Origin of the sequence: Hymenobacter humi (assembly GCF_042665855.1) — a bacterium.
In the GTDB taxonomy this organism is placed as follows: Bacteria; Bacteroidota; Bacteroidia; order Cytophagales; family Hymenobacteraceae; genus Hymenobacter; species Hymenobacter humi.
Genome location: NZ_JBHTEK010000001.1, coordinates 1,179,637 through 1,290,579, shown reverse-complemented (window position 1 = coordinate 1,290,579; position 110,943 = coordinate 1,179,637). Strand labels below are relative to the sequence as shown.

The window sequence follows — 110,943 nt, the reverse complement described above, 5'->3', positions numbered from 1 at the left end:
GCCCGCCAGCCCCGAGGCCAGCTTGGTTTCGGCGTAGGCGAACAGGAAGGCCGGAATCAGCGTGCCCACGACGCCGCTCAACGCCAGCCACTTAAAGCGGCTGCGCTCCACGGTGCCCACGTGGCGCAGGGCAAACGGCAGCAGCAGCAGCGCCGCCACGCTCACGCGGGTGGCGCCCAGCTCCATGGCAGAAAACACCACCAGCCCTTTCTTCATCAAAATAAAAGACGTGCCCCAGATAGTTGCCAGCACAATGAGCAGCACCCACGCCAGCGGGGTGGTCACGCCCGGGGTAGCCGGCGCGTTTTTTGGTGCCTGAGGGGCTGCAGGCGCGGTCGCGGGCGTTTTGCCAACCGTGCTCACGGCGCCTGAGGTGAGGGGGAAGTAGCAACGGGTGGGTTAGTGGGCAGCATGGGGCAAAGGTACGGGCACCGCGGGCGGGGGCTCTTTGTTAAATACATTTTGCCCCGAACCCTAGTCTTGGGCTGGCTGTTTCATTCTTGCCGATTCCTGCCGTAATTTTGTAGTCCGGTTTCGTGCCGATTCAGTCTATGTCGCATCCGTTCAAGGCCGTTAGCCTCTCCTTCAAGAAAGCCCCGCTCGCCATCCGCGAACTGCTTTCGCTGGACGAGGTTGCTTGTCGCCGTTTCCTGCACACGTTGCACCACGAGTTGGGCCTTTCCGACCTGCTCGTGCTCAGTACCTGCAACCGCACCGAAGTCTACTACGCGGCCGAAGACGACCGCAGCCGCGAAATCATCCTCGCCCTCGGCCACCTGAAAGACCGCGCCGACATCGGCGCCTTCCTCCCGTATTTCGACCTGTTGCTCGACGCCGGCGCCGCCACGCAGCACTTGTTCGAGGTAGCCATGGGCCTTGATGCTCAGGTAGTGGGCGACCTGCAAATCAGCAACCAGGTGAAGATGGCCTACCAGTGGTCGGCCGATGCCGACGCGGCCGGCCCCTTCCTGCACCGCCTGCTGCACACCGTGTTCTTCACCAACAAGCGCGTGCAGACCGAAACCAGCTTCCGCGACGGCGCCGCCTCGGTGAGCTACGCCGCCCTGGAGCTGGTAGAAGAGCTGACCGCCGACGTAGCCAACCCCCGCGTGCTGGTGGTTGGGCTGGGTGAAATCGGGGCCGATGTGTGCCGCCACCTGGCCGCCAGCAAGGCCTTCGGCGACATCACCATCTGTAACCGCACCCGCTCCAAAGCCGAAGAGCTGGCCGAGGAGTGCGGCATGCGCCTCGTGGACTTTGAAGAGCTGGTGCCCGCGCTGAAGGAGGCCGACGTCATCATCTCCTCTATCAACCGCGCCGAGCCGTTCTTCACCCGCGAGCTGGTGGAGCACCTCGACGTGCTCAGCTTCAAGTTCTTCGTGGACCTGAGCGTGCCCCGCAGCATTGCGTCCGACGTGGAGCAGGTGCCCGGCGTGCTGGTCTACAACATCGACGCCATCCAGAGCAAGGCTTCGGCCGCGCTGCAAACCCGCCTGGCGGCCGTGCCCCAGGTACGGGCCATCATCGCCGAAAGCATTGCCGGCCTGCAGGATTGGGCCAAGGAAATGATGGTTTCGCCCCTCATCCAAAAAATGAAGGCCAGCCTGGAAACCATGCGCCAGGAAGAGCTGGACCGCTACCAGAAAAAGCCACCCCCGCCGAAAGCAAGCTCCTCGACGAAGCCACCCGCTCGCTGATGCAGAAGATTCTGAAGCAGCACGTGCTGCACCTGAAATCGGCCTGCAAGCGCGACGAAGCTGAAAAGCTGGTGGCCATGCTGGGCGAGATGTTCGACCTGGAGAAGCAGAACGAGGTAGCGTAAAGCGGAACCTCACCCCCGGCCCCTCTCCATAAGAGAGGGAGCCGCGGCACAAACTTTAGCTCAATTTTTGAAAACAAAAGCCCCAGCTCAATCGAGCCGGGGCTTTCTGTTTAATTGCATGACATCAGGCTCCCCTCTCTTTTGGAGAGGGGCCGGGGGTGAGGTTCTACTCCGCCATCATTTTCTCGCGGGCCTTGATGCGCACGTCGTTGTTCACGGCCGTGGGCACCACCGTCACCACCACGTACTTCGACGTGGGCGTGTTGCTGATTTTGGCCACGCTGGAAATGGGCACCAGCGGGTTAGCTTCCGGGAAATAGGCCGACACGTTGCCTTTCGGGATGTCGTAAGGCACGGCCACGAACTTCTCGACCCGGCGCTCTTCGCCCTGGAAGTGGCTGGTGATGTCGATGAGGTCTTTGGCTTTGATGCCGCGCTCGTCCATGTCGGCCTGGTTCATGAACAGCACGCGGCGCTCGTTGTGGATGCCGCGGTACCGGTCGTTGTACTCGTAGATGGTGGTGTTGAACTGGTCGTGGCTGCGCACGGTCATCAGCACCAGGCGGCCGGGCTCCAGGGTATGCTTCTCCAGCGTGGTGGTGCTGAAGTTGGCCTTGCCGTTCTCGGTGGTGAATTTCCGCTCGCGGGGGCCGTTGGGCAGGTAGAACCCGCCGGGCTCACGCAGCTTCTTGTTGAATTCCTCAAAGCCCGGAATGACGCGCGCAATATGGTCGCGGATGACGTCGTAATTCTCCGTCATGGCCACCCAGTCGGTTTTGGTTTTATCGCCGAGGGTAGTAATGGCCATGCCGCAGATGATGGCCACTTCGCTGAGCTGGTCGCCGGCCAAGGGCACCAAAATGCCCTTGTTCTGGCTCACCACGCCCATGGAGTTCTCGCAGCTGGTCATCTGATGGCCAGACTTCTGCATGTCGATATCGACGTGCGTGAAGCAGGGCAGCAGCAGGCTGGTTTCACCGGTTACGAGGTGGCCACGGTTAAGCTTGGTGCCCACATAGACGGTGAGCTTTTGCCGGCGCATGGCCTCGGCAATCATCTCGGTATCGGGGCCGGCGGCCAGCAGGTTGCCGCCCAGGCTGAAGTATACCTTGGTGTGGCCCAGGCGCATGGCCTTGATGGCTTCCACCACGTCGAAGCCGTCTTTGCTCGGGGCGTGAAGCCGAATTCCTTTTGCAACGAATCGCGGAATGTCTTGGGCACCCGTTCCCAGATGCCCATGGTGCGGTCGCCCTGCACGTTGGAGTGGCCGCGCACCGGGCAGGTGCCCGCCCCGGCTTGCCGATGGCGCCCTTCATGAGCTGCAGGTTCACAATTTCCTGGATGGTCTGCACGCCCTGGCGCTGCTGCGTGACGCCCATGGCCCAGCAGGTGATGATTTTCTGCTTGTGGGCGATGAGGTTGGCCGCTTCCAGAAGCTGGGCGCGCGAAATGCCGCTTTCGGACTCGATGTCCTCCCAGGCCGGTGTTGCGAATGTTCTGCTCGAACGACTCGAAGCCGGTGGTAAACTCCTTGATGAAAGCGTGGTCCACCACCTGGCCGGGGTTCAGGTCCTCGGCTTCGAACAAGTGCTTCATGATGCCGCGCAGCAGGGCCATGTCGCCGTCTACGCGCACTTGCAGGAACACATCGGTGAGCTGCGTGCCGTCGCCCATCAGCGCGCCCAGGGCCCGCAGCGGGTTCATGAAGTCCTGGGGGTTTTTGAACGCGACGAGGCCGGCCTCAATCAGCGGGTTTATGCTGATAATCTTGGCCCCGTTGCGCTTGGCCTTTTGCAGGGCCGAGAGCATGCGCGGGTGGTTGGTGCCCGGGTTCTGGCCGATGATGAGGATGACCTCGGCCTCGTAGATGTCGTTGAGCGTGACCGAGCCCTTGCCCAGGCCCAACGTGGGGCTCAGGGCCGAGCCGCTGCTCTCGTGGCACATGTTGGAGCAGTCGGGCAGGTTGTTGGTGCCAAACTCGCGGGCAAACAGCTGGAACAGGAAAGCCGGCTCATTGGGCACCTTGCCCGAGGTGTAGAACACGGCCTCGTCGGGCGAGTCCAGCGCGTTCAGGTTATCGGCGATGATTTGAAAGGCATCGGGCCAGGCAATGCGCGAGTAGTGGTTGTCGCCGGGGCGCTTCACCATGGGGTGCGTGAGGCGGCCAGCATTGTTCTGGTCGCGGTCGGTCAGGCGCGAGAGCTCGGCCAGGCTGTGCTTGGCAAAAAACTCGGGGCCGGCGGCTTTGTCGTCGGCATCCGAAGCCGTGGCTTTGGCGCCGTTCTCGCAAAACTCGGCCACCGAGCGGTGCTCGTCCGGGTCGGGCCAGGCGCAGCTGGAGCAGTCAAAACCGTTCTTTTGGTTGAGGCCCAGCAGGGCTTTGGTACCACGGCCCACACCACCCTCAGCCCAACTAAACTGCATGGACTTGAGCACGGCCGTAACGCCGGCGGCTACCTTCTCGCGGCCTTCCAGCTTGAGGCCGGTGAGGGCTTCGGGCGGCTGCGCCAGCACGGGGTTCAGGTACTTGGCGCCCGCCACTTCGGGGGCTGGAATGTGCGCGTGCACGTGCGTCCGGTTGGGGTCGGAGCTGTAGTTGTTGGGCGCGGGGGCCTCGCCCTGGTCGGGCCGCTCGCCGCTTTTGGGGGCGTTGTCTTCAGCTCCTTGCTGTTCGGTTTTGCCAGCTTGGCGGGGTCTTCGACGGGGGATTTTTCCATGACAAGCAGAACGAATGGTTAATGAGGAGATGCAGAACCTGACACCTTAATGCCAGCCGCACGATTTTGTTTCGGCTACAAATGCAAACTTGTGGTTTTCAGAGGTCATAGCCACAACTGAAAACGATTGTGGGACAGGAATCACCTTGAGCCGGGGTAATTTTTCCAGCATTTTTTCAACGAAGCTGGCCATCCAGCTTGCCAGCAGCCTGGCTCATTTCGCCGCCACGCAGCGTCTTCGCTTCGAAAATTAAGAAAAAAGCGCCGTATTTCTACAGAACGGTATTTCGGGCTAAATCCTATTCCGAATGTCAGACGCGGAAGTACTTGCGCAGGTTGCGGCGCAGGTTCCAAACTGTTGCCTGTCTGCGCTGCGCTTTTGCTTTAGAAGCAGCAGAGCTTTGGCTTTGCACTCTGGAAAATCCTTAGCCCAGAACGGCGTCGCAAACGGGGGCTGGCTCGGAGCGGAGGCTAGTGCTTGCAGTCCAAGTCCTTCTCCACTATCACCTTGAGCGGCTGGCTGCCTGCCATCATGAGGGTGGCGGAGAGCCCATTCTGGTCGGTACTGGTCCAGTTGGTGGCCAGCACGGCCGGCACTTTCACGGTAATGGCTCCCGCACCGTGCGTAATGCGGAATTCCTCCGATTCGGACCGTTCCAGGGCGTAGGTCAGGTTATCATGCTCCGTGGGCCCGAGCGGCACCACCACCGATACGCGCCCGGACTGGGCAAACTGCGCTACTTCGCTTTCGGAGAGGCGGAGGCGAATGGAATTTTCTTCGAAGCGGAGTTTCATTGCGAGAGAGGCGAAGCAAAATGGGCTGGCCGAAGCTTAAAGTACGCAGGAAAGCGCCAAAAGATAGAATATGGCGCATATAATTTCCTATTGTTCAGCCTGCTCGCCAGCGCCCGCCACCAGCCGCCAGGCGCCGCTGTAGATGTTGTAGCGCCCATTGCGCACAAAGCCTAATACCGTCATTCCGAAGCTCTCGGCTGCCTGCACGGCCAGGCTGCTGGGGGCACCCACGGCGGCCAATATCCCGATGCCGGCGGCCGCGGCTTTCTGCACCAGGCTCGAAGCTGGCGCGGCCGCTCACCAGCAGCACGTGCTGGTGCAGCGGCAGCCAGTCGGCCAGCAGCGCGGCCCCGATGAGCTTGTCCAGGGCGTTGTGCCGGCCCACGTCTTCGCGCAGCAGCAGCAGCTCACCGGTTGGGCTAAACAGCGCGGCGGCGTGCTGCCCGCCGGTCTGCTCGAAGCCGGCCTGGGCGGCACGCAGGCGCTCGGGCAGGCTGGTGCACCGTTTTGTAGCTCAGGTATGGGCCAGCGGTGGGCAGCACGGGGCAGGAGGCGGTGCGCACGGCGTCGATGCTGGTTTTGCCGCACACGCCGCAGCTGGAACTGGTGTAGAAATGCCGCTCCATCGCCGAGAAATCGACCTTGACGTGGGCGGCCAGCTCGGCCCGGGTGACATTGCCGGCTTCTTCGGCCTTCTGCACGTCGGGGCAGGGAATGATGCCCAGCACGTCGGCTTTGTGCTGAATGAGGCCTTCGGTGAGCAGGAAACCGGCCGCCAGCTCTTCGTCGTGCCCGGGCGTGCGCATGGTCACGGACAGGGTGCGGTGCTGGCGCTGGCCATCCACCTCATAGCCCACACGGATTTCCAGCGGCTCTTCGGCCGCGAGCTGGTCGGAGGCGGGCACGGGTGGGCCCGCGCCGGTTACCTTTTGGATAGAAGCGAATTCGTAGCTGGCGGCGGGCAATAGGATGGCAGGCTCCATAGAGGTGAATACGTGGCGATGGTTAGTGAAGTATAAGCACGGAATGGACCTGTCAGTTTTAATCCAACCGTCATGCCGAGCGCAGCCGAGGCATCTCGCGTGTGGTAGTAATCCAATCGTCTGTCACGCTGACGAAGGAAGCATCTTATCACGTTTGAACGACTCGTCCATTCGTGATAAGGTCCTTCGCAAGCTCAGGATGACAGACGAAGCGGGCGAGATGCCTCGGCTGCGCTCGGCATGACGTTCTTGTGGGTAAATTCCTGTACCTATCCTACTCAATGAAATTAAAGAAACTTACCCGCAACCTCACGCTTTGGGTGCTGCTGGCCATTGTGGCGGGGGCCGTGCTGGGACACCTGCAGCCGGCCACCGCCGTGAAGATGGAGTTTCTGGGCAAGCGCTTTATCGACGTCGTCAAGCTGTTCATCAACCCCATCATTTTTCTCACCATTACCTTGGGCATCAGTACCATGGGCGACCTCAAGAAGGTGGGCCGCATTGGGGGTAAGGCCTTGCTATATTTTGAAATTGTGACGACGCTGGCGCTGCTCATCGGGGTGGTGGTAGCGGCCGTGGTGAGGCCCGGGGCTGGCGTGCCGGTGGGAAATCTCAGCACCGACAAAGTGAGCGAATTCACCCAGCGGGCAGGTGAGTTTTCGTGGGGCCACTTTCTGGCCGACAACCTTACCCTGCAGGTGCTCATCGTGGCGATAATCCTGGGCGTGGCGCTCAGCAAGTTTGCCGGCCGTAAGCCCATCATTCACTTTCTGAAGGGCGCTTCGAAGTACGTGTTTCGGGGACTGCACTTTGTGATGTTGCTGGCGCCCATTGGGGCGTTTGGCGGCATGGCCTTCACCATTGGCAAGTACGGCATTGCCACGCTGCTGCCGTTGGGCAAGCTCATGGTAACCGTGTACCTGACCATGGCGGTGTTCATTTTCCTGATTTTGGGGGCCATACTGCGCTACGCGGGCATCGGCATGTGGTCGTTTCTCAAGTACATCAAGGCCGAGCTGCTGATTGTGCTGGGCACTTCCTCCTCCGAAGCTGGCCTGCCGGGCCTCATGGAAAAGCTGGAGGGCATGGGCTGTGCCCAGCCGGTGGTGGGGCTGGTGGTGCCCACGGGCTATTCTTTCAACCTGGATGGCACCACCATTTACCTTTCGCTGGCCACGCTGTTTCTGGCCCAGGTCTTCCACGTTGATTTATCGACGGGCCAAATCGTCACAATGATGGGCATTCTGATGGTGACCAGCAAGGGCGCGGCCGGGGTGGCGGGCAGCGGCTTTGTGGTGCTGGCCAGCACGCTCACGGCCATGAAGGTGATTCCGGTGGAGGGCCTGGCCCTGTTGCTGGGCGTGGACCGGTTTATGTCGGAGGCACGCTCCATCACCAATTTCATCGGCAACGGCGTGGCCACCATCTTCCTGGCGCACAACGAAGGAGCCCTCGACCACGACATGGCCGAGGCCGTGTTGGGCAAACGCATAAAGCCCCTGCGCCTTCGTTTCCACCGCCGGCGCAACCTAACCAGCGGCGAATACCTGGGCGAAGTAGCTGAGGAAGCCGCCGAAACGGCCCGCCCGCTAAAGAACAAACGTTGATTATGTCCGAACAAGAAGAGGTTATCATCAAACTCACCAAAGACCAGGCACTGGTTCTGTTCGAGTTTTTAGCCCGGACGAATGAAGCGGACCACACCGAATTATTTGTGGACCAAGTTGAGCTAAAGATGCTTTGGCTACTCGAAGGCCAGGCTCGAAAGACAATTAGCGGAGCCTTTCTTAAAGAATTACTCTTCCATCGTTGCCGAGGCCAGAAATAGATTGCGCGACGAAGAGTAACAAGTTCTCCGACCTTTGCCCCGTGGAACCCTCGACCCTGACCCAAGCCGAACCCTGCCCCGCCCCTACGCGCCCGCCGCTTCGCTTCGACCGCAACGAGCCTGGCCGGCGCCTTTGGCGACCTGGGCACCGATTTGCCGCTGCTCATCGGCGTGATTGCCGCTTCGGGCGTGGATAGTGCGGGCGTACTCATTCTGTTTGGGCTGATGCAGGTGTTCTCCGGCCTGTGGTACCGCATGCCGATGCCGGTGCAGCCGCTCAAGGCGTTTGCGGCCTTGGTCATTTCCCAGAAGCTGCCCGGGCGGGTCATTTTCGGCGGGGGCCTGGCCATTGGCGTCAGCATGTTTTTCCTGTCGGTAACGGGGCTGATTGATGCGCTGGCGCGGCTGGTGCCCAAGCCCGTGGTGCGTGGCATCCAGTTTGGCTTGGCTCTGCAGCTGGCCACGCTGGCCCTGAAGCAGTACGTGGCCGCCGATGGCTTGCCGGGCTACGCGCTGGCTGCCGCGGCGTTTCTCATCATTGTGGCCTTGCTGGGCAACCGCCGCTGGCCGGCGGCACTGCTCGTCATCGCCCTGGGCATAGCGTATGCGTTGGTATTCAAGCTGGACCTGGGCACGGCCCAACGGGCCTTTGGCGTGCACTGGCCCAGGCTGGCACATTCCGGGGCAGGCCGATATTCTTACGGGAGCCCTGCTGCTGGCGCTGCCCCAGATACCGCTGTCGCTGGGCAACTCGGTGCTGGCCACCCGCCAGATTGCGGCCGACTACTTTCCCGAGCGCGGCCTCACGGTGCGCCAAATCAGCTTCACTTATTCGCTCATGAACCTGGTGAATCCGTTTTTGGGCGGCTTTCCGGTGTGCCACGGCTCGGGCGGCATGGTGGGGCACTATGCTTTTGGGGCGCGCACCGGCGGCTCGGTGGTGCTGTACGGGGGCCTGTTTCTGGTGCTGGGCGTGTTCTTCAGCCAGGGGTTTCAGCAGGTGGTGCAGATTTTTCCGCTGCCCGTGTTGGGAGTGCTGCTGCTGTTTGAAGCCCTGACTTTAGCCGCGCTGCTGCGGGACGTGAGCGGCAGCCGCACCGATTTGCTGGTGGCCCTGCTAGTGGGGCTGCTGTGCGCCGGACTGCCGTACGGCTACCTCGTAGGGCTGGTGGTGGGCACGGCGGTGTACTATGCCGTGCAGCGCGGCTGGGTTGAGCTGGGGAAGTAGGCAGAGCCTAACAGAGCGCTGTTGTACAGTGAACTTCTTCTTTTGACGGCTTTTTCTTGAAACGAATATTCGATTCTTGACAGAAGCAATGCTCATCGCTGTGCTACAACCTAATTGCTGTCTTCAAGGGACTTATCAATAACCCAAGGAATAATGGTTTCAAATTCAATTTGTACCAATCCTGCTTTGTCTTTGAACCAAGTCAAATCACTGCTTTCTGCAAAACCAATTGAGAAGTTACCAGTGATACTTTTTAGTTTCAATGAATAGCCCCCGCTCGGCAATGGAAGACGACAGTCATCACCTGCCAAAATGCGTCCTTTGAAATGAAACCACCCGCCAATATGATGGTTGCCATTAGGCAGAACTTCATAGGAAACGATTTCAACATCTCGTCGATAGTCTACTCCTAGTTCACTAAAAAGCTCTAGCACTTCGTCTGGAAAAACCTGCTCCCGGTAAGCGACATAATTTTTACAGTTGCTGCAAGTGCAATCATCCGCCCCGCCAGCAGCCACTTTTTTATAGGTTGCCTCAGTCAATTCCTTGTCGACTATCAACTCCCAGTCTTTGTATTTTACTGTGGCCATTTGCTGTTCGTCCATCAGATAGAAAAAGCGGCACCTAAAAAAGCTGACTCCGAAATGGCCGACGTTGCGAACTATTCGCTAGCTGGCATCGAGGCATTGCTCTTGCGTAAGGGCAGCTCCGGCACAAACAGCGTCATCAGCAGCCCGCCAACTACCAGGAAAATATTGACGAAGTACACCCGCGAAATGGCCTTGGAAAATGCAGCCCGCAAAGCCGGTGAGGCCACCCCCGAACCCGCCCGCGCGGGCAGTGCCGGGCCTTCACTCGTTACTATTTGCCGCACCGGCACCATGGGCGGAGCACCAGCGGCGGGCAGGTTTTGGGCCAGCGTGAGCGTGAGCACCGTGCCCAGCACCGATGCCGTGATGGCCCCGCCAATCTGGCGAAAGAACTGGCTGGCCGAAGTGGCCTGGCCCATCAAGTGGGGCTCGATGGCATTTTGAATGGCCAGCGTGTACAGCGGCATGGTGGGCCCCAGCCCAATGCCGCACAGCAGCAAATAGCCCAATATTTGGGAGTAGCCAATGTCGGCGGGCATGGTGGCCAGCAGCGTGAGCCCGCCGAGCAGCACCACGAGCCCAGCCAGCATCCAGCGCTTGTAGTGGCCGAAGCGCGACACCATCTGGCCCGCCAGCAACGACCCCATCACCACGCCCATGGAGAGCGGAATGAGGCTCACGCCGGCTTTGGTGGCTGACACGCCCAGCACGTTCACCATAAATAGGGGCTGGAAAATGATGATGCCCAGAAACGCCCCGCCCAGCAGAAACAGCGCCCCATTGGCGGTGCGAAAAACGGGGTTACGAAACAGGCCGAAGTCCAGAATGGGGTTTTCGTGGCGCAGACTGCGGAATACAAAAGCCGCCAGCGAGCACATGGCCACCGCCAGCAACCCCAGCGTGAGGAGGTCGGTCCAGCCGTACACGGCCTTATTGAGCTGCAAGGCCATTACAAGCGGCATCAATCCAGCCATCAGCAAGGCCGCCGATAGGTAGTCGAAGGGCTTGGGCTGGCTGCGCGGGCGCAGGGCCGGCATCTGGGTCAGGATAAACCAGAGGGCCAGCAAGCCCAGCGGCAGGTTCACGTAGAACACCAGCCGCCAGCCCGCCACGCCCGGAATCAGGTTGTCGCCGTGGTCGGTAAGGAAGCCGCCCAAAAACGGCCCCAGCACCGAGGAGGTGCCGAATACCGCGCCCGTAAACCCCTGGTAGCGCCCACGCTCGGCGGGCGGAAACAAATCGGCGATGATGATGAAAGCCATGGCAAACAGCCCTGCCCCGCCAAAGCCCTGAATGGCCCGGAAGAACACCAGGCTGGTTCATGCCATCGCCGAGCAGCGGCAGCGGCCCAAACTCGCCGGCCAGCCCGCACAGCATGGAGCCGGTCAGGAAAACCAGAACCGCCGTCACCTCAATCTTGCGCCGCGAATACATATCCGCCAGCTTGCCATAGATAGGCACCAGCGCCGTACTGGCCACCAGATAGGCCGTGGCGACCCAGGTGAACCGCTCCAGCCCGTGCAAATCGGCCACGATACGCGGCAGCGCGGTCGACACGATGGTCTGGTCGAGCGAGCCCAGGAACATGGCCAGCAGAACGCCAGCGAACGTGAGCATCTTCTGCCGGTGGGTGCGGTTGTCGTTCAAAGCGGTGGGTGGGATGGGTAACCCGGGAGAGTGTATTACCAGAGAGTTTAAAGCAACCGGGGCGGCTATGGTTTGAAAGGCGACTGATATGCGCTAAAAACAGAACGTCATGCTGAGCGCAGCGAAGCATCTTTACCGCAGGAGCCTCACCCCGGCCCCTCTCCAAAAGAGAGGGGAGCCTAACGTAAGCTTTTAAGCTTGCAGCGTATTCGGTTCCCCCTCTCTTTTGGAGAGGGGTCAGGGTGTGGTTCCGCCCGCTGCGCTCTGCATGATGGTCGGTTTCTGAGTGGCTTTCGCTACTGCCAGCTACTACAGCAACGACCGAATCCAGCCGCCGTCTACGGCAATTGAGCTGCCAGTGATGTAGCTGGCCCGCTCCGAACACAGAAAAGCCGCCAGCGCAGCGAATTCGCGGGGCTCGCCCAGCCGCCGCATGGGGATTTCTGCTTCCCAGCGGGCCGTGGCATCGGCGGCCGAAATGCCGTCGCGTGCGGCTACCGCATCGGCCAGATTCACCACCCGCTCGGTGCGGGTGTAGCCGGGCAGGATGTTGTTGACTGTGACGCCGAACGGGGCGACTTCGTTGGCTAGGGTGCGGGCCATGCCGGTTACAGCCGCCCGCAGGCTGTTCGAAAGCAACAGGTTATCCACCGGCTGCTTGGCGGCGATGGACGTCACGTTCAGAATGCGGCCCCAGCCGCGCTCCTTCATGCCCGGCAGCACGGCGCGCGTGAGTTCCACCACGCTGGTGAGCAGCAGGTGCGTGGCCGATTCCCACATTTCGCGGGTCAGCGTATCGAAAGTGCCGGCGGGCGGGCCGCCGGCGTTCGTTACCAGAATGTCGACGCGCCCAAACCGCTCCATAGCCGCCTGCACCACGCGGGCCACATCGGCAGGGTTGGACACGTCGGCGGTCACGCCCAGCACGGGCACGCCCGTGGCGGCCGTGATGGCGGCGCATGTTGCCTGGAGGGCTTCTTCGCCTCGGGCACAAAGCACCAGCGAGGCTCCTTCGGTGGCCAATTCTTCGGCCACGGCGCGGCCCAAGCCCTTGCTGGCTGCCGCCACCAGGGCTACTTTTCCTTTTAGTCCGAGGTCCATAAGGCTACTTCTGGCGCAGGTAATCGTCGGATTTGTCCAACCAGTCCTGGCGCGGGGGCTGAAGATGTCTACGTCCAGGGTGTCTTCCAGCGCCTCGGCCGTGTGCGGCACGTTAGACGGAATGTGCAGCACCTCGCCCGCCCGCACAATGACTTCCTCCCCGTCTTCGGACCCGATATGGAAACGCAAAGCGCCTTCCAAAATGTAGGTTATCTGCTCGTTGATGTGGTGGTGTAGGGGCACGACGCAGCCTTTTTGAGGTACACGTGAGCCAGCATCATGTCATTGCCCGTGATAAGGCGGCGCGAAAGCTGGTCCGACAGCTGCTCTTTGGGCATGTCCTCCCAAGTGTATTTGGTAACGGATGAGGTTTCTTCCATGTGGTGGGTTGGATGGGTTTTGGATTTGGGTTAGAACTTTGAGTAGCCGGGTCATGCAGAGCGCAGCGAAGCATCTTTACCTCAATACTAGCTCAATTGTTAGGATTACTTGCGCGGTAGAGATGCTTCGCTGCGCTCTGCATGACCGTTCAGTCTATTTCCTGACGTTCATCGGACTCTCGCAACGACTGCCCTACACCCGCACCCGCGTTGCCACGGCCGACACGCACAGCCCCATAAAGGCAATCAGCGCAAACGACACGCGCAGGCTCGTGGCCCCGGCTACCAGGCCGATAACCGGCGGGCCCAGCAAGAAGCCCAGAAAGCCAATGGTCGATACCGAGGCCAGCGCCATGCCTGCCGACATGTGCTTCGACCGGCCCGCCGCGCTATACACCAGCGGCACTACCGACGACGTGCCAAAGCCCACCAGCAGAAACCCCAGCATGGCCGTGACCAGCGTGGGCAGCAGCACCGCAATCAGCAGGCCCGTGGCCGTGAGCAGCCCGCTGAGCTGAATCACGCGCTTGGCCCCCAGGCGTGCCGCCAGCCAGTCGGCTCCAAAGCGGCCCAGGGCCATGGTGCTCATGAAGGCCGTGTAGCCCGCTCCCACCCAGTCTTTATCGGCTTGGATTACCTTTTTGAAATACACCCCGCTCCAGTCGAACATGGCCCCTTCGCAGATAAGCGCGCAAAAGGCAATGGCGCCCAAACCCAGCAGGCTCCTTGTCGGGCTTCACGAAAATGGGCTGGTCGGGGTCGACGCCGGTATCCTCGCGCACGGTGTAGCCGGCGCTCACCGCCAGGCCGGCCATGATGAACAGGGCAATGAGCACGAAATGCCAGCCCGGCGTGATGGCGTGGCCAATCATAAACGAGCCCACCGCCGCAGCCGCAAACCCCGCCAAGCTCCAGAGCCCGTGAAACGAGGCCATGATGGGCTTGTGCTTGTAGAGCCGCTCCACGCCCACGGCCTGGGTATTCACGGAGATATTGGTCAGGTTGCCCCCTACGCCAAAAAGCACCAAGCACGGCAGCAGCTGGTAGAGGCTGCTTGCCCAGCCCAGGCCCACCAGGGCCGTAGCATACAGCCCCACGCCCCACAATACCACCTTGCGGCTGCCCTCCTTGGCCACCAGCCACCCGGTAACGGGCAAGGACAGCAGTTGCCCAATGGGCAGCGCCAGCAGCACCAGGCCCACTGCGATTCCGAAATCCCCATGCGCTGCTGAATGCTGGGAATGCGCGAGGCCCAACTGGCAAAGCACAAACCCAGGAGAAAAAACAAAGCGCCCACCGCCAACCGGTGGGCTTTTCGGGAAATGGGCGGGGCCGTAGCAGTCAATGAAATCATAATTCCTTCTCGTCCCGAGCGCTGGGCAGGGGCCGTCTCACACTAATTTTTAGCAAATTACAAGCTCCCCCAACGCCGGCCAGCGCGCAGTAGTTGCCTTTTCGGCAAAAGCCGCGGCCCGCTCCCAACAAACGTTCCCGCCCCGAAACCATGACCCAACCGGACCGCAACAAGCAGAACGCAATTGTCTTCTACGAGCTAATGTTCAACGACTGCCAGCCGGCTGAGGCGCTGGAGCGCTACGTGGGCGACGAGTACATCCAGCACAACCCCCACGTGAAGGATGGCAAGCTGGGGTTCGTCACGTATTTTCTGCGAATGCAGGCCGAGTATCCTGGCAAGCACGTGCGCGTGGTCCGGGCCATTGCCGAAAACGACCTGGTGGTGCTGCACTGCCACCAAACCTGGCCCGGCGGCCACGATTACGCCGGCATCGATATTTTTCGGTTCGATGCCAATGGCAAAATTGTGGAGCATTGGGACGTGCTGCAGGAAGTGCCGGAGAAGGCCCAGAACGGAAACGGCATGTTTTAAATGCTTATCCGGCTTAGCGTCATGCCCTGCCGAACGTTCTGTAGTGTGCTAACCGCTCGCCCGCCCGGGGCCTCACCCCCGGCCCCTCTCCAAAAGAGAGGGGAGCCTAACGTTAACCAAATAAAAAGCCCCAGCTCAGTTTTGAGCCGGGGCTTTTTATTGAAATTGAGCTAAAACCTTGCGCCGTGGCTCCCCTCTCTTTTGGAGAGGGGCCGGGGTGAGGTTCCCGACACGCGATATGCTCCGCTGCGCTCTGCATGACGTTCCTTTCCCACGCTAGCAGCACAGGCCACCCATGATACCTGGCGGTTTAGCCCAACGCAAGCCAGGTATGCCCCCGAAGCGCAAAGCCACTTCGCTATCCGCCAATCGTGGCCATGCTCTCGAAACTGAGCTGGTGCAGCGGCCGCTTCTGCTCCGCCTCGAAGCCGTTGGCGGCCCGGAAACGGAAGGCGGCAGCCAGGGCCGCTACAATCTCCTCGTCGGCTTTGCCGCCGCGTAGCAGAGCGCGCACGTCGAGCACGCCCTGGTCGTAGAGGCAGGTTTTGATGCCGCCTTCGGCCGTGAGGCGCAGGCGGTTGCAGGTGCCGCAGAAGGTGCGCGAATACGCCGCAATGATGCCCACGCGGCCCTGGTGGCCGGCAATGGAATAGTCGGAAGCAGTGGCACCGGCGGGCATGGGCACCGGCGTGAGCTCCCAAAATGCGCTTCCAGGTGCTGGCGGATGCGCACGTGGTTCCATGGCAGCGACGCCGGCCCGGCCTCGTGACTGCCGCCGTTGAAGGGCATCTCCTCAATGAAGCGCACATCTATGGGCAGCGTGCGGCTGAGGTCGGCCAGGGGAATCAGGTCGTCGATGTTCTGGCCGTCCATCACCACGGCGTTGATTTTCACCTGGATGCCGGCGTCGAGCAAGGCGTAGAACGTTTCCATCACGCGCGGCAGGCTCGTCGCGCCGCGTGATGCTGGCGAAGCGGGTGCGGTTCAGGGTATCGAGGCTGAGGTTCACGGCTTTCACGCCCAGGTGGGCCAGGGCGGGCACGTGGGGCGCAGTGAGCACGCCATTGGTGGTCAGACTGATGTCATCGATGCCGGGCAGCTGGGCCAGGCGCTCCATGAAGGGCACCAGGTCGCGCCGCACGAAGGGCTCGCCGCCGGTCAGGCGCACTTTGCGCACGCCCAGCGTGGCCAGCAGGCCAGTGAGGCGCAGCATTTCCTCGTAGCTCAGCAAGTCGTGCTTGGGCATGTACTTGATGCCTTCTTCGGGCATGCAGTAGAAGCAGCGCAGGTTGCAGCGGTCCGTAACGGCCAGGCGCAGGTATTCCAGCGGCCGGCCGTGCTGGTCGTAGAGGGGCGAAACCACGGGGGTGGCCGGAAGGGAAAGAGTAGGCTGCACGTTTATCACCAAATTTGTGCGGCTGTACGTAAGACAGCCGACTTGCGCTAAACCCCCATTGCCCGGAAGGTGTTCAAGACTGGGGCCAGCAGTCCCAGCATCATTTTTCATTTCGAAAATTTACGTCGAAGATATGTCTTTAAAAGTCTGTTTATTCGGCATCACCCGCGACATCGTGGGCACGTCGGTAATTGAGCTGCCGGCTCCCGCGCCCGCCACGGTGGGCGAGCTGCTGGCCGAAATGCGCAAGCAGTACCCCGCCCTAGGCGAGCTGCGCAGCTGCGCCGTGGCCGTGAACAACGAGTATGCGTCCGACGACCAGCCGCTGCACACCGTCGATGAAATTGCCCTCATTCCGCCCGTCGCTGGCGGGTGATGTAGCGCGGACTTTGCAGTCTGCGCCCCCACGCCACCTTCCCCAGACAAACGCGGACTACAAAGTCCGCGCTACAATACCCGCGACTGCATGAAGCCCTACCTCGCCATTACTGACCGCCCCATCGATGTGGCCGCCGCCCTGGCCGAAGTGCAAACCGAGGCCGCCGGGGCTGTCAACGCCTTCATCGGCACGGTGCGCAACCAATCGGGCGGGCGCCCCGTGCACCGGCTGCACTACGAGTCCTACGACAGCATGGCGCTGACCCAGGCTCGGCCACGTGGTGGACCAGGCCGTCGAGCGATGGCCCATGCTGCAGAAAGTGGCCGTGGTGCACCGCAAAGGCACACTGGCCCTCGGCGATGTGGCCGTGGTAGTGGCGGTGGCCACCCCGCACCGCGCCGAAAGCTTCGCCGCCTGCCAGTACATCATCGATACGCTCAAGCAGGTAGTGACCATCTGGAAGCGCGAGGAGTACGAAGACGGCACCGAGTGGGTGGCAGCGCACCCGTAGCTCAATTTTTCGAACACAAAAAAGCCCGGCCTCTAAGCAGAAGCCGGGCTTTTTTATGGAAATTTTAACCGTCTGTCATGCTGAGCGGAGCGAAGCATCTTATCACCGTCGGATGACTTGTTCAGCGGGGATAAGATGCTTCCTTCGTCAGCATGACAAATGCTGATTAATGACAAATGGGGCTTACTTGCTCGGAATCAGGTAGCCCAACGAGAGCTGGAACGCCGAGTGGCGGGCATTTTTGAGGTCGCCGTTGAAGTAAGTGGTGTTGTCGGATTTCACCAAGTCGCTGAGGGCGCCGTTGTAGCGCAGGTTCAGGCTCAGGCCGTTTTCGGCCTGGTAGCCCACGCCGGCCACGTAGCCCAACTCGTTTCGGTTGAGGCCACTCACGTCGTTTTTGTTTTGTGCGCTGCTGGTTTCCGACTTGCCGTTGGTGGTGATGGTGGTTTTGGTTTCGTCGTTAGAGCTCAGCAGGTACGAATACTGCGGGCCCGCTTCGGCCACGAAGCCGCCGGCGTTGATTTTCAGCAGCACCGGTACGTCGAGGTAGTTGTAGTTGACATTGCCTTCGCGCTTCTCGGTGCGCGTGCCGAGCAACGGCAGCGTACGGGAATATTCGGTGGGCTTGTTTTCAAAACCCTTCTGCGAATACAGCACCTCGGGCTGCACCGAGAAGAAGCCGTCGCTCGTCACGGGGAGGTTGAGTATTACGCCGCCCAAAAAGCCGACTTTGTTATTGTAGGTGCTTTCGTTTTCGATGTTGCCGGCCAGGTTGGAATAGTTGGCACCAGCGCGGAAACCAAAACGAGCGCCGTCCTGGGCCTGAGCCGACGAAACGGCCGCCGTGGCGAGCAGGGAGGCTACGAGAAATGCAGATTTTTTCATGTCAGTTATAGAGAGTGAAAAATATACTCGAACTGGCTTCCTTCGAAAAGTGTGCCAAACTGAGCCGTAAACGCCCTTTTTAGCTCAACAGGTATACAAGGCCCACAAAAAAGCCCGACCGTAGAACGGTCGGGCAGGTTTTCAAGGAGTTAGGGGTTCGCTATTTCTTGCGCAAGGCTGACACCTCGGCTATAGCCAGCCGAAGGGGAGCCACTGGCTCTTGGCAGGTTACCCAATCAGTTCTCTTTCGGCTGCTTCCCGCTCTTCGGGCGTATTCACATTGCGCAGCTCGGCGGGCACGGGCGGCTCCAGCAACTCAGTATCGGAGTTAATCAGGGCCTTGCGTGGGCAGGAGTAGCCCAGGCTCAGGAAGCGCAGCAGCTGCCCGTAGCTGCGCGGCTCCCAGATGGTCACGAGCGGCTCAGGGAAGTCGTTCCAGGGGCTTTTGAGGGCCGTGGCCGCGCGGGCGGGCTGCCGGTTGGTTACCAGAAACTCTAGGGTCTGGCGGGTAAGAAAGGGCAGGTCACAGGCCAGCACCAGCCACGCCGCGTTGGGGTCGGCCTGGAACGCGGACAGCAAGCCGCCCAGCGGGCCGAGGTTCAGGAAGGTATCGGGCAGCGGCTTGAGGCCGGCGGGCAGGTCGGCCGCTTGGTCGGGGCGGACGGACACGCGCACGTCGGGGCAAAACTCGCTGAGCAGCGCGGCCGTGTGCTGGCGCTGGTCGAGGGCGTGGTAGTGGAGCGCGCCTTTATCGGTTTGCATGCGCTCGCTGCGGCCACCGGCCAGCACGAGGCCCCGCAGCACGGGTGCGGCCACGAGGTACCACTGCCGGATGAAGGCGGCGATGCCGGCCGTATCGACCAGGCGCAGCACGGGCGGCAGCGGGGCGCTGGACAAATGCTCGGCCAGCACCGCGGGCAGGTCGGTTTGGCCTTCGGCTAGCAGAATCAGCCGCACGTCGGTGAGACGGTCGAGCTTTTTGTCCAGGGGCTTGCGCGGGTCTACAATCACGACTTGCTGGCGCGCCCGGAAGTGGTTGCCGTTCACCAGCACCACGCTTTCGTGCGCCAGCAGGCTCGGGCTGCGAAAACCTGTCGAGCGCGCGGGTCAGGTTGAGCTGGCGATACGTGATTTTATCGACCAACTCAGCCGAAAGACCGTTTTCGGCTACAAATGGCACAGGGCGAGTGGCCGTGCCTGAAGCTGCTTTAGCGGCGGCAGTATCACCGGCGGCGTGGTCGGCATCCACATAAGCGACGCGCAGGGCGGGCGCCAAGTGCGGCAGCAGTTGAGCTACCAGAGCTTGAATATCGCCGCAGGGCGCCCCCAAAATGGCCAGGCTCGTGGCGGCCAAATTCGCCCACATCGGGACGGGCCAGGGCGGCGTGTTTGGTACGTTTTGCGGTTGTGCTTAAATGACTGTCCATGGTGAAATTTACAAATTTTCGGCGCGATGGAAGTCGAGCTTGCCGCCGGTTTTCTCCACAAGCTGCACACTATCGATGGTGATGTCGTGCGAAAACGCCTTGCACATGTCGTAGATGGTGAGGGCCGCTACGGTGGCGCCGGTCAGGGCTTCCATCTCCACGCCGGTGCGGCCCGTGACTACCGCCGTGCACTCCACGCGCAGGGCATCGGGCCCGTCGGGCTCGATAGTGACCTTGCAGTCGTCGAGGCCCAGCGGGTGGCACAGCGGGATGAGCTCGGAGGTGCGTTTGGCGCCCATAATGCCCGCCAGGATGGCCGTGTGCAGCACGGGGCCCTTGTGCGAGGGCATTTCGCCGGCCTGCACGCGGCTCAACAATTCGGCCCCCAGCACCACGCGGCAGCGGGCGCGGGCCACGCGGCGGGTGGGTGCCTTGGCCCCCACATCGACCATGGTGGGCTGGTTAGCGGCGTTTACGTGGGTGAAATTCTTGGTTAGCATAGAGCGTAGAGACGCATATTTGCGTCTAATCGTTGAACGGATGGCTGGTACCACAGCAACTGTTGCCGCCGACGTGTCAATAGCCAACTCCCGCCGCCGATTGTTTGGCAAAATAGAGCAGCGGCCGGGCGTTTGCCCGTTACATCGTTCAGCGAAGACGCAAATATGCGTCTCTACATTTTCCTTGCGCCTTATGCTCACCGTTGCCGAAGCCTTTGCCCGCGTGCTGGCCACCGCCCGCCCGCTCCCCACCGAAACCGTGCCCCTGCCCCGCGCCGCCGGCCGAATCCTGGCCGAAAACCTGGTGGCTGACCGCGACTTTCCGCCCTTCAACCGGGTGGCGATGGACGGCATAGCGGTGGTGCACGCTGCCTGGGCCGCGGGCCAGACCGAGTTCGAAATTGAGCACACGCAGTACGCCGGTGCCCCGCCCCAGCCGCTGCAGAACCCGCACGCCGCGGTAGAAGTGATGACCGGCGCTGTCTTGCCGCCCGGCACCGACGTGGTGGTGCGCTACGAGGACATTTTGCTGGCCGACAACCGCGCCACCATCCAGATTCCGCCGCCCTCGGCGCCCGGCGTCAACATCCACGGCCAGGCGGCTGACCGACGCCGAGGCGACGTGCTGCTCAAGCCCGGCACCCGCTTAGGCCCCGCCGAGCTGGCCGTAGCCGCCACCGTAGGCGCCGCCGATATAGCCGTAACGCGCGCCCCGCGCCTCGCCGTCATCAGCACCGGCGACGAGCCTGGTGGGCATCACTGAAACGCCTTTGCCGCACCAAATCCGGCGTTCCAATGCGTATGCGCTGCAAGCCCTGTTCACCCAGACGGGAGCCGATGTCTCGCTGTTTCACCTGCCCGACGACCGGGAAGAGCTAAGCCTGGGCCTGACAAACATCCTCGGCGCGGGCTTCGATGCCGTGGTGCTGAGCGGAGCCGTAAGCAAGGGCCGCGCCGACCACCTGCCCGGCCTGCTGCGCGAGCTGGGGTGGAGGAAATTTTTCACGAGGTAAACCAGCGGCCCGGCAAGCCCATGTGGTTTGGCGCGAGGCCGGAAGGGCCCGTGGTATTCGGCCTGCCCGGCAACCCGGTTTCTACCTTTCTCACGGCCTGCCGCTACGTGCGGCCCTGGCTGCGGGCCTGCATGCAGCCAGCAGATGCTTTAGAAACTACCGCAGCCCAAGAAGCGCCCGCGCCGGCCGTGCTCACCGTCGACATCAACTTCAAGCCCCGCCTGGCTCACTTTGTACCAGTGCGCCTGACTGTGGATACGGAAGGGCGCCGCCTGGCCACGCCGCTGCGCGTGGGCGGGTCCGGTGATTTGGCCGGGCTGCTGGGCGCCACGGCGTTTCTGGAGCTGCCGCCGGAGCCGGCGGTGTTTGAGGCGGGCAGCGTGTGGCCAGCGTGGCCGCTGTGAGGCCTACCGCGTCAGTTAACCAAACTCTTAAATACTTTCTGAAGGGTGTCTTTGACAACAGGAAAATAAAAGACCCCATCGCGCACCCAGGCCCGGTATTGAGCCGCACTCGAAACGTGACCCGTGCGGACCAGGCTTTCGAAGACTTCCAGGCTGCAACTGGTGTTCATTTCCACGCGTGGCAGCCTTTTCAAGTCGTGGTAGGGAGTGACCTGGCCGCTGTGCACGGAAAATCCCGCCCGGTAATTGGCGTGGTGCAGGGCCTGCAGTGTGTGCCGGTCGTAGCTGCCGTACGGAAAGGCATAGAATGCAACATCGGCGCCCAGATTGCTTTGGATGAGGCGCTTGCTCTCGTCAAGCTCCGTCCGCAGCTGTTGGGCCGGCAGGCCGGCATGGGGTACGTGCGTGCAGCTGTGCGCTTGTATGTTCCAGCCCAAAGCGTGCATTTCCCGAACTTCGGCCCACGTCAGCGGCCGGTCGCCGGGTGGCACCGCGGCGGCGAATGAGGCCGGAAATTCTGGCAACCCGACAAAGCCGGTGGTCAGAAAGAGGGTGGCGGCAAAGCCGTACTTACTTAAGACCGGAGTCGCCTGTGTCAGCAACGACAGGTAGCCATCGTCAAAGGTGATGACCACGGTATTGGGCGTTAACTCACTGTCCGTCAACCGCCGGTGCAGCTCCGCTACGGTTATGGCTTCGTAACGGTGCGCGTGAAGCCACGCCATTTGCTGCTCAAACAGTTGGGCTGCTATATGCACCGCGTGGGGGCTGGGCCCGGGGTGGGCCAGCAGCGCGTGGTACATGAGCACCGTTGTTCCGGAATAGGCCATTATACCTTCTGCTGTTCCTGTCGGGTGGCGCTCCAGTCTTCCACGCCTTGGCCCAATATAATGGCGCCCGCCGACCTGGCCACCGTAGCGATGAGCTTAAAGCTGGAAAACAGCAGCAGATAAGACCGTGGGCGGGCCCCAATCAGCCACAGACCAATGGAGCCGTAGAGGGCGAAAGCTATAATGAATCCCAGCCAGCCCCATCCGTTCACCAGCGCCACTTCTTCGAACGCAAAGCTCAGGCCCCCAACGACCACCGCTGCCAGCAGCAGGATGGACCGGGGCGGCTGCAGCAGGTCGGCGGCGACGTCTAATTGGGACAGGTTGCCATTTTTTATCCCGCGCAGCAGCATGCCCGGGCCGTGCATTTTGAGCGACTGGAAGTAGCCCGAAAGCCACCGTTTGCGCTGCTTATGAAACGCCTTTGCATCGCATACGACCTCGTAGCTCAGGCGAGCCGTGGGGCAGTAGGCCACGTGCATGTTTTTTGGTCAGATGTATTTTCCACTCCTTGTCCTCGGCCAGGGAAGTTACCGGCAGGGCCGCCAACTCGTCAAAAACCGACTGACGCATGGAGCAGCCCAAGCCAAGTAGAAATGCACCCTGGCCCAGCAACTTGCGCGTGCCCAGCAGCACCCACTGCCGCAAGGCCTCGGCGGCGGCGTCGAGGATGGTCACGTCCGACTCGAACGCGTTGCTCACGCTTCGGAACGACTGCACCACCGATGCCGCACCGGGCTGGGAGTACATTTTGTCTAGCTCAAGCAAATAGTCGTCGGCCAGCGCGCAATCTGCGTCGATGATGCAAACCACAGCTTCCGGAGAATCTCCCTGAAACGGGAGCTTGCCGCTGGCGTATTGCAGCGCCTGCGCCTTGTCGGAGCGGTCCGGCGTTGTACGCTCCAGGCAAAGCACTCCCCGGGCCCGCTTGGCGATGGCCGCCGTGTTGTCCGTGCAGTTATCGGCAATTACCACGGTCTTGTATAGCTCTGCCGGATACTTTAGCCGCTGTATGCTGGCCAGTAACCCCGGCAACAGTCGCGCTTCATTATGAGCCGGGATTAGCAGCACAAACCTGGTACTTATCCCGGTAGTACTGGCATCGCTACGCGTAAACAGGCGCTTGATTTTGTTGTAGAACAACAGAAAGATACCAGCCGAAGAAATAGCGTAAAGACAAGACCCCAGAACATAGGCTTGAACAAAATACCAAACAAGCGTCAACGTACTGGTTAGGGCCTGATGCATAATGAATACTTTACAGATTAGTTGAGCTAAAAAGAACTGTCACAAGATTAAACATGACATTATTAAGACATAAATATGCATTTTTAATACGAACAAGCAAAAGCTCATCCTCACTTTCTTCGGTAGCGCCCTCGTTGTCAATAGTAACCGAGACAATGTTTTACCTGAGCTAATTGGTTCTGTTCTATAAGCAACTATTAAATAAATCGGTGCAGGTCAGACCGCTCCCCGTCCTATGGAGGTGCCTTAAAACCAAGAGCGGGGCAACAGCGCGAGCAGCAGCCCTGAAGTGGCAGTTGTCCCATATTTTTTCATTGCGTTGTATCTTCGCCCTACGCTGCTATCCAGAAAGACCGAGGGACCGGGCCCGATGACGTCTTGGCAACCTACCGCGAGTAGGTGCCAACTCCCGTTTCACCGCGTTTTTAGGTGAAAGAAGATGACAGCCGGAACCGTACTCAACTGTACGGGTTTCTTTCTGGATACGCGCTGCTTGCCCGTTACTCAACCCGAAAGAAATGTCCACTGCCACCCTCGCCGCGCCCTCTCCCCTTCCCGAACTGCTCCGCCAGCGCCTGCTGATTCTCGACGGCGCCATGGGCACCATGATTCAGCGCCACCCGCTGACCGAGGAGGACTTTCGCGGCGCCCGCTTTGCCGACCACCCCAAGCCCCTGCGCGGCAACAACGACCTGCTCAGCCTCACCCGGCCGGATATAATCAAGGGCATCCACGCCGAGTACTTCGCCGCGGGGGCCGACATGGTGGAAACCAACACCTTCTCCGGCACCACCATTGCCCAGGCCGACTACGGCCTGGAGCACGTGGTATATGAGCTCAACTACGAGTCGGCCCGCCTGGCCCGCGAAGCCGCCGACGAGTACTCCACGCCCGACAAGCCGCGCTTCGTGGCCGGCGCCGTGGGCCCCACCAACCGCACCGCCTCGCTCTCGCCCGACGTAAACCGCCCCGGCTTCCGCGCCGTAACCTTTGATGAGTTGGCCACCGCCTACCTCGAGCAGGTGCGCGGCCTCGTAGACGGTGGCGTCGACACCCTGCTCATCGAAACCATCTTCGACACACTGAACGCCAAGGCGGCACTCTACGCCGTGCAGAAGTTCTTTGATGAGGGCGGCCGCCAGGTGCCGCTCATGATTTCGGGTACCATCACCGATGCTTCGGGCCGCACGCTCTCGGGGCAGACGGTGGAGGCATTCTGGAACTCCATCAGCCACCTGCCGCTGCTGAGCGTGGGTTTGAACTGCGCCCTCGGCGCGCACCAGGCTCAAGCAGTACGTGGAGGAGTTGAGCCGGATTTCCAACGTGCACATCTCGGCTTACCCGAATGCCGGTTTGCCGAATGCGTTTGGTGGCTACGACGAATCAGCCCAGGAATTCGCGGCGCTGGTTGAAGACTATTTGAAGGACGGCATCGTGACGGTGGTGGGCGGCTGCTGCGGCACCACGCCGCAGCACATTGCCGAGCTAAGCAAGCTGGCCGAGCAATACAAGCCGCGCCCGCTGCCCACCGAAATCCCCCCGCTACCCACCTGAGCGGCCTGGAACCGTTTGCCATCAAGCCCGAAAGCCTGTTTGTTAACGTGGGCGAGCGCTGCAACGTGACCGGCTCGCGCGCTTTTGCCCGCCTCATCCGCACCGGTGCTTATGAAGAAGCCCTGGCCGTGGCTCGGGTACAGGTAGAAGAAGGCGCCCAGGTGCTCGACATCAACATGGACGAGGGCATGCTCGACTCGGAGCAGGCTATGACCACCTTCCTGCACCTGATTGCCTCGGAGCCCGACATTTCGCGGGTGCCGCTGATGATAGACTCCTCGAAATGGAGCGTGCTGGAAGCCGGCCTGAAGTGCGTGCAGGGCAAGAGCATCGTCAACTCGATTTCGCTGAAAGAAGGGCCGGAGGTGTTTTTGCAGCGGGCCCGCACCGTGCGCCAGTACGGCGCGGCTATGGTCGTGATGGCCTTCGATGAGGAAGGCCAGGCCGACACGCTGGAGCGCCGCAAGGAAATCTGCCAGCGCAGCTACGACCTGCTGATGAGCATCGATTTCCCGGCCTCGGACATTATTTTCGACCCCAACATCCTCATCGTCGGCACCGGCATGGAGGAGCACCGCAACTACGCCATCGACTTCATCGAGGCCGTGCGCTGGATAAAGCAGAACCTGCCGGGCGCCCTTACCAGCGGCGGCGTGTCGAACATTTCGTTTTCCTTCCGCGGCAACGAGGTGGTGCGCGAGGCCATGCATGCGGCCTTCCTCTACCACGCCATCCGGGCGGGGCTGGACATGGGCATCGTGAACCCCAACCAGGCTCGCGGTGTACGACGAAGTGCCCAAGGACCTGCTGGAACTGGTGGAAGACGTGCTGCTCAACCGACGCCCCGACGCCACCGAGCGCCTGCTGGAATTTGCCGAAACCGTGAAGCAAAAAGGCAAAGTCGAAGTAGTAGCCGATGCCTGGCGTAGCCTGCCGGTGCAGGAGCGCCTCTCACACGCATTGGTAAAGGGCATCACCGAATTCATTGACGAAGACACCGAAGCCGCCCGCCAGGAGCTGGCCCGCCCGCTCGACGTGATTGAAGGCCCGCTGATGGCCGGCATGAACGTGGTAGGCGACCTGTTTGGGGCTGGCAAAATGTTCCTGCCGCAGGTCGTGAAGTCGGCTCGCGTGATGAAGAAAGCGGTGGCCTACCTCGAACCGTATTTGCTGGCCGACAAGCAAGGCTCGGACCGCCAGACGGCTGGCAAAATTCTGATGGCGACGGTGAAGGGCGACGTGCACGACATCGGCAAGAACATTGTGGGTGTGGTCCTGGCCTGCAACAACTTCGATATCGTGGACCTGGGCGTAATGGTGCCGCTGGAGAAGATTCTCGACGAAGCTCAGGCCCAGAACGTGGACGTGATTGGCCTGTCCGGCCTCATCACGCCTTCGCTTGATGAGATGGTGTACGTGGCCCAGGCCATGCAGAAGCGCGGCATGAAAGTGCCCCTGCTCATTGGTGGCGCTACCACCTCGCGCCTGCACACCGCCGTGAAAATCGCGCCCGCCTACAGTGGCCCCGTGGTGCACGTGAACGACGCTTCGCGCAGCGTGGGCGTAGCGGCGGGCCTGCTAGGCTCCGGCGAAGCGGCCTATGCCGAAACGGTAGCCGCCGACTACGCCGCCCTGCGCGCCGACTACGCCAGCCGCCAGCGCGACAAGAATTACCTGACCATCGAGGCCGCCCGCGAAAACGGGTTCAAGTCGGATTGGGCTAACACCAGCATCACCAAACCCACCTTCCTGGGCACGAAAGTGCTGGAAGACTACGACCTCGCTGAGCTGGCCGAGTACATCGACTGGACGCCCTTCTTCCACACCTGGGAGCTGAAAGGCCGCTACCCGCGCATCCTCACCGACGAGAACCTGGGCGAAGCGGCAACCAAGCTTTTCGAAGACGCCCAGGCCATGCTCAAGCGCATCATCGACGGCAAGCTGCTCACGGCTCGTGCCGTGCTCGGTTTCTGGCCCGCCAACACCGTTGATTACGATACCATCGAAATCTACGCCGACGACAACCGCGACACGGTAGCCACCGAGTTTTTCACCTTGCGCCAGCAGGGCGAAAAGGGCCCAGGCATCCGCAACATCGCCTTCTCCGACTTTCTGGCGCCGAAAGACTCGGGCCGCCAGGACTACATGGGCGGCTTTGCTGTCACGGCCGGCATCGGCATCGAGAAGCTGCTTGACCAGTTTGCCGCCGACCACGATGACTACTCCAGCATCATGGTGAAGGCCCTGGCCGACCGCCTGGCCGAGGCCTTCGCCGAGCGCCTGCACGAGCGGGTGCGCCGCGAGTTCTGGGGCTACGCGCCCGACGAGCACCTCAGCAACGAGGACCTCGTGCAGGAAAAATACCGCGGCGTGCGCCCGGCCCCGGGCTACCCCGGCTGCCCCGACCACACCGAGAAAATCACCTTGTTCCAACTGCTCGACGCGGGCGAGAAAACCGGCATCACGCTCACCGAAAACCTGGCCATGTACCCGGCCTCCTCGGTGAGTGGCATGTACTACGCGCACCCCGATTCGCGCTACTTCGGCCTGGGCAAAATCGGCAAGGACCAGGTGGCCGACATAGCCCAACGCAAAGGCATGGAACTGGCGGATTTGGAGCGGTGGTTAATGCCCAACCTGAACTACGAACCGAAGTAACGTAGCGTGGACTCTGCGAGTCCGCGCCTGAACGATACCTGAACTACCCTTCCTTACGCTTCCATGCGCGGACTCGCAGAGTCCACGCTACTTATATGAAAGTTACCGAACATTTGGAGCGTGCCAACGGCAAAACGCTCTTTTCCTTCGAGGTGCTGCCGCCGAAAAAGGGCGAGAACATCCACACGCTCTTTTCCAATATTGAGCCGCTGATGGAGTTCAAGCCGCCGTTTATCGACGTGACCTATCACCGCGAGGAATACGTGTACCGCCAGCACCCCAACGGCCTGCTGGAGAAGAAAACCGTGCGCCGCCGGCCCGGCACGGTAGGCATTTGCGCGGCCATCAAAAACCGCTTCGACGTGGACACCGTGCCCCACCTCATCTGCGGCGGCTTCACGAAGGAAGAGACCGAGAACGCGCTGATTGACCTGCACTTTCTGGGCATCGACTCCATCCTGGCCCTGCGCGGCGACCCCATCAAATCAGAAGGCGTGTTCAAGCCCGAGCCTGACGGCCACGCCTACGCCTGCGACCTCATCGGCCAGGTGGCCAACCTGAACAAGGGCGAGTACCTCGACCAGGAGCAGGACGACGTGTGGGCCACCAACTTCTGCATTGGCACGGCCGGCTACCCCGAAAAGCACTTCGAGGCGCCCAACTACAACGCCGACATCCGCTACCTGCGCCACAAAGTGGACCGCGGCGCCGACTACATCGTGACCCAGATGTTCTTCGACAACGAAGAGTTTTTCCGCTTCGAAAAGCTCTGCCGCGCGGCGGGCATCGACGTACCCATCATCCCCGGTCTGAAGCCCCTCACCACCAAATCGCAGCTCACGATGCTGCCGCGGGCCTTCTACCTTAACCTGCCCGAGCCGCTGGTGGAGGCCGTGAGCCAGTGCCGCGACAACGACGCCGTGCGCGCCGTGGGCATCGAATGGTGCCTCAACCAAAGCCGCGAGCTCATGGCTCACGGCGTGCCCTGCCTGCATTACTACTCCATGGGCAAGGCCGAAAGCATCCGGCGCGTGGCCAAGGAGTTGTTTTAGCTCAATCTAACCTCCATCATTTAGCCGCCGTATGGGCTTAGGTGCGCAGCACATTGTGCTCTGCCACCGGCCTGGGCCGATGGGGAGCCGCCTGCTTGTTGAATGATAACTGAAGGCTGTTAGATGTTAGACGACTTGTTTGCCTGCTTGCGGCTGGCCACGGCTCCGGCCGAGATTGAGGTTCTGCAAAATGGGATTTGGCAGCAGTGGCTGGCCTCCGGCGACGTAGCGCTCGACAAGGAGCTCGAGGCCGGCATGCGCGCCATGCAGGCGGGCGACCACACGCTGGCCATTCAGCATTTCACCCGTCTCATTCAGCTCAACCCCGACTTCAGCGAAGCGTGGAACAAGCGGGCCACGGCCTACTACCTGCGCGGCGAATACCGGGCTTCGCTGGCCGACATTGCCGAAACGCTGCAGCGCGAGCCCCGCCACTTCGGGGCGCTGTGGGGCAAGGCCAGCATCTTGCAGCAGCTAAACGAGTTCCGACTAGCCCTGCAGGTATTGAGCCGGTTGGCCAGGATTTGCCCGCACCTGCCGGGGCTGCAGGAGCAGCAGGCTCGCCCTGCGCGAGCTGTTGGAAGAGGGCGACCGCTGAGGGCTGGGCATAGCCGCAGGTAGTCCTTTTTAGCAGGGCGACCAGAACGTGAATTCCATCAGGCTGGCCGTTTTTGAACCAGAAGATGGCACCATCGTCCTGCTTTGAGCGAATCATAACTTGCTGGTAGCCGTCTTTGGTCTTTTCGGCTTTAAGCGGTTGGCCAAACACGGTTTCTAGGCTTTTGACAGTGGTTTTTTGGCTCAATTTCCACGAGCCATACTGTAGCACCTGCGGGGCTTTCGATGTAAAACTCACCTTTTCCATCAGATAGCCGTCGTGCGCGTTTCCGGTGAACTGGGCGTATCCGTAGTGCAGAGCGTACATCTTCTTGCCTTGCTCCTGGCTGGAGAGAAAACCACACTCGTAATGAGGTTCGTCAATTTTGAGGGGTTTGCCGAGACGCTGAACTACTTGTGCTTTGGTGGCTTTGAAGGGTAGCCCGTTCAGCCGCAGCTTGTCGAAGTCGATGCGGGCATCTTGCGCCAGACACGCGCCAGTGCCCATCCAGAGTGTGATAAACAGAACCAGAAACGCTTTCATACAGTGAATGAAGAATTGGGCTACTTCCCGATTCAACAAGAGGAAGCAGCCGGAATGGTAGAATTCGGCGAAAGATAAGCAACCGCTATATACCGAACAGCGCATCTTGCCGGCCGCTGGCGGCCCCGACGTAGCCATTACGGCCGCAAAGCCGTACCTAGGTCCAATTACTAACTCTTTGCCTTATGCTCCGCTCGTTTTCTCTGCTGCCCGCCGCCCTTTTTGTGGGCACCGCCCTCCTGCTCACCGGTTGTGACTCTACGCCCCGCGAACGCCAGGAGGTAGCCCGCGAAGGCGTGCGCGAACTGGACACCCTGGCCCGCAAAGCCGGCCAGAAAGTAGCCAACGTGGGCAAGGCCACGGCCCGCTACAGCGCTACTACCCGGGCCCGGCGCAATCAGCCCCTCGACCCGCGCCAGGAAATCGCCATGGAAAACAAGCTCATGGGCCCTTACTCCGGCCAGGCTCGACAACCTGACGCCCCTCGACCTGCCCAACGCCTACGCCCAATTCATACGCGCCGTGCGCGAGCAGCGCACCACCTGGACCGAGCGCGACTGGGACTACGCCCGCGCCGTGTACAAGCGCCTGAACGACCAGGTAAAGCAGATTCGCATGGACCTGCCGGCCCGTGAGGAAGTGCGCATCCGCGCGCGGCAGGCCGAATTTGTGAGCCTGCAGGCCGGCCACACTGCCAAAGAAATTGGCGAAGCCACCAAAGAAGAAGCGGCTCGGCGATAATCGCCGCCCGCAGAATAATCTGTACGCTTGCCCGGCATGTCCAGCCCCGATTCCGTCGTCTTTCTTGAGTCTTACTACGAGCCGATGGCGGCCAACCTGGCCCGCACCCGGCTGGAAGCGGCAGGCATTCCGTGCTTTCTAAGCAACGAAAACCTGGTGTCGCTGATGCCGCTCTACAGCCCCATCACGGGCGGCGTGCGGCTGCACGTGCGCCAGCGCGATGTGGACGCGGCCCTGGAGATTTTGCAGGACGTGCCCGTGCCGCTGGCCACCGGGCCCGATGTGGATTCTTTTGCCGCCGATGCTCCCGACCCGGTGGCGCCGCGCTGCCCCCGGTGCGGGTCGTCGGACGTGGCCTACGGGCCGGCTACGCGCAACACCTACGGCTTCTGGTCGGGGCTGCTGTCGGTGCTGCTGCGGTTTCCGCTGCGGGGCAAGCGGTTTCACTGCTTTCATTGCGGCCACGAATTTAAGTAGCGCCGGCCTCCATATTGTGGGAGTTGAATACTACAATTTCCACAATTGCCGTTCTTGGGGCATGGCTAAGGCAACTATTCGGTGGTTTGGGCAAATGCTGGTGGGCTGCTGGCTGGCAGTAGCCCTGCCGTCGGTTGCCATCATGGCGCAATCAGCACCGGCGGGCGGCGACGGCATCAAGGAGACTACTATGAGGGCACTGACTTTGAACGGTTTGTACTGAGCCGGCGCGACGCGAGTTTGAATTTCAACTGGGGGCAGCAGCCTCCCGCTGCCGGGATGCCCTCGGAAAACTTCTCGGTGCGTTGGACGGGCTGGCTCTTGCCGCCCGCCAGCGGACGCTATGTCTTTCACGTTACCGTGGACGACGGCATCCGCATCTGGGTCAACGACAAGCTCATTCTCAACGAATGGCGAGGCCAGCCCGTGAGCAACTACACCGCGGCCGTTGAGCTAAAAGCGAACGAGCCCTACCGCCTGCGCATCGACTATTGCCAATACAGCATGGAAACGCGCGCCGTGGTTACCTGGGACCGGCCCGACACGGCACCGCCGCCCGCCTCGTGGCGCAACCTGTGGGGCATGACCGCCGACGCGCCACTGCCCCAGCCGATTCCCACGCAGTTTCTGTTCGCGCGCAACCCCAGGCCGACCCCGCCCCTGGTAGTACCGCTACGGCAGATTTCTGTGACAGCGAAGGCGCCACTCCAGCCACAGCGCAAGCCGCGCCTACCCCGGCCGCCCCGCACCAGAACTGCCCGCCCCGCTGCCGTGGTACGAGCGGCCCCAACGCCCGCGCCTGCGGCCGCAACATTGCCCGCTTCTCCTCCTTCGGCGGCGCTATTGGTTGCGGATTCGGCCAGCACCAGGCAGCTGGCGCGCCTGAGCGTGGGCGAAAGCGTGACCTTGCCCGAACTCTATTTCAACCAGGGCAAAGCACAGTTGCTACCGCCTGCTCGTACGGCGCTCGATGGCTTGGCCGCAGCGCTGCGCTCCCGTCCCGAGCTGAACTTTGAGGTGCAGGGCCACACCGACAACGTGGGCAATGCCGAGCTCAACCGCCAGCTCTCGCAGCAGCGCGCCGAAGCGGTGTGCCTTTACCTTACGGCCCACGGCGTGGCAACCGGGCCTGCGCCCCAGGGGCTACGGCGGCACCCAGCCCGTGGCCGACAACACCGACCCAGCCCAACGGCCGCTGAACCGCCGCGTGGTGCTGCGCCGGCTGTAGCGAAACCCCTAAGGCATGTCGGTCAACGGGCCGGTTGATAAATGATGCGCTTATCATGTCCACATCATGTTGGCCCGGTAGGTTTGTCTCATACTTTAACCAACCGATAGTCCCGCCCCATGAAAAAGATGCTTTTTTCCGCTGCCGCTCTCTTCTGCTCCTTTGCTGCCCTGGCCCAGACGCCCGCTCCCAGCGCCAAACACGCCAATAAGGCGGTAGCCGCCGACCACAAGCTCGAAGCCAAAGCCAAGCGCAACGACCAGGACCGTAGCGACGACAAGGCCGGCACGCCCGACAACCACGGCCAGGCCGTGCAGACCCTGGCCCACAGCACCACCCTCACGGGCGCCGAGAAAGGGGCTGCCATCAGCACCCTCGCCAGCGGCGGCCGCTCGGCAGCCAAAGGCCAGAGCGCCGACCACTCGGCGCGTGGCGCCCGCGGCGAGCGCAGTGCCCGCGGCGGCAACCGCAACGCCGGCAATCGTCCGGCTGGGGCGGGCCACCAGGGTGCCGGCCATCGGGGCGGTGCCGGCCGTGGCCGCTAGGCCCGTCCGCTAGCTACTTTATCGGCCGCGCTTCTGAAGAAATTCAGGGGCGCGGCCGACTCGGTTAGTCAAGGCCACGTGCGTACGGCTGAAAATGCCGTTCTTTAGCTCAACGCACCAGCCGCTTTTTAGCCCGCTTATATTTACCGAATCGTGTATCGTTTTCTATTTATCGCCTTACTGACGCTGGGCTCCCTGCATGCCCGCGCCCAAAGCGCAGGCCACGGGCCGGCACTGGCTGCGCTGGCGCTCACGAGCGTACCGGCCGCGTCTCCGGAATGGAGCCAGGGCGACAAGCCTGCTACAGCCGCCCAAACCCCAGTTCAAACCACTCCCGCCGAGCCCCCGGTGAAAGCCGTGCCCCAAACCGGACGCCAGCGCAAGCCCCGGCGCATCGACGAAGCCGGCACGGCTACTATGGACGAGGCACGCCCCGCCCGGAGCGCCCGCGGGAGCCGGGCCGCCGAAATGGGCCGCGGTGCCCGGGGAGCAGCCGGAGCCGGCGGCGCTGGCCGGGCACGTGGAGCAGGCCATGGCCGGGGCCGTGCGCAATAACCGACCATCGACCGACTCGTTATGCTTTTTCACGCAGCCTGAGCCACCTGCTGGGCTTTGCACTCCTACTCAGCGGCCTGCTGGGCAGCCGCCATGCCGCCGGGCAGGACGTGGGCAGTGGCCAAACCACCGGCACCCCCGCCGCGCCCGCCGATACGGATACTGCCCCGCACGGCGGCGCCACGGCCTCGCTGAGCTACGGCACCAATTCTTCGTTTTTTGGGCGCACCCAAACCACGCGCTTTCCCTACGTGGCCGGCGAGCTCACCTACAAAAGCCGGGTTGGGCTGTGGGGCTCGGCGGTGAGCTACAACCTGCTCAACACGACAAGCTTCGTGGACGAAACCGACTTGTCGGTGGGCTGGGACGGCGACCTTTCCAAAACGGTCGATGCGTCGCTGAGCTACTCGCACTTTCTGTTCGCCGCCAACAGCCCGCTGGTGAAGTCCAGCGTCAACAACTCCATCGACAGTTACCTGGGCTGGGACTGGGGCTACGTGTACTCGCGGCTGAACGCGGCCTACCTGTTTGGCGACACCAACGACTTTTTCCTGGTGCTCGACAATTCCCGCAACTTCGAGATTGAACGCGTCTTCACGCCCCGGGGCTACCTGAGCATCGAACCCCGCGTGAGCCTGACGGCCGGCACCCAGCGCTTTGCCGAAATCAGCCTGGAACAGCAGAAGCTGCGGGGCAATGCGCCCCGCACGGTGCCAGGGCGCGGCAACGGCGGCGGTACCGGCACCAGCACCGTGACCACGACCACCACCCTTTTCCGGGTACTGAACTACGACTGCGCGTGCCCGTGACGTATTCCCTGGGTGCGGTAGTGGTGCAGGTGGCCTGGCGCTACGCCGTGCCCGTGAACCTGCTGCCCGACGATGTATCAGTGGCCCGCTCCTATTTTATCACCAGCTTGTCGCTGAACCTGTAAGCCCGCTCTGCGCCGATGACCGTCTTAATCGTGGAAGATGAGCGCACCCTGGCCCGCGAGCCTGGGCATCTTTCTGCACAACCACAGCTTTGCCTGCACCGTGGCCCGCACGGCCACCGAGGCCCGCCGCCTGCTGGACGATACGCCGTTTGACTTCGTGCTGCTCGACCTGGGCCTGCCCGACGGCGACGGCCTGGACCTGCTGGCCGAATCCCGGCAGCACGAGCCTGGCCGCGGCCGTCATCATCCTCACCGCCCGCGGAGCTGTGGAAGACCGCATCGGCGGCCTGGAACGCGGCGCCGACGACTACCTGGCCAAGCCCTTTGCCTTGCCCGAGCTGCTGGCCCGCATGCACGCCATCACGCGCCGACGCTTCGGGCTGGTGAAGCCCCGGGTGAGCTGCGGCGCATTTGAGCTCGACCTGCAAACGCGGAGCCTGTTATTCAGCGGCAACGAAGTTGCCCTGTCGAATAAGGAATTTGGCGTGTTGAGCTACCTCGTGCTGCACCGCAACCGGGTGATGACCCGCCTGCAGCTCACCGAGCACATCTGGGGCGACCTTCCCGAGTCGGGCTTCGACTCCAACTACATCGACGCCCACATCAAGAACCTGCGCAAGAAGTTGGGCCACTACGCCGACACCGAATGGCTGGAAACCGTGCGCGGCGTCGGCTACCGCGTGCGGCTGTAGGAACGCGCCTTGGCGCGTTCAATCGTTGCCCGGTTCGGCGCTGGGTATTCCCACTGAATCGTTCTGGCGCCGAACGCGCCATGGCGCGTTCCTACAAGCACACCCCAATCCTTTTTCCCGCTGCCCTTTGAACATCGTCCACGTTGAAGCTCAGTACTAAATTTTCCGTTTTCAACGCCGTTTCGCGGGTGGCGATTCTGCTGCTGCTTGTGTTGGTGCTGCCGCCGGTGATGAGCCGGCTGGCCCTGGTGTCGACCGACCAGCGGCTGGCGCAGAAAAAGGAGAAAGTGCTGCGCCTGATTCGCCGCAGTGGCATTTCGGCCTTCATCGAGGGCGAGCAGTCGTCGTACGGCAGCTACAACCTGCTCAAGGAGGAGTTTATCTCCCTGGAGGAAATACCGCCCGGGCCCAAGATTGACCTCATCGAGGACGCGAAGCGGGCCGTGGAAGATGAGATAGTGCAGTACCGCGTGTTGAGCTACTCCTTTGCCCAAGGCCCGCAGAACTACCTGCTCGAAATCGGGCGCAGCACGGGCAGCATCGGCGAAACCGAGCGCAACTTCCGCCACTACGCCCTGTACATCCTGCTGGTGGCCGTGGCCCTCACCACGCTGGCCGACCTGGCTTTTTCCGCTACCTGCTGGCGCCGCTCACCACCATTATCCGCCAGCGGCTGACCAACGTGCACCACCCGGCCGCGTTCAATTTTGCGCCCATCGCCACCAGCACCGACGACTTCCGCTACCTCGACGAGAGCCTGCGCGAGATGATGACCACCATTCAGGCCTCGTTCACGAAGGAGCGCAAGTTCATCGCCGACGCCTCGCACGAGTTGCTCACGCCGCTGGCCGCCCTGCAGTACCGCTTCGACAACATGCTGGCCGATGAAACGTTGTCGGACGAAAACCTGCTGCGCATCGTGGAATCGCAGCGCACGGTGCACCGGCTGCGCACCATCATCAAGTCGCTGCTGATGATTTCCAAGATTGAGAACGACCAGTTTCCGCGCAGCGAAACCGTGTCGTTGGCCGAGCTGGTGGCCGAAGTGAGCGAGGAAGTGCAGGACCGCCTGGAAGTGCTCAATCTCACGCTGACTCAGAAAATTGAGCCGGATTTTATGGTAGCAAACTGCAACCGCGGCTTGCTGTTTACGCTGCTCTACAACCTGGTGAGCAACGCCATTAAGTACAACCGCGAGGGCGGGCGCATTGAGCTGCTGGGCCGCCCGGGAGCCGGGGGCGACTACGTGCTCGAGATTCGGGACACGGGCCTGGGTATTGCCAAGGAGCAGCTGCCGCGCCTGTTTCAGCGCTTCGACAAGGGCGCGGCCAATACCGACCCCGACAGCTACGGCCTGGGCTTGTCCATTGTGCGCACCATTGCCGATTTGCATGGCATCGCCATCGAGGTCAATTCCATTGTGGGCCTGGGCACGTCGTTTCAGCTCAATTTTCCGGTTGGGCCCGCGGGGCACTAGCGCTTCGGCCTTGGCCCGGCGCAGGTCTTTTGGCAGGAAGGAAGGCATGCAATTATAGCAACGCCTTTTTACCTTTTTCCTCGTAAGAAGAAGCAGTCCATCTTCTGCCTCGCTTATGCCCACGAAAAAGACTACCCCAGCCAAGCCAGCCGCTAAGAAGCCCGCTGCTGCATCCAAGCCCGCCCCGGCCAAGTTCCCCAGCCGCCCCACCGCTAAGGACATGAAGGCCGTGGCCGAAAAGCTGCCCTACCCGGCCCGGCAGGCCGACATGAAAATGCAGCCGCACTCCGACCTGGCCCACTACCGCGCCGCCGGCAAGCTCGAAGGCAAAGTAGCGCTCATTACCGGGGCCGATTCGGGCATTGGGCGGGCCGTGGCCCTGGCCTTTGCCAAAGAGGGCGCTAATGTGGCCGTGCTGTTTAACACCAACGTGGCCGACGCCGAAAAGACCAGAGAGCTGGTGGAGCAGGAGCGGCGCAAGTGCCTGCTGCTGCAGCTTGATGTGCGCGACCCCGAGCAGTGCCGGCAGGCCGTGCGCCGCACCATAGCCGAGCTGGGTGGGCTGAACATTCTGGTAAACAACGCCGCGTTCCAGATGAGCCAGGAGAAGTTTGAAGACATCTCGGAAGAACAAATCCGGCGTACGTTCGACACCAACATTCTGGGCTACATCTGGATGGCGCAGGCAGCCATTCCGCACCTGAAAAAGACGACTGCATCATCAACACGGGCAGCATTGTGGGCATCACGGGCATACCCATTCTGGTCGATTATTCGGCCAGCAAGGCCGGCATTCACGCCCTGACCAAGTCGCTGGCGCTGTACCTGGGCGAAAAAGGCATCCGGGTGAACTGCGTGGTGCCCGGCCCGGTCTGGACGCCCAACATCCCGGCCACCATGCCGCTGGCCGAAATCGAGAAGTTTGGCCACGAAGTGGCCCTCAAGCGCCCCGGCCAGCCCGAGGAAATTGCGCCCGCCTACGTGCTGCTGGCCAGCCAGGACGGCTCCTTTATGACCGGCAGCCTGGTGCACGTGACCGGCGGCAAGCTCAGCAGCGACGAATAACCCTGCCGCCTGGTGGCTCAACTGCGAGCCCGCAAGGCCACCAGGCCCGCGGTCGACTCCTGCGCCGGTTTGGCTATAGTTGTTTAGCAAGGTTTTTGAACCTCAAGTAATCAATCTGTTAATACGCCGGTTATCTTTCCACTCGCGGCCATTCAAAGCGCTCAGGCGGTGGCAAATGGCACCTTTTCTTGCTCTTACTTCATTCTTTCACTTTAATTCCCACTCTGTACATGGCCGACAATTCCTCTTCTCTGCTTGACCGCAGCCGCACCGTGGCGGGACCCGGCTACAACCGCTGGCTGATTCCGCCGGCGGCACTGGCCATTCACCTGGCCATTGGGCAGGCGTACGCGTTTAGCGTGTTCAAAAAGCCGCTGGGCGCCCTGCTGAGCGGCGACGTGGACCACCCCGCCGCCGGCGACTGGACGCCCGGCCAAATCGGCTGGATATTCTCCATTGCCATTGTGCTGCTGGGCTTGTCGGCAGCCATTTTCGGAAAGTGGCTCGAGCGGGTGGGCCCGCGCAAGGCCATGCTGGCGGCTGCCCTGTGCTTTTCGGGCGGCTTTTTTATTGGCGCCCTGGGCGTGAAGCTGCACAGCCTGGCCCTGCTGTATTTTGGCTACGGCTTTATGGGCGGCATTGGGCTGGGCATCGGCTACATTTCGCCAGTGAGCACCCTGATTAAGTGGTTTCCCGACCGCAAGGGCGTGGCCACGGGCATGGCCATTATGGGCTTCGGTGGCGGCGCCATGATTGCCTCGCCCCTCTCGGTGGCCCTGATGGCGCACTTCAAAGACACGGCGCCGATGGGCGTGGCCCCCACGTTTGTTACCCTGGGTATCATTTACTTCATCTTCATGCAGTTTGGCGTCTGGATGATTCGGGTGCCGGCCGACGACTGGGCGCCGGAGGGATACGTGCCCAACGCCGAGCACAGCGCCCTGATTACCTCAGGCAACGTATCGGCCGACAACGCCATTAAAACGCCGCAGTTCTGGCTGCTGTGGGTGGTGCTTCTGATGAACGTGACGGCCGGCATCGGCGTGCTGGAAACGGCCTCGCCGCTGATTCAGGACACGTTCTCGGACAAAGCCATGGGCGCGGGCCGGGGCGTGACGGCGGCCGCGGCGGCCGGCTTTGTGGGGCTGCTGAGCTTGTTCAACCTGCTGGGCCGCTTCTTCTGGTCGTCGGCGTCGGATAAGCTGGGCCGCAAAACCACGTACATGATTTATTTCGGGCTCGGGGTCATCCTCTACGCCTTGATTCCGACTCTGGGCCAAAACCTGCAGCTGGCCCTGTTTGTGGTGGCCGCGTGCGTGATTATCAGCATGTACGGCGGGGGCTTTGCCACGGTGCCGGCGTACTTGTCCGACCTCTTCGGCAAGTACCAGGTGGGCGCCATCCACGGGCGCCTGCTCACGGCCTGGTCCACGGCCGGCGTACTCGGGCCGGTGATTGTGAACTACCTGCACGAACACCGCAAGGCCCAGGGCTTTACGGGTGCTGCCGCCTACCAGTCGGTGTTCTACACCATGGCGGGCCTGCTGGTGCTGGGCTTGCTGGCCAACCTGGCCGTGCGGGCCGTCAACCAGCGGTACTTTGAAAAGGAGCCCGTAGCGGCCGCCGCCGGCGGCCACTAGGCCTCAGTCTTTCACCTTCATTTCTATTATAAAGATGAATCCTCAACCCAATTCCCGCCCCGCCCCAGCCGACGATACCAGGCTCGGGTTTGCTGCTGGCGCTGTCCTGGCTGTTTGTGGGCGTGCCCCTGCTCTGGGGCGTGTCGCAAACCTTCATCAAGGCCCTGACGCTGTTTAAGTAAGCAGCTTTGATTTCGCTCTTTTGAAAAGCAGCCGGCCCCGTGCCGGCTGCTTTTTTATTGCCGGAAAGTCCGGAGAAATTACCTGCTTCACTATGGCCAAAACGGGCCCTACCTTGCTGCCATGAAAAAGTACTTCGCGCTGGCGCTTTTGGCATTATTAGGCTCAACCCAGGCCAACGACCCCATTCAGAAAGTCCGGCAGTTTCGGCAGGCGCACGAGCGGGAGCTGCTCACCGAGTTTGAGCAGTTTGTGGCCATCCCCAACGTGGCCGCCGACACGGCCAACCTGCGCCGCACTGCCCTATTTATTCAGGACATGATGCGGCGGCGCGGCATCAAAACGCAGCTACTGGCGGCGCCCACGCCGGGCGTGCCGCCGGTGGTGTTTGGCGAGGTGCGCACGCCGGGCGCCACGCGCACGGTCATCTTTTATGCGCACTACGACGGCCAGCCCGTGAACCCCGCCCAGTGGCGCGAGGGCCTGGCTCCGTTTCAGCCCACCTACGCCACTGGCCCGCTTGACCGCGGCGGGCAGTTGGCTTCCCGCCCCGCCCCCGGCCAGCCCCTGAGCCCCGACTGGCGCCTCTACGCCCGCAGCGCTTCCGACGACAAAGCCGGCGTGATGACCATCCTCACCGGCTATCAGGCCCTGGTGGCCAGCAAGCTCAAGGCCAGGGTCAACATCAAGTTCTTTTTGAGGGCGAGGAAGAGCGGGGCTCGCCGCACCTGGCTGAAATCCTGGCCCGCCACAAGGCGCTGCTGGCGTCCGACCTGTGGGTGATTTGCGACGGGCCGGTGCACCAGTCGGGCCGCAAGCAGGTGGTGTTTGGTGCGCGCGGCGACGTGAATATGAGCCTGAAAGTGTACGGCCCGCGCCGGCCCCTGCATAGCGGGCACTACGGCAACTGGGTTCCGAACCCCGCCATGGCGCTGGCCTGCCTGCTGGCCTCCATGACCGACAGCACCGGCCGCGTGCGCGTAGCCGGCTTCTACGACGACGTGACGCCGCTGACCCTTGCCGAGAAAGGGGCCCTGGCAAAGGTGCCGAATCTGGACGAAACCATCCGGAAAGAGCTGGGCTTTGCCCGCCCCTACGGCACCGGGCAGTCGCTGGTGGAGCTGCTCAACCAGCCCTCGCTCAACATCAACGGCATGCAAAGCGCCAACGTGGGCGCGCAGGCGGCCAACGTCATCCCCACTGTGGCTACCGCTGTGCTCGACCTGCGCCTGGTGCCCGGCAACGATGCCCAGCGGCAGGTGCAAAAGGTGGTCCGCCACATCGAGCGCCAGGGCTACCACGTGACCACCGCCGAGCCCACCGATGCCGAGCGCGCCCAGTACCCCCTGCTGGTGCGCGTGCAGCCCGAAACCGGCTACAACGCCCAGCGCACCCGCCTCGACCTGCCCATTGCCCAACAGGTAATAAAGGCTGTGCAAACCACCACGCCCGACCCCGTAGTGCAGCTGCCCACCATGGGCGGCAGCCTGCCGCTGTACGTATTTGAGCAGCAGCTCCAGGCCCACACCATCACGGTGCCCGTGGCCAACTACGACAACAACCAGCACGCCGAAAACGAGAACATTCGCCTCGGCAACCTCTGGGACGGCATCGAAACCATGGCCGCCATCATGCTGCTCAAGTAGCCTGGCAGGAAAAACCGCGCCTTGCATTTACAACTGGTTTCATGGCATTTAGCTCAATACCTTTATAAAAACGGACAGCCGCCGGGAAGATTTTGCACGTAAAGAGTTAGTAGCTGAACCGTTTCCTGCGGTAGTAAATCAGTTAAAGCACGTTGTATGTCAGCTCCCACTTATCCCGGCGGCACGGTTCGCGCTCTGCTCGGCACCGAGCACGTTTCGGAAGCCACCCGCGCCGCCCTGCAAAGCCGGCTTGATGCGCCCGTCACGTACGAGCCCCGGTTTCTGGCGCCCGAAACCTACGCCCTGCTCGAAGCCGTAGCCGGCCGCCTGTTTCCGCAGCCCGACCGCTCGGAGCAGCCCATTTCCCTGGCCCCGGCCGTAGACCAGCGCCTGGCCGACGGCCGCGCCGACGGCTGGCGCTACGACGCGCTGCCTCCCGACCGCGAAGCCCTGCGCATGGGCCTGGGCGGCATTCAGGAAATCGCGCAGTCGCTCTTCCAGGCCGACTTCCTGGCGTTGAGCCCAGCGCAGCAGGACGCCGCGCTGCAAACTCTGGCCGACGGCAACCCGCCCGGCACCACCTGGCAAACCCTCGACGCCGGCCGATTTTTCGAGGAACTGCTGGCCGAGCTCACCGAGACCTATTACGCCCACCCGCTGGCCCAGGAAGAAATCGGCTACGTGGGCATGGCCGACCTACCGTCCTGGACAAAAATTGGGCTGAACGAACGCGAAGCCAGAGAGCCCGAAGCAGAAAGTTGAAGAACGACAACTCCCCTCCTTTTTTAAGGAGGGGATGTTCGAGCCAAGGGCTCGGACGGGGTGGTTGCCCTCGTTGAACGATACCCGAACGACACCAGCGCGAGTTATTCTACCGCCAGTCGTTCACCCATCGTTCGACGACTTCACCACCCCAGTGTCCGCTTCGCAGCCACGTCCCCTCCTTAAAAAAGGAGGGGAGTCTTGTTCTAATCTCAGCTTTCTCCTATGCCCGACGAAGAAATACTTGAAGAAGGCGTCCTTAACCCGGTGAAGCCCGACGTGCAGGACCCGCTGCTGCGCGCTCTGATGGCCGATGAGCCCGTGCCCGCGGCGGCACCCGTTGATATAACGCTGGAGCAGCCCCAGGCCATTCCGGCGCCGGCCGACGAAGTGGACTGCGTGGTGATTGGGCTGGGGGCGGGCGGGGCGCCGCTGCTGGCCCGCCTGGCCATAGCCGGCCTGAAAGTGGTAGCCCTGGAAGCCGGTCCCTGGCACCAGCCCAAGACCGACTTCGCTACCGACGAACGGGCCCAGGACTTCCTGTTCTGGAACGACGAGCGGCTCTGCGCCGGCGCCGACCCGCTGGCCATGGGCAAAAACAATTCCGGCACCGGCGTGGGCGGCTCCACCCTACACTACACTGCCTACACGCCGCGCCCGCTGCCGGCTGACCTGCACGTAAAGCGCGACTTTGGGCAGGGCGAGGACTGGCCGTTTGGCTACGAGGAGCTGGAGCCGTATTTCGAGGAGCTGGAGCAATTTCTGGGCATCTCGGGGCCTACTCCCTACCCGTGGGGCCCAAGTCGGCGCAAGGGCTACCCGCTAGCACCGCTGCCCCTGAATGGCGCGGCCCAGGCTCATGGTGCGCGGCTGCGAAGCGCTGGGCATTGCCACCTCGCCGGCGGCCAACGCCGCCCTATCGGCTCGCTACTACCAGGAAGGTGTGGGCTGGCGCGAGGCCTGCACCAACCGCGGCTTTTGCCAGGCAGGCTGCTCCATCGGGGCCAAGGCCAGCATGGACGTCACCTTTATTCCGCTGGCCGTGCAGCACGGCGCCGACATTCGGCCCAACAGCTTTGTGACCGAAATTGAGCGGGACGAGCAAGGCCGCATCACCGGTGTGGTGTACTCCCAAAACGGCGAGCAGCACCGCCAGCGCTGCCGTCACTTGTTCCTGTGCGCCGGTGCTGTGGAAACGCCGCGCCTGCTGCTGCTCAACGAGCTGGCCCTCAACAGCGGGCAAGTAGGCAAAAACCTGATGGCCCACCCCGGCGTGCAGGTGTTCGGCACTTTTGAAGAAACTGTGCGGCCTTATAAGGGCATTCCGGGCGGGCTGATTTCGCAGGATACGCACCGGCCTAAGGACGCCGATTTTGTGGGCGGCTACCTGCTGCAAAGCATCGGCATCATGCCCGTTACGTTTGCCGGGCAGGTGGCGCGGGGCCGCAAGTACTGGGGCCAGCAGGCTGCGCGATTACATGCGCAACTACAACCACGTGGCCGGCATCAACATCCTGGGCGACTGCCTGCCGCACGCCGACAACTTTCTGGAGCTGGCCGAAGAGAAAGACGCCCGCGGCCTGCCTAAGCCGCGCCTGCACTACACCGTGCAGGAAAACGAGCGCCGCCTGAACAACCACGCCGAAGCACTGATGCGCCGCATCTGGGCCGCGGCGGGCGCCACCGACATCTGGGCATTTCCGCGGGCGGCCCACGTCATCGGCACGGCGCGCATGGGCCTGAGCGGCGACGATGCCGTGGTGGACGCCGACGGCCGCGTCTTCGACGTACCCAATCTGTACATCTCCGACAACTCGACTTTCCCCAGCGCCTTGAGCGTAAACCCGGCCCTGACCATCATGGCGTTGAGCCTGCGCACGGCTGATAAGTTCCTGGAAAAGCAACAGCGCCGCGACACTTAAACGTCATGCTGAGCGCAGTCGAAGCATCTCGCTCGCTTCGTTGAGCTGATTACTACTGCACGCGAGATGCTTCGACTGCGCTCAGCATGACGTTCTTAATACGATAAACCCACCCCATGAAATCCTTTCTCACAGAAATAACCAAGCATTTCGGAAGCGGCAACTACGAAGGCGACGAGTTTGGGGGCGCGGGTGGCCACAACGGCAGCGGCCTGCCCACGGGCTTGCCCAACAACTTCATGTTTGCCACCGGCATCGAGTGCAGCTACCCCACCATCGACAACGGCAAAACCCGCCGCGACCTGCTGGCCGAGTGCGACCACTACAACCGCTACCAGGAAGACCTGAGCCTGGTGAAGGAACTGGGGCTGAAGGTGCTGCGCTACGGGCTGCCGTACTACCGCATTCAGCAGGGCCCCGGCAAGTACGACTGGGAATTTGCCGACCTGGCCATGGCCGAGATGCAGCGGCTGGGCATCACGCCCATCCTCGACCTGATGCACTTTGGCGTGCCCGACTGGATTGGCAACTTCCAGAACCCCGAGCTGCCCGTGCACTTTGCGGCCTACTGCGAGGCCGTGGCCCAGCGCTACCCGTGGGTGCGCTACTACACGCCGGTGAACGAGATTTACGTCACGGCCAAGCTCAGCGCCAAAGACGGCATCTGGAACGAGCAGCTCCGGTCGGACCGGGCCTTTGTCACGGCGCTCAAGCACCTGGTGGCGGCCAGCATCATGGGCACGCAGCGCATTGCCAAGCACCGCTCCAACTGCATTATTGTGCAAAGCGAGTCGGCCGAGTTCACCCACGAGCCTGCGGGCCGAGCGCAGCCCGGCCGTGCAGATGCAAAACAAGCTGCGCTTCACCGCCCTCGATTTGCTGTACGCCTACCATCCCGAAGGCGAGGTGCTCAATTATCTCTACGACAACGGCATGACCCGCCGCGAGTACGAGTGGTTTATGGCCGGCGAGCCGCCCGGCTACCAGATTATGGGCAACGACTACTACGGCCGCAACGAGAAAATCATGCTGCCCAACGGTGAAATCTGCACCAGCATGGACGTGCTGGGCTGGTACAACATCACCTACGACTACTACCAGCGCTACAAAAAGCCGGTGATGCATACCGAAACCAACACCTTCGATGCCGCCGATGCCCCCACCTGGCTCTGGAAGCAGTGGGTCAACATTCTGCGCATGCGCAAGGAAGGCGTGCCGGTGCTCGGCTTCACCTGGTATTCGCTCATCGACCAGATTGACTGGAACATCGGCCTCTCGCGCAAAGAGGGCACCGTGAACGCCTGCGGCCTCTACGACCTCGACCGCAAGCCGCGCCCCGTGGCCGAGGCGTACAAAATGCTGCTGGAGGAATACGGCCAGATTACCATAGTTCCTCACGGCGAGCTGTTTGAGGTAACCCAGGCCCCCTCCCTGCTGAAAGTGGAAGTGTAAGCCGCGGAGAAAGTTGAGCTGGGGCGGTGGCCAAATGCGTCAGGGCCACGTTAGCCACCCCATATGCCAACGCCCGACCTGCTGCTTCTGCGCGTAGCCGCCACCTGGCCCCTACCGGGCCTGGGCCTGCTCGCCCTGCCCAACGGTGCCACGCCCCACCTGCTGGCCCAACCGCTGCACACGGCCCTGCCCGTGGAAATTGAGCTGACTACCGGCCGCCTGGCGGGCGTCGGCACGGTGGAGGAAATCAGCCGCGCTGACACCGTGGAGCGCGGCTTGCTGCTCGACTTTGGCCCCGGTGTGGTGCCTACGCTCCCCGCTGGCACCGGCATTTGGCTGGCGAAAAATGGGCTGCCGGTCAGTGCGTAGCAATGGCTGTAAAAGCACTTTTGGAAAGCGGATGCCACTACCCTTGGTTGGCCATTCTGCGTAATAACTGGCAGCCGCAGCCCGGGCATAAAATTGAGCTAAAAAAGGAAAGTTTATTAATCAAGCTCGACTTTGCGCTTTACATATTATTTACAGACAACGACTTTATGAACTAGCGCGGCATTTCGCCATTTGAAAATGGCCATGTTTATGAATTTGAAATTTTGGGTTGGAACTAGTTGGGCTGTGGCGGGGCTTTGCGTAGATTGCAAGTCCCACCACTCATCAACTCCTTTGGCCCCGTCGTACTGCGTATGAGATTTATTGCTCCGTTGCTCCTGGCGTGCCTGTGGGTATTGCCAGCTGCAGCCCAGCGTTTAATAATTAGCGGCCAAGTGGTGGAAGCGACCAACGGGGAGCCCGTCCCGTTCGCCTCCATTTTCATTCCCAACACCAGCACCGGCGCCACCGCCGACGCCGACGGCAAGTTCAAGCTGGCCGTCACGGGCACGCCCGATTCCATTGCGGCTTCGGCTCTGGGCTTTGTCACGCAACGGCGCAAGCTCACCAGCGAGCCTGTACAGGCCGTGCTGTTCCGCCTGAAAGCCGGGGCCGGCGTGGCCCTCACCGAAGTAGTGGTTCGGCCCGGCGAAAATCCCGCCTTCCGCATTCTGCGCGAAGTGCAGAAGCACAAGCCCGACAACGCCCGCAGCGGGCTGCAAGCAGCCGAGTACGACTCCTACAACCGCATCGAAACCAGCCTGATAGACCTGCCGGCCAGTATGTCGAAGCGCAAGGTTATCCAGGACATTCGGGCGCTGGCCGTGCGGCAGGGCGCGGCGGCCGCTTCCGATGCCGACGCGCCCCTGCCCATTTTTGCCTCCGAAGTGGGCTCCCGGGTGTACCAGAAAACCACCCCGCTGCGCCGGCGCGAAGACCTGCTACACAAGCAGATGCGCGGCGTGGGCCCGCGCGAGGCTCGGTGCTCTCGCAAATGCTGGGCTCCAACTTCCAGAATTTCGACTTCTACCCCAACTGGCAGAACGTGATGGGCAAGGACTTCATCTCGCCCATTGCCGAAGGCGGCCGCGTGACCTACGACTACGAGCTACAGGACTCCGTGTTTGTGGGCCAGGACTGGTGCTATAAAATCGCCGTCACGCCGAAGCGCTCGCACGACCTGGCCTTCAAAGGCACCATTTGGATAACTGCGGAAGGCTACGCCCTGCGCCGCGCCGACCTCGTGGCCAGCCCCAAGGCCAACATCAACTTTGTGAACGACCTGCGCATTTTCCAGGAGTTGACCTCGCCAGCCGACGGCCCCGGCCTGCCGCTGCGCACTAAGCTGGTGCTGAGCGTGCGGCCGACCAAAAAAGACGCGGCCATGCTCGTGCGCCTCACCACCGTAAGCAGCAATTTTGTGCGCAACCAAGTGCACACCGAGCCGGGCTTCTACGACCAGCCAGTGGTATCGAGCCTGATGGAGCCCAGCGGCAAAGGCGCCGACAGCAACCTGATTAGCGGCGTGGCCCAGGGCACGGCTGGCGGCTACTTCGACCAGCACCGGCCCGACACGCTCTCGCTCTCGGAGCGCCAGACGTTTGCCGTGCTCGACTCGGCCAAAGCGCTGCCGTCGGTGCGCAACGTGCTCGACTGGGTGGAGCTGCTGGTGAACGGCTACAAGCGGGTGGGCCGGCTGGACCTGGGCCCCATTCTGAGCACGTATTCCCGCAACGACTTCGAGGGCAGCCGCATTCGCATCGGCTTCCGCACCACGCCCGAAATCAGCCGCAACTGGCTCACGCAGGGCTACCTGGCCTACGGCACCCAGGACGGCCGCATGAAGTACGGGCTGCGCACCAGCTTCATTGCCGAGCGCCGCCATTGGACGGTTATCAGCGGGGAGTTCCGCCACGACGTGGAGCAGGCGGCCCTGCTCGACAACAACGACTTCCTGTCCGACAACAACCTGTTTGCGGCGGCCTCGCGCTGGGGGCGGTTCCGCCAGGGCCTGCCCATCCTGCGCAACCTCTCGCTGCTGAGCGTGCAGCGCGACTTGTTTCACGGCTTCACCCAAACCGTAACGGTGCGCAACCAGGACATCACGCCGCTGCACACCTTCGCGTACTTCACCACCTCCGACCGCCGCCCCACCGCGCCCATGGCCCGCGACCTGACGTTGTCGGAACTGGTGCTGGAGTCGCGCTACGCCCCCGATGAGAACCTGGTGCAGAACGAAAACCGCCGCCGCCCGGTGGGCCTGAAGCGCTGGCCGGTGTTCATGCTCCGCTACACCATCGGCGCACGCAACCTGATGAACTCCAAGCCATCGCCGGCGTATCAGAAGTTTAACCTGCTCATGACGCATAGCGTCTCGGTGGGCCAGCTCGGCCGCCTGAACTACCGCCTCGAGGGCAACTACATCCCCGACGCGGTGCCGTACCTGATTCTGAAAATGCCGCTGGGCAACCAGACGCCGTTTTATAACTCCAACGCCTTCAACCTGATGAACTACTTTGAGTTCGTCACCGACCGGTCGGTGTCGTTGCGGCTCGACCAGCACTTCGAAGGCCTGGTTCTGAACAGCATCCCCGGCATTCGCCACCTGAACTGGCGCTTTGTGGGCACGGCCAATGTGCTCTACGGTGGGCTGTCGGACTACAACTCCCGCCAGCCGCTGAAGGACTACAAAGGCGATGCTCTGCCCCGCATCCGGCCCCTCGGGCGGGTGCCGTACGCGGAGGTGGGCTACGGCATCGAAAACATTTTCAAGTTTGTGCGGGTCGATTTCCTGCACCGGCTCACGTACCGCGACTCGCCCAACGCCAACAACTTCGGCATCAAGTTCAGCGCCCAGTTCCGCCTGTAGCTCAATTTTTTAGCAGCTTCCAAAAGCCCGCCGGTTTCAAGCCGGCGGGCTTTTTTGTACTTTAGCTGCTGCATGCAATTCTGGCTCAATTCGATTAGTTATCAATTCAATAGCCCTCTTTCTCGGGGTGGTGTAGGCCGGCTGGTCCGGACGTGCCTGTTGCTGCTGGCCTTGCTCGCCGGCGGCCGGCGCGCCACGGCTGCGCCCGCCGACACCCTGCGGCTGAACGCGGCCCAGCCCGAGATTTACCTCGACGAGAACTACTACAGCGTGCTGGAAGACCCCACCGGCCGGCTCACCCTGGCCGACGTACGCGGCCCGGCCTGGAGCCAGCGCTTCCAGGCGCAGCGCGGCTCGGGGCACCCGCCCAACATCCAGCACCCGCGCAGCACGTACTGGCTGCGCCTTACGGTGCGCCACGCCCCCGCCGAAACCGCCGCCTGGTACCTCGAACTCTACGACTCGCACATTGGCCGGGCCGTGTTTTTCCGCCCCGTGCCCGGCTCCTCGACGCAATACGACAGCGTGGCTACCGGCGCCAGTCTGCCCTTCGCCACCCGCCCCCACCCCTACAAAAACTTCCTGTTTGACCTGCCGCCCCGGCCGGGCCAAACCGCGACGTACTACCTGCGCCTGCGCTCCGACACCCGCACCAGCTTCCGGGCCATGCTGCACAGCGGCGCCGGCCTCATCCCGGAGCTGTCGGTGCAGTACTGGCTGCTGGGTGGCTTCTACGGCATCCTGTTCATCATGGTGCTCTACAACCTCATCCTGTTCCTGTTCCTGAAGGAGCGGACCTACTTTTTCTACGTGCTCTACGTGGTGAGCGGCGCCCTGCTGTTCCTCACCGAAGACGGGCTGGGTTTCCAGTACCTGTGGCCCGGCGGGCCCGGCTGGAACCACTTCATCGGGGCGGCGGCGCCGGTGCTGCTGCTGCTCACGTTTGCCACCTACGCCAGCGGCTTTCTGGATACGGCCTCGCGGCTGCCGGCCTTGCACCGGGTGGGGCAATGGGTGGTGGGCGGCAGCACGGCCCTGCTCGTGCTCGATGCGGCCCTGGTGCACTCGGGCTTTAGCTTTTGGCTGTATTTGCTGCCTTATGGCTTGCTGTACTACGCGGGCATTCAGGCGTACCGCAACGGGCTGCGGCCGGCCCGCTACCTGATGCTGGGCCAGGGGCTGGTGGCCAGCAGCCTCACGTTCTTGGTCATGCGCAAGCTGGGCATCGACTTTTATAACAACGCCTACACGGTGTATAGCCTGTATGTGGCGTTTGTGCTGGAAGTGGTGATATTGAGCTACGCCCTGGGCGAGAAGATAAAGGGCATGATGGACACCACCCTGCTCACCCAGCACCGCCTGCTCAAGCAGCTGCGCAAAAAACACCAGGCCCAGGACCGCCTCGTGGAGCAGATGCGGGAAAACCAGCGGCTCAAAGACCAGCTCAACACCGAGCTCGAAGCCCTGGTAGCCCAACGCACCACCGAGCCTGCGCCGCCAAAACGACACCGTGGCCGCCCAAAACCGCGAGCTGCTCGAAGCCAACGGCCTGCTGGCGCTGCAGTCGGCTGCCATCGAGAAGCTCAACGGCGACCTGAGCCGCGACCTGCACGCCGAGAAAGCCGCCCGCATCGAGGCGCGCGAAGTCGACTTCGGCGAGTTCAGCCAGATTTACCCCGACAAGGACGCCTGCCTGCGCTACCTCGCCGACCTGAAGTGGGCTCACGGCGGCTACCGCTGCCGCAAGTGCGGCCACGAGAAAAGTTGCGAAGCCCGCGAGCCGCACGCCCGCCGCTGCACCCGCTGCCGCTACGTGGAGTCGGCCACGGCGGGCACCTTATTGCAAAAGTGCAAATTCTCCATCGTGAAAGCGTTGTACGCCGTGTTCTTGCTGCACGCCCACAAGGGCAGTTATTCGCCCGCCGAGTGGCGCGCGTGCTCGACCTGCGCCAGGCCACTAGTTGGGCGTTTGCCCAAAGGTGATGGCGGCGCTGCAGCGCCGCCGGCTGGCAGCGGAGTACGAAGACGGCGAACCCTGGACCCACGTGCTGCTCGATGCCACGGCCGAAGCCGAATTGGCCGAAATCGGGGAGGAATAAGCAAGAGAAATCAAGCCCAAACCGTCCGGCAACGATTGTGAGAATGCAATAGCCCAATATTCGGCCTTGGCGACCATTCCAGCCGATATCTGCGGCGGCAACTGAAGCTGTGCCGTGCAAGGCCATTTTTTCGTCCGAAGGCACTTTTTTCATTGTTTTTTAGCCTTCGGGCAAATGCCAGGAAAAAGCCACGGCACTTGACTAAAGCACGAAACCGAATTTTTTGCGTGTGTAGCAAGCGTATAACCTTGGGGTGAATCAAACACAAAAAGGGCTAAAACAGCTATTTCCGGGCGTTTTGCGAATTGCGTTTGCCAGACACGTTGCTATACATTTGGGCATTCCCACCTGCCCAATACCCGTGTTTCTCGCTTTATCCACCAGCTTTTTACTGCCTTCTTTCATCGCGCGTCCGGCCGTTCCGGTCCGCCGCTTTGTAGGACTCCGACTGCTGCTTGCGCTGCCCCTGCTCGCGGCCGGGCCGCGTGGAAGTGTGGCTACTGTTGAGGCTATCGCAACCTCGGGCTCGACGGCCGCTCCAGTTTCAGCCTCCTCTTTGAGCCCCCGCGTGCAGCGGCTCCTAGCGCCGACGACGCCGATAGAGAAAATTGGGCAGATGCGCCAGCTCAACCCTTCGATGACAAGCACTGCTGGAGTGCAAAAACACGCCACGCTGAAATTGACCAAGGCCATAGGCCTAGTGCGGGAATTTCATATTGGCACATTCATACGCAGAGAAGACGTACCCGCGGCCGACACTCCCAACACCACTACCCCACCCGGCACCACCAACGCCTAGGCCGCAACGCTCAGCTAAGTCACCTGGAGTTCACATTCTGCATTTCAACACTTTCATAATTCGCTTATCACCCTCAGTACTCCCACCATGAAGCGAAACTTTTACTTGATAGCGCTGGTACGCCGCTCGGCGGTGCTACTGGCTTGCGGGGTTCCCGCAATGGCAGCGGCCGCTCCAGCCGCGCCAGCGTTGCTCCTACACTCCTATACGGCGGCCGATGTGCCCGTTTCGGGCCGCGTAACCGGGCCCGACGGCGTGGGGCTCCCTGGCGTCACGGTGCTGGTGCGCGGCACCACCGTGGGCACCAGCACCGGCTCCGACGGCGCTTTCAGCCTGAGCGTGCCGGAAGGCAGCACGCTGGTGTTCAGCTTCGTGGGCTTCACCACCCAAACGGCCACGGTATCGGGTACGACGAGCGGACCACTCAACATCAGCCTAATAGAAGACACGCAGAAGCTGAACGAAGTAGTGGTGGTGGGCTACGGCACCCAGCAGCGCGGCAGCGTGACGGGCGCCGTGTCGTCGGTGTCGTCGCGGGAAATTGCTTCGCAGCCGGTGGCCGATGCGACCCAGGCCCTGCAAGGCCGGGCCGCGGGCGTTACGGTGACGTCAAACGGTGGCGCGCCGGGCGGCGCGGCGGGCACGTCCATTCGGGTGCGGGGCATCACGTCGGCGGGCAACAACAACCCCTGTATGTGGTGGATGGCTTCCCGCTGCCCGACGGCGGCGAGAATCAGCTCAACGCCATCAGCCCCAACGACATTGAAAGCATTGACATCCTGAAGGATGCCTCGGCCACGGCCATCTACGGCGTGCGCGCCGCCAACGGCGTGGTCATCATCACCACCAAGCGCGGCAAGGCGGGCATGTCCACCATCAACCTGGACGCCTACCGCGGCGCGCAGCAGGTGTGGCGCAAGCTCGACCTGCTGAACGCCGAGGAGTACGCGGTGATTAACAACGAGAACCGCATCGCGGGCGGCCAGCCCATTGTGGTAGACCGGCTGCGCAACCCCAAAGCGCTGGGCGAAGGCACCAACTGGCAGGACGAAGTCTTCCGCCGGGCGGCCATTCAGAACTATTCGCTGTCGGCCAGCGGCGGCGGCGACAAGGCCCGCTTTGCCGTATCGGGCAGCTACTTCCAGCAGGACGGCACCATTGTGGGTTCGCAGTTTGAGCGGTTTACGCTGCGCGCCAACGGCGACGTGCAGGTAAACAAGATGCTGAAACTGGGCAACAGCATTTCGCTCACCCACCTCAACGACCGGCAGATTACGACCAACAGCGGCGAATACGGCACGGTGCAGCAGATGCTGCGCATTCCGGCCACCATTCCGGTGTACCGGCCCGATGGCAACTACTATGAGCCCCGCGGCCAGCAGGACAACTTCGTGGAGGAAAACCCGGTGGTGGCGGCCACGCTCAACAACCAGAAGTTTAGCCGCAACCGGGCCCTCACTACGTTTTTGCCGAGCTCGAGCCCGTGAAAGGGCTGCGCCTGCGCACCAACGTGGGCGCCGACCTCATCTTCGACAACTTCAACGCCTTCCGGCCGTCGGTGCCGGAGCTGAAGGTGGGCACCGAAACCTACTCGACCCGCTACAACCTGGCAGGGGCCACGGCCACGTCGGCCTACAACACGAGCTACCTGATTGAAAACACGGCCACCTACGACCACCTGTTTGCCGACAAGCACCAGGTAACGCTGCTGGCCGGCCAATCGGCGCAGATTATCGACCGGCAAAACGTGGAGGCCTACCGCACCGGCTACCTGCGCAACGACCTGCAGGTAATCAACTCGGGCCCCGTGAACGGCCAGCTGGCCAACGCCGGCAATATTGAGCCGCGCGCTAAGCTGGCCAGCTACTTCGGCCGCCTCAACTACGAGTTTGCGGGCAAGTACCTGTTCTCGGCCATTGCCCGCTACGACGGCGTGAGCAACTTCCAGCCCGGCGAAAAATTCGGCTTCTTCCCCGGCGTATCGGCCGGCTGGCGGATTTCGGAGGAAGAATTCTTGAAGGGCAACACCACCATCAGCAACCTGAAGCTGCGCGCCGGCTACGGCAAGGTGGGCAACCCCAACAACGCGGGCCGCTTTGCCTACCTGTTTGCCATTAACTCCGGCATTCAGTACCCCTTCGGGCCCAACGGCACCATTCAGCAGGGCGCGGCGCCCACCCGCCTGCAGAACACCGAGCCTGCGCTGGGAGACCAACAACCAAACCAACATCGGCCTGGACTTTGGCTTTCTTGACAACCGCTTCGAAGGCAGCATCGACCTCTACCAGCGCCAGTCGCCCAACCTGATTGCGCCGGTGCCGGTATCGCTGGTGTCGGGCACGTACGAGAGCGTAAACCGCAACGCGGCCTCGGCCTACAACCGCGGCGTGGACTTCTCCCTGACTTCGCGCAACATCCGGGGCACGGGCACCGGCCTGAACTGGTCGACCACCCTGAACGTGTCGGCCTACAAAACGCGCTCGAGTCGCTGGGCGTAGGCAGGCCCTACGACGGCCTGAGCGCGCTGAGCGGCGTGATTGTGCGCTACGACGAGGGCCAGCCCTTCGGCTCGTTCTTCGGCTACGTGGCCGACGGCCTGTTTCAGACCACGGAAGACGTGAAAGCCGCCAACGACAACGCCGCGGCCAAGAGCAAGGGCACGGTGCCCTTCTACCAGACCGGCGGCACGGCGCCCGGCGACATCCGCTTCAAGGACCTGAACGGCGACGGCACCATCACGGCCGCCGACCGCACCTTTATCGGCAACCCCAACCCCAAGTTCACCTACGGCCTCAACAACACGGTGACCGTGCTGGGCTTTGACCTGAATGTGTTCTTGCAGGGCTCGCAGGGCAACAAGATTTACAACCAGAACCGCTACCTGCTCGAGAGCCCGCTCTACGGCAACAGCAGCGGCAGCACCCGCGTGCTGGACCGCTGGACCGGCCCGGGCACCAGCAACGACGTGCCCCGCGCCATTGCCGGCGACCCCAACAACAACCTGCGCGTGAGCAGCTACTACGTGGAAGACGGCTCCTACCTGCGCATCAAAACCCTGACCCTGGGCTACACCCTGCCCAAGGCCATACTCGACTACGTGGCTGGCAAGCAGGTGCGCGTGTACGTGAGCGCCCAGAACCTGCTCACCCTGACCAAATACACGGGCTTCGACCCGGAGGTGGGCTCGCGCGGCGTAGACCTCGGCGTCTACCCCCAGCCCCGGGTGTTCCTGGCCGGCCTCAACCTCGGTTTCTAATCCCTCTTAACGACTCAAGAAGATGTCCATCTTACACAAATACGCTTGCGGCACCGCGCTGCTCACGCTGGGCTTGCTAACGGGCTGCGGGGAGAAGTTTCTGGAGGAAACCCCCACCGACCAGGTAACCGACGCCAACTTCTACAAAACCGCCAACGACGCCATCCAGGCCACCACCGCCATCTACAGCGAGCTGGGCAAGGGCGGGCAGTACAACTACGCCCTGTGGGGCATCGGCGACATCGGCTCCGACCTGTCGAACACGGGCGGCGGGGGCGGCGGCGACGGCATCGAGCAGCAGCAGGCTCGACAACTTCAACATTCCGGCCACCAACCCGCTCACCAGCCGGCTGTGGGGCGGCTGCTACATCGGCATCGGGCGCGCCAACATCGTGCTGCAGAAGGTGCCGGCCATGCAGATTGACCCGGCCATCCAGACCCGCAGCATCGGCGAAGCCGAGTTCCTGCGGGCCAAGTACTACTTCGACCTCGTGCGGGCTTTCGGCGACGTGCCCCTACTCACCACCCCGCCCACCACGCTCGCGGAGGTGAACGTAGCCCGCACCCCGGTAGCCCAGGTGTACACGCAGATAGAGAAGGACTTACTCGACGCCATCACCAAGCTGCCCGCTTCCTACAGCGGCGACGACCTGGGCCGGGCCACCAAGTGGGCCGCCGCTGGCCTGCTGGCCAAGGTGTACCTCACCGAAAACAAGCTGCCCGAGGCGGCCACGCAGGCCCGCTCAGTCATCACTTCCAGCGGCAAAGCGCTGTGGGACAACTATGGCGACAACTTCAAAGTGGGCAACGAGTACGGCAAAGAAGCGCTGTTTGAAGTGGGCTACATCGCGGGCCGCAACCAGTACACCTTCGACGGCCTGGGCTTTTGCGGCAATGAGTTCTTCGGGCCCCGCGGCCAGGGCATCGTGCCCCAGGGCGGCTACGGCTTCAACATCCCCGAGCCGGACTTTGTGGCCGGCTACGAAGCCGGCGACCTGCGCCGCGACGTGACCATCTGGAAGCCCGGCGACAAGTACCCCGACGGCCGCGTGCAGCCGGCTTCCTTGCCCGGTTCGCCCAACGGCTACGGCGTGAAGAAGTGGTTTGTGGGCAAGGTGAACACCAACGTCTGGGATTCGGAACTCAACATTCCGGTGCTGCGCCTGGCCGAGGTGTACCTGATTTTGGCCGAAGCGGCCGGCACCACGCCTGAGGGCCTGGAAGCCATCAACAAGGTGCGCCGCCGCGCGTTTGGCCTGCCCGTGAACACGGCTTCGGCCAAAGACCTGGCCGCCGGCCTCAGCGCCACGGCCTTCAAGCAGGCGGTGTGGCGGGAGCGCAAGTACGAGTGGCGTTCGAAAACGACCGGTGGTTCGACATGAAGCGCACCGGCGAGCCTGCTCACCTCGCCGCAGCTCATTGCCAAGGGCGTGAAGCCTTACAACGTGGTGCTGCCCCTGCCGCAGTCGGAACTGGACGTGAACTCCGGCCTGACGCAAAATACGGGCTACTAAGCGCCCGCCTCTCCCTTATTTCTTCTCCGACATTCCCATGAAAAAGATAGTACGCGTGGCAGCCCTGGGCCTCTTGATGGCTCCGTTGCTGCTGGCCTCTTGTACCAAAGAAGGCGACGATAACCAGCTGGAGGGCGCCGTGCCCCAGTCCACCTTCACCTACCAGGTGAACGCCACCGAATTCCCCACGGTGGTCACCTTCACCAGCACCGCCCAGGACGGCTTTCTGTACCAGTGGAATTTCATTGGCGAAAACGCGGTGGCCTCGGGCACCACAGTGAAGCACACCTACCCCCGCCCCGGCACCTACGAAGTGGAGCTGATTACGGCCGGCCGCGGCGGCACGGGCATCTCGGCCAAGCAGAAGATTACCATTCCGGACGCCTGCGCCAACGCGGCCTACAGCAAGCTGGTAGACTGCGCCGGCAGCGGCACCCGGGTGTGGTCCTTTCTCGACGGGCCCGGCTCCATCGTGAAGGAATCGGCGGCGGGCGTGCAGCTCTCGGCCTCGGCTGCGCTGCCGGCCTGCCAGGCTCGACGACCAGTTTTCGTTTAGCAACAACTACACGGTGAACTACGAAAGCGGCGGCGCCACCTTCCAGAACGGCGCCTGCGGCAGCTCGCTCAACCGCGGCGGCAAGTTCATCTTCCGGCCCAACAGCAGCGGCAACCCGCAGATTGTACTGCAAGGCAAGGGCGCCTTTATCGGCCTGCCCGACTCGGTGGCCAACAAAACCTACGACATTCTGGAAGCCACCGACACCAAGCTGCGCCTGCGCGGCACCAACCCCGACGGCACCCGCACCATCATCACCCTGGCGCCTTACGACGCCACCGCCCCCATCAAGCTCCTGCTCACGGGCGGCTCCTCGAAAACCTGGATGCTGGACAACGCCGCCGACGCCCCCATCGTGGTGGGCACCGAAACCGGCCCCACGGCCTACTTCGGCGGCGTGAAAGCCGGCGAGCTGCCCGGCTGCCAGTCCGACGACGAGTACACCTTCTCGACGGCCAACGTCTTCTCCTACGAAGCCAAGGCTGAGACCTTCTCGGCCAACGGCTACACCTGCCAGGCACCCCAGACGGGCACTTCGCCCTTTGTCTTCGGGCCGGCGGCCGGCGCGGGGTTGGCTCAATTTACCCTCACGCGGTCCGGCGCCTTCATTGCCGCCACCGACGCCTCGCCCGTGGAGCGCGTGTACCGCATCCTGAGCATCGACGCCAAGAAGATGACCCTGCGGGCCGGCAGCGGCCAGAACAATGGCACCGTGTTCACTATTAAGATGGTAGCCAAGTAGTGGCCCCGGTTGTTAGCCGGTCTGTTTTAGCTCAATTTATGAAAGTTCAACCCCACCTCTACCTGCGGAAGTACCGGCTCGGGGTCAGCCTGCTGCTGGCCCTGAGCCTCACCTCCTGCACCGAGAAGGCCAGCCCCCGGCCGGCGCCCTGCCCCCACGCCCGCCCCGCCGGTGGTGAACGAGGAGGCCCGCAACTACGCCGACTACACCACCCTAGTGTGGGGCGACGAATTCGACGGCAGCGCCCTCGACCAAACCAAGTGGGGCTACGACCTGGGCGGCAGCGGCTGGGGCAACAACGAGCTGCAGAACTACACCAATTCGAGCGAAAACTCCTTCGTAAACGGCGGCAACCTCACCATTAAGGCTCTCCGCCAGCAGTCGGGCAGCAACGGCTACACCTCAGCCCGGCTGCTCACCAAGGGGAAGCAAACCTTCCAGTTTGGCCGCATCGACGTGCGGGCCAAAATCCCCAAGGGCAAGGGCGTGTGGCCCGCCATCTGGATGCTGGGCGCTGACATTGACCAGAACAACTGGCCGAAATGCGGCGAAATCGACATCATGGAGCTGCGCGGCAGCCGGCCCAAGGAGCTGCTGTCCACCATGCACTTTGCCGACCCCCAGGGCGCCCGCCGCCTGAAGGGCACCACCAAAACGGTGACCGCCGACCTCTCCGACGACTTCCACATCTACTCGGTGGTGCGCAGCCGCGACCAAATCCGGGTGTACCTCGACAGCGAGCTGTTTTTCACCTTCACGAGCGGCGACACCAGCGGAGGCTCATACCCTTTCAACAACCCGTTTTTCATGATTCTGAACGTGGCCGTGGGCGGCGATTTCGACGGCAACCCCGACGCTTCGACGGTCTTTCCGCAGCAGATGCAGGTGGACTACGTTCGGTATTTCCAATACAAGTAACAACCAGTGCGCATGCCGACTAGAGTAGGTGGGAAAATCGATTTGGTCGGCCGGCGCAATCGTGGCGGTGCCACGCTGGCCCGGGCGGTGGCCGTGCTTGGCAGCGTACTGCTGAGCGGGGCTGCCCCCGTTGGCCCGGCGGGCCCGCCCCGCCCCGCAAGCCCCGCTACACCTTCGACAAGCTGGTGTGGCGCGACGAGTTCAACTACACCGGCCTGCCCGACTCGACCAAGTGGGGCTACGACGTGGGCGGCACCGGCTGGGGCAACAAGGAGCTGCAGTACTACACCAAAAACCGGCTCGAAAACGCCCGGGTGGAAGGCGGCAACTTGGTGGTGGAAGCCCGCAAGGAAGCCCTGATGCCGGGCAACGCCTACACTTCGGCCCGGCTGGTGTCGCGCGGGCAGGGCCGCGGCGGCAGCCAGACCTACGGCCGCTTCGAGGTGCGGGCCCGCATTCCCGGCGGGCGCGGCACCTGGCCCGCCATCTGGATGCTGCCCGACCAAAACCCCTACGGCAACCACAGTGGCCCGACAACGGCGAAATCGACATCATGGAGCACGTGGGCTACGACCCCAACGTGATTCACGCCTCCACGCACTGCAAGAGCTACTACTTCCGCACCAACAACCAGAAAACCGGCGTCACGCTCCTGCCCGACGCCACCACGGCCTTCCACGTCTACGCCATCGAGTGGACGCCCGAAACCATCACGGCCGAAATCGACGGGCAGCTCTACTTCGCGGCCCGCAACGAGGGCACCGGCTGGCAGGCCTGGCCCTGGGATAAGCCCTTCCACGTGCTGCTGAACGTGGCCGTGGGCGGCGAGTGGGGCGGCCAGAAGGGCATCGACGAAGCCGCCTTTCCCCAGCATATGCTGGTGGACTACGTGCGCATTTACCAGATGAAAAAGAGCTGATTTAGCTCAAGTTCAGCTCCATTTTTTGCTTTTATCACGCCGAAGGATTGGTGAGACTCCCGAGGGTGGTGCCGGCGTGGCAGCCAGTGGAATGCTACGCTAGTGGGAAGGAACGGGCCACGGCGGACCATCCGGCAAGCAGCACAGGGCTACCTCCCTTGCAGCTCCGGGCGTGGCCTGTTCCTTCTTCGGTGCCTCAGCGGTTTCCCGATTTCTGCGGCGGTGTTTCTCACCTCCATTTCTGTTTTTATGAAACAACCTCTTCCCTTCTTCCGCCGGCTGGCCCTTGGGGCCCTGCTGGCGCTGGGAGCCCAACCCGCCATGGCCCAGCGCCTGGGCCTGGAGCTGCGCATCGACTCGCTGCTGAAAGCCATGAGCACCGAAGAAAAGCTGGCCCAACTGACCAACAACAGCTTCATGACCACGCCCGACAACGCCCGGCTCAAAATCCCCGGCTTTGTGATGGACGACGGCCCGCACGGCGTGCGCTTCCAGAAAGCCATTGCCTGGCCCACCGGCATGGGCATGGTATCTACCTGGAACCGCAGCCTGGCCCAACAAGTGGGCCAGGCCATGGGCGAGGAGTTCTGGGCTTTTGGCAAGCATCAGCAATTGGGCCCGTGCATCGACCTGGCCCAGGACCCGCGCGGCGGCCGCAGCGCCGAGAGCGGCGGCGAAGACCCGTTTCTCATCGGCCAGATTACGTCCCGCATAGCCAAGGGCATCCAGACCACGCCGGTGATAGCCACCGTGAAGCACTTCATGATTGAGGGCAAGCAGGCCACCCGCCACACCCGCAACGAGCTGTTCACCGACCGCGGCGTGATGGAGCACTACGGCTATAATTTCCGCACCGTGATACAGGAAGGCGCCGTGCTCAGCGTGATGTCGGCCTACAACCTCATCAACGGCGAGCACGCGGCCGAGAGCCCCTACCTGCTGAACACCGTGCTGCGCGAGCGCTGGGGCTTCCCGTTCTACGTGGTGTCGGACTGGGACGCGGTGCACGACACGAAGAAGGCCATCCTGGCCGGCAACGACGTGTGCATGGGCAGCGACGACTACACCAAAGACCTGCCCGGCCTGGTGGCCAGCGGCGCCGTGCCCATGACGGCCATCGACGCGGCCGTGCGCAACGTGCTGCGCACCAAAATCATGGCCGGCCTGCTCGACTTTTACCCCAAAGGCAGCAAGGCCGACGCCAACACCCCGGCCCACAGCAAGCTCAACCAGCAGGCGGCGCGTGAGTCCATCGTGCTGCTCAAGAACGCCGACCAGCTCTTGCCGCTGAACAAGGCCACCGTGAAGCGCATCGCCCTCATCGGCCCCAACGCCGACAAGGGCAACCTGAACTGCTACGGCAGCAGCGAAACCAGCCCGCCCTACTCCGTCAGCCTCAAGCAAGGCCTGGAAACCAAGCTGGGCGTGGCCAAAATCGCCTTCGCCAAGGGCTGCGACATGAACAGCCCCGACACCACCGGCTTCAAGCTGGCCCGCGAGCCTGGCCCGCGGGGCCGATGTGGTCATCTTCGCCGCCGGCCTCGACAGCACCCAGGAGGGCGAGGAATACAACTCGGGCCACGACCGCGCCAACAAATCGGTGACGCTGCCCGGCCAGCAGCAGGCCCTCATCAACGCCCTGGCCCGCGCCAACCCCAAGATGGTGGTGGTGGTGCAAAGCGGCGGCGTGTGCGCCCTGCACGAGAGCCTGCCCCGCACCAAGGCCCTGCTTTATTCCTTCTACGCGGGCCAGGAAGCCGGCACCGCGCTGGCCGACGTGCTGGTGGGCGACTACAACCCCGCCGGCCGCATGCCCGTGACCATGCCCACCGGCGATGCCCAGCTGCCCGCCTGGAGCGACGACCTCACCGACGCCAACGGCGTGGGCTACCGCCTCTACGACCGCAAGAACATGAAGCCCGAGTTCGCCTTCGGCGCGGGCCTGAGCTACACCACCTTCCAGTACAGCAACCTGAAGCAGCCCAAGGCCCCCGTGGCGGCTGGCTCGCCCGTCACCATCAGCGTGGACGTGCAGAACACCGGCACCCGCGCCGGCGACGAAGTGGTGCAGCTCTACCTCACTGACAAATCGAGTAAGCTGCCCATGCCCGAAAAGCAGCTCAAGGGCTTCGAGCGCATCAACCTGGCGCCCAAGCAGAAGAAAACGGTCAGCTTCACGCTTTCGGCCGAGGACTTCTACTACTGGAGCGAGCAGGCCAAAGGCTACCAAGTGCACCCCGGCGCCTACAGCTTCCGGGTGGGCAGCGCCTCGGACAAGCTTCCGCTGGCCGGCACCTTCACCCTGAAAGCCGCCGCCGCCAAGCCCGACCTCAAGATAACCCAGGTGTTCACCGTGCCCCGCTTCCCCAAGCCGGGCCAGGCCGTGACCTTCTATGCCATGGTGAAGAACATGGGCACCGCCCCCGTGGCCACCAACAGCAAAGTGGACGTTACCTTCCTGGTGAACAATGCCCCCGTCGGCAGCCTGCAGGGCGTGGGACAGCCGCTGCTGCCCGGCCAGGCCCGCCTGCTGCCCGCCACCACCAACAACTGGAAGCCCACGGCCGCGGGCAACTTTACCCTGGGCGCCGTGGTCGACAAAGCCAACGCCCTCGGCGAATGGATAGACAGCAACAACACCTTCAGCCGCTCCATCAAAGTGTACTCGGGCCAGCCTGCAGCTCAAGTTTCTCCGTAAAAATTGAGCTGTTCACAGCAGCATGATAACTGCATGAGAAGGCCCTGAGCACGATGCTTGGGGCTTTTTTATTGAAGCACTAACACCATGTTTGGAAATTCGATTTTGTGTCATGCTGAGCGCAGTCGAACCATCTCGCGGGCAGTTGCTAATCCTTACGATTGGTTTACTACCCCAGGCGAGATGCTTCGACTGCGCTCAGCATGACGCTCAAAGGACGTGTTTGGCTAAATCCAAACACGCGCTAAGTCAAAAACAGCCGCTTCGGAAAGTGACTAAGGATTCACTTGGCGGCCGAGCGCAACCAGGCACACCAGACAAGCGCACGCGGCTGCCCCTCTGGCGCAACTTGCAGAAGCCCATGATGCCGATTAGGCACCGGGCGCCCTTATCTTTGGCTATAGCCGTGCCCGGTGGTGCCGGCGTCCTTTCTGCATGATTTCAGCCACCTATCTGCAACGCCTGTTCGGCATCAAAACCAGCGAAACCCGCACGGTGGGACTGTTTTTGCTGCACAATTTCCTGCTTGGCATCGGCTCGGTGCTGGTGTACGTGGCGGCCAACGTGCTGCTGCTCGAGCACGACCCCGCGCACAGCCTGCCGCTGGGCTACATCGCCGGCGCCCTGGCCATGATGGCCGTGGGCAAGATTTACACTTATTTCGAGCACCACTACCTGCTGAAAAAGCTGGCCGTGCGTGTGCTGCTGGCCGTGGTGGCCCTCACCGGCGTAATGGGCGTGCTGGTGGCAGTGAGCCATTCGGTGGTGGCCGCCGTGGCCATTATGGTGGGCTACCGCCTCATCTACCTGCTCACCAACCTGGAGTTCTGGGGCGTGTCGGCAGTGGTATTCGACGTGCGGCAGAGCAAGCGGTTGTTCAGCGTGATTAGCTCCGGCGACATGCCGGCCAAGGCCCTGGGCGCCCTGCTGGCGGCCCTTATCCACGGCAATGCGCAGCTGCCGGTGCTGCTGGGCGTGTCGTTTGTGGCGTATATGGGCGCTTTGTTTGCGCTGCGCTCCACGCTGCAGTCGCACGTGGTGGAAGCCGCCGCGCGGCCCGTGCGGCATTCCCAGCGCCCCCAGACCCGCTTGCTGCAACAGCTGTTTGGCGGCAGCGAGCCTGGTGCTGGCCATGTGCCTGAGCCTGGTAGCCATTGCGGCGGTGCTCACGGGCGTGGAGTACATGTTCTTTGTCAACGTGAAGCACCGCTTTCACGAGTCGGAAGACATCACCCGCTCGGTGGGCTGGGTGCTGGGCCTGACGTACCTGGCCGCCATGTTCTTTAAGCTGCTGGTGAGCCGGCAGGCCCTGGAGCGCTACGGCGTGCAGTGGTCCTTGCAGCTGCTGCCGGTGGTGGCGCTGGCGTGTCTGGCCGGTTTTGGGGGCGTGCAGCTGTTCGGCGCCTCTTCGCAAACCGTGCTGCTCGCGTATTTCTGCGGCCTGTACCTGCTGCTGGAAGTGCTGCGCCGCACCGTGTTCGACCCCGTATTTCTGGTGCTGTTTCAGCCCCTGGCCCCGCAGCAGCGGCTGGCCGCCCACACGCTGGCCAAGGGCTTCTACGAGCCGCTGGGCATGGGCCTGACCGGCCTGCTGTTTTATGGGCTGGGCGCGGCCGACTGGCTCGCGGGCTGGGTGCCCTTTGCCTGGATGAGCGGCCTGCTGCTGCTGGCCTTGCTGTTTTTGCGGCGCACCTACACCAGCTACCTGGCCGAGCTGAAAGACGGCCTGGGCCGCCGCTTTGCCGAAACGGCCGAGCTGGCCCTGCCCGACGCGGCGCTGCAAATGGTGCTGGCCCACCTGCAAAGCCCGCGGCCCACCGAAGTGCTCAACGCCGTGGCCTGGCTGCGCCAGCGCGAGCCCGGGGCCCTGGCCAGCCACGTGCCCACCCTGCTCGAGCACGCCGATGAGCGGGTGCGCCTGGCTCTACTGGCCACACCCGAAGTGCGCCCCCTGCCCACCGAAGCCCTGCAGGCCCTGGCCCTGCGCGACCCCGCGGCCGCCGTGCGCGAAGCCGCCGCCCAGCAGTTAGCCCAGGCCGACCCAGAAGCGCTCGCTTTGGCTGCTCTACTGGCCGGGACCGATATGGCCGCCCGCCAGGGCGCTATCCGGGGCAGTCTTGCCACCCAACCCGAGCACGCGCTGGCGCGGCAGAGCCTTCAGGAGCTGCTACAAGACTCAGCGCCCGCCGCCACTTGCGCGGCTTTGGCGCTGCTGGCGTTCTTTCCCTCTGATACCCAAAGCCAGGCTCGTTGAGCGCAGCCTAGCCAGCCCAGATGCCAGCGTGGCGCACGCGGCGCTGCGGGCCATTGGCACCCTGGGCCACACCCAGCTTGCCCACCACCTGCTGCTGGCCCTGGCCGACAAGCAGCGCTGGCAGCCCGCCGCCGACAGCCTCGTGGCCCTGGGCGCGGCCGCGGCGCCCCTGCTGCGCAAAGCCCTGCACGACCGGCACCGGCCGGCTCCTACGCACCGTCTGGTGACCGTACTCGAGCGCATCGACGCTCCCAGCAGCCGCGCTGCGCTGGTTGAGCCTGGCCCAGGGCCATAACCTGTTTCGCCGCACGTTGGCGCTGCGGGCCCTGCGTAGGTTTCCGGCCGTGCCCACCGATGCACCGGTTTTTGAAAAGCTCCTGCACGACGAGTTCAACCTGGCGGCCCAGGCTGCTAAGCGGCCTGGCGGCCGACCGCCGCCCCGCCCTGCACACCACCGCCGGGTACGAGTGACGCTGCTGCACCAGCGCGTATTCGGTCTGCTCGCCCAGCTCTACGACGCCGAGCCTGGTGGCCACGGCGCAGCGCAACGTGGCCCACGCGGCCCGCGAGCGCCAGGCCAACGCCCTAGAAATTCTCGACAACCTGATTCCCCGGCCTATTTACCAGGGCCTGCAGGCCCTGCTCGACGACGCTCCTGTGGCCGAGAAAGCCCGGATTTTTGCCACCCTCACCGCGCCCACTGCGCCGGCCCGCGCCCAGCGGCTGGCATTGGCGGGCGGGGCCACCGCCGTGGCCGCTCCGCTTGTTGCGGTAGCTGCGTCCGCCGAGGCCCTGCCCACCTTTCTGCTGCGCCAGGGCAAAGCCGTGTTCACTTCCTGGACGCTGAGCGTGGCCCTGCGCCACTGGCAGCCCACCGAAGCCGATGCCGCGACCCTGCTGCTGCCGTACCTGAACTCCCCGGATGCGCTGCTGCGCGAAAGCGCGCACGTAGCCGCTACGGCGCTGGCCGCCCGCACGGGCCAGCCGTTATCCGCCCTTCTTTCCCCTTCCGAAGCCATGAGCCACTCCCCTGCCGCCGAATCTCAAGTATCTGCCCTGGAGCGGGTAGTGGTGCTCAAGAGCACCAGTTTGTTTGCCCAAACGCCCGAAAACGTGCTCAGCAGCATCGTGCCCATCATGCGGGAAGTAACTTTTCGGGAAGGCGAGGAGATTTTTGCCAAAGGCGACATCGGGACCTCGCTTTTCATCGTGCACGATGGGCAGGTGGGCATTTTCAACGGCAGCCAGCAGTTGGCCACCTTCGGGCCCGGCGACTTTTTCGGCGAGCTGGCTTTGCTCGATACCGAGCCCCGCTCGGCCACCGCAGCCGCGTTGAGCCAGGTGCTGGCTTTCCGCATCGACCAGGAAGACTTTTACGACGTGATGGAAGAGCGCGGCGAAGTGCTGCGCAACATCATGCGCATGCTTTGCCAGCGCATCCGGCTGCAAAACGAGAAGATGCGCGAGCTGGCAAAGTAGCCCCAGCGGGCTACTCCACCACTTCGTAGATTTTGACGGGCTGGGCCTTGTTCTTCAACGTCACCTCGCTCACAAACTGGCACTGAAACGACTCTTTGACTTTCAGGTACACGGCTTCGCTGATAATAATCTGCCCGGGTGAAGCCGCCGACTGCAGCCGCTGCGTCATGTTCACCACGTCGCCTATCACGGTGTAATCCAGGCGCTTGAGCGACGCCGAGCCGATGTTGCCCGACACGACCTCGCCGGTATTGACGCCGATGCTGACCTTGGGCCGGAACTCGAAGCCGGCGGGCAGCGGGGCGTCGCTCTGCTGCAGCACGGTGCGGGCCGACAGCGCCGCGTCGATGGCCCGGTCGAGGTGGTGCTCGCCGCGGAACACGGCCATCACGGCATCGCCCATGAACTTGTCGACGTAGCCGCCCTGCGCAATGACTTCCTTCACCATCAGGTCGAAGTAGGTGTTGAGCAGGCCGATGACGTCGGTAGGCGCCATTTTTTCGGCCAGCGACGTGAAGCCGCAGATGTCGAGAAAAACCACGGTGGCTTCCACGGTTTCGCTGGCCAGCAGGCGGTTTTCGAAATCGGGCCGGGTCATGAAGTTGAGCACCGTTTCGTCGACGTACATCTTCAGGATGTTGTTTTCCTGGATGGCGCGGAGTGTGTCGCGCAGCTGGCGCACCTGCTCGGCGGTTTTCTCGATGGTGACTTCCAGGTCGTGAAAGTCCACGGGTTTCACCACGAAGTCGAAGGCGCCGCGGTTCATGGCGGTGCGCAGGTTGCCCAGGTCGCCATAGGCCGAGACTATCACCGTCTTCATGGCCGGGTGCTCGGCGTGGGTGTGCGTGAGCAGGGTCAGCCCGTCCATCACGGGCATGTTGATGTCGCTGAGGATGACGTCGGTATCGGGGTTTTCCGTGATGCGCTGGAGCGCCTCCTGCCCGTTGTTGGCGAAGATAAATTCGTAGGTGCTCTCGCGAATCTTGCGCCGGAACTTCTGCTTGATAAGTAGTTCGAGGTCGGCTTCGTCGTCGACCACCAGTATTTTCGTCTTCATAGAATTACAGCACTGAATAGCCGGCGGTTAGTAGTTGGTTAGCAGCGGGTGGGAGCAGCCCGGGGCCGTTTTGCTCAGGGCAGGCGCTCCTTTCGTCTGGGTCCTTGGTACTACGCACTGGCTACATTAACGAAGCAGATGTAGCAATTTATCCTTGAGTACTCCAAAATCCACGGGCTTGGTCAAAAAATCATTGGCGCCCAGCTGCATGGCCTTGTTGTAGCTCTCGTCGTCGCCATAGGCCGTAATCATGACCATGGTGGTGGGCGGCATCTCGAACTCCTCTTTCACGCGGCCCAGCAAATCCAGCCCGCTCATGCCCGGCATGTTGATATCGGAGAGGATAATCAGCACTTCGGAGCGGTGGCTGCGCAGGAAATCCAGCGCTTCCTCGCCCGAAAAAGCATAGCTAAAGTGCAGCTCGCCGCTGCGGATTTCGCGCCGAAAACGCTGCTGAAACAAGTCGCGCACATCGGTTTCGTCGTCGACAACCAGAATTTGCATGGGCAAGGGAATTGAGAATTGAGCCGGCTCCAAAGGTAGAGCTTCAGGCTATCAGATGGGCAGGCTAACAGTGAATTCGGTGCCAAGGCCTTCCTGGCTTTCCACGAGCAGGCGGCCGCTGTGGCCGCTGGTGACGATGTCGTGCGAGAGCGAGAGGCCCAGGCCGGTGCCTTCGCCCACGGGCTTGGTGGTAAAGAAGGGATGAAAAATCTTGTCCTTCACCTTGTCCGACATACCGGTGCCATTGTCGCGGATGCGAATCTCGACCTTGCCGGGCAGCAGGCGGGTGGTCACCTGCACCTCGGGCTGGTAAGCCGGGTCGGGGTGCTGCCGCTGCCGGGCCTGTACGGCATGAAACGCGTTGGTAAACAAGTTGATGAGCACCCGGCTCAGGTCTTGCGACACCACCGCTACTTCGGGCAGGCTGGGGTCCAGGCAGGTGGTGAGCGTGGCGTTGAAATCCTTTTCCTTGGTGCGCAGGCCCTGGTAGGCCAGGCGCAGGCTTTCGTCGACCAGGGCGTTGAGGTTGGCGGGCTCGCGCCGGCCGGTGCCCGTGCGCGAATGCTCGAGCATGCCCTTGATAATGGAGGTGGCGCGCTGCCCGTGCTGGCTGATTTTCTGAAGGTTCTGCTTGAGGCCGGCCAGGATTTCCTGCTCCAGGCCCGAACTGCGGGCGGGGCTGTTCCCGGCAGCGTCGCGGGCGTCGCCGCTCATCTCGTCCACCAGGTCGGCGCTTACCTCGGCGAAGTTCTTCACAAAATTGAGCGGGTTTTGCAGCTCGTGGGCAATGCCGGCGGTGAGCTCGCCCAGGAAGGCCATTTTTTCGCGCTGCACGAGCTGCTCCTGGGTCGTTTTCAGCTCGGCCAGGGACTTTTCCAGCGCCTCGTTGGCGCGCTGCTGCTGGCGGCTGTGCCGGGCCAGAATCAGCGCCAGGGCCAGCAGCCCCACCAGGCCGGCCACCAAGGCGAAGGTGCGGTAGCGGGTTTTGAGCGCGGCCTGGCTGGCGGCGGCCGCCTGAGCGCGCTGCTGCTCGCGGTAGTTGAGGCTTTGCAGGCGCATCACCTTTTCCTGCCCAAAGAGCGTGTCTTTCATCACCAGCATCAGGCTCTGGTACTTCAGCGCGCTGTCGGGCTGCCGCTGGGCTTTGAAGTCTTTGGTGAGCAAAGTGCTGGCGTTGAGCACGCCCCGTAGAAAGCCGTTGGTCTGGCCGGCCTGGCAGCCCAGGCGGGCGTAGTAAATGCTGGAATCGAGCCTGCCCCTTTTCTGGTAGAGCGTGGCCATGCCCACGTAGGCAAAGTTGAGGCTGCGCAAGTGCCGCACCTTCTTCGATTCGGCGATGCTTTTGCGGTAATACGTGCGGGCCTCGTCGAGCCGGCCCTGCTTGAGGGCCACGTTGCCCAGGCCGTACAAGATGTAGTTGGTGGGCGTGTGCAGGCGCCGGGCCAGGGTGTAAGCCCGCTCCTGGTACAGCTTGGCCGAGTCGAGTTGGTTGAACAGGTCGTAGGCCAGCCCAATATTGCTCAGCTCAATTACCACGCGGCGCTCGTCGCGCGCCTGCTCCCCGATTTTCAGGGCCCGGAAATAATACGCCAGCCCCTGCTGGCGGTCGCGCAGGTACACGTAGATAATGCCGATGCTGCGCAGGTTCTGGGCTTCCAGGGCGCGGTCGCGGGTGGCTTTGGCAATGTGCAGCGACTGCTGAAACAGCTCCAACGAGCGGGCTAGGTTGCTTTCGCGCAGGGCCGCGCCGAGGCGGTTGAGGGCCTCGCCCTCGCCGTGGCGGTAGCCGATGCGGCGGGCCAGCGTCAGGGCCTTGATGGCGTACACGGCCGCCGAGTCGGTGCGCTGGGTCCAGAGCTGGTCGCTGAGCTGGCAGAGCAGGATGACGCGCCGGGTATCGGGCTGCGGCCGGGCCAGCAAGCCGCGCAGGCTGTCCACGGTGCGGCTTTGGGTGGGCACGGGCAGCGGCGCGGCGTGCCCCGAGGCGGACCCCAGCACCAGGAAAGCCACGAGCAGGCTCAACCGAAACAACACGCGAGAGAAAAGAAAAGGAGTAAAGGGAAACGTCAATAGACCTGGCGAATGTAGCGAAAGGTAAACGCAATTATGTCAGCGCGTTGGGCTAACCAGGCTAACGCTTGTTCAGGAGCCCAAACCGCGGGGCTCCCCGTAAGTTTAGCCCAAAGAAGAAGCGGCTGTTTTTTGGTTGCACGCCCGCTGGGCAAGGCTGGAAAGGCAGCTTGCCATCGGTTCCTGGTTGATTAATTTACATGCCGTGTGCTTGAGGTGCGGCGAGCGCACGGCTTCAGATTGTAATCCTTTGCTGCCAGACTGTCTTTTCACCGCCCGGCAAGCAAGCAAGCAAGCAAGCAAGCAAGCAAGCAAGTAAGCAAATGTAGGCAATTGGTAGGACCAACACGATAATAAATAGCAGCCTACCCAGTTTCGGTCCCGGCACAGCTCAATTAAGCAAGCGAGCAGCCCGAAAAGCTGGGCCCAACCTCCGGGGGAACCGGGCAGGAACAACAGGGGCCGACCCGGAGCGAACGGGCAGCCGGGCAAACGGGCAATTAGCGCGGCTGCGTGATGGGCAAGGTGATGAGAAACTCGGTGAAGTTGCCTTCTTCCGACGTAACCGTGAGCGTGCCGCCGTGGCCCTGCGTGACAATGTCGTAGCTCAACGAGAGGCCCAGGCCGGTGCCCTCGCCGCTGGGCTTGGTGGTAAAGAAGGGTTGGAAGATTTTCTGCCGCACGGCTTCGGGAATGCCCAGGCCGTTGTCGCGCACCCGGATTTCGACCAGCTCGCCCCGCCGACTTGTGCACACCGACACGGTGGGGGCATAGGTGGCGTCGCCTTTCAGCTGGCGCTGGCGCACGGCGTAAAACGCGTTGCTGAACAGGTTGAGCAGCACCCGGCCCAGGTCGGGCGCGATGGCTTCGACCGGGGGCAGGTCCGGGGCCAGGCTCGGTGTTGAGCGTGGCGTTAAAGCTTTTGTCTTTGGCGCGCAGGCCCTGGTAGGCCAGGCGCAGGTACTCGTCGGCCAGGTGGTTGATGTTGGTGGGCAGGCGCTCGCCGGTGCTGGCGCGGCTGTGCTCGAGCATGCCCTTCACGATGCTGGCCGCCCGCTGCCCGTGGTGGTGAATCTTCTGCAGATTCTGGGCAATGTCTTCGAGCAGGCTCGGCCTCCAGGCCCGGGTCGCGCTGGGCCCGGCCCTTCTCCTCGCGCAGCTCGCCGAGCATTTCCACGCTCACGTCGGCGAAGTTGTTGACGAAGTTGAGCGGGTTCTGAATCTCGTGGGCAATGCCGGCGGTGAGCTCGCCCAGGCTGGCCATTTTTTCGGACTGCACCAGCCTGGGCCTGCGTGGCCCGCAGCTCGGTGATGGCGGTGCGCAGCTCCTGGGCCTGGGAGGTGAGGGCGGCGGTGCGCTCGGTTACGAGGCGCTCCAACTCCACGTTTTGGGCTTCAATCAGGCGCTTGGCCTTTTCTTCTTCCTCGCGCTGCACCCGCTCTTTTTCCAGGGCTTTTTCTGGCTGCGGGCAATGAAGATGAACGTAATCAGCCAGATAATAACAAAGCCCTGGGAGGTATCCAGGGCATCGTCGAAGCGCTTGGCCAGCTTGCCGTCGGCGCCGGTTAGGGTGTATTCCAGGGTTTTGTACACCACAAACGGCACCATGGCAAACAACAGGGTGCGTGCCGGCCGGTAGTCGCGCACGGCCACCAGCACGGCTACCACCGTGAGCAGCACGAACAGCCAGTAGCCACTGGTCAGCATCGGTATTCTGAGCTTGAAAATGGCCGCTATCAGGAACAGCACCACCCCGGGCACCCAGATATAGCCCAGCAGATGGTTCCAGCGGGCCAGCCGGGTGGGCAAGTCCAAAACCGGCGCAGGCCCCGCACCATCAGAATGGCTAGCGGGGCCAGCATCAGGAGCTCACCGTAACTAGTGGCGTTTTTCATTGAGGCAAGAAAGCAGGAGCAGAATACTAGGTAGCAAGGAAAAACGGCGATTCAAACGAACTAAGGCACAACTCCGCGGCCAAGCCCCAAAGCTGGCTTGCCCCAATTGCTGCTGACCGCGCGACGAGCTCAGGCGCGCGCCACAGCCTAAAACGCGCAATCGGGTATAGTTCTGGCTTACGCTCGCAAAAACAGCGTCGGCAAGATACTATTTGAGATAGTAATAAACGGACTGCTACGTTCTTACCCGCCGTGGCTGCCTCCGGAAAGAGGGTGCTAAGCCGGCAGGGTGATGAGGAACTCGGTTCCTTCGCCTTCGCGGCTGTGCACGGTGAGCGTGCCGCCGTGGCCCTTGGTGACGATGTCGTGCGAGAGCGACAAACCCAGGCCCGTGCCCTCGCCGCTGGGCTTGGTAGAGAAAAACGGCTGAAATATCTTTTCCTGCACGTGTTCCGACATGCCGGTGCCGTTGTCGCGCACCCGGATTTCGATGGCCCGCTCCGCCGTGCGGCGGGTGCTCAGGGTTACGGCCGGGGCGTAGCACGCCTCGGCGTGCTGCTGGCGCTGGCGCACGGCGTACAGGGCATTGCTGCACAGGTTGAGCAGCACCCGGCCCAGGTCCTGCGGCACCACCGAGACGAGTTCCAGGCTGCGGGTCAAAATCCTTGTTGAGCCTGGGCTGCAAACGAGTGGTCGTCGGTGCGCAGGGCCTGGTAGGCCAGCGTCAGCGACTCGCCGGCCAGGGCGTTGAGGTCGGTGAGCTCGCGCTGGCCGGTGCCGCTGCGGGCGTGCTGCAGCATGTCGTTGATAATGGAGGAGGCCCGCTGGCCGTGCTGGCTGATTTGCTGCAGGTTCTGCTTCAGGCCGGCCATTATTTCCTTTTCCAGCTCGCCGGCGCCCCGGCGGCCGGCGGGCCGGGCGTTGTTGTCTTCGCTGAGCATGGCCACGCTCACCTCGGCGAAGTTTTTCATGAAGTTGAGCGGGTTTTGCAGCTCGTGGGCAATGCCCGCCGAGAGCTCGCCCACAAAGGCCCATTTCTCGGCCTGCACCAGGCGGCCCTGGGCAGCCTGCAGTTCGTCCTGCTGCTGCTTGAGCAAGGCGTAGGCCCGCTGCTTTTCGCGGTTGTTGCGCCAGAGCACCACGCTCAGGCCCCCCACGGCACCAAGGCTGACCAAGGAGCCCAGCAGAAACCACTGCTGCGCCCGGTTCTGCCGGCGGATGAGCGCGCCGGTTTGGGTGAGCGCGCCAATCTGGGCTTGTTTTTGGCCAGCTCGGCGCGGTACTCCAGCACGGCGGCCCGGCGCTGCAGGTCGCTGCTGTTGAGGGTGTCTTTGTAGGCCCCAAACAGCTGCTCGTAGCGGTAGGCATCGGCGTAGCGCCCGAGCTTAGACGAAGCCTGGGCCAAGACCTCGCTGGCGTCGCGGCTTAGGTTTTTGGTGCCGTGGCGCTGCGAGGCCCGCAGGCTGTTTTTGGCATGAGCTAAGGCGCTGTCGGGCTGGCCGGTGTGCAGAAAAGCGCGGGCCAGCAGCAGCTGGACCCGCGGAATTTCGCCCAATATCTGCATGCGCTGGGCCTGCTTCAGGCTGCGCTTCCCGTAGGCAAAGGCCTCCTGGTAGTGCCCCTGCCGCTCGGCCATGCTGCCGATGTTGATTTCTTCGAAGAGCGTGCCCGCCTGGTCGTTCAGGTTCTTCATAATGGCGGCCTCCCGCTCGTAGCTGCGCTGGGCCTGGGCCCACATGCCCTGCACCCGGTAGAGCTCGCCCAGGCCGGCGTACGCGTTGCCCACGCTCAGGATATCGCCCGATTCCCTGGCCAGCTTCATGCCCTGCCGGAGGTACTCCCGGGCGTGGTCGTATTCGCCCAGGCCTGGGTGCTGGTGATGCCGAGCCGGGTGTTGAGAAACGCCATCCACTTGCGGTCCTGCTGCGCCTCGGCCAGGGCCAGGCCTTTCCGGTTCGCCGTCAGGGACTTGACGTACATGCCTTGTTCCGAAAAAATAGACGACAGATTGTACAGGCTCCGGGTCTGGCCCACGCGGTTGCCCACCTGCTTGAACCCCAGCCGGGCCTGTTCCGAATAGCTTTCGGCCGGCCCGTACTCGCCGCGGTGGCGGTAGTAAAAACCCAGGCCCAGGCGGGCTTCGGCCGCGCCGGCCGTGTAGCCCAGCCTGCTGCGAAAGGCGCAAGGCTTCCTGAAACAGCGCGGCCGATTCGTCGGCCGTTGAATTGCGCAGCTCGTAGGCTAACCGATTGAGCCGGTGGATGCGGGCGGTATCAGGGCTGGGATGCGCTTGCAGTTCGGCGCGCAGTTTCACTGCCGCCGACGGTTGGGCCTGCAGCCCCAACGAAGCCAACAAACTCAGCAGCCAAATAACGAAAGCCCTTTTCATGAATCACAAAGAAACTTCCAAATTGGCGGCTAACTGCTAGCCGCGCGCCCGAAACTCCTGATTCCTGCAATTTTGCCGAATCATAGTCCTTTTCGTTGCCGCAATCGGGTATTTCTACTGAGGCAGCCGGATGAGAAACTCAGTACCCTCGCCTTCGCGGCTTTCCACCGTGAGCGTGCCGCCGTGGCCCTTGGTCACGATGTCGTAGCTCAACGAGAGGCCCAGCCCCGTGCCTTCGCCCACGGGCTTGGTGGTGAAGAAGGGCTGGAATACTTTGGCCTGCACGTCCGCGCTCATGCCCGTGCCGTTGTCGCGCACCCGGATTTCAACGGCCCGCCCGGTTACGCGGCGGGTGCTCACGGCCACGGTGGGCTGGTAGGGCGGCCCGGCCGGGCGGCCGGCGGCCACGGCGGCTTGCCGCTGGCGCACGGCGTGCAGGGCATTGGTGCACAGGTTGAGCAGCACCCGGCCCATGTCCTGCGTTACCACGGCTACGGTGCCGAGTCGGGGGTCAAAGTCGGTGGCCAGGTCGGCGCGAAACGTGCTGTCGTGGGCACACAGCTCCTGGTAGGCCAGGTCGAGCGACTCATCAGCGAGGGCGTTGAGGTCGGTGGGCACGCGCTGGCCCGTGCCGCTGCGCGAATGGGTCAGCATGTCCTTGATGATGGACGAAGCCCGCTGGCCGTGCTGGCTGATTTTCAGCAAATTTTGCTTGAGGCCGGCCAGAATTTCTTCTTGCAGCCCGGTATCGCGGAGGTCGTCGGCGCGCTCGCCGTTCATGTCGTCCACCAGGTCGGTGCTCACTTCGGCAAAGTTCTTCATGAAGTTGAGCGGGTTTTGCAGCTCGTGGGCAATGCCCGCCGTGAGCTCGCCCAGGAAGGCCATCTTCTCGGCCTGCACCAGCCTGCGACTGCGTCTGGCGCAGGCTGCTGCAGCGTACGCCGGTTGATGCGCAGCTGCCGGTAGATGAACGCACCCAGCGCCGACACCAGCACCACGGCCAGCAACGCCCCGAATAGCAGCCAGTTGCCGAGGCGCAGGCGCACGGCCTGCACGGCCTGGGCCTGCCGCAGGTCGCTTATCTGCTCGTTTTGCGCCTGCTCCACCCGCTCGCTCTCGTACTGCGCTATGTGGAAGGTGTTCTGCGCGGCATTAAACGAATCGGCCAAGGCGATGAAGGCGCGGGAATAGCGCTGGGCCTCGGCGGGCTTGCCCTGGGCGTCGTAGAAGGCCGACAGCTGCTGCAAATACCGGGGCCGCAGGCGGTTGAGCTTGGCGGCGGTGGCTTTCTCATACGCCAGGCGCCAGTGCTTTTCGGCGCGGGTGTAGTCGCGTTGGGCCGTGTAGTACCGGGCCCAGGTGGCGTCTATTTCCAGCTCGCCGGGCTTGTCGGCCATGGGCAGGCGCAGCGAATCGGTGAGCTGCTGGGCCCGAGCCAGCAGGCGGCCGGCGGGCTCGGTTTGCTGCATTTGCAGCAGCACGGCCGCTTTCTGCACCATGCCGTGGGCCTGGGTCATGCCCCGCTCGGCGGCGTCCGGCACGCGGGCGGCCAGGGCCGAATCGGCGGATTGCAGTGCGGCCGGGTAGTGGTGCTGCTGCAGGTAGAGCTTGGAGAGCGCCAGGAAAGTAAACACCCGGTTCTGGCCCTGCACCTGGCGGAATTCGGGCAAGGCCTGGGCCTGGCTCAGGTACTCCACGGCCTTCTCGGTGTTGCCCCAGTCGGCGTAAATGGCGCCGGTCACCAGCAGGCTCGTTGATGAACAGCTTCCGGCTGAACTGCTGGGCAATGTCGGCCGCGCGCAGGCTGTTGTTGATGGCCCGGTTGTAGTCGCCCATCCGCCGGTAAAACGCCCCCGCGAGAGGTAGCACGCGGCAATGTTTTCGATGTTGCCGCGCAGCCGGTAGAAGGCCAGCTTCTCGTCGTAGTACTGCCGGCGGGCCTCCATGGCATTCTGGCGGTTATAGAGCGTCACCAGGTCAATCAGCAGCCATGGGATGGGGCGCTCGACCCGGTCGAAGGCGGCCACGGCGGCTTTCATGCTGTCCAGCGCAGCGGCGTTGGCGGTATCGCGGTGCCAGAGCACCAGGCCCGCGCGCAGGCGCCGGTACGGGGTGTCATCCAGCGTTCGCACGCGCTGGTTCAGGGCCAGCAGCCTGCTTTACCAGGGGCAGGGCTTGGGCATTGGTGGGGTGCAGGTCGAGCAGGTGCACCACGGTGCGCAGGCGGGCCGTGTCGGTGCGCTGCTGCGGCAGCACGCGGGCCAGCGAGTCGTAGTCGGCATCCCAATAGCGCTGCTGGGCGAGCACCGGGTGGCTCATTACCCAGAAAGCCAGCACCGTAAGAATCCATTTCATGGTCAGAGCCAAGGCTTAAAGACAGAAGTTGCGTCGATGAGCTTCAAAAACCCGCCGGACGGTGGGCCTTTGCAGCCCACCCCCGCGGTTTGTTGTTGAAAATCAGCGCAGATGACGTACGGCGATAAGCCTGGGTTAAATAAACTTGTTTGGGCAAGTCCGCTGGCTTCGGTAGGCAGAGCCGCGGCGCACGCCTGCGTATTATTGGTAAAAAGTGTTGCGTCGGGCCGTTCGAATGAGCCAAGGTGTGCCGGACTGAACCGTCCGGCCTGTGGAGAAGCTGCTTTTGCTGTTCTGGTAATTTTTTCTTGAAATGCAGCCGTTTTAGCAAAAATACTATTTTTTTATATATCAATCTTAAGCGAAACCACTTTTACCCGGAAAAGAATTGCTTCCTCAGTGTCCTGATTTCGCGGAAGAGCTTTCCGCCAGCAGCCGAGTGCGAGCGCTGGTGGCCCCGGGCCGCCAGCACCCGGAGCCATGCGCTGAGGCCTCCTGAACGCTTGGGCTGGCACGGTAGCTACTGCCTGCCCAAGATTTGAGCAGCATACATTCCCCAGGCTATCTGTTCCGAATCCGGCTTTTAATCACTTGCTTTACAGCAGCACACGCCCAAATGCTTCTGCCAGCGTTCTACCCCATGGAGTCTCAAGCCGCCGAAGATTTTATTGTGGATGAGTTGCGGCGCAGCCTCTCCCCTACGCTCTATTACCACGGCTTGCACCACACCCTCGACGTGAAGGCCGTGGCCATGGAGCTGGCCTACGCCGAGGGCGTCACCGATACCGAATCCCTGGTGCTGCTGCGCACGGCGGCCCTTTACCACGATGCGGGCTTTCTGCACACCTACCAAGGGCACGAGGCCCGGGGCTGCGAGCCTGGTGCGCGTCACCTTGCCCAACTACGGGTATTCGCGGGGGCAGGTAGAACAGATTTGCGCCATGATAATGGCCACTCGCTACCCGCAGGAGCCCCAGAGCCACCTCGACCAGATTCTCTGCGACGCCGACCTCGACTACCTGGGCCGGCACGATTTTGAGCCCATTTCCACCAGCCTCTACCACGAGCTCACGGCCCGCCAGCTCATTGCCGGCGAACGCGCATGGTTTCAGCTCCAGGCCGATTTCATGACCCACCACCGGTACTGGACGGCCACCACCGTGGCCCGGCGCACGGAGCCCAAACAAGTGCGGCTGGACCGCATTCTGGGACTGCTGGCTGCCTGGCCCAATTCGGACGGCGAGTCCGACCGCAATCAATAATCGGCCAGGCCGTTGCGCAGCGAATACACTTCCACAAAGCCCTCCGCCAGGAGCAATTGAGCTGCTTTTTGGCTGCGCACGCCGCTGGCGCAGTGCACCACCACGGGCACCGCAGGCTCGAGGCCCGCAAGCTGCCCGGCCAGCTGCCCCAGCGGAATGAGCTGGCCGCCAATGCTGCGCCGGGCGTGCTCGTGCGGCTCGCGCACATCGAGCAACTGCAACGGCCGGCCGCTCTGCTGCCACGCTTTCAGCTCGTCGGCGCTTATTTCGGCGGCGCGGGCCGGGGCCGCTTCCGCCGGTGCGTCGCCGCAGAAAGCCGCATAGTCGGGCGCCAGCGCCGTAAGCTGCTGGTTGGCCGCCACGGCGCGGAAGCGGATGGTCTGAAAGCGCATACTTAGTGCATCGACCAAGAGCAGACGGCCGCTGAGCACTTCCCCCAGCTCCAGAATTATTTTCAGGGCTTCGGCGGCCTGCAGAGTGCCCACTAAGCCCGGCAGCACCCCCAACACCCCTATTTCGGCGCAGTTGGGTGCCTCGCCCGGCGCTGGCGGCACAGGGTGCAGGCAGCGATAGGTGGGCCCGTTCTGGTAATTGAACACCGACACCTGCCCTTCAAACTTGAAGATGGCCCCGAACACCAGCGGCTTGCCCAACAGCACGCACGCATCGCTGACGAGGTAGCGGGTGGCAAAATTGTCGGAACAGTCCACCACCAGGTCGTAGTCGGCAAACAGCGTGAGGGCATTGGCGGCGGAAAGCAGGGTTTGGTGCGGCCTTAGCTCAATAAACGGGTTTTGCGCGTGGAGCCTTTCGGCGGCCACTTCGGCCTTGGGCCGTCCTACGTCGGCAGTGCCGTACAGCACCTGCCGCTGCAGGTTGCTCTCGTCGACGCTGTCAAAATCGAGTAGCCCCAGCGTGCCCACGCCGGCTGCCGCCAAGTACTGCAATACCGGGCAGCCCAACCCGCCGCAGCCCACCACCAGCACTTTAGCCGCTTTCAGCTTCTGCTGGCCGGCAACGCCGATTTCGGGCAGCAGCAGGTGGCGGCTGTAGCGGTTATTCTCAGCAGCAGTGAAGGTTGGTTCGGTGGGATTCATAAATGGGATACGGCAGGAATAGCAGTCGATTTATAGCCAAACAAATTCAGGGCGCTGTCGGGGCAAGCTGCCGGCAATTTCGGCAAGACGGGACTTATGCAGAGCCGAATTTCCAATGTCGCCGAGCACTGGGCAGGCCCCTCCGTCAGTTGCCCTAGACCTTCGATTTTACTGAGGGCTTTTTTCTGTGAAGCTCAACCGTCTACATTTGCCCATTAAGCTGGTCTGGAGCAAAGGAAATAAAGGGGTTAATGGCTGCTTTATTTTACTTAACATAATAAATAAATGGGCCTAACCGATAGCTCAACTTGCTGTATCACAGCCATTAAATATCTTCGGCTAGAATATCAATGCCAGGATGTAAGTCGGCTTGGCCGCCGCAAGCATTGGTGGTATTAAGCCGAAGGGTGCGTACTTACCGGCATGAAAAACCGTCACCTGCTTTACTCGCTCCGGAATTTGGGCCTGGCCTTTCTCCTCGGTCTCCCCTTGGGTGCCCAAGCCCAACGAGCCCAGCACACGCTAAAGCCTACTCCCAGCACCGTAGCCTGGGGCTATTATGATGCCGCCGCGGCGCCTGTTATGCGCATCAAATCGGGCGATGCGGTGGAAGTCCACACCCTGATTACCTCCACTCCTGCGCGGCTGGAAGGCGCCGGCGTGGCGCCCGCCCAGGTAGAGCAGGCCCTGCGCGACATCACCGAAAAAGTAACCAACAAAGGCCCCGGCGGGCATATCCTCACCGGTCCCATCTTCATCGAGGGCGCCGAGCCGGGCGACGTGCTGGAAGTGCGCATCCAGTCCGTGAAGCTGGCCATTCCTTACGCATACAATGCATTTGGTGCCAAGAGCGGCTTCATTCCGGAAGATTTTCCGTACGCCAAAATGAAAATCATTCCGCTGGATGCCAAGAAGATGGTGGCGCACTTCGCGCCGGGCATCGACGTGCCGCTGCGCCCGTTTTTTGGGAGCATGGGCGTGGCGCCACCCGCCGCGGCGGGCCGGCTGAATAGCGCCCCGCCCGGCATCCACGCCGGCAACCTCGACAACAAGGAGCCTGGTGGCCGGCACCACGCTGTACTTGCCGGTGCACGCGGCGGGCGCGCTGTTTTTTGTGGGCGATGGCCACGCCGGCCAGGGCAACGGCGAGGTCGACATCACGGCCCTGGAAACTTCGCTCAGCGGCACGCTGCAGTTCATCGTGCGCAAAGACCTGCACCTGAACTGGCCCCGCGCCGAAACGCCCACTTCCTACATCAGCATGGGCCTGAACGAAGACCTGACCATCGCGGCAAAGGGCGCGGTGCGCGAAATGATAGACTTCCTGGTAACCGAAAAGCACCTGACCCGCGACGACGCCTACATGCTGTGCAGCGTGGCCGGCGACCTCAACACCACGCAGGTAGTCGATGGCACCCGCGGCGCCCACATGATATTACCGAAAAGCATTTTCGGGAAAGCCGCGAAAGAAAAGAGAAAGCAATAGGCCGAACAACACTCTGTTCGGCCGTGGAAACCTCACCCCGGCCCCTCTCCCCAGGAGAGGGGAGCCCGACGTTAACCAAATGAAAAGCCCCGGCTCAATATTGAGCCTGGGGCTTTTTTACTTTCAGAATTGAGCTAACCCTTGTGCCGTGGCTCCCCTCTCCTGGGGAGAGGGGCCGGGGGTGAGGTTTCCACGGGGAAGGCTTTGCGCTGCAAGACATCTTTTTTACTATACCCTTCGCATCGAAATCAAAAAATCCAATATCTTCGCTTCATACGCTTCTTATTAATCCTACCTTCTGGATTTCATGCAAAAAGCTCTACTTATTCTCGCGTTGCTGGGAGCCCCCGTTCTGGCGCAAGCGCAAGTCGATTCGGTGCGGGCCAGCACCTTGCCCGGCCCGCAGCTCGCCGAAAAGGCCTACAACAGCGGCTTGGCCAGCTTCAACGCGCAGAGCTACCCGGCCGCGCTGCGCAGCTTCGACCAGGCCATTGCCGCCAAGCCCGATTTTGCGGCCGCCTACACCAACCGCGCCGCTACCCGCTACGAACTCAAGGAGTATCCGCAAGCCCTGGCCGACTACGACCAGGCCCTGAAGCTGGAGCCGGGCAACTATTCCGGCTACTTCGGGCGGGCCAAGGTGCGCGAGGCCCAGCACCAGCTCGCCGAAGCCGACCAGGACTATTCCGAAGCCGTGAAGGCCAAGCCCGACTACGCCCCGGCCTGGTACAACCGCGGCGTGCTGCGCTTCGAAAAAGGCGATTACCAGGCCGCGCGCGACGACTTTGACGGCGCCATCAAGGCCGACCCGCAGCTGGCTTACGCCTACCACGACCGCGGCAGCGCCCACCAGAAGCTCAACAACTACGCCGCCGCCACCCAGGACTACACCAAGGCCCTGACGCTGCAGCCCGAGCTGCTGCCGGCGCTGCTCAACCGCGCCACTGCCGAGCGTCGCACGGGCCAGCTGCCTCAGGCCCTGCGCGACTACGACGCCTACCTGGCCAAGAAAGCTGACAACCCGCTGGCCTTTAGTAACCGCGGCAGCGCCCGCTTCGAGAACAAGGACTACGCCGGCGCCATCGCCGATTTCAGCCAGGCCATCAAGCTCGACGCCAGCTACGCCTACGCCTGGAACAACCGCGCCGCCGCTCAGCTCAAGTTGGAAAAGTACGCCCAAGCCGCCGCCGATGCCAGCGAAGCCATCAAGCTCAAGCCCGACTACGCCGAAGCCTACCTCAACCGCGGCCACGCCCGCGAAATGCTTCGTCAGGCCGACGAAGCCTGCCAGGACTGGCGCCGGGCGGCCGAACTGGGCATTGCGGTGGGGGATAATTATGCCGCGGCCGCCGGCTGCGCGGGCCAAGCCCAGTAGAAACGCGCCTTGGCGCGTTCGGCGGCAGCACCACGCCTGCCCAACCGTTCAAAGATTGAACGCGCCAAGGCGCGTTCCTACCCCTTTACTTAGCGCAATGCCTATCTATTTCCGCCTGATTCTGCTGCTACTCCTGGCTTCTTCGGCATCTCGGGCCGTGGCTCAAAGCGTGGAGTTTACCAAAGACCAGTTTTCTGACAATAAAGAAGGGCTGCGCGAGGCCATGCGCGAGCTCAAGGCCGGCGACACCGAATACCTGGCTGACCCGGTGCGCTACGCCCAGGCCCTGACCCACTACCTCGCGGCCCAGGAATTCAACCCCAACAACGCGGCGCTGAACGTGAAAATCGGCGACTGCTACCTGCACTCGGCCACCAAAACCGCGGCGCTCCCCTTCTTGCAAAAAGCCGCCAAGCTCGACGCCACCGCTGATGCGCGCACCCACTTTCTGCTGGCCCGCGCCCTGCACCTGAGCGCCAAGTGGCGCGAAGCCATGGCCGAATACCAGCGGTACACCCCCATGGGCGTTAACACCCGCAACGGCAGCGACCCCGGCATTACGCCCAACGACCTGCAGCGCTACATTCAGCAGTGCCGCAACGGCCAGCAGGCGATGGCCCGCCCCGCCCGAGTGTTCATCGACAATGCCGGGCCGGAGCTCAATTCCGCGGATTCGGACTACGGCCCTGTGGTATCGGCCGACGAATCGACCATTCTCATTACCTCGCGCCGGGCGGGCTCCACGGGCAGCAAGAAAGACCCCGAAGGCAACGGCTACTTCGAAGACGTGTACCAGGCCACCTGGAAGGGCAAGGCCTGGAGCCGTGCCACCAACCTGGGCGCGCCCGTGAACACCGACGAGCACAACGCCACCGTGGGCCTGGCGCCCGACGGCCAGCGCATGCTGGTGTACTCCAACGCCAACGGCGGCGACCTGCTCGAAGCCAACCTCGGCGGCAGCGCCTGGAGCAAGCCCAAGCAGCCGGGCTCGCGCATTAACACGCGCAGCCACGAAACCTCGGCCAGCTACTCGCCCGACGAGCGGTTTTTGTACTTCGTGAGCGACAAGGCCGAAGGCAGCCTGGGCGGCTCCGACATCTACAAGGTGGAAATGGACAGCCGCACCCCGCCCGTCAACCTGGGTTCGGTGATTAACACGGCCTACGGCGAGGAGGGCGTATTCATGCAGCCCGATGGCAAAACCATGTTCTTTTCCTCCGAAGGCCACAACTCCATGGGCGGGTACGACATCTTCAAGTCGGTGTTTGAGAACGGCAAGTGGAGCACGCCTGAGAACCTGGGCTGGCCGATTAACACACCCGACGACGACGTGTTTTTCGTCACCTCGGCCTCGGGGCGGCACGGCTACTACTCCAGCGACCGGCCCGGCGGCCTGGGCGCCAAGGACATTTACCGCATCACCTTCCTGGGCCCCGAAAAGCAGCCCCTGCTGAGCGAAGAAGACCAGCTGCTGGCCTCGCGCCTAGCCCCCATGAAGCAAACCGTGCTGGCCCCGGCCGTAGCGGTCGCCACGGCCCAGGTCACCATTCTGAAAGGCACCGTGACCGACGACGCCACCAAGCAGCCGCTCGAAGCCACCATCGACCTCGTCGACAACAAGAGCGGCCAGACCATTGCCACCTTCCGTAGCAACTCCACCTCGGGCCGCTACCTGGTGAGCCTGCCCTCGGGTACCAACTACGGCATCGTGGTGCGGCAGGACGGCTACCTGTTTCACTCCGAAAACTTCGACCTGCCCGCCGGCGCGGCCTATGCCGAAGTCGTGAAAGACATTCCCCTGAAGCGACTGGAAGTGGGCACCACCATCGTGCTGCGCAACATTTTCTTCGACTCGGGCAAGGCCACGCTCCGCCCCGAAAGCACCGCCGAGCTCGAGCGCCTGCAAAAGCTGCTCACCGAAACCCCAGCCCTGAAACTGGAAATGGCCGGCCACACCGACAACGTGGGCGAAGACGCCATGAACCAAGACCTGAGCCAGCGCCGGGCCCAGGCCGTGGTCACCTATCTCACCCAGCACGGCATTGCGGGCGCCCGCCTCACGGCCGCCGGCTACGGCGAAACCCAGCCCGTGGTGCCCAACACCACCAAGTTCGGCCGCCAGCTCAACCGTCGCACCGAGTTTAAGGTGACGGCCAAGTAGAAGCGAGCCCTGGCAAGGGCGTAAATTGAGCTGGCTTTATCCTGAGTTTAGCCAGCAGTCAGGCCCTGCCTTTTACCTTGTAGCGTCAAACGACCGGGTAGCCGGTTGGGCCGCCCTCCTGCTTGAAAGCTTTCCTCCATTTTTTGTACACCCGCCGGGCGGGACTTGCATGGTGGCCTTTGCTGGCGCTGTTGCTGGCACTGGCGGGGCCCGCAAGTGCGCAGCAGGCCTTTCTGCGCCAGTTTGGGCAGGCCGATGGATTGCGCGCGCCGTCCGTTTATGCGCTGCTGCAAGACCGCCAGGGCTACCTCTGGCTGGGCACGGCCGAGGGCCTGATTCGCTACGACGGCTCCCGCTTCCTCACCTTCACCAAAAAAGACGGCCTGGCCGAAAATTTCGTGGTTTCGCTGCGGGAAGACCCGGCCAGCGGCCAGCTCTGGGTGGGGCACTTCTTCGGTGGGGTTTCGGCCAAAGATGAAGCCACGGGCGCATTTGCCGTGGCCGACCGCACCGCGGCGCCCGCCAGCCTGCGCCGCCCGGCCAACCAGGTTCCGCCCCGGATTCGGCCAGCATTGGCCGGTACTTGCGCCGCTACCGGCTGCGCTTGCCCGCCGGTGTGATACCCAGCTGCCTGCTCGAAGACCGGGAAGGCAATGCCTGGCTGGGCACGGTCGGGCAGGGCCTGTGGCGCCACTCCGACCGGCACCTGAGCCGCTACCCTACCCCGGCCAACATCTCCCCGCCCCTGGCCATGAGCACCGGCCAACTCGGCACGCTGATGGTGGGCACCGCCGCAGGCTTGCAATCTGTGAGTCCTTCTGGCAGGTATGGCCCCCGGCTGAGCACGGGCCCGGCCGTGCCCGTGCGGGCAGTGCTGCCGGTACCAGGTAGCTCAGGCAGCTACTGGGCCGGTACCGCTGGCGACGGCCTCTGGATATACGCCCCGGGCCAGACGCCGCAGCGGGTGGCGGGCCTCCCGGGCACCCTCGACGTCACGGCGCTGACTTACGGGGCTCGCAGCGGCCTGTGGGTGGGCACAGCCACCAACGGCCTCTTCCTGCTGCCCGCTAACAACGGAGTGCGGCACTTCACTACAACCAACGGCCTGCCCCACAATACGATTTATGCGCTGCTGGCCGACCGCGCCGGCCGAGTGTGGGTGGGCACGCACGGCACCAGCCTGGCCGCCTACGATGTGGCCCGGCAACGGTTCACGTATCACCGTCCCAACAGCCGCGGCCTAATTATCAGCAGCTTTGCCGAAGACACTGGCGGGCGCGTGTGGGTGGGCACCGAGGGGCAGGGGATGTATTGCTTTTCCGGCAATGCCTGGCGCCACTACCAAGCCGCCCACAGCCCCTCTACTAACTTTGTGTACGGCCTGCTGGCCCTCCCTGGCCTCCCCGGAACCAGCGAAGCGGGCCGGTGGCTGCTGCTCTCGCATTTGCAAGGGCTTTCGCTGCTCGATGAAAAGACGGGAAATTTCACCCCCTTGGCCGCCAACAGCAACCCCCTGGTGCGCGACGCCCGCGGCCCGCTGGCGCTGACCACCGGCTACCGGCCCAACGCCTGGGCAGCCACCCGCGCCGGCCTGGTTCGGGTGGACTTGCGAGAGGCATTCGGCCGCACCCAAGTAGCGCCCCCATCCTGGTACTCACCACGGCCGAAGTAGACGGCGACCCGCGCACCATCACCAAACTGGGCCAGCTCTCGGCCACGCGCCACCGCCTGCGCTTTGCCTTCGAGGGCGTGAGCCTGGCCGCCAGCGGCGAACCGCTGGAGTACCAGTACCGCCTGCGGGGCCTCTCGGATGCCTGGAGCCGGCCCAGCACCTCGCCCGAAGCCCAATTTCCGGGGCTCGACGCCGGCCGCTATACCATGGAGGTACGGGCCCGGCGCGGCCCCACCGGCCCCTGGAGCGACGCAGCCAAGGCCGAATTCAGCATTGCCACGCCGTTTTACCGCACCTGGTGGTTTGCCGGGCTGCTGCTGCTGACCGCGGGGGCCTGGTGCTGGCGACGGTGCGCGTCCGGGAACAGACCCTGCGCCAAACGCAGCAGGTGCTGGAACGCACCGTGGCCGAGCGCACCGCCGAGCTGCGCCAGCAGAAAGCCCACATCGAGAGCATCAACGCCGACCTCGTGGTGGCCCGCGATGCGGCGGAGGCTTCCCGCCGAGCCAAAGCCCAGTTTCTGGCCAACATGAGCCACGAAATCCGCACGCCCATGAACGCCGTCATCGGCCTCACCAACCTGCTGCAGGCCACTCCCACCACCACCGAGCAGCGCGAGTACCTCACGGCCATCGAGTCGTCGTCGCAAAACCTGCTGGTCATCATCAACGACATCCTCGACAGCTCCAAGATGGAAGCCGGCAAGCTTTCGCTCGAGCGCGTGCCCTTCCGCCTGCCCGAGGCGGTGCGGCGGCTGGGTGCCATGTTCCGGTTCGCCACCGAGACGAAGGGCCTGACTTTAACTATTGATGTCGCCCCCAACGTACCCGCGGCCGTGCTGGGCGACCCGGTGCGCCTGAACCAAGTGCTGGTAAATCTGGTGGGCAATGCCATCAAGTTCACGCGCCAGGGCGGGGTTACGGTTAGCGTACAAGCCGTACCAGTTCCGGAAGCTGATGCTCAAACGGAACATCCTTCGCTCCCGACTGCTGAGCTGGCGCGCATTCGCTTCGCAGTGCGCGATACGGGCATCGGCATCGCAGCCGATAAGCTGGGGGCCATTTTCGAAGACTTTTCCCAGGCCAACACCTCCACCACCCGCGAGTTTGGCGGCACGGGCCTGGGCCTGAGCATCGCGCGCAACCTGGTGCAGCTGCACGGGGTCAGCTGGCCGTGACCAGCGAAGAAGGTCAGGGTTCGGAGTTTTCCTTTGAGCTGACTTACGAAGTAGCCGATGCCAGCGCAGCACAACCCGAAGCCCAATTTGGCCTGCTGGCCCCGTTTGAGCCCGCCCTGCGCGTGCTGGTGGCCGAAGACAATGCCCTGAACCAGGCTCGTAGCCCGCAAAACCCTCGAAGCCTGGAACGTGCAGGTCGTCATCGCCGAGAATGGGCGCTTGGCCGTGGAAGCCGCCTGCGCGCCCCAGCAGCGCTTCGACGCCGTGCTGATGGACGTGCAGATGCCCGAAATGGACGGCTACGAAGCGACCCGCCGCCTGCGCCAGCGCTTCCCCGCCGCCGAGCTGCCCATCATCGGGCTCACGGCGTCCGTACTGCCCGAAGACCGGGCTATGGCCCTGGCCGCCGGCATGAACGACACCCTGGCCAAACCCTTCGAGCCAGCCGTGCTCTACGCCCGGCTGGCCCACTTCACAGGCCGTAGCACCGCGCCGCCGGCTGTGCCAACGGCCGGCAATGGGACTCCAGCGGCGAATTCAGCAGATTCAGCTCAGAATTTAATCAAGCCCGATTGGCAGCTACTGGAAGAGCTGGCGGGCGGCAACGAGGCGTTTCTTCGCCTAATCGTGAGCACGTTTCTCGTCGAGGCACCGGCCCAGGAAGCGCTGCTCGCCGCCGCCTGCGGCCGCGACGGAGCGGCCCTGGCCAGCACGGCCCACAAGCTGAAGGGCCAGGTGGCCTACTTTGGCGTGCCCACGCTGCACAGCCAGGCTCGATGAATTGGAGCAAGCGGCCCGCCACCCTGATGGCGCCGACTGCGAGGCGCTGGTGGGCACCATTCGCCAGCAATTGGCTCAACTCTACCCCAGGCTCGAAGTGCGGGCGTACTCTTTGTAGCGGAACACGTACGCTCCATAACTAAGCCGGACAACTTACATTCGTTGGCCCATCCGGTTTCAATTTCTCCATGTCTGTTTCTGCTCCCGTTGCCACCCTGCGCTGTCTGGTCGTCGACGACGACCCGCTCGCAGTGCAGGTTGTGCTCAACTGCATCGCCAACACGCCGTTTCTGCACGCCATCGGCAGCTACAACAACCCCGTGGAAGCCGCCGAATTTCTGCGGAATAACCCCGTCGATTTGCTGTTTCTGGACGTGGAAATGCCCTTGATGTCGGGCATTGAGCTGTTGCGCACCCTCCAGAATCCACCGCCGGTTGTGCTGATTACCAGCAGCAAAGAATACGCGGTGGAGGCTTTTGAGCAGTCGGTCGTCGATTACCTAATGAAGCCCGTGAGCTTCGCACGCTTCCTGCAAGCGGCCCAAAAGGCCCTCGAGGCGTCCCAACGCCAGCCCAACGTTGGAGCGGAGGCCATCGAAACCCCGGCCCCCACGCCGGCTTCACGTTCGTGAAAGTGGACAACAAACTGGTGCGGGTGACCTTCGACGACGTGCATTACGTCGAGGCTCTCGGCGACTACGTGCACATCGTGACGGGCCAGAGCAAGCTCATCGTATACAGCACCATGAAGGCCGTGGAAGAGAAATTTCCCAGCAGCCGCTTCGTGCGCATTCACCGCTCCTTCATCGTCAACGTCAACCGCATTCAGGCCCTGGAAGACAATTTGATGACCGTCGAAGGCAAGCACATTCCCGTGGGCCAGACCTACCTGCGCGAGGTGCTGCAGCGGCTCAATAAATTCTAACGCGGACTTTCAAACGCCGGCAGGCTAGTGGCCTTGCAGCTCGTTTGGCACCGGCGGCCCTTCGCGCAGCAGGCCCAATACCAGCTCCCACAAGTGTTCGTAGGGAATGATTTCGACCTCGGCAAAGGCCTCGCCGGGCGGAGGCGTTTCCCGAAGCTGCAGCAGCAGCGATTTCCCGCGTTCCGCTGCCTGAGGCGCGTCGAAGTTCTTTTCTACAATCAGCTGCAGCAAGCGCAGGAACAACCGGCTGCGCACCGTGGTGGGTTCGTACAAGTGCCGTTGCTGGTACTTGCGGAGGCGCTCCAGGCGCAGGAGCACTTCCTCCAGGTTGCGCTCGCGCAGGAAATGCAGCAGCCTGGAGTACCAGAATGGCTACGTTGTGCCCACGCTTGTCGCGGCTGTACTCGGGCAGCTGCAGCACCCACTGGGCCAGCTGCCGCTGCCGGGCCGTAGTGGCGCGCTGCGGCGGCAGCACAAAATCGATATACCCTTTATAGAGGTCCCACCGCTGCAATGCCGCTTCGCGCTGAATGGGATAAGCCGGGTTTTTCGTAATGATTCCTAATAACTGTTGGGCTCGCTCGTATTGCTCGGCGTGCAGGGCCAGCAACACGTGGTGCTCCTGGAAGTAAAACCAGTTGCTGGAGGACGGGTGAAAATCACGGCTGTATTCCTCGGCCAGCCGCAGCCCTTGCACTGGCTGACGGCTGCGCAAATACGCGTAAATGCACACGAAATGGTTGAAACGAAGGTCAAACCGCCGGGCATTGAGCTTGCCGTCGCGTAGGCGCCGCGCCGCCGCGGCCGTCACCCGAATCATTTCGGTGAAGTTGCCCTGCAGCTCCTCGTAGGCCAGCCGCGCCCGGTACACGGCGTTGTAAGTAGTAAAGCTACGCGCCCGGCGGTGCAGCGTTTCCAGATGCTCTATTCGCTCTGGCATAATCGCCAGCACTTTCCGCCGGGCGGCTACCGTACTACCCAATGCCGCCTGCGTGTCCCTGTAAATCTGTTCTGCCTCATCTTCCCACGCCAGCACCTGCTGGGCGCGCAGCAGTGCTTTCGCCACCTTCTTGTAGGGGATTACCTGGCGCTGCTCCGCGTGCAGGTTTCGGAGCATCCGGGCGCTTTGCACCAGGTAATGGGTGAATTCACCCATTTCCGCTAACCGCAAGCAGCGTTGCAGCAAGCGTTCAGTGAGTTTGTATTCGCGCTCAGCATACAGAATGCTCACCTTGTGCAGCAGGTCCAGGCACTCCATCTCATAACGGCGCGAAACCAAGTGCCGCGGATCCGAATGGTCCAGGAAATAGAGCTGATTGAGCAGCTTGCTCCGGACGCGCGATTGTAACTTCTGCAATGCTCGTACATTAGCCGCTGTAGGCTTTCCATACAAGGCCTTGACTACCTGCAGTTGGGTTACCTCTGATGAGGAAGTCAGCGCTTCTACAAATTGGATTTCTTTATTTGATTGACGGCTGCGCAGGTCCAATAATGGGAGTGTAGTCAGACTGCGCGATGTCACAATCCGCGCCAAATTCGTAATCTCATTCATTTCATAATGCTCTTATGACGCATTCCAGCAGCTTTATCTACCGTCAAGCTTTCAAAATACGATGTCACAAATAGCAGACTTGTTTCCTTTTTCTGCTATCAATCCCTCCCAACCTTTGTAGAGTGGCTTGGTCTGGGCATTTTGACCTTATAATGTCACAATTTGCCTGTTTTTTTAAAGAATAAGAAATCATAATTGTCCTGGATGCAAAATGAGCATTTTATAGAGAGCGTTAGGATTATAATTAAAAATTTTACGCTTTAAAGTCAAGTCATATTCAGGGCAGCATTGTCCTTTTATACGGTAGTTGGAACCATCAACTTTGTGTCACTCAAACATCTGACACTCATTTAATCCTTACCGCCGTGTTGAATATCCTTGCCATCGCCCTGATTCACGTTTTCAGCTTTTCGGTCAATGCAGGCCAGAATAACGCTACTGTCGGCGGTACCGGCGGCTGGGGCGGCGACATCGCCACCGTAGGCGGCACTGGTGGCTGGGGTGGTGATATTGCTACCGTTGGAGGTACCGGCGGTTGGGGCGGAGATATTGCTACCGTTGGCGGCACGGGCGGCTGGGGCGGCGACATCGCTGCCTAGAAAACCCTGCGATTTCATACCTAACTTGGCACCCGCGGTAGCGTGGCTACCTTACTCTAGGTGTGGTGTGTGAAGTACAATCCCTCGGTTCTGATTCTCTTTTGCTGGGCAATACTCCTGCTGCTGAGCAGTTGTAGCACCAAGGGCAGCGAGTCTGACTCAATCCGAATCCGGTGGGCCTACGACCCCGAAACCCTGGACCCCATGCTGCTGCCCAACCAGGCAGCCACTGGCGCCAACAACTTACTCCATGTCAGCCTGCTGCAGGCTGACGTAGCCAATCACCGCATCGCCCCGGCTTTGGCCGAAGCAATTCCTTCGGTACAGCTAGTTGGCGACTCGCTGACCAGGCTTACTTACCGCATCCGGCCTTCGGCGGCCTGGGACAACGGCCAACCCGTCTCGGCCCGCGATGTGGACTTTACGCTAAAGCTGATGTTTTGCCCGGGCCTTCCCAACGAAATGGCCAGGCCCCGGTACCGCTTCATCCGAGCGGTATTGATTGACCCCAGGGTTCCGCAGCAGTTCACGCTCATTTGCCGAGGCCAAGGCTTGGAATACGTGGAGGAATCGGGGGATTTTTTTGTGCTGCCCGAAGCGGTGCTGGACCCCCACGGGCAACTCCGCCGCTTTAGCCTGGCCGATTTACAAAACAGGCCCGCGGCTGCTCCGGCCGATTCGGTGCTGGTGGCAATAGCGCGGCGCTACCGGGCGGCCGACCCCGGGCGCTTTCCAAATCGCCTGCCGGGTTGTGGCCCTTACCAATTGGCAAAGTGGGAAAAAGACCGATACCTCAGCTTTCGCCGCAAACCACGGTGGTGGGCCGACCAATTGCGCCCCACGCCAGCGGTGCTGCAGGCGCGGGCCAAGCAGGCTCGATTTTGTTATCATCCCGGATGCGGCCACCGCCACCCTGGCGTTGCGGCGGGGCGATGTGGATGTATTCCCCCAGGTGCCGGCCCGCGAGTTTGCCCGGCTCCGCGCCTCTCCGGCCGCCAGCTCAGCGCTCAATTTTTATTCGGCGGCTTCTTACGATGTCGTGACGGCCGGCTTTAATACCCGCCGCCCGGCCCTGGCCGATTCCCTCACCCGCCGCGCCCTGAGCCAATGCTTCGACGCCGCCGGCCTGCTAAAAGCCACGCAGATGGGAGGAGGCCAACGCACGGTGGGCATCATCAGCCCAACGGAAAGCGTCATTTACAACGACAGCCTCGCTTTAACGCCTTTCGACCCCCAGGGAGCAGCCGAGCCTGCTACGGCAGGCCGGCTGGCAACGAAACCCGCAGTCGGAAGCCGGCTGGTCCCGAAACTCCCGCAACGGCAGGCCGCAGCAGCTCCGGCTGGCGGTGCGCTACCGGGCCGATGAAGCGCTGTTTGCCACGGTTGCCCTGCAGTTTCAAGCGGCGGCGGCCAGGCTGGGCATTCCCGTAACGCTTCAGCCCACCGAAGCGGGCAGCCTGGCCATGGCGCTGAAGGCCAGTGATTTTGACGTTTACGTGCGGGTGCTCAGAGGCAACCCGTTCATGTTCAATTTCACCCCGATATTTCATACGCGAGGGGTCGGGGCGGGTAATATAACGGGGTTCAGCACCCCGGCCAGCGACCGGCTAATCGAGGCAATTGCCACCGCTAATACCAAAGCCCACCGGGCCCGGCTTTTGCGCCGCTTTCAAGCCCTGATGCAGCAGGAAATGCCCATCGTGCCGCTGTTCTTTCTGCCCAACCGGATTGCGGCCAGCCGCCGCCTCACCGGCCTGCAGGTTGGCAGCCTGAAGCCGGGCTATACGCTCACTACCGTCGAGCGGGCACCGCAGCATTTACCCGTTCCGTAGCGCATGGCCTGGTCGTTACTCTGGCGCTTGTTCCGGACGGTGCTCGCGGTGTGGGCCCTGGCATCGGCCGTATTTCTCCTGAGCCGGCACGACGCCGACACCGCGGCGCAGCTGACGCTCCCCGATTCTGCCGAGCTGACGTATGGCGGCTCCAACGATTCAACGCAGTATTCGGCCGCTCAACAGGCTGCCAAGCGGCGCCTGGGCCTGGACCTGCCGCTGTTTTACGTGGGCCGAAAAGACGAAATGCCAGCTCAATCTACTTCTCCCTGGTATTGGCAGGGCCCTAATAACCAATACCACCAATGGATTACGAAGGCCCTGCGCGGCGACCTGGGCACTTCATTCCGAACCGGGGAGGCCGTCACGGCCCGGCTTCGCCGCGCCGTGCTTTTCACCTTGCCGCTTACGGGCACGGCAGCCCTACTGGCCGTGCTGACCGCCCTGATTCTGGCTCAACGGCTTGCGGCCGGCCCCTGGTGGCAGCGCCCCGTGCAAGCGCTGCTGGTAACTGGGCACGCGCTGCCACTGTTTGTGGTGTCGCTGGTGCTGCTGCTGGTTTTTGCTAACCCCGAAGTTTTCGGCTGGTTCCCGGCGTATGGGCTGGACCAGCCCACGGATATTGAGCCCGACTTCTGGAACAGCACCGCCGCTTACCTGAGGCACCTGGTGCTGCCCATCGCGGCCCTCACGCTCACGGCCGTGCCCGACCTTACGCTGCAGCTCAATGCCTCCTTAACCCAGGAATTGCGTAGCGACTACGCCACCACGGCCCGCGCGAAAGGGCTGGCCGAAAGCACCATTATACGGCACCACGCGCTGCGCAATGCTCTGCTGCCCACCCTCACCCAGGTAGCGGAGCTGCTGCCGGCCCTGGTGGCCGGGGCCGTGGTGGTGGAAGTGGTGTTTGCACTGCCCGGTATGGGCCGTCTGCTGGCCGAAGCCGCCGCCGCCCGCGACTACCCCGTGCTGGTGGGTGGAGTAGTGCTGACGGGCGCCGCCCGCCTGCTGTCCCTGCTGCTCGCTGACCTCCTCTATCTCTGGGCCGACCCCCGCATCCGTTGGCAATCCTAAATTCCGCTTCCGTCTCTTGGGCACAAAAGCTGGCCCTGCTCTGGCTGAGCCTGGTGGTGCTCGCGGCCCTGCTGGCCGGCGGGCTGCCCTTGCCCTACGCGCCGGGCGTGCCCGATTTGGCGCACGTGGCCGAGGCCCCATTTACCTCGGGCTTTCACTGGCTGGGCACCGACCCGCAAGGGCGCGACGTGCTGAGCGTGCTCGTATTTGGGGCCCGCACGGCCGTGCTGCTCACCTTGCCCGCGGCGGCCTTATCGGCACTGGTGGGCGCCGTAGCGGGAGGAGCCGCGGGGTTTTGGGGCAACCGGGCCCGCGTGGCGGCCCCTACTGGCTGCTGGCGTGTGGCGGCGGATGGTGGGCCCTGCAAGCGCCCCTACCCTGGCTGAGCCTGGCGGTGGCCGGAGTGGGCGCGGCGCTGGCGCTAGCTGCCTGGGTGGCCCACCGCGCCTTGCCGGCCTGGCCGCTGCCAATCAACGCAGCGGTTATGGGGCTGGCCACGACCCTCGACACCATCCCGCGCCTCGTGCTGGTGGTAGCCATGGCGGCTGGAGTGGGGGTGTCCACGCTGGGTTTACTGGCGTTGCTTACGCTCACCTCCTGGCCGCAATCGGCACGCCTGGTGCGCGCCCAAATGCTGCGGGTGCGGGCCCTTCCGTTCGTTGAAGCAGCCCGTGCGGCCGGTGTACCGGCCGGAAAAATTTGGCTCAACCACGCTTTGCCGCACGCGCTGCAACCGCTGCGCACGGCCTTTCCGCTGAGTGTGGCCAGCCTGTTGGGCATCGAAAGCACCTTGTCGTTTTTAGGCATTGGGCTGCCGCCCGATGTGGCCGCCTGGGGCCGGCTGATGGCTACCGTGCGCAACGCTCCCGAAGCGTGGTGGGCGTTCGCATTGCCATGCTTCTGCTTGGTAGCAAGCATTTTAAGCTTGAGCGCCCTAAGCCGGCGGAACTACCAGGCTGTGTAATTACAGGCGTTGTCTACGTTCAGGACACGGGCAATTCCCGGCCTGATGAAAGAAACATTTTCAGCATACCCAATGTCGCAAATCGGACTTTTTTCAAGTACTACAGCCCTAAATATACCCAGCAGGCAATAGGTATATGTATTTGTATTACAGAGCAATAATCAATAGAGCCAAACACATCCAAATTAGTGACTCGGAATTTTTAGAGCAATTTCTTGTGCTTTTCTTTTAGAATAACTAAAAAACGGATGTCCCATTGTCTTCGGTAGTGTCCTTTTCACGGTTGATTTGAGGCGGTAACATTGTATCGCCTTAGAGACGATTCAATTCGTCCATTTTCTTCTCTCCCTCTACCAATTACTATATGCTTCTACTTATACCCGCTTCATTAACCCCGCCCCGCCAAACCATAGCCCGAAGCAACTCGGCTCAACTTATACCGGCAGGTCTCGATTTTATAACCCCTGACGGGGTAGTCGTACCGCGCGCCTTGGGCGAAGCGGCGTTATTGGGCCGAACCGCCGTTTTGGTGGGAGGCCTTCTGGTAGGAGTCTGGCCCCAGGCTTAATTCTTCTTTCCCTGATTAGCTCACGTAGTTTCTACCTCGCTTTCGTTTCCAACCCGCACCAGGCTCCGCTTTACCTAACCTAGTTTTCTACCCACTCTACGTTTCCATTGCTCACCGGCTACCCCTGTTGAGTGTAAACCCGCCGTCTACCCCGGCGGGTTTTTTAGCCGCTGGCCGCTTCGCTTTGGGCGCCCACAATGCCGATGCCTTCGGCGAAGGTGTGGGGCTGGTAGCCCAGGTCGCGCCGCGCCTTCTCGATGAGGAAGCCGGTGCGGGCCGGCCGCCGGGCGGGCTGCGAAAACGTGCTGGCGTCGACCTTCTCAATCAGGTTTTTATCGAGTCCAAAATGGTCGGCTACGCGCAGGGCCATGGCGTAGGGCGTGAGCAGTTCGTCGCTGCTGAGGTGGTAGATGCCTTGCGCCGACTGCCGGGCCAGCAGCCAGCAGCCCTGCGCCAGGTCCTCGGCTAGCGTAGGCGTGCGCCACTGGTCGTCCACCACTTTGATGGGCTTGCCCGCGCGCAGGGAATCCCGCACCCACACCACAATGTTGGTGCGGCCGTACTCGTGGGCTACGCCGTACACCAGCACGGTGCGGGCAATGGCCCAGCGGCCGGGGCTGGCTTGCACCAGGAGTTCGGCGGCCAGTTTGCTTTCGCCGTAGAAATTGACCGGCGCCGGCTCGGCCTCTTCATCCAGCGGCCCTGCCTCGCCGCTGAAAATAAAATCGGTGCTCAGGTGGGTGAGGTGAATATTTAGCTCAACGCAGGCATCGACCAGGTTTTCCACGGCGGTCACGTTTTGCAGCCAGCAGGCCTCGCGGTTGAGCTCGCACTCATCCACATTGGTCATGGCCGCCGTGTGGATAACGTGCGTGGGCTGCTCCTGGGTTAATACCCGCCGTACCCGAGCAGCATCCGTCACATCGAGGGGCACGAAGGACAGGTCGGGATAGAGGCCGGCCAGTTTGTTGGCCCCGCGCGAGGTGGCCACCAGGCCCACACCGGCTTGCTGCCGGAGCAGGGCTACCAGCTTCTGGCCCAGCAGGCCGTTGGAACCGGTAAGCAGGATTTTCATGGGTGGGCGATAAGGGGCGCGTTTCTGAGATGCAGAGCGTATTGCGCGCAGTTATTCGTACTTGTATCCGTAGAGCTTGGTGATTTTTTTCCGCTTCATCTTTTCCATTTTCACGGTCATTTTGATATCGGCGGTGGGCCGGTCGCGGCCGTCGCGCGGCAGGTTGGCAATTTTATCGATGACGTCCAGCCCCTGAATGGTTTGGCCGAAGACGGTGTATTGGCCGTCGAGAAAGTGGGTTCCGGCGTGGTTTTCTACCAGGTAAAACTGCGAAATGCTGCTGGCCCGCTGGGGGTTGGCAAAGTCGCCCTGGCGGGCGGCGGCCAGGGCCCCGTAGTTGTGCTGGTGGCCGGCGGCAAATTCGGCGGGCACCGTGCCCTCGTTGGGCTGGCCCAGGCCGTCATTCCCGGGCTCCGCGTCTTTGGTGTTGGCGTCGCCGCCTTGAATCATAAAGCCGGGAATAACCCGGTGAAACGTGGTGCCGTTGTAGAAGCCGGTTTTCGCTTTCTGCAGAAAGTTGGCCTTGTGCAAAGGCGTGTCATCAAAGAGAATAACGCGGATAACGCCCTGCGAGGTAGAGATGGTGACTACTTCGTCCTTGCTGTGCGTTTTGGCCGGTTTGCCGGGTTTGCCGCCGGCAAAGGCGGGGGTAGCCAGCCACAGCAGGGCCAGCAGCGCCCACCCGAGGCGAGGGAAATTGAGCTTCATCAGTAGAGTAAAAAATGACGCGAGTATGCCTCGCAGAATGATGGCGAAGCAATTGCCAGCCCACCATACGAAAATGCTTAGCCGCGGTGTTCGCGGATGCTGGCCAGAATTTCGCGGCCGCCGCGGCCCAGCACCGCATCGGCCACCGACACCCCTAGGGCATGGGCCTCGGCCGCAGGGGCTTGCTGAATCTCCTCCACGTACTCCTCGCCATTCAGGCTGATGAGGCCCCCGTGCAGGCGCAGGGTACCGGCGTCGTCCAGGGTGGCCAGAGCAAACGAGGGGATGCTGCATCCGCCTTCCATGGTGTGCAGAAAAGCGCGTTCGGCCAGCAGGCAGGTGTGGGTATCGGCGTGGTCGAGGGCGGCTTTGAGGTGAGCTTTCAGGCCGGCGTCCAGATTGGCAGCGCACTCCACGGCGACGCTGCCCTGGCCGGTGGCGGGCACAAACTGGTCGGTGGGCAGCACGTGGCGCACGAGGTGGTCGTAGCCCATGCGGTGCACGCCGGCGTAGGCCAGCACCAGGGCATCGTACTGGCCTTCTTCCAGCTTGCGGAGGCGGGTTTGGAGGTTGCCGCGGGCCTCGGCCGTGGTGGCTTCGGGGTAGAAGCGGCGCAGTTGGGCTTTACGGCGGGTGCTGCTGGTGCCCAGCACAATGCTCGGCTTGTTGAGCGAAAACTCCGGATTGAAGCTCAGCACCACGTCGTTCACCTGCTCGCGCTCCAGGAAAGCCAGCAGGCTCGAGGTCGCGCGGGATGCTGCTTTGCACGTCCTTGGCCGAGTGCACGGCCAGATGCGTTTCGCCGCGGCGCAGGCTTTCTTCCAGCTCTTCGGTGAAGACGCCCTTGGAGCCGATTTTGGCCAGGGAACGGTCCTGCACGGCGTCGCCGGTGGTTTGCATGGGCACGATTTCGGTGGCGAAACCGGCCTTATTGAGCAGGTGGGCCACGTGTTCGGCCTGCCAGAGAGCGAGGCGGCTGCCGCGGGTAGCGAGGCGGATGGGGGTCATGAAGGGTTGAGTTTTGAGGGTTGAGGGATGAGTGGTAAATAGTGAGTGTCGAATGCTGACGTTTGCCTGTCGGCCATCCGTCCATTCAATCCTCAGCATTCAGCACTCAAACCTTTAAAAAGCCACCCAGCCGCAGCGAGCTATCCACGAACACCATTTTGGCGTTGGCGTTCCGCTCGATGTGGTAGTGAGCGTCGGTCAGCTCTTTAGTTAATAAACCGGCGTTGCGCGGAGTTACGAATTTGGCGAAGCCCGTGACGAACTGCTGCTCGCCACCGGCCAGATGCGGCACGAATTTCGGGTCGATGCCAAACAGCAACACCTTGCGCACCAGGCCCAGCGAGTAGCTGAGCAGCTCCTTCTGGTTTTCACGGCCCAGCTTCTGAAATTCCTCGCTCAGCTTGAGAATATCGGCCGCTTTATAGCTGAACGAAAGGCGCATCCACTTCGCAAAAAACTCGAAGTAGTCGTGGTCGGCGTTGGCGTCGCGGCTGGCGATGGCGGCTCCCAGGCTGCCGTCGGCCAGTTGAGCCACCTGGCGGGCTTTCACTTCGGGCACGTGATAGTGCGCATGGAGGTATTCGGTGATGTCGTCTTCCGAAAACGGGCGCACCACCACGGGCTGTACCCGGCTGATGATGGTGGGCAGCAGCTGCTCGGGCGCGTGGCTCACCAGCAGGAAGATGGTGGCGGGCGGCGGCTCTTCCAGCAGCTTGAGCACGGCGTTGGCGGCGGCCGGGTGCATCAGCTCGGGCAGCCAGAGGATGACGATTTTGAAGCGGGCCTCAAACGCCTTCAGGCTCACCAGCTTCAGGATTTGCACGGCTTCGTCCTTGGAGATATTGCCCTGCTTGTTTTCGGCCCCGATGTGCTGCATCCAGTCGTTGAGGCCCTGGTAGGGGTTGTCGAGCACGAAGGTGCGCCACTCGGCCATAAACTTGCTGCTCACCGCGTCCTTGGTCACCGTTTTGGTGGTGGTCACGGGCACGATGAAGTTCAGGTCGGGGTGGGCCAGCTTGGCCGTTTTGGTGCAGGCCGGGCAGTGGCCGCAGCTGTCCTCGGCGTCGGGCGTGCGCTCCTCGCAGTTCAGGTACTGGGCGTAGGCCAATGCCAGTGCCAGCGCCGCACCGCCCTCGCTGCCCCGGAATAGCTGGGCATGAGCCACGTGCTGCCGCTGCACCGACTGGCGTAGCAGCTGCTTTACGGGGGCTTGATTGGGGATTTCAGCGAAGGTCATGCTTTCTCTTTCTCCCAGACTCTATCCTTGGCCGTGTCCTCAAACACAAGCTTCATAATGGCTTGCTCCACTGCCGTATAAGGCAGGGCGCGCCGGGCCATGACCCGCTCGGCTACTTCGTTCACTTTCGGCAGCTGGAAGGTCTCGAACCCGGCCGCGCCGCCCCGCCTGAAGCTCGGGATGAACGTACGCGGGAAGCCGGCCCCAAAAATATTGGCCCCCACGCCCACCACCGTGCCGGTGTTGAACATGGTGTTGATGCCGCACTTGCTGTGGTCGCCCATCATCAGGCCGCAGAAGGTCTGGCCGGTGTCCACGAAGCGGTGGGCCACGTGGCTCCACACCTTCACCGAGGCGTAGTTGTTTTTGAGGTTGCTGGTATTGGTATCGGCCCCCAGATTGCACCACTCGCCAATGACGGAGTTGCCCAGGTAGCCGTCGTGGCCTTTGTTGGCGTAGCCCAACAGGATGCTGTTGCCGACCTCGCCGCCAACTTTGGAGTAGGGGCCCACGGTGTTGTCGCCGCGCATTTTAGCGCCCGCGTTGATGTGCGAGCCTTCGCACAAGGCCAGCGGCCCTTTGATGATAGCGCCTTCGTGGACCTGCGAGTTTTTGCCCAGGTAAATGGGTCCGTCTTCGGCGTTGAGAATGGCGGCGCGGATTTTCACGCCTTCTTCGATGAAGATGTTTTCGGCCCCGTACACGATGGTATGCGGGTCATTGATGGGCTGCGAGGTACGGCCGTGGGTGAGCAGAGCAAAGTCGCGGCGGATTTCGGCGCCGTTGTTCAGAAACAAGTGCCAGGGCCGGCTGATTACGGTAGCGGGCTCGGCCACCTGCCGGGTTTCCGGAATGCCGTCTTGGACTAATTCGGCCACCAGGGAGGCGTCGGCCACATGGGCCGCTACCAGCAGGCTCGTCGCTGTACAAGGCCTGGCCGGGCTGCAGGGCCTGCACCTGGCGCACGAGCAGGTCGTCGGGGCACACGGCGCCGTTGATGATGAGGGCGGGCCCGGTTACGTCGCCAGCCGGAAACTTCTTTTGCAGATAAGGCTGGGTAAGGTAGCCCACCGATGCGACGCCCAGCCGGTATTGCCATTTTTCGGCCAGGGTCAGGATGCCGCAGCGTAGCGCTGCCACGGGCCGCGTGAAGGTGAAGGGCAGCAGGTGCGGCCGGATGGCCGGGTCGTCGAAAAGCAGAACGTGCATCTTTTTTAAGCTATTAGCTAATAGCTGATGGCTGTTAGCTTTTGTAAGGGAAGCAAATTTACGGCTGCTGCTTTGGCCACCGGCAATAAAAAAACTCCTTCCGGCGGTACCGAAAGGAGTTTTCAAAAGCCAGCAGCTATCAGCCATGGGCTAACAGCTAAAAAGCCACTATTCTTTGTTGGCGCTGCTCTGCTCCTTCTTGGCATAGCGGCTGCGGAACTTCTCCACACGACCAGCCGTGTCGATGAACATGTTCTTGCCGGTGTAGAAGGGGTGCGAAGCGCTGCTTACTTCGATTTTCACCAGCGGATACGTTTTGCCGTCTTCCATCGTGATGGTGTCGGTCGGCTTCATCGTGGAGCGGGTGATGAACTTAAAATCCGAGGAAGTGTCCTGAAACACGACTTCCTGATACTCGGGGTGGGTCTCTTTTTTCATATCGGGGGCCAGTTTTACCAGTTGAACCCTGCCGATTTTGCGGAAGGGACTGCAAAAGTACGGCTTAGCTCGTAAATACCCAACTGTGTGCCCAATATTTTCCCGGCCCTGGGCCCTGCCGATGGGTGGGGATGAGCTTGTTGCCGCTCTGCAGCGGCTGTGCGATTAAATCGGTCCTACTTTGGACCTGGTCCGTCGCACTGGGCCCGTGAGCAGCCGGAAAGCTACCGGCCAACAGCACAAGCGGTACCTGATATGCTGGGCATACCAGCCCAAGGTCGTGTTTAAGCGAGGGGCCGGGCGGTTCTGTTTTTCGTGGCCTACTTGCAAGGCTGCTTCACAAAGCAGACGTCTTTGTTAACCTTTACTACGAACCCTTAATCAGTAAATATGTCGAGCAGCCAATCTTCTAACTCTGTCCTTAAGCTGTGCTTTGCGTCGAACAACGAGCACAAGCTCAGCGAAATCCGCCCATTGCTTCCTGAAGGCTTCACGCTGCTGAGCCTAGCAGATATCGGGTGCCAGGAAGAGCTTCCCGAAACCCAGGACACCCTGGAAGGCAACGCCCGCCAGAAGGCCGAATACGTACGCCAGCACTACGGCGTGGCCTGCTTTGCCGACGACACCGGCCTGGAAGTAACCGCGCTCAACGGCAAGCCAGGCGTGTACTCGGCCCGGTACGCCGGCCCGCAGCGGCTGGCCGAAGACAACGTAACGAAGCTGCTGCAGGAGCTGGCCGGCAAGTCCGACCGCTCGGCCCGGTTCCGCACAGTGGTGGCCCTGGCCGGAGCCGACGGCACCATGCACGAGTTTGCCGGCGAAGTGGCCGGGCACATTGCCGAGGAGCGGCGCGGCACGGGAGGCTTCGGCTACGACCCCGTGTTTGTGCCCACCGAGGGCGACGGCCGCACCTTTGCCGAAATGAGCGGCACCGAGAAAAACCGCATCAGCCACCGGGCTCGGGCAGTGGCGAGTTTGCTGGCGTTTCTGAATGCGGACGCTGTAGCGTTGTAGCCCGTCATGCCGAGCGCAGCCGAGGCATCTCGCCCGCGCCGTCTGTCATGCTGAGCTTGCGAAGCATTTTCTCATGGCTCAACGATTCGTTCCTCGGCGATAAGATGCTTCCTTCGTCAGCATGACAGACGACGCGAGCGAGATGCCTCGGCTGCGCTCGGCATGACCGTTATGGTAATTCTTCCTTCCTCATTCTTCATTCCTCATTAAGCGAAGCGTTACCTTTGCCTGCTATGCACACCCCTTATCTTATCGGCATCACCGGCGGCAGCGCTTCTGGCAAAACCACGTTTTTGCGTCGGCTGCTCGCGGCCTTTCCCGAAGACCAGATTTGTCTCATTTCCCAGGACAACTATTACCACCCCCGCGAGAAGCAGCTGCGCGACGACCAAGGGGTCGAAAACTTTGACCTGCCCGCCAGCATCGACGCCGTCGCCTACGCTGCCGACGTGCTGCGCATCAGCCAGGGCCAGGAGGTGCGGCGCAAGGAATACACCTTTAATAATGCCGCTGCGACGGCCAAGGAACTGGTGTTTCGGCCCGCGCCCATTGTGGTGGTCGAAGGCATCTTCGTGTTTCACTTCGAGGAAATTGCCAAACTGCTCGACCTCAAGGTGTACATCGATGCCCAGGAACACGTGAAGCTGCACCGCCGCATCATCCGCGACCGCGACGAGCGGGGCTACGACCTGGCCGATGTGCTTTACCGCTACACCCACCACGTGGCGCCTACCTACGAGCAGTTCATCGCCCCTTATAAGCACTACGCCGACATCGTCATCCCCAACAACCGCCACTTCGAAAAAGGCTTGGAGGTGCTGGTGGGCTTCCTGCAATCCAAAGTTGTGGCCGAGAAATAAGCAGCCGTTGGCAATGCGCTACACAAGAGGCTCTGGTCGCTCAGGTAGCGGCCGGAGCCTTTTCTTTGGCCCCTGCCCCTACAAAGCCACGTCCTTCCCAACCACCTATGTATAGCAAAGCAGAAGTAACCCGCCTGCGCCAAGCGTTCTGGACGGCCTTCGGGCAGTACATGGCCCCGGTGCCCTCGGCCGAGGGCGAAACGACCAACTGGATAAACTATAAAACCGGCATCAAGCAGCTGTATTTCCGGATGCAGGCCGACAACCGCCGCGCCACCATCGCCATTGAGCTGCACCATCCCGACGCGGGCATCCGGGAGCTGTTTTTTGAGCAATTCGTTGAGCTGAAAACGCTGCTCCACGAGGTCCTGGGCGAGGAATGGACCTGGGAGCCCGACGCCGTAGACGCCCAGGGCCAGCCCTACAGCCGCATTTATCTTGAGCCTGAGTCCGGTCAACCTGTTCAGCCGGGACGACTGGCCGGCGCTGATTTCGTTTTTCAAGCCCCGGATTATTGCCCTGGATGCCTTCTGGGCCGATGCGCAATACACGTTTGAAGCCCTAAAATAGGGCCTCAGCACGACGCCTAGGGCTTTATCGTCCTGCTTGCCAACATCCCCGGCAAAAGATTATCTTTGCAGCCCCCGTTCGTACCCATGCTGGCCCTGCTCCCTCGTTTTTGGTTTTCGCTTCGCTTCGCGCTGCTCGCCGCCTCGGTGCTGCTGGTGCTTGGGCTAAACCAGCGCGCGGTGAGTGTTCTGCGCTTGCCGGTGGGCAAGGGAGACACCCGCCTGGCCGCGCCGCCCAAGGCGACGGTGGTCAAGCAGAAAGTATTGCTGGAAGCCACTGCCTCGTTGGAGCACTTTGTGGCGCCTCCCCTGGTGGCCTGGCTGCCGGCGGCGGTGCCGGCCGTGTGGCTGCCCGCTTTGCGCCGGGCGCTGGCAGTACCGCGCCTCCACGCCGGCGTGCGCGCGGGCGAGGTCTTTCGGGCGCGGCTGCTGGCCGTGGCGCTTTCGCCGCAGGCTCCATAATGAAGTGTTGAGTTTTGAGGGTTGGCTGTTGAATGCGTTTTTGCCGAAGGGCGGAGGGCTTACGCAACACTCAACCCTTTCCGCTTCGCTTATTCTCCGCTTTCAACTCCGGGAATTCAACCCTCAACATTTAACATTCAACACTTCTAAAATGCGTAACAAAGGATTAATCATCGCCCTCACCGTCGTCGTGACGGCGCTGTGCGCGTACTTTCTGTTCTTCACCTACGTCTCGCGCGGGGTGCAGCAGAAAGCAGTGGCCTACGCCACGCGCAACGGCAAACTCGACGAGTCGGCCCGCCAGCACTACCTCGATTCCGTGTGGCGTGCGCCGGTCTTCGGCCCGTTCACCTACCGCGAGGTGCGCCAGAGCGAGCTCGGCCTCGGCCTCGACCTGAAAGGCGGCATGCACGTGACGCTGGAAGTTTCGCCGGTGGAAATCGTGCGCGCCATGAGCGGCAACAGCAAAGACCCCGCCTTCAACAAGGCCCTGGAGCAAGCCCAGGAAGCCCAGAAGACCAACTCGGGCACGCCCTTCACGGCGCTGTTTGCCCAGTCCTGGCAGCAGACCTCGGGCGGCAAGCCCTTGGCTACCGTCTTCGCCAACACCACCAACAAGAGCCGCAACATCGACATCAACTCCTCGAACGAGAAGGTGATTGGGGCGATTAACAAAGAAGTAGAAGAGGCCATCGACCGCTCGTTCAACATCCTGCGGACCCGCGTCGATAAGTTCGGCGTGAACCAGCCCAGCATCCAGCGCGTGAAAGGCACCGGCCGTCTCCAGATTGAGCTGCCCGGCGTCGACAACCCCGACCGCGTACGCAAACTGCTGCAAGGCCAGGCCAAGCTCGAGTTCTGGGAAGTATGGAACCAGAACGAAGTGGGCCCTACCTCGTGCAGGCTCGACCAGCAGCTCGCCGCCAAGGACGCCGCCAAATCGGCCCCGGCTACCGCTGCTGCCGACACTTCGAAGGCCGTAGCCGGCACCGCCGCTAAAGGCGACACCACCTCGCTGGCCTCCCAGCTCGCCAAGAAAACCAAAGATGCCGCCGCTGATTCGGCTGCCACTTCTACCAAAGGCGGCCAGCCTGGCGCGCCTATTCACCATGCCCGGCCGCCTGGGCGTGAACCTGCGCGACACCGCCCAGATGAACCGCATCCTGCGCAGCCAGGAGGCCAAGGCCGTACTGCCCCCACCCTGGCCCTGCTCTGGAGCCTGAAGCCCACCACCATCGACAAGCAGGAGTACCTGGAGCTGATTCCGGTGCGCAAAACCCGCGACGGCGTACCTCCCCTGAGCGGCGAAGCCATCAGCGACGCACGCTCCGACATTGGCGCCAACGGCCAGCCCGAAGTGCTGATGAGCATGACCCCTGCCGGCTCGCGCAAGTGGGCTAAAATGACGGCTGCTAACGTGGGCCGCCAGGTGGCCATGGTGCTCGACGACTACGTGTGCTCGGCCCCGGTAGTACAGGGCGAGATTACGGGCGGCGGCACCAGCATCACGGGCAGCTTCGCCATCGAAGACACCCAGGACCTGGCCAACCAGGCTCAAGGCTGGTAAACTGCCCGCTCCCACGCGCATCGTCGAAGAAGCTGTGGTAGGTCCTTCGCTGGGCAGAGAAGCCATCAACCAGGGCCTGTACTCGTCGCTGGCCGGCGTGGTGATTATCATGATTTTCATGGCCCTGTACTACGGCCGTGCCGGCATCGTGGCCGACGTGGCCCTGCTGTTCAACATCTTCCTGATTTTGGGCGTTTTGGCTCAATTCGGCACTGCCCTCACCCTGCCCGGCATTGCCGGCCTGATTCTGGTAATGGGTACGTCGGTGGATGCTAACGTACTGATTTTCGAACGTATTCGAGAGGAACTGGACCACGGCCTGAGCCTGCCGGACGCCATCAACAAAGGCTACTCGCGCGCTTTCTCGGCCATTTTCGACTCGAACGTGACCACCATGCTGATTGCCGTGATTCTCGGCTTCTTCGGCACGGGCCCGGTGCAGAGCTTTGCCATCACGCTCGGCATTGGCGTGCTCACCTCGTTCCTGTCGGCCGTGTTCGTGTCGCGCCTCATCATCGAGTGGATGGTGAAGGGCAACGAGAACCACCCGATGACGTTCAGCACGTCGATTTCGCGCCACCTGTTCAAGAACCTGAACTTCGACATCGTGGGCAAGCGCAAGCTCGCCTATACTTTCTCGACGGTCTTCATCGTCATCGGCTTCGCGCTGATGGCCTACCAGGGTGGTCCCAACCTGGGCGTGGACTTCAAGGGCGGCCGCGCCTACGTGGTCGACTTCAACAAAACCATGGTTGCTTCCGATGTGGCGGACAAAATCCGCCCCGTATTTGAAGGTGCTGGCCTCGAGGTGAAGCAGTACGGCTCACCCGACCGCCTGCGCATCACCACCGGCTACCTGGCTGAGGATGAAAGCGCAGTTGCTGACAACAAAGTGGTGAGCGCCCTTAACAAAGGTCTGCAAGCCTACAGCGCCGACGCCCCGGTTATCAAGTCGACCTCGAAAGTAGGCGCTACCATCGCCGACGACATCAAGCGGACCTCCGTGCTTTCTTTGGGTCTCACACTGCTCGGCATCTTCGTGTACGTCTTGTTCCGCTTCGAAAAGTGGCAGTACTCGATGGCTGCGGTAGTGGCTTTGTTCCACGATGCCCTCCTGGTGATTGCAGCTTTCCCGATTGCCCGTCTGTTCGGTTTGAACTACGAAATGGACCAGATTTTCGTGGCTGCTCTGCTCACGGTTATCGGCTTCTCGATGAACGACACCGTGGTTATCTACGACCGTATCCGGGAGTACCTGCGCGAGAACCCCAAGCTGACCTTCGCCCAGGTGGTGAACCCGGCCCTGAACTCGACCTTCTCGCGCACCATGATTACGTTCACGACTGTATTCCTGGTGGTGTTCGTGATGTACGTTTTCGGCGGCGAAACTCTGCGTTCGTTCTCCTTCGCCATGATTATCGGCATCATCTTCGGCACGTACTCGTCGCTGTTCATCGCCACCCCGATTATCCTGGACACCTACGGCAAGAAGGAAGAGCGGGAGCGCCGCGCCGCTGGCGAGGACGTAACCAGCGTAACCGGCGATGCCCCCAAGTTGAGCCAGGCCAACGTGTAATAACTCTGCTGACGCAACCAGCGTAGCGCTTGTAAAAAAGCCCGGCCGTGCGGTCGGGCTTTTTTATATCTGAATCCAGGCACGGAAAAACGTCATGCCGATTGCAGCGAAGCATCTTTACCACGAGTAATGAATGCCACCAAGAAGCAGTAAAGATGCTTCGCTATGCTCGGCATGACGTTTCACTACTATTCAACGCGCCAAGCTGGAGTTTCTGAGAGTCTTGTACTCCTGTTCAGCAAAAAGACCCGGCTCTGTACAGAGCCGGGTCTTTTGCATTTTACACTTGCTGAGCGGAGGCCCGGCAGACTGCTTTACTAACGGTAAGACTACACCGTAATGCCTTCGGCAACGACGCTTTGCACTTCGGGCACCATGCGCTTGAGCAGGTTTTCGATGCCGGACTTGAGCGTAACCGTGGCCGAAGGGCAGCCCGAGCACGAACCCTGCAGGTTCACGGTCACGATGCCTTCGTGGTAGCTTTTGAAGGTGATGTTGCCACCGTCCTGCTCCACGGCGGGGCGCACGTAGTTGTCGAGCAGGTCAATAACCTTCTGGGCAATCTGGCCTTCCTGCTGGGTGGGGTCGCCGGCGGTGGCAGCCTGAGCGGCCTTTTGCTCGGCGGCCGGGTCAACCAGGAAAATGGGGCCACCGGCCTCCACGTAGCTCTTCAGGAACTGGCGCAGCTCGGGGATGAGCTGGGTCCAGGCCATCTCGGGCCGGGTTTTGGTGATGGTCACGAAGTTCTGGGCGATGAACACACGGCCCACGTAGTCGAAATTGAACAGCTCCTGCGCCAAAGGCGAGTTGGCCGCGGCTTCCACGTTGGGATAATCCACGCTGACGCCATCGGCCAGCAGGTTAGAGTTCAGGACAAACTTCATGCTCTCCGGGTTGGGAGAAGCTTCGGCATAAATAGAAACAGCAGACATGGCTTGGGGCTTAAAATCAAGAGGGAGAAGTCGCAACACTTGCGACATCTAAGATACAACCGCATCGAGGCGGTAGAGGTTGCAAATGTACCTACATCGATTGACTTGTCAGGCAGCGCGAAGCCTCACTCACGCCGGAACCTCACCCCCGGCCCCTCTCCAAAAGAGAGGGGAGCCACGGCGGCTCAAGAACTGTTTGAAATAGAAAGTCCCAGCTCAATCTTGAGCCGGGACTTTTTCATTGGATGAATGTCAGGCTCCCCTCTCTTTTGGAGAGGGGCCGGGGGTGAGGTTCTACCCGAGGTAAAGCGCCCCATTTACAACTGGTTGGCGCGGGCCCGAAGCAGCAAATCGGCCAGTACCAGGCTGGGTCATGGCTTCCACGATGGGCACGGCGCGGGGCAGTACGCAGGGGTCGTGCCGGCCGCGGCCCACCAGCGTGATGGCCTCGCCCTGGTCGTTGATGGTCTGCTGGGGCTGCAGCAGCGTGGCTACCGGCTTGAAGGCCACCCGAAAGTTGATGTCCTGGCCGTTGCTGATGCCGCCCTGGCTGCCGCCGCTGTGGTTGGTGCGGGTGCGCACGGCTCCGGATTCGTCGGTGTAAAACTCGTCGTTGTGCACCGACCCGGGCAGGCGCGTGCCGGCAAAGCCGGAGCCGAACTCAAAGCCTTTCACGGCATTGATGCTGAGCAGGGCGTGGCCCAGCACGGCCGGTAGTTTATCAAACACCGGCTCGCCCAGGCCTGCGGGCACGTGCCGGGCCACCCCCGTAATAACGCCGCCCACGGTGTCGTGCGCCGCTTGGGCTTCGCGGATGCGCGCTTCCATCCGCACGGCAGTTTCCGGGTGCGGGCAGCGCACGGGGTTGGTGTCGATGAGGCTCAAATCCAGCTCCTGATATTCTAGGGGCACTTCGACTTCGCCCACAGCGATACGTACGCCACGGTGTCGACCCCGAAATGCGCCAGGAGCTGCGCGGCTACGGCGCCAGCGGCGACGCGCGCGGCCGTTTCGCGAGCCGAGCCTGCGGCCGCCGCCGCGGTGGTCGCGCCGGCCGTACTTGGCATCGTAGGTGTAGTCGGCGTGGCTGGGGCGGTAGGCGTGGGCAATATGGGAGTAGTCGTCGGAGCGCTGGTCGGCGTTGGGAATGAACAGGCTGATGGGCGTGCCAGTGGTAAAGCCTTCGAACAAGCCCGACTGGATTTGCACGGTGTCGGCCTCTTTGCGCGGGGTGGTCAGGTCCGACTGGCCGGGACGGCGCCGGTCGAGGGCCGCCTGAATCTGGGCCGCGTCCACGGCCACTCCGGCCGGGCAGCCGTCGATGATGACGCCGATGCCCGCCCCGTGCGACTCGCCGAAGGTGGTGATGCGAAACAGGGTGCCGAAGGTATTGGACATGGAAACGAAGAAAAAGCGGTGCTCGGGCGAAATCGCGACACAAAGGTCGGCACGCCGCCGGGCTTATTCCTTCATCCGGCCCAACTCAAACCTCAATAATGCTAGCGCTGGCGGCCGGCGCGCCACCAGCCAAAGGCGGCCACGCCCACCAGTCCCACCAGCAGCCAGTTGGCGTAGCGCCGCACGTCGCGGTATACATCCAACGACTGCACCGTGGTGGTGGCATCGGCCAGGGCGGGCCCGTAAAACGGGTCTTCTTCCGGCTTGGGCAGCGGCGCGGCCACGGCTACATCGCCGCGTACCCTGGGCCGGATTTCGGGCCGCAGGGTATCGTAGCGGGCGGTAGCGGGGTTGAATACAATGAGTTGCAGGAGGCTGTCGAGCGGGATGGTGCCGGGCCGGCTGGCTACCAGCCGGTAGCGGAACAGCTTGCGCCCGCCGCCCGGGGTGGGTTCCTGGCGCACTTCCGGCCCGTACACTTCGAGCCCGGGCCATGCCGCAAACGCCGGGGCCAGAAGGGCCGATAAATTGCCGCGCCCCTCCACCCCAAACGTGTATGCAAACGACTGTCCCACCCGGAAGCTGGTGCGGCTAACCGCCTCTCGCAATTTATAGCTGCCTACCGGCGCTGCTACCCCCGCCAGCGGGTGCGCTGGCATGGGCCGTACCTGCACGGTAGTGCCCGTCGAGATGTAGGTTTTGTAGCCCGCCAAGCGGTTATCCTGACCAGCCTCTGGGGCTTTCAGGAACTTATACTTGACCATGGTCAGGGCCAGGGGCGAGAAGTGCAGGGGCTGGGTGGTGAGGGGGTAGTACACGTATTCGGCCAGCCGGAAGCGCAGGTACAGCTGGCCTTTACTGCGCACGGTGTCGGGCGTGACGCTGGGCTCAGGGCCGGGCTCCTGCCACGCCGTGGCTTGGTGCAGCTGCCGAATCAGGGGCGGGAGCCTGGGCTTCGAAATCGTAAAAACCCAGCATGGCCTGGTCGGCCGGCGTGAGGTAGAAATAAAGCCCCACGCGCACGCCTTCGCCCACAAAGACACTGGCCCGGTCGGCCGTCACGGCAAGGAAAGCGCGGTCGGGCAGTTCCTGGTAGAGGGCGGGCTTGGGCCTGCCAAACAGCTTGTCGAGGTCGCCCACGGCCTGGAGCGGAGCTGTGGGATTGGCCGGCTTGGTAAGCGCGGCCGGGTTGGGCTGCGGCGTAACCGGCGGGGGCACGGCTGGGTTGGCGGGCGGCGTGGCGGGCGTGCTCGCGGGCGGGTTAGCCGCTACCGGCGCGCCGGGCTCGGCGGCCGGGGCCGCAGCGGGCTGGGTGCCCGGCGCGGCGGCCGGTGGCGTGGCCGGCTGGCCGGCCACCGTCGGCGCCGGAGTCACCCGCACGGTGCCGCCCCGGCTGCGCACTAACACTCCGTTCACGTTGAGCTGAAACGGTTTGATAACGTACTCGCCCTCGCCGTACGGCAGGTAGCGCTGCAAAATGGTGAGGGTGGTGAAGCGGCGGCCTTGCACAATGCGTGTGGTGGTGGTGCTGGTCTTGCCGATTTTTTTGAAGCCTTCCAGCTCCGGAAACTCCGAATACTTTTCCAGCGGCCCGCCGCGCAGCCGGAACCCCAGCGTGAACACGCCCGTGACGGGCACTGTGCCCGGGCCCGGCACCAGCGCCACATCGGCGGCAGTGGTTGAGCTGGGCCTGGGTTTTGGGGCGGCCGTGGTTTTCGGTGGAAGCGCCGGCGCAGCGGTGCCCGGCTTGGGCTGGGGGGCCTGAATGGTAGTAGCCGGTTGGGGTTGGACTACAGGAATCTCGGGGTTGGCCTTGGACGGAGCGCTCGGGGCCGCTGTGCCAGCGGCGGGCGGCGCGGCGGGCTGGGGAGTGGGCTGCGCGCTGGCCACGCCGGTTCCCAGCCAACCGATTAGCAGCACTGCCCACCCAAAATACTTTCCCATAATCAACGGCTCGTTACTGGCCCCTAAAAGTAGGTTTAAACGCCGGAATCTAATTTTTCCAGGAGAATTGCAATTACCACGCACTCCAATAAATAGGGGATTTGTTAAAAAAATCGCACCCGGCTAAATCCTTGGTTGCAAGTATTACCGTATCTGCCTTCAAATACCTCCAACCGTTCTGGTTTCCCCTTTAAAAAACGGGCCTCTGGCACCGGCTGGAATCCTATTGCCTACCCCCTAAGCTTTCAATTTTCACCTAACCGTTCCCTTCCCATGTCCGACAACCTTCAGCCCCGTGGCTCCGACGACGCTTCGTTCGCCCAGCCGCTGTACACGCCCATCAAGCGTCGTTCTTTCTTCATGTATGCTGGTGCCACGGCCGGTGC

123 protein-coding genes, 18 pseudogenes and 1 riboswitch (2 of these 142 cut by a window edge) are annotated in these 110,943 nt (G+C 62.5%); of the genes and pseudogenes, 94 read left to right on the top strand and 47 right to left on the bottom strand.

Annotation, left to right across the window (positions count from 1 at the left end; genetic code table 11):
* A protein-coding gene (locus ACFQT0_RS07360) for a DMT family transporter (protein ID WP_380201640.1) crosses the window boundary here: on the bottom strand, positions 1–363 show its 5' portion. 603 nt of this gene lie to the left of the window's left edge; 363 of the gene's 966 nt are visible here — the first part of the coding sequence; it begins with the start codon at positions 361–363; its stop codon lies beyond the left edge, outside the window.
* A gap of 188 nt (positions 364–551) precedes the next feature.
* Between ACFQT0_RS07360 and hemA the strand changes: the two are divergent.
* Positions 552–1,822: pseudogene (gene hemA / locus ACFQT0_RS07355) on the top strand (glutamyl-tRNA reductase).
* A 166-nt stretch (positions 1,823–1,988) separates the two neighbouring features.
* Here hemA and ACFQT0_RS07350 read toward each other — a convergent pair.
* The 6 genes and pseudogenes from ACFQT0_RS07350 to ACFQT0_RS07325 all read right to left on the bottom strand — a co-directional run bounded on the left by ACFQT0_RS07350 (position 1,989) and on the right by ACFQT0_RS07325 (position 6,317).
* On the bottom strand, positions 1,989–2,969 hold the full coding sequence (locus ACFQT0_RS07350) for a molybdopterin dinucleotide binding domain-containing protein (protein WP_380201638.1): 981 nt from the start codon (positions 2,967–2,969) through the stop codon (positions 1,989–1,991).
* Positions 2,876–4,390, bottom strand: coding sequence for a molybdopterin-dependent oxidoreductase (locus tag ACFQT0_RS07345; RefSeq protein ID WP_380201636.1), 1,515 nt, complete (start codon positions 4,388–4,390; stop codon positions 2,876–2,878). The genes ACFQT0_RS07350 and ACFQT0_RS07345 overlap by 94 nt, the downstream gene beginning before the upstream one ends.
* A 620-nt stretch (positions 4,391–5,010) precedes the next feature.
* Positions 5,011–5,334, bottom strand: coding sequence for a DUF7009 family protein (locus tag ACFQT0_RS07340; RefSeq protein ID WP_380201634.1), 324 nt, complete (start codon positions 5,332–5,334; stop codon positions 5,011–5,013).
* Between the two features lie 87 nt (positions 5,335–5,421).
* Complete coding sequence (locus tag ACFQT0_RS07335) at positions 5,422–5,565, bottom strand: formate dehydrogenase accessory sulfurtransferase FdhD (RefSeq protein WP_380205939.1); 144 nt, start codon at positions 5,563–5,565, stop codon at positions 5,422–5,424.
* A 112-nt stretch (positions 5,566–5,677) separates the two neighbouring features.
* Positions 5,678–5,815: pseudogene (locus tag ACFQT0_RS07330) on the bottom strand (formate dehydrogenase accessory sulfurtransferase FdhD); the annotation flags it as partial.
* Entirely contained in the window at positions 5,754–6,317 is a 564-nt protein-coding gene (locus tag ACFQT0_RS07325) for a formate dehydrogenase accessory sulfurtransferase FdhD (protein ID WP_380201632.1), read from the bottom strand. The pseudogene ACFQT0_RS07330 and the gene ACFQT0_RS07325, both read right to left, overlap by 62 nt.
* Before the next feature lie 281 nt (positions 6,318–6,598).
* Between ACFQT0_RS07325 and ACFQT0_RS07320 the strand changes: the two genes are divergently transcribed.
* The 4 genes and pseudogenes from ACFQT0_RS07320 to ACFQT0_RS07305 all read left to right on the top strand — a co-directional run bounded on the left by ACFQT0_RS07320 (position 6,599) and on the right by ACFQT0_RS07305 (position 9,373).
* Positions 6,599–7,924 carry a cation:dicarboxylate symporter family transporter gene (locus ACFQT0_RS07320; RefSeq protein WP_380201630.1) on the top strand — a complete coding sequence of 442 codons (1,326 nt, stop codon included), beginning with the start codon at positions 6,599–6,601 and terminating at the stop codon, positions 7,922–7,924.
* A gap of 2 nt (positions 7,925–7,926) precedes the next feature.
* Positions 7,927–8,145 carry a hypothetical protein gene (locus ACFQT0_RS07315; RefSeq protein ID WP_380201628.1) on the top strand — a complete coding sequence of 73 codons (219 nt, stop codon included), beginning with the start codon at positions 7,927–7,929 and terminating at the stop codon, positions 8,143–8,145.
* Between the two features lie 171 nt (positions 8,146–8,316).
* Positions 8,317–8,544 (top strand): annotated as a pseudogene (locus tag ACFQT0_RS07310) (putative sulfate/molybdate transporter); the annotation flags it as partial.
* 250 nt (positions 8,545–8,794) lie between these two features.
* Complete coding sequence (locus tag ACFQT0_RS07305) at positions 8,795–9,373, top strand: putative sulfate/molybdate transporter (RefSeq protein ID WP_380201626.1); 579 nt, start codon at positions 8,795–8,797, stop codon at positions 9,371–9,373.
* Between the two features lie 110 nt (positions 9,374–9,483).
* Here ACFQT0_RS07305 and ACFQT0_RS07300 read toward each other — a convergent pair whose 3' ends face one another.
* The 7 genes and pseudogenes from ACFQT0_RS07300 to ACFQT0_RS07270 all read right to left on the bottom strand — a co-directional run bounded on the left by ACFQT0_RS07300 (position 9,484) and on the right by ACFQT0_RS07270 (position 14,293).
* The gene (locus ACFQT0_RS07300; RefSeq protein ID WP_380201624.1) at positions 9,484–9,978 is read right to left on the bottom strand and encodes a hypothetical protein; all 495 of its coding nucleotides are present in this window, start codon (positions 9,976–9,978) and stop codon (positions 9,484–9,486) included.
* Between the two features lie 56 nt (positions 9,979–10,034).
* Positions 10,035–11,273 (bottom strand): MFS transporter, encoded by a 1,239-nt coding sequence (locus tag ACFQT0_RS07295; protein WP_380201622.1) that lies wholly within the window; start codon positions 11,271–11,273, stop codon positions 10,035–10,037.
* A 109-nt stretch (positions 11,274–11,382) separates the two neighbouring features.
* A pseudogene (locus ACFQT0_RS07290) lies at positions 11,383–11,550 on the bottom strand (MDR family MFS transporter); the annotation flags it as partial.
* Positions 11,551–11,919: 369 nt separating this feature from the next.
* Positions 11,920–12,954 carry an SDR family oxidoreductase gene (locus ACFQT0_RS07285; protein ID WP_380201620.1) on the bottom strand — a complete coding sequence of 345 codons (1,035 nt, stop codon included), beginning with the start codon at positions 12,952–12,954 and terminating at the stop codon, positions 11,920–11,922.
* Positions 12,921–13,091 (bottom strand): hypothetical protein, encoded by a 171-nt coding sequence (locus tag ACFQT0_RS07280; protein ID WP_380201617.1) that lies wholly within the window; start codon positions 13,089–13,091, stop codon positions 12,921–12,923. Before ACFQT0_RS07280 ends, ACFQT0_RS07285 begins: the two co-directional genes overlap by 34 nt.
* Positions 13,092–13,284: 193 nt before the next feature.
* Complete coding sequence (locus tag ACFQT0_RS07275) at positions 13,285–13,761, bottom strand: MFS transporter (RefSeq protein ID WP_380201615.1); 477 nt, start codon at positions 13,759–13,761, stop codon at positions 13,285–13,287.
* Entirely contained in the window at positions 13,712–14,293 is a 582-nt protein-coding gene (locus ACFQT0_RS07270; RefSeq protein ID WP_380201613.1) for an MFS transporter, read from the bottom strand. The genes ACFQT0_RS07275 and ACFQT0_RS07270 overlap by 50 nt, the downstream gene beginning before the upstream one ends.
* Before the next feature lie 302 nt (positions 14,294–14,595).
* On the opposite strand from ACFQT0_RS07270, the gene ACFQT0_RS07265 reads away from it, so the two are divergent.
* The gene (locus tag ACFQT0_RS07265; protein WP_380201611.1) at positions 14,596–14,979 is read left to right on the top strand and encodes a nuclear transport factor 2 family protein; all 384 of its coding nucleotides are present in this window, start codon (positions 14,596–14,598) and stop codon (positions 14,977–14,979) included.
* A 358-nt stretch (positions 14,980–15,337) separates the two neighbouring features.
* Here ACFQT0_RS07265 and ACFQT0_RS07260 read toward each other — a convergent pair whose 3' ends face one another.
* Together ACFQT0_RS07260 and ACFQT0_RS07255 are read right to left on the bottom strand one after the other, a co-directional pair.
* The gene (locus ACFQT0_RS07260) at positions 15,338–15,721 is read right to left on the bottom strand and encodes a hypothetical protein (RefSeq protein WP_380201609.1); all 384 of its coding nucleotides are present in this window, start codon (positions 15,719–15,721) and stop codon (positions 15,338–15,340) included.
* A 51-nt stretch (positions 15,722–15,772) separates the two neighbouring features.
* Positions 15,773–16,384: a radical SAM protein gene (locus ACFQT0_RS07255; RefSeq protein ID WP_380201607.1), complete on the bottom strand. Its 612-nt coding sequence runs from the start codon at positions 16,382–16,384 to the stop codon at positions 15,773–15,775.
* 124 nt (positions 16,385–16,508) lie between these two features.
* Here ACFQT0_RS07255 and ACFQT0_RS07250 point away from each other — a divergent pair, with 124 nt between their 5' ends.
* The 3 genes and pseudogenes from ACFQT0_RS07250 (at position 16,509) to ACFQT0_RS07240 (ending at position 17,265) form a co-directional block, all read left to right on the top strand.
* Positions 16,509–16,751: a MoaD/ThiS family protein gene (locus tag ACFQT0_RS07250; RefSeq protein ID WP_380201605.1), complete on the top strand. Its 243-nt coding sequence runs from the start codon at positions 16,509–16,511 to the stop codon at positions 16,749–16,751.
* 90 nt (positions 16,752–16,841) lie between these two features.
* Positions 16,842–16,961, top strand: a pseudogene (locus tag ACFQT0_RS07245) (molybdenum cofactor biosynthesis protein MoaE); the annotation flags it as partial.
* A 73-nt stretch (positions 16,962–17,034) separates the two neighbouring features.
* On the top strand, positions 17,035–17,265 hold the full coding sequence (locus ACFQT0_RS07240; RefSeq protein WP_380201603.1) for a molybdenum cofactor biosynthesis protein MoaE: 231 nt from the start codon (positions 17,035–17,037) through the stop codon (positions 17,263–17,265).
* Positions 17,266–17,448: 183 nt separating this feature from the next.
* Here the strand turns inward: ACFQT0_RS07240 and ACFQT0_RS07235 are convergent, their stop codons facing one another.
* The 3 genes from ACFQT0_RS07235 to moaC form a co-directional block, all read right to left on the bottom strand.
* Complete coding sequence (locus ACFQT0_RS07235) at positions 17,449–18,150, bottom strand: porin family protein (RefSeq protein WP_380201601.1); 702 nt, start codon at positions 18,148–18,150, stop codon at positions 17,449–17,451.
* A gap of 228 nt (positions 18,151–18,378) precedes the next feature.
* On the bottom strand, positions 18,379–19,206 hold the full coding sequence (locus ACFQT0_RS07230) for an NTP transferase domain-containing protein (protein ID WP_380201600.1): 828 nt from the start codon (positions 19,204–19,206) through the stop codon (positions 18,379–18,381).
* Positions 19,207–19,585: 379 nt separating this feature from the next.
* Complete coding sequence (gene moaC / locus ACFQT0_RS07225) at positions 19,586–20,077, bottom strand: cyclic pyranopterin monophosphate synthase MoaC (protein WP_380201599.1); 492 nt, start codon at positions 20,075–20,077, stop codon at positions 19,586–19,588.
* Between the two features lie 193 nt (positions 20,078–20,270).
* Here moaC and ACFQT0_RS07220 point away from each other — a divergent pair, with 193 nt between their 5' ends.
* Genes ACFQT0_RS07220 through ACFQT0_RS07210 form a run of 3 tightly spaced genes read left to right on the top strand, consistent with a single transcriptional unit; the run spans position 20,271 to position 21,494 of the window.
* Positions 20,271–20,840 carry a hypothetical protein gene (locus tag ACFQT0_RS07220; RefSeq protein WP_380201597.1) on the top strand — a complete coding sequence of 190 codons (570 nt, stop codon included), beginning with the start codon at positions 20,271–20,273 and terminating at the stop codon, positions 20,838–20,840.
* Entirely contained in the window at positions 20,827–21,090 is a 264-nt protein-coding gene (locus tag ACFQT0_RS07215) for a molybdopterin-binding protein (protein WP_380201595.1), read from the top strand. Before ACFQT0_RS07220 ends, ACFQT0_RS07215 begins: the two co-directional genes overlap by 14 nt.
* Positions 21,066–21,494, top strand: coding sequence for a hypothetical protein (locus ACFQT0_RS07210; protein WP_380201593.1), 429 nt, complete (start codon positions 21,066–21,068; stop codon positions 21,492–21,494). The genes ACFQT0_RS07215 and ACFQT0_RS07210 overlap by 25 nt, the downstream gene beginning before the upstream one ends.
* Before the next feature lie 11 nt (positions 21,495–21,505).
* On the opposite strand, the gene ACFQT0_RS07205 is transcribed toward ACFQT0_RS07210, so the two are convergent.
* From ACFQT0_RS07205 to ACFQT0_RS07195, 3 genes are read right to left on the bottom strand one after another with little or no spacing between them, the layout of a single operon-like run.
* Positions 21,506–22,297 carry a polysaccharide deacetylase family protein gene (locus tag ACFQT0_RS07205; protein WP_380205938.1) on the bottom strand — a complete coding sequence of 264 codons (792 nt, stop codon included), beginning with the start codon at positions 22,295–22,297 and terminating at the stop codon, positions 21,506–21,508.
* A 26-nt stretch (positions 22,298–22,323) separates the two neighbouring features.
* Positions 22,324–22,692, bottom strand: coding sequence for a hypothetical protein (locus ACFQT0_RS07200; RefSeq protein WP_380201591.1), 369 nt, complete (start codon positions 22,690–22,692; stop codon positions 22,324–22,326).
* Between the two features lie 43 nt (positions 22,693–22,735).
* Positions 22,736–23,572, bottom strand: coding sequence for a glycosyltransferase family 2 protein (locus ACFQT0_RS07195; RefSeq protein ID WP_380201589.1), 837 nt, complete (start codon positions 23,570–23,572; stop codon positions 22,736–22,738).
* 337 nt (positions 23,573–23,909) lie between these two features.
* Positions 23,910–24,018: riboswitch (SAM riboswitch) on the top strand.
* A 72-nt stretch (positions 24,019–24,090) separates the two neighbouring features.
* Here ACFQT0_RS07195 and metH point away from each other — a divergent pair.
* From metH to ACFQT0_RS06935, 53 genes and pseudogenes are all read left to right on the top strand, one after another.
* A pseudogene (metH, locus tag ACFQT0_RS07190) lies at positions 24,091–27,784 on the top strand (methionine synthase).
* Positions 27,785–27,879: 95 nt separating this feature from the next.
* Positions 27,880–28,836 carry a methylenetetrahydrofolate reductase [NAD(P)H] gene (gene metF, locus ACFQT0_RS07185; RefSeq protein ID WP_380201587.1) on the top strand — a complete coding sequence of 319 codons (957 nt, stop codon included), beginning with the start codon at positions 27,880–27,882 and terminating at the stop codon, positions 28,834–28,836.
* A 123-nt stretch (positions 28,837–28,959) separates the two neighbouring features.
* Positions 28,960–29,457: a tetratricopeptide repeat protein gene (locus tag ACFQT0_RS07180; RefSeq protein ID WP_380201585.1), complete on the top strand. Its 498-nt coding sequence runs from the start codon at positions 28,960–28,962 to the stop codon at positions 29,455–29,457.
* Between the two features lie 705 nt (positions 29,458–30,162).
* A complete protein-coding gene (locus ACFQT0_RS07175) occupies positions 30,163–30,612 on the top strand; it encodes a hypothetical protein (RefSeq protein ID WP_380201583.1) in 450 nt (149 codons plus the stop codon).
* On the top strand, positions 30,554–30,718 hold the full coding sequence (locus ACFQT0_RS07170) for a hypothetical protein (protein WP_380201581.1): 165 nt from the start codon (positions 30,554–30,556) through the stop codon (positions 30,716–30,718). The genes ACFQT0_RS07175 and ACFQT0_RS07170 overlap by 59 nt, the downstream gene beginning before the upstream one ends.
* A 36-nt stretch (positions 30,719–30,754) precedes the next feature.
* Positions 30,755–31,195, top strand: coding sequence for a putative signal transducing protein (locus ACFQT0_RS07165; protein WP_380201579.1), 441 nt, complete (start codon positions 30,755–30,757; stop codon positions 31,193–31,195).
* 61 nt (positions 31,196–31,256) lie between these two features.
* Positions 31,257–31,418, top strand: a complete 162-nt coding sequence (locus tag ACFQT0_RS07160) for a hypothetical protein (RefSeq protein WP_380201577.1) — start codon at positions 31,257–31,259, stop codon at positions 31,416–31,418.
* Positions 31,419–31,435: 17 nt separating this feature from the next.
* Positions 31,436–32,461 (top strand): PA14 domain-containing protein, encoded by a 1,026-nt coding sequence (locus ACFQT0_RS07155; protein WP_380201575.1) that lies wholly within the window; start codon positions 31,436–31,438, stop codon positions 32,459–32,461.
* A gap of 81 nt (positions 32,462–32,542) precedes the next feature.
* Positions 32,543–32,968, top strand: a complete 426-nt coding sequence (locus ACFQT0_RS07150; RefSeq protein ID WP_380201573.1) for a hypothetical protein — start codon at positions 32,543–32,545, stop codon at positions 32,966–32,968.
* 153 nt (positions 32,969–33,121) lie between these two features.
* Positions 33,122–33,523: a hypothetical protein gene (locus ACFQT0_RS07145; protein WP_380201571.1), complete on the top strand. Its 402-nt coding sequence runs from the start codon at positions 33,122–33,124 to the stop codon at positions 33,521–33,523.
* 110 nt (positions 33,524–33,633) lie between these two features.
* Positions 33,634–34,332, top strand: coding sequence for a hypothetical protein (locus tag ACFQT0_RS07140; RefSeq protein WP_380201569.1), 699 nt, complete (start codon positions 33,634–33,636; stop codon positions 34,330–34,332).
* Entirely contained in the window at positions 34,329–34,457 is a 129-nt protein-coding gene (locus ACFQT0_RS07135) for a hypothetical protein (RefSeq protein WP_380201566.1), read from the top strand. Before ACFQT0_RS07140 ends, ACFQT0_RS07135 begins: the two co-directional genes overlap by 4 nt.
* A 37-nt stretch (positions 34,458–34,494) precedes the next feature.
* Positions 34,495–34,872, top strand: coding sequence for a hypothetical protein (locus ACFQT0_RS07130; RefSeq protein WP_380201564.1), 378 nt, complete (start codon positions 34,495–34,497; stop codon positions 34,870–34,872).
* The gene (locus tag ACFQT0_RS07125) at positions 34,808–35,149 is read left to right on the top strand and encodes a winged helix-turn-helix domain-containing protein (RefSeq protein ID WP_380205937.1); all 342 of its coding nucleotides are present in this window, start codon (positions 34,808–34,810) and stop codon (positions 35,147–35,149) included. The genes ACFQT0_RS07130 and ACFQT0_RS07125 overlap by 65 nt, the downstream gene beginning before the upstream one ends.
* Before the next feature lie 209 nt (positions 35,150–35,358).
* Complete coding sequence (locus tag ACFQT0_RS07120; RefSeq protein WP_380201562.1) at positions 35,359–35,826, top strand: hypothetical protein; 468 nt, start codon at positions 35,359–35,361, stop codon at positions 35,824–35,826.
* A gap of 5 nt (positions 35,827–35,831) precedes the next feature.
* On the top strand, positions 35,832–36,626 hold the full coding sequence (locus tag ACFQT0_RS07115; RefSeq protein ID WP_380201560.1) for a sensor histidine kinase: 795 nt from the start codon (positions 35,832–35,834) through the stop codon (positions 36,624–36,626).
* 268 nt (positions 36,627–36,894) lie between these two features.
* Positions 36,895–37,691: pseudogene (locus tag ACFQT0_RS07110) on the top strand (SDR family oxidoreductase).
* A 230-nt stretch (positions 37,692–37,921) separates the two neighbouring features.
* Complete coding sequence (locus ACFQT0_RS07105) at positions 37,922–39,331, top strand: L-lactate MFS transporter (RefSeq protein ID WP_380201558.1); 1,410 nt, start codon at positions 37,922–37,924, stop codon at positions 39,329–39,331.
* An 89-nt stretch (positions 39,332–39,420) separates the two neighbouring features.
* Complete coding sequence (locus tag ACFQT0_RS31565; protein WP_449272044.1) at positions 39,421–39,513, top strand: MFS transporter small subunit; 93 nt, start codon at positions 39,421–39,423, stop codon at positions 39,511–39,513.
* Between the two features lie 121 nt (positions 39,514–39,634).
* The gene (locus ACFQT0_RS07100; protein ID WP_380201556.1) at positions 39,635–40,294 is read left to right on the top strand and encodes a hypothetical protein; all 660 of its coding nucleotides are present in this window, start codon (positions 39,635–39,637) and stop codon (positions 40,292–40,294) included.
* The gene (locus ACFQT0_RS07095) at positions 40,240–41,157 is read left to right on the top strand and encodes a peptidase dimerization domain-containing protein (protein WP_380205936.1); all 918 of its coding nucleotides are present in this window, start codon (positions 40,240–40,242) and stop codon (positions 41,155–41,157) included. Before ACFQT0_RS07100 ends, ACFQT0_RS07095 begins: the two co-directional genes overlap by 55 nt.
* Before the next feature lie 156 nt (positions 41,158–41,313).
* Positions 41,314–41,919: a gluconate 2-dehydrogenase subunit 3 family protein gene (locus ACFQT0_RS07090; RefSeq protein ID WP_380201554.1), complete on the top strand. Its 606-nt coding sequence runs from the start codon at positions 41,314–41,316 to the stop codon at positions 41,917–41,919.
* A 225-nt stretch (positions 41,920–42,144) separates the two neighbouring features.
* Entirely contained in the window at positions 42,145–43,011 is an 867-nt protein-coding gene (locus tag ACFQT0_RS07085) for a hypothetical protein (protein ID WP_380201552.1), read from the top strand.
* Positions 42,935–43,507, top strand: a complete 573-nt coding sequence (locus tag ACFQT0_RS07080) for a GMC family oxidoreductase N-terminal domain-containing protein (RefSeq protein ID WP_380201550.1) — start codon at positions 42,935–42,937, stop codon at positions 43,505–43,507. Before ACFQT0_RS07085 ends, ACFQT0_RS07080 begins: the two co-directional genes overlap by 77 nt.
* Positions 43,398–43,841: a GMC family oxidoreductase gene (locus tag ACFQT0_RS07075; RefSeq protein WP_380201548.1), complete on the top strand. Its 444-nt coding sequence runs from the start codon at positions 43,398–43,400 to the stop codon at positions 43,839–43,841. The genes ACFQT0_RS07080 and ACFQT0_RS07075 overlap by 110 nt, the downstream gene beginning before the upstream one ends.
* Positions 43,842–43,957: 116 nt before the next feature.
* The gene (locus ACFQT0_RS07070) at positions 43,958–44,884 is read left to right on the top strand and encodes a family 1 glycosylhydrolase (RefSeq protein ID WP_380201546.1); all 927 of its coding nucleotides are present in this window, start codon (positions 43,958–43,960) and stop codon (positions 44,882–44,884) included.
* Positions 44,775–45,293 (top strand): hypothetical protein, encoded by a 519-nt coding sequence (locus ACFQT0_RS07065; RefSeq protein WP_380201544.1) that lies wholly within the window; start codon positions 44,775–44,777, stop codon positions 45,291–45,293. The genes ACFQT0_RS07070 and ACFQT0_RS07065 overlap by 110 nt, the downstream gene beginning before the upstream one ends.
* 63 nt (positions 45,294–45,356) lie before the next feature.
* On the top strand, positions 45,357–45,662 hold the full coding sequence (locus ACFQT0_RS07060) for a hypothetical protein (RefSeq protein WP_380201542.1): 306 nt from the start codon (positions 45,357–45,359) through the stop codon (positions 45,660–45,662).
* The gene (locus tag ACFQT0_RS07055) at positions 45,626–45,838 is read left to right on the top strand and encodes a hypothetical protein (protein WP_380201540.1); all 213 of its coding nucleotides are present in this window, start codon (positions 45,626–45,628) and stop codon (positions 45,836–45,838) included. The genes ACFQT0_RS07060 and ACFQT0_RS07055 overlap by 37 nt, the downstream gene beginning before the upstream one ends.
* 138 nt (positions 45,839–45,976) lie before the next feature.
* Positions 45,977–46,711: a carboxypeptidase-like regulatory domain-containing protein gene (locus ACFQT0_RS07050; RefSeq protein WP_380201538.1), complete on the top strand. Its 735-nt coding sequence runs from the start codon at positions 45,977–45,979 to the stop codon at positions 46,709–46,711.
* Complete coding sequence (locus ACFQT0_RS07045) at positions 46,645–48,531, top strand: DUF5686 family protein (protein ID WP_380201536.1); 1,887 nt, start codon at positions 46,645–46,647, stop codon at positions 48,529–48,531. Before ACFQT0_RS07050 ends, ACFQT0_RS07045 begins: the two co-directional genes overlap by 67 nt.
* A 72-nt stretch (positions 48,532–48,603) precedes the next feature.
* Positions 48,604–49,833 (top strand): annotated as a pseudogene (locus tag ACFQT0_RS07040) (7TMR-DISM family protein); the annotation flags it as partial.
* 208 nt (positions 49,834–50,041) lie between these two features.
* Positions 50,042–50,284, top strand: a pseudogene (locus ACFQT0_RS07035) (chromosome partitioning protein ParA); the annotation flags it as partial.
* Between the two features lie 914 nt (positions 50,285–51,198).
* Positions 51,199–51,429, top strand: a complete 231-nt coding sequence (locus tag ACFQT0_RS07030; protein ID WP_380201534.1) for a hypothetical protein — start codon at positions 51,199–51,201, stop codon at positions 51,427–51,429.
* An 87-nt stretch (positions 51,430–51,516) separates the two neighbouring features.
* On the top strand, positions 51,517–52,212 hold the full coding sequence (locus ACFQT0_RS07025) for a carboxypeptidase-like regulatory domain-containing protein (protein ID WP_380201532.1): 696 nt from the start codon (positions 51,517–51,519) through the stop codon (positions 52,210–52,212).
* Positions 52,125–52,916, top strand: coding sequence for a TonB-dependent receptor plug domain-containing protein (locus tag ACFQT0_RS07020; RefSeq protein WP_380201530.1), 792 nt, complete (start codon positions 52,125–52,127; stop codon positions 52,914–52,916). The genes ACFQT0_RS07025 and ACFQT0_RS07020 overlap by 88 nt, the downstream gene beginning before the upstream one ends.
* Positions 52,913–53,683 (top strand): hypothetical protein, encoded by a 771-nt coding sequence (locus tag ACFQT0_RS07015; RefSeq protein ID WP_380201528.1) that lies wholly within the window; start codon positions 52,913–52,915, stop codon positions 53,681–53,683. Before ACFQT0_RS07020 ends, ACFQT0_RS07015 begins: the two co-directional genes overlap by 4 nt.
* Positions 53,628–53,927, top strand: a complete 300-nt coding sequence (locus ACFQT0_RS07010) for a TonB-dependent receptor domain-containing protein (protein WP_380205935.1) — start codon at positions 53,628–53,630, stop codon at positions 53,925–53,927. Before ACFQT0_RS07015 ends, ACFQT0_RS07010 begins: the two co-directional genes overlap by 56 nt.
* A gap of 35 nt (positions 53,928–53,962) precedes the next feature.
* Positions 53,963–54,685 (top strand): hypothetical protein, encoded by a 723-nt coding sequence (locus ACFQT0_RS07005; protein ID WP_380201526.1) that lies wholly within the window; start codon positions 53,963–53,965, stop codon positions 54,683–54,685.
* A 22-nt stretch (positions 54,686–54,707) separates the two neighbouring features.
* On the top strand, positions 54,708–55,109 hold the full coding sequence (locus tag ACFQT0_RS07000; protein WP_380201524.1) for a hypothetical protein: 402 nt from the start codon (positions 54,708–54,710) through the stop codon (positions 55,107–55,109).
* The gene (locus tag ACFQT0_RS06995) at positions 55,006–56,067 is read left to right on the top strand and encodes a RagB/SusD family nutrient uptake outer membrane protein (protein WP_380205934.1); all 1,062 of its coding nucleotides are present in this window, start codon (positions 55,006–55,008) and stop codon (positions 56,065–56,067) included. Before ACFQT0_RS07000 ends, ACFQT0_RS06995 begins: the two co-directional genes overlap by 104 nt.
* Positions 56,068–56,115: 48 nt before the next feature.
* Complete coding sequence (locus tag ACFQT0_RS06990; RefSeq protein ID WP_380205933.1) at positions 56,116–56,199, top strand: RagB/SusD family nutrient uptake outer membrane protein; 84 nt, start codon at positions 56,116–56,118, stop codon at positions 56,197–56,199.
* Between the two features lie 37 nt (positions 56,200–56,236).
* The gene (locus ACFQT0_RS06985; RefSeq protein WP_380201522.1) at positions 56,237–56,755 is read left to right on the top strand and encodes a PKD domain-containing protein; all 519 of its coding nucleotides are present in this window, start codon (positions 56,237–56,239) and stop codon (positions 56,753–56,755) included.
* Positions 56,756–56,768: 13 nt separating this feature from the next.
* Positions 56,769–57,497: a hypothetical protein gene (locus ACFQT0_RS06980; RefSeq protein WP_380201520.1), complete on the top strand. Its 729-nt coding sequence runs from the start codon at positions 56,769–56,771 to the stop codon at positions 57,495–57,497.
* A gap of 174 nt (positions 57,498–57,671) precedes the next feature.
* Positions 57,672–58,415: a glycoside hydrolase family 16 protein gene (locus ACFQT0_RS06975; RefSeq protein ID WP_380201518.1), complete on the top strand. Its 744-nt coding sequence runs from the start codon at positions 57,672–57,674 to the stop codon at positions 58,413–58,415.
* A gap of 185 nt (positions 58,416–58,600) precedes the next feature.
* Entirely contained in the window at positions 58,601–58,999 is a 399-nt protein-coding gene (locus ACFQT0_RS06970; protein WP_380201516.1) for a glycoside hydrolase family 16 protein, read from the top strand.
* Positions 58,969–59,334, top strand: a complete 366-nt coding sequence (locus ACFQT0_RS06965) for a glycoside hydrolase family 16 protein (protein ID WP_380201514.1) — start codon at positions 58,969–58,971, stop codon at positions 59,332–59,334. Before ACFQT0_RS06970 ends, ACFQT0_RS06965 begins: the two co-directional genes overlap by 31 nt.
* 249 nt (positions 59,335–59,583) lie before the next feature.
* Positions 59,584–60,747, top strand: a pseudogene (locus ACFQT0_RS06960) (glycoside hydrolase family 3 protein); the annotation flags it as partial.
* A 106-nt stretch (positions 60,748–60,853) separates the two neighbouring features.
* Positions 60,854–61,225: pseudogene (locus tag ACFQT0_RS06955) on the top strand (glycoside hydrolase family 3 protein); the annotation flags it as partial.
* A 21-nt stretch (positions 61,226–61,246) separates the two neighbouring features.
* A complete protein-coding gene (locus ACFQT0_RS06950; protein ID WP_380205932.1) occupies positions 61,247–62,032 on the top strand; it encodes a fibronectin type III-like domain-contianing protein in 786 nt (261 codons plus the stop codon).
* A 1,123-nt stretch (positions 62,033–63,155) separates the two neighbouring features.
* Complete coding sequence (locus ACFQT0_RS06945) at positions 63,156–64,286, top strand: hypothetical protein (protein ID WP_380201511.1); 1,131 nt, start codon at positions 63,156–63,158, stop codon at positions 64,284–64,286.
* 28 nt (positions 64,287–64,314) lie between these two features.
* On the top strand, positions 64,315–64,581 hold the full coding sequence (locus ACFQT0_RS06940) for a hypothetical protein (RefSeq protein ID WP_380201509.1): 267 nt from the start codon (positions 64,315–64,317) through the stop codon (positions 64,579–64,581).
* A 233-nt stretch (positions 64,582–64,814) separates the two neighbouring features.
* Complete coding sequence (locus ACFQT0_RS06935) at positions 64,815–65,765, top strand: cyclic nucleotide-binding domain-containing protein (protein WP_380201507.1); 951 nt, start codon at positions 64,815–64,817, stop codon at positions 65,763–65,765.
* Positions 65,766–65,775: 10 nt separating this feature from the next.
* Here ACFQT0_RS06935 and ACFQT0_RS06930 read toward each other — a convergent pair whose 3' ends face one another.
* From ACFQT0_RS06930 to ACFQT0_RS06870, 13 genes are all read right to left on the bottom strand, one after another.
* A complete protein-coding gene (locus tag ACFQT0_RS06930; protein WP_380201505.1) occupies positions 65,776–66,822 on the bottom strand; it encodes an adenylate/guanylate cyclase domain-containing protein in 1,047 nt (348 codons plus the stop codon).
* A 126-nt stretch (positions 66,823–66,948) separates the two neighbouring features.
* Entirely contained in the window at positions 66,949–67,326 is a 378-nt protein-coding gene (locus ACFQT0_RS06925; protein WP_380201503.1) for a response regulator, read from the bottom strand.
* Between the two features lie 51 nt (positions 67,327–67,377).
* Entirely contained in the window at positions 67,378–69,357 is a 1,980-nt protein-coding gene (locus tag ACFQT0_RS06920) for a tetratricopeptide repeat-containing sensor histidine kinase (RefSeq protein ID WP_380201501.1), read from the bottom strand.
* 539 nt (positions 69,358–69,896) lie between these two features.
* Positions 69,897–70,238 carry a sensor histidine kinase gene (locus ACFQT0_RS06915; protein ID WP_380201499.1) on the bottom strand — a complete coding sequence of 114 codons (342 nt, stop codon included), beginning with the start codon at positions 70,236–70,238 and terminating at the stop codon, positions 69,897–69,899.
* Positions 70,239–70,309: 71 nt separating this feature from the next.
* Complete coding sequence (locus ACFQT0_RS06910; protein WP_380201497.1) at positions 70,310–70,675, bottom strand: hypothetical protein; 366 nt, start codon at positions 70,673–70,675, stop codon at positions 70,310–70,312.
* A 120-nt stretch (positions 70,676–70,795) separates the two neighbouring features.
* The gene (locus tag ACFQT0_RS06905; protein ID WP_380201495.1) at positions 70,796–71,212 is read right to left on the bottom strand and encodes a hypothetical protein; all 417 of its coding nucleotides are present in this window, start codon (positions 71,210–71,212) and stop codon (positions 70,796–70,798) included.
* A 356-nt stretch (positions 71,213–71,568) separates the two neighbouring features.
* Positions 71,569–71,952, bottom strand: a complete 384-nt coding sequence (locus ACFQT0_RS06900) for a sensor histidine kinase (RefSeq protein ID WP_380201492.1) — start codon at positions 71,950–71,952, stop codon at positions 71,569–71,571.
* Positions 71,949–72,449: a histidine kinase dimerization/phospho-acceptor domain-containing protein gene (locus tag ACFQT0_RS06895; RefSeq protein WP_380201490.1), complete on the bottom strand. Its 501-nt coding sequence runs from the start codon at positions 72,447–72,449 to the stop codon at positions 71,949–71,951. The genes ACFQT0_RS06900 and ACFQT0_RS06895 overlap by 4 nt, the downstream gene beginning before the upstream one ends.
* Positions 72,437–73,114 carry a tetratricopeptide repeat protein gene (locus ACFQT0_RS06890; RefSeq protein WP_380201488.1) on the bottom strand — a complete coding sequence of 226 codons (678 nt, stop codon included), beginning with the start codon at positions 73,112–73,114 and terminating at the stop codon, positions 72,437–72,439. Before ACFQT0_RS06890 ends, ACFQT0_RS06895 begins: the two co-directional genes overlap by 13 nt.
* Positions 73,111–73,425 (bottom strand): tetratricopeptide repeat protein, encoded by a 315-nt coding sequence (locus ACFQT0_RS06885; protein ID WP_380205931.1) that lies wholly within the window; start codon positions 73,423–73,425, stop codon positions 73,111–73,113. The genes ACFQT0_RS06890 and ACFQT0_RS06885 overlap by 4 nt, the downstream gene beginning before the upstream one ends.
* Positions 73,426–73,795: 370 nt before the next feature.
* Positions 73,796–74,566, bottom strand: coding sequence for a sensor histidine kinase (locus tag ACFQT0_RS06880; RefSeq protein ID WP_380201486.1), 771 nt, complete (start codon positions 74,564–74,566; stop codon positions 73,796–73,798).
* Positions 74,500–75,813 carry a hypothetical protein gene (locus tag ACFQT0_RS06875; RefSeq protein WP_380201484.1) on the bottom strand — a complete coding sequence of 438 codons (1,314 nt, stop codon included), beginning with the start codon at positions 75,811–75,813 and terminating at the stop codon, positions 74,500–74,502. The genes ACFQT0_RS06880 and ACFQT0_RS06875 overlap by 67 nt, the downstream gene beginning before the upstream one ends.
* Positions 75,797–76,036, bottom strand: coding sequence for a hypothetical protein (locus ACFQT0_RS06870; protein WP_380201482.1), 240 nt, complete (start codon positions 76,034–76,036; stop codon positions 75,797–75,799). The genes ACFQT0_RS06875 and ACFQT0_RS06870 overlap by 17 nt, the downstream gene beginning before the upstream one ends.
* Positions 76,037–76,676: 640 nt before the next feature.
* On the opposite strand from ACFQT0_RS06870, the gene ACFQT0_RS06865 reads away from it, so the two are divergent.
* Positions 76,677–77,075 (top strand): hypothetical protein, encoded by a 399-nt coding sequence (locus ACFQT0_RS06865; protein WP_380201480.1) that lies wholly within the window; start codon positions 76,677–76,679, stop codon positions 77,073–77,075.
* A complete protein-coding gene (locus ACFQT0_RS06860; protein WP_380201478.1) occupies positions 76,984–77,298 on the top strand; it encodes a hypothetical protein in 315 nt (104 codons plus the stop codon). The genes ACFQT0_RS06865 and ACFQT0_RS06860 overlap by 92 nt, the downstream gene beginning before the upstream one ends.
* On the opposite strand, the gene moeB is transcribed toward ACFQT0_RS06860, so the two are convergent.
* Positions 77,292–78,395 carry a molybdopterin-synthase adenylyltransferase MoeB gene (gene moeB / locus ACFQT0_RS06855; RefSeq protein WP_380201476.1) on the bottom strand — a complete coding sequence of 368 codons (1,104 nt, stop codon included), beginning with the start codon at positions 78,393–78,395 and terminating at the stop codon, positions 77,292–77,294. The two genes, ACFQT0_RS06860 and moeB, sit on opposite strands and share 7 nt — an antisense overlap.
* A 423-nt stretch (positions 78,396–78,818) precedes the next feature.
* Here moeB and ACFQT0_RS06850 point away from each other — a divergent pair.
* The 12 genes and pseudogenes from ACFQT0_RS06850 to ACFQT0_RS06795 form a co-directional block, all read left to right on the top strand.
* Positions 78,819–79,328 (top strand): annotated as a pseudogene (locus ACFQT0_RS06850) (acetamidase/formamidase family protein); the annotation flags it as partial.
* 127 nt (positions 79,329–79,455) lie between these two features.
* A complete protein-coding gene (locus ACFQT0_RS06845; RefSeq protein ID WP_380201474.1) occupies positions 79,456–79,881 on the top strand; it encodes an acetamidase/formamidase family protein in 426 nt (141 codons plus the stop codon).
* A gap of 307 nt (positions 79,882–80,188) precedes the next feature.
* Entirely contained in the window at positions 80,189–81,256 is a 1,068-nt protein-coding gene (locus tag ACFQT0_RS06840; RefSeq protein WP_380201472.1) for a tetratricopeptide repeat protein, read from the top strand.
* Between the two features lie 97 nt (positions 81,257–81,353).
* Entirely contained in the window at positions 81,354–83,417 is a 2,064-nt protein-coding gene (locus ACFQT0_RS06835; protein WP_380201470.1) for an OmpA family protein, read from the top strand.
* A 191-nt stretch (positions 83,418–83,608) separates the two neighbouring features.
* Positions 83,609–84,037, top strand: coding sequence for a two-component regulator propeller domain-containing protein (locus tag ACFQT0_RS06830; RefSeq protein WP_380201468.1), 429 nt, complete (start codon positions 83,609–83,611; stop codon positions 84,035–84,037).
* The gene (locus ACFQT0_RS06825) at positions 84,001–85,089 is read left to right on the top strand and encodes a ligand-binding sensor domain-containing protein (RefSeq protein ID WP_380201466.1); all 1,089 of its coding nucleotides are present in this window, start codon (positions 84,001–84,003) and stop codon (positions 85,087–85,089) included. Before ACFQT0_RS06830 ends, ACFQT0_RS06825 begins: the two co-directional genes overlap by 37 nt.
* A gap of 77 nt (positions 85,090–85,166) precedes the next feature.
* Positions 85,167–85,349, top strand: a pseudogene (locus ACFQT0_RS06820) (triple tyrosine motif-containing protein); the annotation flags it as partial.
* A 38-nt stretch (positions 85,350–85,387) separates the two neighbouring features.
* On the top strand, positions 85,388–86,266 hold the full coding sequence (locus ACFQT0_RS06815; RefSeq protein WP_380201464.1) for a histidine kinase dimerization/phospho-acceptor domain-containing protein: 879 nt from the start codon (positions 85,388–85,390) through the stop codon (positions 86,264–86,266).
* Between the two features lie 171 nt (positions 86,267–86,437).
* Positions 86,438–86,719, top strand: a pseudogene (locus ACFQT0_RS06810) (response regulator); the annotation flags it as partial.
* The gene (locus ACFQT0_RS06805; protein ID WP_380205930.1) at positions 86,714–87,046 is read left to right on the top strand and encodes an Hpt domain-containing protein; all 333 of its coding nucleotides are present in this window, start codon (positions 86,714–86,716) and stop codon (positions 87,044–87,046) included. The pseudogene ACFQT0_RS06810 and the gene ACFQT0_RS06805, both read left to right, overlap by 6 nt.
* 188 nt (positions 87,047–87,234) lie before the next feature.
* Complete coding sequence (locus tag ACFQT0_RS06800) at positions 87,235–87,678, top strand: LytR/AlgR family response regulator transcription factor (protein ID WP_380201461.1); 444 nt, start codon at positions 87,235–87,237, stop codon at positions 87,676–87,678.
* Positions 87,675–87,971, top strand: a complete 297-nt coding sequence (locus ACFQT0_RS06795) for a LytR/AlgR family response regulator transcription factor (RefSeq protein WP_380201459.1) — start codon at positions 87,675–87,677, stop codon at positions 87,969–87,971. Before ACFQT0_RS06800 ends, ACFQT0_RS06795 begins: the two co-directional genes overlap by 4 nt.
* Here the strand turns inward: ACFQT0_RS06795 and ACFQT0_RS06790 are convergent.
* Positions 87,958–89,328 carry a hypothetical protein gene (locus tag ACFQT0_RS06790; RefSeq protein WP_380201457.1) on the bottom strand — a complete coding sequence of 457 codons (1,371 nt, stop codon included), beginning with the start codon at positions 89,326–89,328 and terminating at the stop codon, positions 87,958–87,960. The genes ACFQT0_RS06795 and ACFQT0_RS06790 overlap by 14 nt on opposite strands.
* Before the next feature lie 560 nt (positions 89,329–89,888).
* On the opposite strand from ACFQT0_RS06790, the gene ACFQT0_RS06785 reads away from it, so the two are divergent.
* From ACFQT0_RS06785 to ACFQT0_RS06755, 7 genes and pseudogenes are all read left to right on the top strand, one after another.
* Positions 89,889–90,122 (top strand): hypothetical protein, encoded by a 234-nt coding sequence (locus tag ACFQT0_RS06785; protein ID WP_380201455.1) that lies wholly within the window; start codon positions 89,889–89,891, stop codon positions 90,120–90,122.
* A 204-nt stretch (positions 90,123–90,326) separates the two neighbouring features.
* Positions 90,327–90,938: pseudogene (locus ACFQT0_RS06780) on the top strand (ABC transporter substrate-binding protein); the annotation flags it as partial.
* Positions 90,874–91,488 (top strand): ABC transporter substrate-binding protein, encoded by a 615-nt coding sequence (locus ACFQT0_RS06775; protein ID WP_380201453.1) that lies wholly within the window; start codon positions 90,874–90,876, stop codon positions 91,486–91,488. The pseudogene ACFQT0_RS06780 and the gene ACFQT0_RS06775, both read left to right, overlap by 65 nt.
* Positions 91,469–91,954, top strand: a complete 486-nt coding sequence (locus ACFQT0_RS06770; protein ID WP_380201451.1) for a hypothetical protein — start codon at positions 91,469–91,471, stop codon at positions 91,952–91,954. Before ACFQT0_RS06775 ends, ACFQT0_RS06770 begins: the two co-directional genes overlap by 20 nt.
* A gap of 3 nt (positions 91,955–91,957) precedes the next feature.
* Complete coding sequence (locus ACFQT0_RS06765; protein ID WP_380201449.1) at positions 91,958–93,028, top strand: ABC transporter permease; 1,071 nt, start codon at positions 91,958–91,960, stop codon at positions 93,026–93,028.
* Positions 93,029–93,081: 53 nt separating this feature from the next.
* A complete protein-coding gene (locus tag ACFQT0_RS06760) occupies positions 93,082–93,414 on the top strand; it encodes a hypothetical protein (protein WP_380201447.1) in 333 nt (110 codons plus the stop codon).
* Positions 93,415–93,422: 8 nt separating this feature from the next.
* On the top strand, positions 93,423–93,992 hold the full coding sequence (locus ACFQT0_RS06755) for an ABC transporter permease (protein WP_380201445.1): 570 nt from the start codon (positions 93,423–93,425) through the stop codon (positions 93,990–93,992).
* Positions 93,993–94,723: 731 nt separating this feature from the next.
* Here ACFQT0_RS06755 and ACFQT0_RS06750 read toward each other — a convergent pair.
* The 6 genes and pseudogenes from ACFQT0_RS06750 to ACFQT0_RS06725 all read right to left on the bottom strand — a co-directional run bounded on the left by ACFQT0_RS06750 (position 94,724) and on the right by ACFQT0_RS06725 (position 100,235).
* The gene (locus ACFQT0_RS06750) at positions 94,724–95,635 is read right to left on the bottom strand and encodes an SDR family oxidoreductase (protein ID WP_380201443.1); all 912 of its coding nucleotides are present in this window, start codon (positions 95,633–95,635) and stop codon (positions 94,724–94,726) included.
* Positions 95,636–95,686: 51 nt separating this feature from the next.
* Entirely contained in the window at positions 95,687–96,343 is a 657-nt protein-coding gene (locus ACFQT0_RS06745; protein WP_380201441.1) for a peptidylprolyl isomerase, read from the bottom strand.
* 77 nt (positions 96,344–96,420) lie between these two features.
* A pseudogene (gene hemC, locus ACFQT0_RS06740) lies at positions 96,421–97,351 on the bottom strand (hydroxymethylbilane synthase).
* 106 nt (positions 97,352–97,457) lie between these two features.
* The gene (locus ACFQT0_RS06735) at positions 97,458–98,588 is read right to left on the bottom strand and encodes a DNA polymerase III subunit (RefSeq protein ID WP_380201439.1); all 1,131 of its coding nucleotides are present in this window, start codon (positions 98,586–98,588) and stop codon (positions 97,458–97,460) included.
* A pseudogene (locus ACFQT0_RS06730) lies at positions 98,585–99,797 on the bottom strand (GlmU family protein). The gene ACFQT0_RS06735 and the pseudogene ACFQT0_RS06730 overlap by 4 nt, the downstream one beginning before the upstream one ends.
* A gap of 168 nt (positions 99,798–99,965) precedes the next feature.
* A complete protein-coding gene (locus ACFQT0_RS06725) occupies positions 99,966–100,235 on the bottom strand; it encodes a type B 50S ribosomal protein L31 (RefSeq protein ID WP_035557454.1) in 270 nt (89 codons plus the stop codon).
* 390 nt (positions 100,236–100,625) lie between these two features.
* Between ACFQT0_RS06725 and rdgB the strand changes: the two genes are divergently transcribed.
* The 7 genes and pseudogenes from rdgB to secF all read left to right on the top strand — a co-directional run bounded on the left by rdgB (position 100,626) and on the right by secF (position 106,283).
* The gene (gene rdgB, locus ACFQT0_RS06720) at positions 100,626–101,249 is read left to right on the top strand and encodes an RdgB/HAM1 family non-canonical purine NTP pyrophosphatase (protein ID WP_380201437.1); all 624 of its coding nucleotides are present in this window, start codon (positions 100,626–100,628) and stop codon (positions 101,247–101,249) included.
* Positions 101,250–101,482: 233 nt separating this feature from the next.
* Positions 101,483–102,109, top strand: coding sequence for a uridine kinase family protein (locus tag ACFQT0_RS06715; protein WP_380201435.1), 627 nt, complete (start codon positions 101,483–101,485; stop codon positions 102,107–102,109).
* Positions 102,110–102,216: 107 nt separating this feature from the next.
* Positions 102,217–102,492, top strand: a pseudogene (locus tag ACFQT0_RS06710) (DUF4268 domain-containing protein); the annotation flags it as partial.
* A gap of 55 nt (positions 102,493–102,547) precedes the next feature.
* Positions 102,548–102,679, top strand: coding sequence for a hypothetical protein (locus tag ACFQT0_RS06705; RefSeq protein ID WP_380201433.1), 132 nt, complete (start codon positions 102,548–102,550; stop codon positions 102,677–102,679).
* Positions 102,680–102,765: 86 nt separating this feature from the next.
* A complete protein-coding gene (locus tag ACFQT0_RS06700) occupies positions 102,766–103,140 on the top strand; it encodes a hypothetical protein (protein ID WP_380201431.1) in 375 nt (124 codons plus the stop codon).
* A gap of 151 nt (positions 103,141–103,291) precedes the next feature.
* Complete coding sequence (locus ACFQT0_RS06695; RefSeq protein WP_380201429.1) at positions 103,292–104,707, top strand: SecDF P1 head subdomain-containing protein; 1,416 nt, start codon at positions 103,292–103,294, stop codon at positions 104,705–104,707.
* A gap of 34 nt (positions 104,708–104,741) precedes the next feature.
* Entirely contained in the window at positions 104,742–106,283 is a 1,542-nt protein-coding gene (gene secF / locus ACFQT0_RS06690) for a protein translocase subunit SecF (RefSeq protein ID WP_380201427.1), read from the top strand.
* 329 nt (positions 106,284–106,612) lie between these two features.
* Here the strand turns inward: secF and ACFQT0_RS06685 are convergent, their stop codons facing one another.
* The 4 genes from ACFQT0_RS06685 to ACFQT0_RS06670 form a co-directional block, all read right to left on the bottom strand.
* Complete coding sequence (locus ACFQT0_RS06685; protein WP_380201425.1) at positions 106,613–107,215, bottom strand: NifU family protein; 603 nt, start codon at positions 107,213–107,215, stop codon at positions 106,613–106,615.
* 294 nt (positions 107,216–107,509) lie between these two features.
* The gene (gene aroC / locus ACFQT0_RS06680; RefSeq protein WP_380201423.1) at positions 107,510–108,613 is read right to left on the bottom strand and encodes a chorismate synthase; all 1,104 of its coding nucleotides are present in this window, start codon (positions 108,611–108,613) and stop codon (positions 107,510–107,512) included.
* Between the two features lie 101 nt (positions 108,614–108,714).
* On the bottom strand, positions 108,715–109,479 hold the full coding sequence (locus ACFQT0_RS06675; RefSeq protein ID WP_380201421.1) for a BatD family protein: 765 nt from the start codon (positions 109,477–109,479) through the stop codon (positions 108,715–108,717).
* A gap of 22 nt (positions 109,480–109,501) precedes the next feature.
* Positions 109,502–110,533 (bottom strand): hypothetical protein, encoded by a 1,032-nt coding sequence (locus tag ACFQT0_RS06670; protein ID WP_380201419.1) that lies wholly within the window; start codon positions 110,531–110,533, stop codon positions 109,502–109,504.
* A 297-nt stretch (positions 110,534–110,830) separates the two neighbouring features.
* On the opposite strand from ACFQT0_RS06670, the gene ACFQT0_RS06665 reads away from it, so the two are divergent.
* Positions 110,831–110,943, top strand: the beginning of a protein-coding gene (locus ACFQT0_RS06665) for a hypothetical protein (protein WP_380201417.1). Its footprint extends 238 nt past the window's final position; only the first 113 of its 351 coding nucleotides appear in the window; its start codon is at positions 110,831–110,833; the stop codon falls past the right edge of the window.

Bases quoted from the DNA above. Each gene is read 5' to 3' on its own strand.
- ACFQT0_RS06750 (WP_380201443.1), bottom strand. From the start codon at position 95,635: ATGAAAATCCTGCTTACCGGTTCCAACGGCCTGCTGGGCCAGAAGCTG.
- ACFQT0_RS07080 (WP_380201550.1), top strand. From the start codon at position 42,935: ATGGACGTCACCTTTATTCCGCTGGCCGTGCAGCACGGCGCCGACATT.
- ACFQT0_RS06840 (WP_380201472.1), top strand. From the start codon at position 80,189: ATGCAAAAAGCTCTACTTATTCTCGCGTTGCTGGGAGCCCCCGTTCTG.
- ACFQT0_RS06695 (WP_380201429.1), top strand. From the start codon at position 103,292: ATGCGTAACAAAGGATTAATCATCGCCCTCACCGTCGTCGTGACGGCG.
- ACFQT0_RS07000 (WP_380201524.1), top strand. From the start codon at position 54,708: ATGTCCATCTTACACAAATACGCTTGCGGCACCGCGCTGCTCACGCTG.
- ACFQT0_RS06800 (WP_380201461.1), top strand. From the start codon at position 87,235: ATGTCTGTTTCTGCTCCCGTTGCCACCCTGCGCTGTCTGGTCGTCGAC.
- ACFQT0_RS06765 (WP_380201449.1), top strand. From the start codon at position 91,958: ATGGCCTGGTCGTTACTCTGGCGCTTGTTCCGGACGGTGCTCGCGGTG.
- ACFQT0_RS06925 (WP_380201503.1), bottom strand. From the start codon at position 67,326: ATGCAAATTCTGGTTGTCGACGACGAAACCGATGTGCGCGACTTGTTT.
- ACFQT0_RS07070 (WP_380201546.1), top strand. From the start codon at position 43,958: ATGAAATCCTTTCTCACAGAAATAACCAAGCATTTCGGAAGCGGCAAC.
- ACFQT0_RS07100 (WP_380201556.1), top strand. From the start codon at position 39,635: ATGAAAAAGTACTTCGCGCTGGCGCTTTTGGCATTATTAGGCTCAACC.
- ACFQT0_RS07320 (WP_380201630.1), top strand. From the start codon at position 6,599: ATGAAATTAAAGAAACTTACCCGCAACCTCACGCTTTGGGTGCTGCTG.
- ACFQT0_RS06745 (WP_380201441.1), bottom strand. From the start codon at position 96,343: ATGAAGCTCAATTTCCCTCGCCTCGGGTGGGCGCTGCTGGCCCTGCTG.
- ACFQT0_RS07160 (WP_380201577.1), top strand. From the start codon at position 31,257: ATGGCTAAGGCAACTATTCGGTGGTTTGGGCAAATGCTGGTGGGCTGC.
- moeB (WP_380201476.1), bottom strand. From the start codon at position 78,395: ATGAATCCCACCGAACCAACCTTCACTGCTGCTGAGAATAACCGCTAC.
- ACFQT0_RS06865 (WP_380201480.1), top strand. From the start codon at position 76,677: ATGGAGTCTCAAGCCGCCGAAGATTTTATTGTGGATGAGTTGCGGCGC.
- ACFQT0_RS07165 (WP_380201579.1), top strand. From the start codon at position 30,755: ATGTCCAGCCCCGATTCCGTCGTCTTTCTTGAGTCTTACTACGAGCCG.
- ACFQT0_RS06735 (WP_380201439.1), bottom strand. From the start codon at position 98,588: ATGACCTTCGCTGAAATCCCCAATCAAGCCCCCGTAAAGCAGCTGCTA.
- ACFQT0_RS07275 (WP_380201615.1), bottom strand. From the start codon at position 13,761: ATGTTCGACTGGAGCGGGGTGTATTTCAAAAAGGTAATCCAAGCCGAT.
- ACFQT0_RS07340 (WP_380201634.1), bottom strand. From the start codon at position 5,334: ATGAAACTCCGCTTCGAAGAAAATTCCATTCGCCTCCGCCTCTCCGAA.
- ACFQT0_RS06965 (WP_380201514.1), top strand. From the start codon at position 58,969: ATGGAGCACGTGGGCTACGACCCCAACGTGATTCACGCCTCCACGCAC.
- ACFQT0_RS07150 (WP_380201573.1), top strand. From the start codon at position 32,543: ATGAAAAAGATGCTTTTTTCCGCTGCCGCTCTCTTCTGCTCCTTTGCT.
- ACFQT0_RS07050 (WP_380201538.1), top strand. From the start codon at position 45,977: ATGAGATTTATTGCTCCGTTGCTCCTGGCGTGCCTGTGGGTATTGCCA.
- ACFQT0_RS06890 (WP_380201488.1), bottom strand. From the start codon at position 73,114: ATGAAGCTGGCCAGGGAATCGGGCGATATCCTGAGCGTGGGCAACGCG.
- ACFQT0_RS07200 (WP_380201591.1), bottom strand. From the start codon at position 22,692: ATGCACGGCCCGGGCATGCTGCTGCGCGGGATAAAAAATGGCAACCTG.
- ACFQT0_RS07085 (WP_380201552.1), top strand. From the start codon at position 42,145: ATGCCCGACGAAGAAATACTTGAAGAAGGCGTCCTTAACCCGGTGAAG.
- ACFQT0_RS07220 (WP_380201597.1), top strand. From the start codon at position 20,271: ATGCTCACCGTTGCCGAAGCCTTTGCCCGCGTGCTGGCCACCGCCCGC.
- ACFQT0_RS07265 (WP_380201611.1), top strand. From the start codon at position 14,596: ATGACCCAACCGGACCGCAACAAGCAGAACGCAATTGTCTTCTACGAG.
- ACFQT0_RS07060 (WP_380201542.1), top strand. From the start codon at position 45,357: ATGCCAACGCCCGACCTGCTGCTTCTGCGCGTAGCCGCCACCTGGCCC.
- ACFQT0_RS07125 (WP_380205937.1), top strand. From the start codon at position 34,808: ATGCACGCCATCACGCGCCGACGCTTCGGGCTGGTGAAGCCCCGGGTG.
- ACFQT0_RS06950 (WP_380205932.1), top strand. From the start codon at position 61,247: ATGAAGCCCGAGTTCGCCTTCGGCGCGGGCCTGAGCTACACCACCTTC.
- ACFQT0_RS06930 (WP_380201505.1), bottom strand. From the start codon at position 66,822: ATGAAGACGAAAATACTGGTGGTCGACGACGAAGCCGACCTCGAACTA.
- ACFQT0_RS07065 (WP_380201544.1), top strand. From the start codon at position 44,775: ATGACCCGCCGCGAGTACGAGTGGTTTATGGCCGGCGAGCCGCCCGGC.
- ACFQT0_RS07280 (WP_380201617.1), bottom strand. From the start codon at position 13,091: ATGGAAGAAACCTCATCCGTTACCAAATACACTTGGGAGGACATGCCC.
- ACFQT0_RS07180 (WP_380201585.1), top strand. From the start codon at position 28,960: ATGTTAGACGACTTGTTTGCCTGCTTGCGGCTGGCCACGGCTCCGGCC.
- ACFQT0_RS07205 (WP_380205938.1), bottom strand. From the start codon at position 22,297: ATGTACCACGCGCTGCTGGCCCACCCCGGGCCCAGCCCCCACGCGGTG.
- ACFQT0_RS06725 (WP_035557454.1), bottom strand. From the start codon at position 100,235: ATGAAAAAAGAGACCCACCCCGAGTATCAGGAAGTCGTGTTTCAGGAC.
- ACFQT0_RS07260 (WP_380201609.1), bottom strand. From the start codon at position 15,721: ATGGAACCACGTGCGCATCCGCCAGCACCTGGAAGCGCATTTTGGGAG.
- ACFQT0_RS07130 (WP_380201564.1), top strand. From the start codon at position 34,495: ATGAGCGCACCCTGGCCCGCGAGCCTGGGCATCTTTCTGCACAACCAC.
- ACFQT0_RS06835 (WP_380201470.1), top strand. From the start codon at position 81,354: ATGCCTATCTATTTCCGCCTGATTCTGCTGCTACTCCTGGCTTCTTCG.
- ACFQT0_RS07235 (WP_380201601.1), bottom strand. From the start codon at position 18,150: ATGAAAAAATCTGCATTTCTCGTAGCCTCCCTGCTCGCCACGGCGGCC.
- ACFQT0_RS07175 (WP_380201583.1), top strand. From the start codon at position 30,163: ATGCTCCGCTCGTTTTCTCTGCTGCCCGCCGCCCTTTTTGTGGGCACC.
- ACFQT0_RS07325 (WP_380201632.1), bottom strand. From the start codon at position 6,317: ATGGAGCCTGCCATCCTATTGCCCGCCGCCAGCTACGAATTCGCTTCT.
- ACFQT0_RS07250 (WP_380201605.1), top strand. From the start codon at position 16,509: ATGTCTTTAAAAGTCTGTTTATTCGGCATCACCCGCGACATCGTGGGC.
- ACFQT0_RS06860 (WP_380201478.1), top strand. From the start codon at position 76,984: ATGGCCACTCGCTACCCGCAGGAGCCCCAGAGCCACCTCGACCAGATT.
- metF (WP_380201587.1), top strand. From the start codon at position 27,880: ATGAAAGTTACCGAACATTTGGAGCGTGCCAACGGCAAAACGCTCTTT.
- ACFQT0_RS07105 (WP_380201558.1), top strand. From the start codon at position 37,922: ATGGCCGACAATTCCTCTTCTCTGCTTGACCGCAGCCGCACCGTGGCG.
- ACFQT0_RS06985 (WP_380201522.1), top strand. From the start codon at position 56,237: ATGAAAAAGATAGTACGCGTGGCAGCCCTGGGCCTCTTGATGGCTCCG.
- ACFQT0_RS06715 (WP_380201435.1), top strand. From the start codon at position 101,483: ATGCACACCCCTTATCTTATCGGCATCACCGGCGGCAGCGCTTCTGGC.
- ACFQT0_RS07075 (WP_380201548.1), top strand. From the start codon at position 43,398: ATGCGCAACTACAACCACGTGGCCGGCATCAACATCCTGGGCGACTGC.
- aroC (WP_380201423.1), bottom strand. From the start codon at position 108,613: ATGTCCAATACCTTCGGCACCCTGTTTCGCATCACCACCTTCGGCGAG.
- ACFQT0_RS07300 (WP_380201624.1), bottom strand. From the start codon at position 9,978: ATGGACGAACAGCAAATGGCCACAGTAAAATACAAAGACTGGGAGTTG.
- rdgB (WP_380201437.1), top strand. From the start codon at position 100,626: ATGTCGAGCAGCCAATCTTCTAACTCTGTCCTTAAGCTGTGCTTTGCG.
- ACFQT0_RS06870 (WP_380201482.1), bottom strand. From the start codon at position 76,036: ATGAAATGGATTCTTACGGTGCTGGCTTTCTGGGTAATGAGCCACCCG.
- moaC (WP_380201599.1), bottom strand. From the start codon at position 20,077: ATGCTAACCAAGAATTTCACCCACGTAAACGCCGCTAACCAGCCCACC.
- ACFQT0_RS06700 (WP_380201431.1), top strand. From the start codon at position 102,766: ATGCTGGCCCTGCTCCCTCGTTTTTGGTTTTCGCTTCGCTTCGCGCTG.
- ACFQT0_RS07195 (WP_380201589.1), bottom strand. From the start codon at position 23,572: ATGCATCAGGCCCTAACCAGTACGTTGACGCTTGTTTGGTATTTTGTT.
- ACFQT0_RS07090 (WP_380201554.1), top strand. From the start codon at position 41,314: ATGTCAGCTCCCACTTATCCCGGCGGCACGGTTCGCGCTCTGCTCGGC.
- ACFQT0_RS06685 (WP_380201425.1), bottom strand. From the start codon at position 107,215: ATGTCTGCTGTTTCTATTTATGCCGAAGCTTCTCCCAACCCGGAGAGC.
- ACFQT0_RS07315 (WP_380201628.1), top strand. From the start codon at position 7,927: ATGTCCGAACAAGAAGAGGTTATCATCAAACTCACCAAAGACCAGGCA.
- ACFQT0_RS06880 (WP_380201486.1), bottom strand. From the start codon at position 74,566: ATGGCCTTCCTGGGCGAGCTCACGGCGGGCATTGCCCACGAGCTGCAA.
- ACFQT0_RS07025 (WP_380201532.1), top strand. From the start codon at position 51,517: ATGAAGCGAAACTTTTACTTGATAGCGCTGGTACGCCGCTCGGCGGTG.